This is a genomic window from Erwinia sp. PME.40.26/001, assembly GCF_055556675.1.
The window spans coordinates 1-115,343 of sequence record NZ_JBVHNP010000010.1 but is presented as its reverse complement, the minus strand read 5'-3'; the positions used below and the strand labels follow the sequence as shown (position 1 = coordinate 115,343).

Here is a 115,343-nt window from a genome sequence, read left to right as displayed (position 1 = left end):
GCATTGTGAACGCGCGGAGTATCAACCGGAAACCGAGGTCTACGGTGGCGAAACAGGTATGGGTATTGCCGAAACGCTGTTTCACCATTCCAGCGACATTGCCCGCGCTATTTTGCAGGATGAATCCGCACATACCGTTTCACGTAAGGATTTCGTCTTGCCACTGATGCTTGCGGCACTGCAACGGTTTGTCCCGCCCGGCAGGCACATCGCGTTTCTGGACAGCTATGCCACCTTCTGGCTGGCGGGTTCGCCAGATATCGGCATGATGAAAAATACGTTTACCGATCGCGCCTGGGATCTGATAGATGAAAACGTGCCACTGCTGTCGCCGCAGTTGCGTCAGCAGCCGCACTGCGCTGCTTTGCTGACGCGCTGGGAATCAGCGCTGGAGCAAACCCGCCGTAGCTACGAGCGTCATTGCGAACGTTACAACGAAGGGCTGGCGGAAAATCTGGCCTTCCAGTTTATGCATTTGATGAACAATCGTCTTGGCCTAAGCACGCTGGACGAGGCGTGGCTGGCAGTCTTGATGAGCAAAAGCCTCGAAGGGGGGGTTATTCATGCATCATCATAATTTTGCCGTTTCCGCCGCGATGCGCCAAAAATATCCCTTTATGTCGCTGGTCTCGCCGCTGGCGGGGGTAGTGGGCAGCGTTTATCCGCTGGAGCCACAGGAGCTTCATGTCCCGCGTTTTCCGGCGGTGCTGGCCAGCCTGGGCAATCTGTCGATGCCCTATCCGCACATTATCGACAACCTGGGGAATGACCTGCAAACCATCGCGCTGGCTGGCTGCGGTGCTGATGAACAGGTTGATATGGCGGTGGTTCGCGCCGTTGCTGAGGCGGCAGAGCGCTATGCGACCTGCGTTTATCATCCGGGAGATGTTACCGTCGCCAGCTTTCACGAACTGGGTGCTGAGGGCATTGCTGCCAATACGCTTCCATGCTGCAGCGAGCAGGAGCTGGCGGACCCTCTTTGTCCGGTGAAGCCAATAGATGACAGCTTGCCTTTGCGTTGGGTTGAAGGCTACTCGTTAACGGCAGACCGCCCGCGTAAAGTGCCGCTAATCATGTCTCATCTCTACGTCAGGCCCTGGGAAAGCGAACTGTTTTGGTTACCCATTTCCACCGGCGTCGCAGCTCATACCGATCTGACCATGGCGACCGTTACCGCGATCAACGAAATCATTGAGCGCGACGCGATTGCCCTGACCTGGCTACTGCAAATGCCGCTGCCGCGTATTCGCTTCGATCAGCCCGTCCCGGATCGCCTTGAGGATAAGTTTACCCGTCTGGCGACCAGCGGACTTGAACAGTACTTTTTCGACGCGACCACCGATGTCGGCGTGCCAACTGTCTATGGGCTACAGCTGCGGCCCGGACACCCGACCTCCGCCCAGTTTGTCAACTGTTCAACCAGTTTCGATCCCTGGGATAGCTGCGGCAAGATGATCCGTGAAAGCGCGATGGGCCGTTCGGTGCTGGAACATGAACTGTCTTTGCCGAAGGATATGCGCGATTTTATCGCACTGGAACACGGCGCTGTTTTTATGGGGCGTGCGGAACAACGTCCCGCCTTTGATTTCCTGACCAACAGCAGTGGGGAAGTGACGATTAGCCAGCTTCAGGCGGGCTTACCCCAGCAGCCAGCGGCACAGTTGAAGCAGCTGGTTGCCCGTTTTCGCCAGCTTGGCATGGATGTGGTGATCGTAGATATGACCACGGATGACCTGCGTGAGGCGGGGCTGCATGTCGTGCGTGCGGTAATCCCGGAGTTATTACCTATGACATCAAGCTATCGCGCCCGTTATCTCGGCCATCCTCGTTTGCTGCAACAGCAGCAACGGCTAAGCGAGCAAACAGGCGACAAGGTCACGATCAATCCGTGGCCGCAGCCTTTTGCATGAAGGAGAGTTGTCATGATTATTGTCAGTGAGACGGTGTTTGGTCATGAAGTCGCTGATTATCTGTGCCGCCAGGAAGGCTTTACGCCGCTGACGCTGGCCGCCGCGCTGGATCGTTCCTGGTGCAGTAGCGAAACGCCGTTTGTCGGCATTGTACTTACTGGCGGCGCGCCGGTTAAGCTTGAAGAGCTTACCGCCCGACTACTGCAGGCGGGGATCCCGCATGCCTGCGTGGTGCTGAGCGATCATCAGTTACGCTGTGGTCCGCTAGTGGTGCCAGGAAAAACAGCCTGCTACGCATGCACAACAAAGCGTCTTCTTAGCCTGGTGGAAACGCCGCGAACGGCGATGATGGACCTTAATCTACAGCGCTTTCACGAACAACAGCCGCATAACGCGTTACAGGGCTTTACGCCTGCGCTGGTGATGATGGCCGGTTTACGTTTGAAGCAGTATGCCAGCTTACCGGAAGAGCAGTTTGGCAATCTGACGGCAGTCAGCTTCAGCAGCAACCGTACCGCCAGCAGTCATGTCGTAGCGCTGCACGGCTGCGATTGTCGCGGCAGCCGTCGTGTTTCGCAGGCGCAGGGAACAGCATTGCTGGCCAGCCATCTGAAGGGAGTCTTGCAGTAAATGAAAACCACGCATATGTCCACGCTACTATCAGGTGCGCAATTCAGGCAGCATCGCGATCTCTACGCTTTATTGCCACGGCGGCCAAAGCTGATCCCTGAACTGATTTTTATCCCGGAAAATGCCACCCGCGTAGCGGTTTATGGCGCGCATCAGTCGCGTATTTTGACTTGTGCGCAGGGCATGAGCGCACTGGCGGCATTCCTTGAGCGCCTAAACGGCGACAACGAACTGGAAAGCGTGCTGGCGGGCGACGCGTTGCTGAGCAGCGATAACGCGCTGGGCATGCTGTCACTGCTGTTTCGCTATGGCTTTCTTGAAGATGGCGAAGGGCTGGATGCTGACGATCAAAGCCCGCTCGCCAGCTACTGTGGGCGGCTGGTCGATAATACTCGCCTGCATGCTAACCGCAGCGCGGCGTTGCGGTCTGCCCGCAGCCGTCGGCTGGCGCTGGTTTGCCCGGAAGACGTACAGCCTTTGCTACGTCAGGCGCTGGGATCCATTGTCGCCAGTATTGATGTTTTGACTGAGCCACAGCAGCTCGATTCCCACGTCTGGGATGATGCGCTGGTGATTTTTGACGGCAGCGCGGGCGATACGTCGCGCCAGGCGTGTGTAGATGTATTGCATCATGCAGGAGTACGCTATTTCAGCTGTTTCATTGGTGCCGACTGCACGCTGGTCGGCCCGCTAACGTTGCCCGGGATCAGTGCCAGCTATCAGTGCGCCCGTGCGCAGTGCGAGCTACCGCAGCCTGCCAGCGATCGGCAGGAAGTGGCGTTTCGCGCCGTTTACGCTGCGCATGAGCTGGGACAGCTTCTTCTTGGGCTCTCTGCAGAAAGCTATCTCAATAAGGTTTTTTCCCACAGTCATTTGGGCAACGGGGAATATACGCTCGCCAGTAAGATTGCCCGGCTACCCGGCACCCCGCTCGGAGGCCTGCCAGGATCGCATTATCTGCCGCCGGAAAGCGCGGAATTTACCGCCTGGCTGCATCATACCGGCACGCGCCTGCCGCCGCGTAATGAGCTACCGCCGCGCAGCCACCAAATGCATTTTACTATTGATAATCTCAAACGGCATGCTTCGCAGCCTGTCAGGCTGCATGGGCAGCAACATCTGGAGCTGCCTGCCGGTGCATTTCCAGAATCGCACTGGCTTCAGCAGCCAGCCGCGGTTCAGCCGCTGACGCTGGCTACGCTCGGCTGGCTGCTGCGCCATGCCACCGGCTATCAACAGCTCGACGACGGCACGCTGCGCCGTATCGCCCCCAGCGGCGGGCAATTAACTTCCTGCGACCTGTTTGTGGTGGTCCGCCAGCCGTTGCCCGGTTTACCCTGCGGCATCTGGTTTTACCGGGGAGAAGAGCAGCAGCTGGTAAGCCTTGCTGGCGTTGACCAGCCGCAGATGGAGCGGTTGCTGCGCCAACCGGAAGAGCCGGTATCGCTGATTGTCAGTGCCAATCAGCATCGCGTGCGCGGCAAATATAACGATTTCAGCTATAACATTATCAATCTTGATGCCGGAGTGGTGAATCAATATTGCGCGCTTTCCGCCCGTGCGGCGGGATGGTCGCTGCGGGAAGACCACCAAATCGATCTGCAGTGGCTGGGGACCCTGCTGTTCTTTAACGAGCAGGAAAATCCCCATATTATTTGCCAGGTCATGCATCTGCAGGGCTTGCCGGAGCCGATGACAGCCTTGCCGTTTCCCCGCTTTGAGACTGCCACCAGCATAGCGGCAGTAAGCTATCGCCCGCATGGTGGGGCTTTGCAGGCGCAGCCGCCATTTTCTTACGCATCCTTGATGCCGTTCAGCAGTGACGAAAAGCTCTCTTCGTTGCTGTTGCGACGCCGCGCGCAATACGAATATGCCGATCTGCCAGTGCAGGAAAAGTTGCTTGAAGCCTTGGTCGGCATTTGCCATACCGGGCTGGCGCAGAGCCACTCGCGCGGCATGCCTGTTTTATCTTTGGAGCCATGGCTATTGCTGCCCGAAGCCAGCGGCGAGCTTGCCGCTGGGATCTATCAGTGTAGCGGTGCCGGGCGTGAGCAATGGCACCGGCGGGACAAGGATTTTAGCCGCAAACAGTTGAGAGACTGTGTCAATCAGCTCGCCTTTCATAAAGCTGGCGCTGTACTGGTATGGGTTGCCAACCTGGAGAATACGCTGCAGGAGTATGGCGCGGCAGGCTACCGCATGCAGCTACAAAATGCGGCGGCAAGCGCGGTACAGTGCTGGCTGGCGGCGGTGAATTGCGGCCTGGTTGGCACGCTGGCGGGGGGCGTCCTGGAGGAAGGACTTATGCGTCATGCCGGGGCCGATGGTTATGGCGAAGCGCCACTATTTTGTCTGGTGCTGGCAAATCCATTGCCTGTGGAGCCTGACTAAGATGCTGCCCGTCTCCACGCCGTTGCGCTTATATGCTGATGTAAAACTGGCTTCCCCACAGGGCGATGTAGCACTGCTGCTGCGGGAGAACAGCAATGCGCCGCTAAAGCTGAGCGGCGTCTCTGCACGGTTGGCGCAGCTGCTGCTGGCGGGCACCTCTTTAGCCGCCCTGCAGGACGAACTGGCGAAACACCACCCGCAGGCCACCGCTGAACAGTGCCAGCAGGCGCTGCGCACTTTTTTGCAGCGCCTGCGGCAGGCCAATATGATCGACGAGGGTACAGAACGGCCTGCTGTAGCGAAAGTGGCCGGGCGTATTCCTTTACCCAATCCGGATGCGGCCGCGCGTCGGCTTGCCAGCCTGCTACAGCCAGTTCCGCGCTGGCTGGGATGCAGCCTGCTGTTGGCTGCTGCGGCGGTGGCTTTATGGCAGGCAGTGGCCAGCCTGCCGACGCTAAACCTTTGGCTGATGCAGGGAGAATGGCTTGGCAGCCAGCTGTTTGTCATGGTTGTTGGCATACCGCTGTGGTTATTGCTGCATGAGATGGGGCATGCCGTGGCCTGCCGCCTTTACGGCTGTCCGGTTCTTGGGGCTGGATTGCAGTTTCGCGGCTGGTGGCTGCCTTCCGCTTTTGTTAACACCAGCGCGATTGCACTCTATCCACAGCGCGGAATACAGGTTGCGGTGGCACTGGCCGGGCCGTTAGTGGATCTTTTATGCCTGGGCACATTGGCTGCCTTGAGCGAATCCGCCGTGGCTGCCACGGTACACCCTTTGCAGCTGCTGGTGCTTATCGGGTTATTGTTCAACCTTACGCCTTTCCGGCTTTCCGATATGAACCGGGCGTTTCAGGCGTTCGCACAGCGAGACGCTAGTGGAAAAAACCTCAGCTGGTCTGCCGCCGGAAGGCGCTTATTTATCAGCTACTGTCTGCTTTACGGCATGGTAATGGCCGGGCTGATGGCCTGGATTAGCATGGTTGTCTGGCAGCGCATAGCTAACTGGCTGGCCGCAGGAGCGGGGTTATGATGCTTTTATCTCAGCCAGGTCTGCGGGTCGCGCCGTTTATTATGCTGCGTATAGCGGGCTTGCCGACACACTATGTCAGCAAATTACCTGATGGCCTGCTGGCCGTTGTTCGGCAACAGCAGCAACTGGAGGCGGGCTGGCAACAACTCAGGCAAACCCTGATCGATAGCCTGCATGCGCATGTCGCACAGCCTGCTGCAGACAGTGTTCGTAACGAACTTATTCGCTATCGTCGTCATCTCTATAACGGTCGCCCTTTTCTGCTTTCTGAGGAAGTGAGTGCCTGGCTGGCGCATTACGATGACGCTACGCTGGCGCAACTTGCCGAATGGCAGGGGCTGAGCGAAGAGCGGCGGCAGCTGAAGGCGACCTTCAGCCAGTGCTGGCAGCAGGTCAGCGACCGTACCCGCGAAGTATTAACCAGAGCAGCCGACGAACCGGTGATGTGCCGTGCGCTCAGTCTCGCTTCACCCCGTCTGCTGACCGATCTGGCGCAAAACTGGCAGGCATGGCCTGCTAAAAAGCGGCGGCGGGTAGAGCGCACGCTATTTGCTTATATGACCCGCGCTGCGGGCAAAGTCAGCCCTTTCAGCACATTTGCTTCTTTTATCCTGCTTCCACTTGCTAATGGCGCCGCCAGTGCCAGTGCCAGCCTGCAGACTGCGAACTGGCAGGTTGTGACGACGACCCATCTGAATCGGTCGATCGCGCTGGCGCTGCGCGAAGCTTTGTATGCCCAACACCTGCTGGCAGAGCGTGACCTGCCGCTGAGCCTCAATCCGTCGCTACAGCGGATTTCTGCCAGCCAGTTGCGTGGGGATTTTTATCGCTACGAAAAACGGCGCGGTCTGTTATGGAACGAAGAGCAGCAGTTTGCGCTGAGCCTGGAGCCGCAGGAAGTGGATGCCATCCTGACGGCCCGGAGCACACAGCGCTGGAGTGAATGGTGGCAGCATTTTGTCGCAGCAGGCATTGCGCCGCAGCCGGCGGAACGGCTGTTGCGAAAGCTGGTGCGTAAAGACGTATTGCGCCCGCAACTACAATGGAGCGCGCATCATCCTGCGCCAATAGCCGCTGTGCTTGCGTCACTACCGGCAGCACTGACCAGCGAGTCGTTACGTCGCCTGGCCGAGCTACCGCTCCAACTGCGTGAGGCGAAAAATCCGGAGCGCGTCGCGCTTTTGGCGCAGGCGCAGCAGACCCTGAGCGAGAGCTGGCAGAGGCTTACCAGCCATCAGATGCCGGAAATCCGTAACCTTGTGTATGAAGATGCCTGGAGCGAGGGAATCGACATGACGCTGCCGGATACCTTCGTGTCTGACGTGCTGGCCCGGGTAGCCAGGGTGGTGGCGAAGCGCGCCAGCCTGTCGCTGGAATATCTCTGGTTACGGCAGGCTTTTCTGCAACGCTATGGTGAAGGTGGCGTATGCGAAGATATTGGCTTGTTTTTGCAGGAGATCTGGCAGGGCTTTATTCTGTTCAGCCAGCAGCTACTTGCACAACCCGCCGCCGCCGTTGCCCGTCTGGATTACCGGGGCATCGATCCAGCGGCATTGCGCTTGCCGGTTACGCTGTTTCTGCAGATGGAGGCCAGCGAGATCGGCCAGTTGCACCAGCGCCACGGCAAGGTAGTGATTAACAATGCTTATTCCCGTATCGGCTGGCAGCTGGCGCGCACCACGCTAACCGACGATGGCGGCGCTGATGCACGATGCAGACAGCTGAAGCTGTGGCTGCAGCAGTTCGCCGCGCCAGCCTTGCCGTTAACGTTCAGTATCAGCGGCGAATCCAGTAATTTGCAGGCTCAGGCGCGGCTGGCGCAACATCACCTGTGTCTGGACGAGCCGCAGCAGGTGGCAGGCGATCTTGTTCTTGCTCAGCTCCGTCTGTGTCACGACGCCGCAAGCGGGTTATTGCATTTTATGGACAGACAAGGGCAGGTGTTGCAACCCTGCTATCTGGGAGCCGCCACGCCGATGATTGCATGGGGTACAAAATACCTGCTTACCGTGCTGGCTGAACCCGTGCAGATAGGTCGTCCTGCCTACAGCCAGATGATGGCGGACGAGCACGATGACGATTTTCGACATGCGCCGAGACTGGAGGAAGATAACTGCGTACTGATACGCGAAACCTGGTGGCTGCGCACCGCTCGAATTTTCCAGGAATTCACCGGACAGCCCGTCGCCGATCAACCGGCACGTCTGCTGGAACTGCTGCTAAAGCAGGGCATTCCGCCAGACAGTTATGTAAACGGCCAGTACAACGACAGCCTCAGCTGGCAGGCGTTCAACAATGAAAAAATTCGCAAACCAATGTGGTGCCGGCTCGGCAATCCACATTGTCTTGACCAGCTGCTTCTGCTGGCGCGAAAAGTCGACTGGCTGGTTTTCCGCGAAGCACTACCCTCGCCGGAGAACAGCTGGATGCAGACGCAGGAAAATAATTACGTCACTGAAATTCATACTGAAATGGTGATTTCCGGCGACAATTTCAATCTATCCCTGATGTTCCCTGAACAGGAGAATCACAATGCATAAAGTCTCGAATCTACTGGTGTTTATCGGCCTTATCAGCCTGGCGATAGTGTTAGCCCTGAACCTCTACAGCAGCTATGCCACCAGTCATATCAATAGCGCGCCGCTGTTTTCTACTAACTGGTGGGCGCGCTGGTTCCCGGTTTACGCCTCGGGCATTGCGCTGATTTTTATTGGTCTGGTGCTGCGTCTGACCGGTGGAGCGCGTTAAGCAATAATGAGCTCATCATCGCCGGATGTTTCGCGGGATGCCGCCCGCCAGCAGGCTTTGCATCTGCTGAATACGCCGCCCATGCCGCCTTCACCGCCGCGCAGGCGATGGCGAAAAATGGCGATGCTGGGGCTGTGCATGCTGTTGCTGTTGCTGGCGGGTATCCTCACCAGCGTGTTTTTAAGCCGTTCGGTTACGCCAGCTCCCGTAGCGCCAGTTGCCGCCAGCGCGCCCGTGGCTGCCAGCTCTACTGCAGTCACTGCCGCAGGGTTTATTAAAGCTGACCGCATATCCACGGTATCTGCGGAGATCACCGGCACTGTAGAAGAGATGTATGTGCAGCGGGGCGATACGGTAAAAAAAGGCGAACGGCTGGCTTCGCTGGATGGGCGTTCGCTCAGAGCGCAGATCGCCGCACTGAACGCCAACCAGCAAATGGTGGCGGCTAAACTCGCTCAGGTCATGTCGCGCCTGCCGCGAGCGCGTAATCAGCTGCAACGATTGAGTAGATTGTTGCCGCAGGGCTATGTCAGCCAGGACGATGTCGATAGCGCTAAAGCAGACCTGGACGCGCTCGACGCGCAGCGTAGCCAGTATCGGGCGGAGCTGCAGCAGGCAGGCTGGCAGCTGAAAGCCAGTGAGATCGAGCTGTCGCGAACCGTTATCCGCGCACCGTTCGACGGCAGAGTCGTCTCGCTGGACGCTTCTCCTGGCGAGACGGTTTCGCCGGTTTCTGCGGGCGGTGGATTTACCCGTACCGGCATCGCCACCATTGTCGGCCTGGATAACTTCAATGCGGAAGTCTGGCTGCCGGAAAACCAGCTGGGCAAAGTGCAACTACAGCAGGGCGTGACGCTAAAACCGGACGGCCTGCCCGATCATAGCGTTCAGGGAACCGTAAGCCTTATCTCTTCGGTGGTGGATGAGCAGCGTGCGGCGGTGTTGGTGGTAGTGAAGCTTACGCAACAGCAGCCCTGGCTGAAACACAATATGTCAATTCAGGTAGATTTTGATGAATGAAACAAGCGGCCATGTGGTTCAGCTGCGCCAGGTCAGTAAGGATTATCGCAAAGGGCGCGAGCGCATTGCAGTATTAAACGAGGTAGATTTCACGCTTAGTCCTGGCGAAATGGTCAGCATTATGGGGCCTTCCGGATCGGGTAAATCGACGCTGCTAAACGTGATTTCGGGCGTGAATACCTGCGATCGGGGAGAGGTGTTTTTGCAGGGACATCCTCTCCATGAAAGGCGTGTGAGTGAGCGTACCCAGCTTCGTGCGCGTCATATTGGCTTTGTTTTCCAGTTCTATAATCTGCTACCGGTCCTCAACGCTGAAGAGAATGTCGCGCTGCCGTTACATCTTTGGCGTATCGATGCGCGGCAGCGCCAGCAGCGGGTTAACGCCGCGCTCGACCTGGTTAATATGGCACATCGTCGCCAGCACCGGCCTGATGAACTTTCTGGCGGCGAGCGTCAGCGTGTGGCGATCGCACGTGCGATTGTCACCAATCCGGATCTGTTGCTGTGTGATGAGCCTACCGGGGATATCAGCCGGGAGGCTGGGGAAGAAATCATGGAGATCATGCAGTTGCTGAGCCGGGAGCAGGGCAAAGCCATTGTCATAGTGACGCACGACGTGCAGATTGCTGCACGTGCTCAGCGTCAGCTTCAGCTCAGGGACGGGCAGCTCGTTCTTCGGGACGTTCGATGAAATCAGCATTTTACCTCTGGCTTTGGCGCTCCGCCACCGAGCAGCTACGCAGGTTTATCATGCTGCTGCTCTTTGTTGCCAGCGGCGTAGCATTATTACAGCTTACGCTCACCCTCGATCGCGCTTTCAGCCTGCAGGCAAGCGATAGCCAGTCTGGCGATAATCGATTGCTGGTACTGAATGCGCTAAGTTCACAGATGCCGTTGCCGCAGTTTTACCAGCAGAAAATTGCCGCGGTGCCGGATGTCAGCCAGGTAAGCTGGGGTGTCTGGGTTGGCGCTTATTACCGCCATCCCGGCTGGTTTGTTCCTGCCGTCGCCATCGAAGACCAGCACTATTTTTCAATGCTGTCGTCGCTGAAAATAGCGCCAGCGGTGCTGGAACGTTGGCAGCACGACCGTCAGGGCGTGCTGGTGGATAGCCGCTTTGCCGCCCAGTACCATCTGAAAGCGGGCGATCGTTTGCCTCTTTCTTCTTCTATCTGGCAGCTGGCACCGAATCCCATCCTCGATCTTTATATCACCGGTATTGTTGAAGAAACACAAACCGACAACCCGCCCGCAGTTTGGATGCATTATGACTATCTTGAAAACGCCAGGCAAAATGGCAAAGGGCTGGTGAGCTTTTTTATGGTGATGCCGAATCCGGGCGTTTCCGCTGAAAGAGCCGCGCGGGAAATCGATCGCCTGTTCAGCGCAGAGCGCATGCGTGGAATGACGCAAACCGCGCCCGTACGTATGCAGATGAAATTGTTTATGAGCAAATTGTTCAATTTCAACCGGGTGATCTTTTGGGTCAATCTCTCGCTTTGCCTGCTGCTGGCGCTGCTGCTCAGCACTAATTTTTACGTGATGACCCAAAAAGCGCAAGACGACTATCGTACGCTCAGCTATTTGGGATTTGGTAAGACGCGCCTGATTAAAGCCGTAGCGTTACAGCTTGCCGCCATCACACTGATTGGCGCAGCGATAGGCGTTCTGCTGTCGCTGTTTATCCTGTTTTTGCTGCCGGTATTTCTCCCTTCCGTGTTAAGCGGGATTACGCCCTACTGGCAGGATTATCTTGCCAGTATCCTGCTGATTCTGGCGCTCTCCCTTTGCTGCAGCCTGCCGTCGCTGCTCCAGATTGCCCGTCTGCGCGAGGACGGACAATGAACCAGCAACCTTCAAACCAGGGACACCAGCTGGGTATTCTGCTGAGGATTGGTCTGCGTGACCTGTGGCGGCGACCGCTTTATCTTGCCGCCATCCTGGCCAGCTTTATTTTTCTTTCGATGATCGTCACGTCGCTGTTTTCCCTTCGCGAGGGGTTAATTAGCGCCCTGGAATCCAGTGCCGAACCGGGACTCTATTTTGCTCAGAGCAAAGATTCTTCTGCTGAACTCTCCAGCACCATAACGCGCACTCAGGCTGCGCAGCTTTCGCGTCTGCCTGGCATGGTCGCACTGTCGCCTGAGTGGGTGGTACTGGCGCGCCTGAGTCCTGAAAAGACAGAAAAAGAATATCTGGTGCGCGGCGTTACGCCTGCTGCCTTTACGCTGCTCAATGCTAAAAGCGGAGAGCCACTGGTCAAACTTACACGTGGCAGACTGTTTCAGCCGGGGCAGAATGAGCTACTGGTCGGGACGTCACTGGCACGGCACTATCCGGCTTTTCGCCCTGGTGAGACGATTCGCCTGCATGAGCATAACTGGAAAATTGTCGGCGAGTTTTCGACCGGAGGATCGCCTCGCCAGTCTGAGTTCCTTGCCGACCTGGAACACATCCGCACCCTCTGGGGGGCCGGGCTTGATTACAACCTGGTCGCTTTTACCGGCAGCGCCAGCTATGCCGGGCATTATCAGCAGGCGATGGCCGGTTCGCTAAGCGACAGGGTAACCATCAGCGACAGCCGGACGCACTACGCGGGCGGCAGCGAAGGGTTGAGCCAGATGCTGTTGGGGTTTGGACTGCTCTTTTCACTGCTGGCGGCGGTTTCGGTGACGGTCGGCATTATCGCACTCTGCGAATCGCTAATCGTTAACCAGCAAGATCAACTGGCGATGCTGCTACTGCTGGGGTTCGGCCGGGTTATCGGCGCCTCCTACCTCTGTCAGATAGTCCTGCTTGGTCTGACCGGCTCACTGGCTGGTTCGCTACTGAGTATGCTGTTGTTCAACGGCATCACCTTTACGACTTTCGACCACGCGCGCGAACTGGTGTTTCCACTGGTGGTGAGCGGCAGGATACAGATAATCAGTGTCGCTTATGGTGTATTCGTCAGCTTTATCGCTTCGCTGTTTGTGTTACGCGCTATTGGCGCCGCGACAAAGGGAAAATAATGGAAAAAACTGAAGAGCGTTACGCCGCGCTGGGCAAAATCTATACGTTACGTACCTCTGTACAGCTTGCGACCAGCGCCGAGCAGAGCCGAAACCTGCTATTTGCCGTGCGCGCCGGCAACTATCATTTGCTGCATGACGACCAGCAGAGTCTGATTGGCTATGTCACGTGGGCGGCTATCAATCGCGACGGCTGGCGTATGCTGCAATGCCAGCAGCTGCCACGCTATCTCAGCGAATGGAGTGAAGGACGGGTTATGCTGCCGATGGATGTGGTGGTGTTACCCGAATGGCGCACTGCGCTGCAAAGGTTATTGCGCCCTGTTTGCCGTCGCATGCCGCAGCTCGCGGCCTGGCGCGCCGGGCAGCCGCCGCGTCTTTATCGCGTTTTGCGCCGGGGGAACCATGACTGATTTCACTGCGGCATGGTCAGCGGCCATCGTCACAGAACCTTTTGCCAGCTGGCGTATTACGACAGCGCGTACACTATGGCATAACCCTGCTAAGATCCCGGGATATATGGCCAGTCAGCAGCTGCCGTGGAATGCGGAAAACATGGCCCGCCTGTGGGGCTATGCGATACCGGGCGGCGACTCTTTTCCGGCGGAACAGTTTGATTTGCACAGCCCGGCTACGATGTATGCCGAAGCTTATGGCGGCGAAGGCGGGGCGGCGAACGGCGGTGGTGCCAGAGCGGGCAATCTGCGTGGTTTGCAGCTAAAAGGCATCGGCCCCAATATGTTTGTCGGCGCCGGTACCGACAAAAGGCATGGTTACGGCGCATTCTACCTGGAACACGCTATTGTGGACGCCATCTATTCGCAGCTAGTTGACCGGCTGTTACCGTCAGGCAGCGTGAGGGTATATGGCGTTATGGACAGCGGCCTGACGATTCATTACAGCGATCCGGAGAAGAACTATTACCACAGCGGTGCTGGCGGTATTCTGCTGCGTGAAGAGTGTTTGCGGCTTGGGCATTTCCTGCCCGCGCAGGAGTTTTTGCCACGGCCTCATCAGCGACGTGTGATGGCGGATCCGCAACGGATGCGTCGGGTGATGCGCCAGCTGATGGCCAGCGGGCGAGGCGACAGCGCTATTGAAAATTTATTGCTGAGCTATCTGGGAAACAGCGCAAAACAGCTGGCATGGGCCAGAGCCAGCAGGCTGACGCATGGCGCGCTGACGCCTTCGAATACCAGTGTTGACGGGCGCTGGCTGGACCTTTCGCAGACTTCGACGCTGCCGCTTGGCGTCAACCAGCGCATTACCCCCCAGCGGCTTACTTTTTTACAGGAAAGCTTCGCGCCGCCGGATTTCGTCTGGGAAGTACTGCATTTTTACAATAAATATAATTTACGTCGCGTTACCCTGGGCGGCGCGATGCGCCATTACGATTTAAGCTGGCAGCAGGCTTATAAGGAGGCGTTGCTGACGCAAAGTGGATTGCAGTATAGCCGTACTGCATCCGCTGCTGCAGCCATGATCTGGTGTACGGCACTCAGCAAGCGGATTAACAGCAATCCTCTGCCGTTTACCGATGCCGTGGATGAGCATCAGCAGGATGATGGGTTTACTGAACTTATGCTGGATGCTTATGCCGGACTCGCTAAGGCTCAACCGGACCCACAGCAGCAGGCGCTTGGCATATTGATCGAAGCGGACTGGCATCAGGCGCAGGCGAGAGGAAGCCAGCTCACGTTGATGCAATACCAGCGCTGCTGCCTGTTGCGCGCATGGCGACGCAGCGCATTTAGCCCGCTGTTCTGGCGCAGCCGTGTCTATGTTGCGGTTAACGATATCTGCCAACCAGAAATGGGCGATGTGGACGGGATGATGAATGCGTTAACGGCCTTTATGGATTTCGCTTTTACTCACGACCCGGCAGAAAATAAGGTGGCTCTGCTCAAACTGAATGATATAGAGATTAGCTGGCTAACCGCCAGCGATAGCTATCAATTGCTGTATCAGCAACGCGTTACTGAGTTCGCACATGCCGGCCAGCTCGCTCAGGCGCTCGCAGCGTTGCCGTTAAACTGGATGCGCTGGCGGTTTGATTTCCGGCACCCAGTGTTGGCGTTGTTAAAGGCGCTGTCAGTGTAATGTTTGAATTTGGTGCTGATATGTCTTTTTATTCAATACATCCACTTTTCCACCACAGCATCGCCCAGATGCTCACGCAACAGGTCCTCATTGTCCTCCTCGCCGTGAACCGCCAGCAGGCACATAAACATCAGCACGTCGAGGTACTGGCCCACGTCGCTGAAGATTTGCGTCAGCATCGGCGAGCTGTCGTGATCGAAATACCACACCTCGCCGGTCTCGACATGAAAGCACCACATATTGCCATTGCCCAAATAGTCACCGAAGACGACCAGTTGCTTGACCAGTACCCAAAGTGCATCGGAATTGGGGGCATCTTCCAGAATGTCACTAATGCCGGGATAGGCGCTGTGCAGCGGTTCAATGCTGGCGTATTTGGCGGGGGCCACGCTGCACAACGTTTCCGCCAGGTCCAGCACGCCAATCTGCTCATGATACGTGCGCAGTAACGGAGGGAGGAGGCAGCCCAGGCGTTGTTCGAGGGCGACCACCTCTTCGGGTTTGACAGGCGTCAGCGGCGACGGGTTTTCCCACTGATCGAGCCAGGCCAGTGCGCAGGCACGCCACCAGTCCAGCCGGGCATTATCATCGGCAAATTCTGGCCAGGCCAGAGGGGGAAGGTCGCTGGCCGGGGCTGGCGAGTGAGTGTCTGAATTCATAGCGGATGATGCCTCAGGATGATTAATAAGTGCTGCTGTCGATGGTGAAACGATAGTTGATATCGACCTCAGACGTAATATCGGCGCGTTCGGTTTTCTTTAAAACGAACTCAAAAGCGGGTTCGTAGTCCTCGCCTCTGGGCACTTCACCGCCGAGGATTTCAACATCATACAGGCCATTCTCAAGCGCGATCTGTGGCCGTCCCGGCTGGTGATAGCGTTCCTGCAGTGAGTGGATATCGGCATCGGTGAAGTTTTGCAGAATCCGCCATGTGAAGAGCAGGAGCTGCTGGTTTTCAATCCGCAGGAAGTAGCCGCCGCGCCGATGCTGTAAACGGCTCTCCGGCTTGAGCAGCTCCGGCATCTCATTCGAAAGGTTGAAAATAATCGTGTACGGGTAATTTTCAATGCCCGCTAAGGGGATGACGATGCCGTTCAGCACCGCCCTGTCACCGCTGTCATTGCTGGCAAATTCCGAGGCCAGATCGTCACTGAGCAGGTTGTCGTCCTTGAATTTTTTCAGCAGACGAAGGTCGCCAATCAAAAAGTAATCAATCAGGTCGTTAAGGACTTCAACGAATTCATAGCGCATCAATCAGTTGCTCCGTTATTTTTACCCTTGTTAAACCTCAACGCCCCACATTGAAACGCCCTGGATCATCTGCAGTATGGCGCAGGTATGAATACTCAGGGAAATGGCATTTGAGTATTTACTGGCATAATTTTCACTGATCGGCTGGAAATAAAGTCGGCCTAACGTTTTCAGTATCGCCCTGTTCTTTTTCATTGCCTGATAGAGTTCCGCAGACTCCTTCAGTGAAAAGTGCCCGGTAACGCCCTCGTCGATCAGTTCATCCAGCACCTTTGCGCTTGCCTGAAACTGAGGTTGCAGCCTTTCCAGCTTAGCGCGGAAAGGGGCGATTTCGCGCTGCATGGTTAATAACAGCTCTGCATTTTGTTCCGGGTCGATGCGTGATTTCAATTCGGATACCAGATGGCAAAAATAGATATCGTTCTTCAGATCGCTTTCAAGAAGACGGTTGGGATCGGCCAAATATTTTTGTTGCGAAACTGCTCTGAAATCGGCATCACCTGAGTGGCTGTCCAGGGCGTTCAGGTGGTCTTCAATGTGAATAAACGCTGCCAGTCTCCAGGTCAAATTTTCTGCAGTTTGCCAGCCTAACTGCCCGCGAAATGCCCAAAAAACCATTTCGGAACTTTCATGCAGCAGATGGCGTAAATAACGCGGCGTGTGGTTCTTGAGATCAAAGCGATCGAACTGATGTACAACGTTGGTCAGCGTTTCCTCTGCCAGCCTGCTGAGCTGCGAAATGTCTTCTTTGTGCCGATCGCGGATCTGTTTTAACGCCTTACGATAGGGGGCGTGCTGTTCAGAGAGATAGGAACGGTAATCATTATGCGCGGCTATCCGGGAATGCTGATTCTGCTGCTTTGCATAACGCAGACTGACTATCGAGACAATCAGTGCCGCAAACGCCACACAGTCTGATACGGTGATGTTCATACTGTCCTCCCTGTGAATGCCCATTATCTTAACGTGATGAGGACGGGTGTAAACCCCCTCCGGGGTGGGGATCCTCCCGGCACTGTGCATCCCCGTACATTAAGGTATGCTGGTAAACCCACATCGCCAGGAAACCCCCAACATGTTCTCACTGAAAGCCCTGAGCCTGATTTTGCTCTGCATTATGCTGCTGTCACTGGGAGCCAGCCTGACAGCGGCCACGCGCCATCAGGAGACCGGCGGGCAGGGAGGCTGGGCGACGGCGCGGCGCGACGCCTCCGGGCAGGCCCCTGACCCTAAGCGCTTTGCCCGTCTGGCTATTGTGCAGATTTATGCCGCCCCGACCTATGGCTGGAAGGGGGCAGTGGCCGTACATCCGTGGATAATCTATAAACGTGCCGGCGAAACCCGCTATACCCGTTATGAAGTGATTAGCTGGGGAAGCGACGATAAAGTAAGGCGGAACAGTAACTTACCTGATGCTTACTGGTATGGCGCACGTCCCCGCCTGCTGGTAGAGCACCGGGGGGCAGAGGCGGAAGCGATGATCCCTCAGATTGTGGCGGCGATTGTTTCTTATCCCTGGCCACGGACCTATCATGCCTGGCCGGGCCCCAACAGCAACACTTTCCTGGCGCATATCGGCCGGGAAGTCCCGGCGTTAAAGCTGAATTTGCCCGCTAACGCGATCGGGAAAGACTATCGCTCTCTGCTTAACCCCATTGGGCTGCCGCCTTCCGGGCGCGGCGTTCAGGTGTCAGTGCTGGGGATAGCGGCGGTCACGCTCGGCGCTCAGGAGGGCATTGAAATTAACGTGCTGGGGCTGAATCTGGGGGTCGGTTTCGCGCCGCTCCAGATGCGCTTACCCTTTATCGGCGGTTTGGGTGAGGACAATCTGCAAAAAGAAAATCCCGGGATCTGACCTGACGGCTTCTTAACCTTCCCGCTGCAGGGGAGCTTTCTCGGGCTGGTACGCAAAAAATTTGTGCCAGCCCGCAATCCGCAACGTCCGCCGTCAGCCTGTCTCACATTCCTGAAACGTTATGCTGGCACGTTTTTTCTCTTTATCACAAGATGGCGCAAGGAATGGAGGTTGTCAGTTGACAACTTAACTGGAGCATCAGATACTGGGAGGAAACATGGCGCGCCGGGCTCATACCATTAAGGAAATTGAAGCGGTACTTAAACATGCCGAACAGCAGGGCTGGCGTGTTGTCTGCGGCGGCAGCCATGCCTGGGGGAAGTTATATTGTCCCTGGAACAGTACGCCGTGCCGCTGCGGGGAGTTTTGTATTTGCTGCGTGTGGTGTACGCCCAAAAATGCAGTGAATCACGCAAAACAGCTCAGACGGGTGGTCGATCACTGCACACTGCGCCAGCAATTTGAAAGCAATGGAAGGACTCAGCTGCCATGGAATACACGTTTACACTGAAATATCAGCTAGCTGACCAGGCACCGTCCGCTGACGTACTGGTTGAACGTCTGGCGACGGCGGGCTGTGAGGATGCCCTGATTGGCCTCGGTATTCCGGGACGAATGGCGCTGGAGTTTATTCGTGAAGCGCCATCGGCAGGTCAGGCAATGGAGAGCGCCTTACAGCAGATTAATACGGTGATGCCGGCGGCCCGCCTGTTTGAAGTCTCACCGGATTATGTGGGCCTGACGGACGTGGCCGATCTGATTGGGGTGACCCGGCAAAATATGCGCAAGCTGATGCTGACACACTACCTGACTTTTCCACCACCGGTGCATGAAGGGGCGGCGACCATCTGGCATCTTGCCGAGGTGCTGACATGGCTGAGCCAGCGCGGCGGCTATCGCGTTCCCGGGCATATTCAGGAAACCGCTGCCGCCGCGTTAAAACTCAATCTGAGCAAAGCGATTACGCGGCATCACTCTCCGCCAGATACTCCCTGACCATCTCATCAAATGAGTCATTTGCCCTGAAGCCCAGGCGATGGGCATAGCTGGCGTGGAAATCGCCCGGCCAGGAGTTGACGATGTTGATAATGGCCTGGTCAGGCTGATAGCTGATGCGGGAAAGCGCGTCTTCACCGCTGATACGCCGGAGCGAAGCCAGCATTTCCTCTACGGTCACTGACAGTCCGTTCAGATTGATCACCCGCCCCTGGTCCAGGTCTGCGCTTTTCAGTTCATGGCCGAGGATCAGCGCTTGTACCGCTCTGGCCGGAGACATCAGCCACAGGCGGGTGGCCAGGCTGACAGGGCAGTTGGCTTTCTCGCCGTTGAGCGGTTCGCGAATAATACCGCTGGCAAAGCTGGAGGCGGCAGCGTTCGGTTTACCCGGGCGCACAACGATGGTGGGCATACGCAGGCTGCGTCCGTCCAGGAATCCCCTGCGGCTGTAATCAGACAGGAGCAGGTCGTTGATGGCTTTTTGCGTGCCGTAAGAGCTCTGCGGCCTCCACACCTGGTCGTCCGGCACTTTGTCGGGGAGCGCCCCGCCAAACACCGCAACTGAGCTGGTGGTGACCAGTCGCACGCACTGCGGTAAAGCGCGCAGCCTTTCCATAATCTGACGTGCGGCATCCACGTTAATCTTCATTCCCAGGTCGAAGTCCTGTTCAGCCTGTCCGGACACGATAGCGGCCAGATGGAAAACGCTGTCCGTCTGCGCATCAATAAGGGTTTCCAGCTCGCTGCCGCTGCTGATGTCCCCACAGCGTACGATGAGGCGGGGGTCTTCAATGCCGCGGACGGGGACAATATCAATGGCAGTGATCTGCTTAATGATCTGCGGCTGTCCGTGGGCATCGTTCAGCGAGCCTTTTGCCAGCAGGGACTGAAGCAGTTTTTTCCCCAGGAATCCGGCTGCGCCGGTGACAACGATATTCATAGTGTTCCTCATTGATGTTAGCGGTTGACGATACGACCGGGAATGAAAAAGATGGCCGCCGCGCCCACGAATAGCGTGCAGGAGATGATCATCATGCCGGTCAGCGTAGAGTGTGTAAGATCGGTCAGAATGCCCATCAGGTAAGGAGCGACAAACCCGGCCAGGTTACCAAAAGAGTTAATCAGCGCGATACCGACGGCTGCCATGGTGCCGCCGAGGAAAGCTGTCGGCAGGCTCCAGAACAGGGGCAGGGTGCTCAGCCCTCCCGCCGCGCCCAGCGTCAGGCCAAACATGGCGATAACCAGGTTGTCGCTGTAAAGGGCAGATATCACCATCCCGACACCGCTTAGGACGGCAATGCCCGCCAGGTGCCAGCGGCGCTCACGGTGGCGGTCGGCGCTGCGCGATGCGACGATCATCGTGACAATGGCTGCGGCATACGGGATCGTCGTCAGCAGTCCGACGGTGAAGACATCCTCCACCCCGGCATTACGCACCAGCGTCGGCAGCCAGAAGCTGACGGTATAAAACCCGGCGATCAGGCAAAAATAGATAAAGGTTAACAGCCACAGCTTGCCGTTTCGCAGTACGCTGCCAATCGTCGCCTGCTCAGCCGTCGCGTCCTGTACGGCGTCTTCCTGCAGGCGCGTGCTCAGCATGACTTTCTCTTCTGCGCTCAGCCAGCGGGCGTTTTCAATGCGGTCGGGCAGCAGGAAGAACACCAAAATACCAATCAGCAGGGAGGGGGTTCCCTGAATGATAAACAGCCACTTCCAGCCCGCCATGCCGTGAGCGTTATGGAAATATTCCATAATCCAGCCGGAGAGAGGGCCTCCCAGCAGCCCGGACAGAGGGACGGCTGCGGCAAACAGAGCAAACATTTTTCCGCGTCGGTAGGAGGGGAACCACAGGGAGAGGTAGAGGATCACCCCGGGGTAAAATCCGGACTCCGTCAGGCCGAGCAGGAAACGCACGGCATAAAACTGAAAGGGCGTGGAGACCAGCGCGGTTAGCGGAGCGATAACCGCCCAGGACGCCAGCAGCGCCGCCAGCAGGCGACGAGCGCCAAAGCGGTGCAGTGCGATATTGCTGGGCACCTGGAAAAAGAAGAAACCAATAAAGAAAATTCCGGCCCCGAGTCCGTAGACCGTTTCGGAAAAGGCCAGGTCGCTGGACATTTGCAGTTTGGCAATACCGACGTTGATCCGGTCGAGGTAGGCAAAAATATAGCTCACGGTCAGGATCGGCAGGATGCGCCAGACGGCACGTTTCCAGGCATTCTCTTCCCTGTCGCTGACCACAGCAGGAGAGGAGATAACGGCGTTAGGTGAGTTCATACGGCTTCCTTTTCGGGTAAAGAGCAGGGAGATGTCCTTTCTTCAGGCAACAGTCATCCTGTCCCGGGTTCAGGCTAACCTGAGCCCGGGATAAGTGAAATAACGAGAAGGTTTGTTATTTTTTGTTAGATTAAGCGCTGTGAGAGGAAGTTTCTGCGTTATAAATCACATTAATAACCATTAATTATCATTTTATAACAATACGCGTGCTTTCTTAACGATCAGTGGATCAGGAACAGGGTGGCCAGACCGAGGAAGATAAAAAAGCCGCCGGTATCGGTCAATGCCGTGATCAGCACGCTGGAGCCGACTGCCGGGTCGCGTTTGAGTTTGGTCATCATCAGCGGTATAAGCACCCCCATCAGCGCAGCCAGCAGCAGATTGAGCACCATCGCCAGCATCATGACGCCGCCAAGTGCCGGATTGCCGTACATCGCCCAGGTCACGCCGCCCATGATCCCGCCCCAGAACACGCCATTAATTAATGCAACGCCCAGTTCGCGACCAATCAGGAAGGAAAAGTTGCCCGGTTCAACCTGGTGCAGGGCCAGCGCACGCACAATCATTGTGATGGTCTGATTACCGGTATTTCCCCCGATCCCGGCGACGATAGGCATCAGCGCTGCCAGCGCGACCAGCTGAGATATCGTTTCCTCAAACATGCCAATCACCCGGGAGGCAATAAACGCGGTACACAGGTTGATGGCCAGCCAGGCCCAGCGGGTGCGCACTGATTTTCTCACCGGAGCGAAGACATCCTCTTCCGGGTTAACGCCACCCATTTTACGAATGTTGCTGTCATTCTCTTCATTCACCAGGTCGATCACATCTTCGATGGTGACGCGGCCCATCAGCTTACCTTTGGCATCGATAACGGCAGCAGAGATCAGGTTGTAACGTTCGAAGGCCCCGGCAGCATCTTCGGCTTTATCATCAATCAGGAAGGTGGTGGGTTTGGTATTCATGACCTCTGAAACCTGCTTTTCCGGGGTGTTCAGCAGGATTTCTGTCAGTGGGAGTTCGCCAAGTAGCTTGTTATTCTTGCCGGTAACAAACAGTTTGTCCGTACCATCCGGGATAGATTTTTTACTGCGCAGGAAGCGCTGTACGGTTGCCAGGGTGACATCTGCACGCACCGTCACCATTTTGAAGTCCATGATGCGGCCAACCCGGTCCCGGTCGAAATGCATCACATCCAGCACGCGGGAACGCAGTTCCGGATCGAGAGAGGTCAGCAGGCGGCCGGTTAAATCACGGGAAAGATATTTGGCCAGGTAAGCCTGATCATCAATATCCAGAGGAGCGATAGCGCGTAGCAGATCGCGGTCACTCATCTCTTCTATCAGACTTTCCCAGACGCTTTCAGAGGCCTCAACCAGCACACGGCCCCGGCGGTCATTACCAATCAGACGCCACAGTGCCAGGCGCTCATCTTCCGGGAGGGCTTCCAGCAGGTCAGCGATATCGGCCGCATGCAGCAGGGGCAGGGTACGCTGGATCTCTGCAACCTGCTCACGATGCGCTTCTGCTTCAGCGGCAGATTCTCGCAGAGGGCGCTCGTGTAAGGTATCGACAAGGTCTTTATCATTCAGCAGCAGATTAAGAATACGGCTACGAATTTCAGCCAACTGCTGAACATGGGAGTGCGCTACAGACATACAACATCCTTTTGTCTGGCTAAAAGAGGAAGACGAAACGAGGCTATAGTTTAGCTGATTTCAGGCAAAAGCGAGGCGGCAAAAGCTCCGAAAAGCGTCTGTTAACATGCCCGGCGGGCAGGCGCTATTTATCGTTAACGACGGTGACGGGAACCGCAGGTGGATTTTTTTTCTGCTGATGATGCTCGATGGCACCGGGAACGACATAAATCAGGCGTCCTAATAAGATGATAAAGCTGACCAGTAAAATAACGCGGGTCATGCGACCTGTTTTCTGACGTTTTCTAAATGACATAGCGCTGTTCACGCAGTTTTTCCTGAAGTATACCCAGAGGGCGATGGCTAATTTACGCACAAATCAGGTGTGAAGGTCAATGAGAAAAAGGACTACGGCCGGGGGCAACAGGGCAGGCGAAACACGCTGTTGATTGTTAAATGAAGCATTAACTCAATCGCGTGTCTATTAACGTAATTACAGTGAAATTGATTTAAATCAATTTATTGTGAGATTTAACCTCTACTATAGCGCCATCTTTTTAAAAGCCTTTTAATTGATAAGCAACGCAGTCGCTGATCATCTAAGAATAAACCTGCAAATTAATATTAAACAAAACAATAATTCAATGAAAAAATCGGCGTTGCTGACACTCTTTAACCACCGCTGGTGGGGGCTGCCATTCCTGCTGGGGATGTTGCTGATGCCGCTGGCTTCCTCGCTATCAGTACGACTATGGTTGCCAGACGGCTATGTGTATCTGATCTACCTGCCGCTGGCGATGATGATCGCCATGCTGATGGTGTTTGACTGGGCGGCTTTCCCCGGCATTTTTGCCGCGCTGTGCTGGCACAATTTTTCCAGCTACAGCGTGCCGCAGGCTATCATTATCATCGCCATCTTTATGGCGACGCTGATGATATGCTGGGCAGGCTATCGCAGCCAGACAAGAAGCCGCTGGAGCATCAGTTTTGGCGACCTGAAGCAGGTGGGGAAGCGGCTGTTCTGGCTGGCATTTGCCGTGCCTACACTGTTTACGCTGCTCTTCCAGGCCATGGTGCCGCTGGCTATTTTGCCTGAAATAAATTCCATCTTTGTCCGTCAGTCTTTTTCGCTGCAGACCTTACTCAACTATCAGTCAACACTGCTCTCTTCCCTCGCCATGGTGCAGTTGTTCTACTTCTCAATACGCACTCTGCGTCATCCTCGTTTCTATTTAATATTAAAAGCGCGGTGTAAACAGGAGTTTTCCCCTACGGCAACGGTGCGGGAATGGCTGTGCTGGCTGGCGCTGTTATTGATGTCCATCACCATGCTGACGCAGTTCAGGCATACACCAGATAACCTGCTGACCACTGAGTACGGCATTCCTTTTTTATTGCCGCTGATGCTCTGGAGCGCGTTACGCTTTGGTTATCTGTTTACCTCACTTTCCTGGGGGGTGCTGCTGGTCGTGCTTTACCAGCTGCATGACCGCTTTATGCACCCTGCGGTTGAACCCCACGATCTGGCCGTGGTCTCGGCGAACCTGCTGGTATTTACGCTGACGATTTTGCTGATGTCTGCCATCAGCTCCCGGCAGCGCCGTCTGCTGGCGAAAGCCCGCGAGCTGGCGCTGACCGACCCGGTGATCGGCCTGCCCAATCTCCGCGCGCTAAGCAAGGATCTCGCGATCGGTTCCGGCTCGGCACTGTGCTTTCTGCGCATCCCTGACCTCGACCGACTGAGCCGGACCTACGGCCTGCAGTTGCGTATTCAATATAAGCGCAGCCTGGCCGTGCATCTCCAGCCCTGCATGCTGGCGGGCGAGGATATCTACCAGCTGCCGGGCTTCGACCTGGTCCTGCGGCTGGAAATGAGCGGACACCAGCAGCGGATAGAACGGCTGGAGGCCCGCCTGAAAGATTATCAGTTAAGCTGGGACGGCCTGCCCATCCATCCTGATGTCGGGATCAGCTACTGTACGGTGACGCCCCCCGTGCAGTACCTGTATGAACTGCTGGGCGAGATGAGCGCCAAGGCGGAAATATCCCTGCAGAGCGGACACGCGGAAAATATGCAGCAGAAAAGCAACGTTCCGGCACAGCAGCAGATCACCGGGAAACTGGCGATGCTGCATGACATCCAGTGGGCGCTGCGCCAGGGAGGAGTTCGTCTGATGGCGCAAAAGATCCGTGGCGTGCGCGGTGACGACTACTATGAAATTCTGCTGCGAATGGTGAACGCGCAGGGTGACCCGTTAAAACCACAAAGTTTCTTACCCGTGGTGCATGAGTTTGGCCTGACGTGGGAAGTTGACAGCCTGATGCTGGATCAGTCGCTGGCCTTTATTCAGCGCCACAGCGAACAGCTTCCGGGTATCCGGCTGGCTGTGAACCTGTTTGCGGCGACGCTCTGCCGGCCGCAGTTTGTGGAGGAAATCGCTTCACGCCTGAAGAACAACGACATCGAACCGTGGCAGCTGATTATTGAAGTGGAAGAGTCACCGATGCTGACTGACCACAGCTGGGGTAACCGTTCGATAGCGCAGCTGCGTAATCTGGGCTGCCGGGTGGCGATCGACGATTTTGGTACCGGCTATGCCAGCTATTCCCGCCTGAAGCTGGTGCAGGTGGATATGCTGAAAATCGACGGCAGCTTTGTGCGCAATATGCTGAGTAACAGTCTGGATTATCAGATTATCGAGTCGATTTGTGTCGTTGCCCGCCTGAAGCGTATGCAGATTGTGGCGGAATGCGTTGATTCTGAAGAGAACGCCGAGGCGCTGCGTAAAATGGGGGTGGATTATCTGCAGGGAGCAGTGACGGGTGCGCCCGTTCCCCTGACGGAGCTGGCCGCTGTACAGGCAGGGGCCAGCAAAGCGGTCAGGCTTTGATGTTGGCCTTGCGGGCAAGCAGCGTGGCGAAACGTAACGCAATCCGCTGACCGTTTTCATCGACCCGGTGCAACTGACCGACGTTTTCGTTGTACTTGACGATATGCCATTTACGATAATAGTCGCTCAGTTCACCCGACCGGAAGGCAAACGGGAACCCCTGATTGCAGGGGTAGTCCGGTGTATCCATGGCGGCGACGATCAGATTGTATCCGTCCCTGACGGTGCTGGCCTGCATATCGGCAATCAGCTGTGGGATCGTTTCCGGCTGCAGGAACATCATCACCACGGTCGACAGAACCAGTTCATAGGCACCGTTAAAGCGCAGGGTGTTCAGATCCTGTTCTGCGGTATGAATGCCGCTCAGGTTTTCTGCTGCAATAATCTGGTTAAGCCGTGACAGGCTGTTCGGGTTCTTATCCCAGGCGGTGACGTCAAAGCCTTTGCTATTAAGAAACAGGGAATTGCGGCCGCTGCCGCAGCCGACATCCAGCGCTCGTCCTCCGTCCAGGTAGGTCATCGCTTCCACAACCTCGGAATGGGGGGCGGTGAGTTGATATTTCTCAGTGAAATAGGTGTCTGTGTGTTGTGTCATCGTTGTCAGTTCTGTAGGGGGCCGATCCGGTGCGGCGATCGGCCCTGTTAGCGGTTATTCCGCGCGGATCACGGTTCTTCCTGAATGGTTAGCTGCCAGCCGGTAACATCCTTCCAGTATGTCTGCTCACGTTCCAAATCCAGCTGAACCAGGTTGTTCTGACTGAAGTAGTCCCGCGGGAAGGTCAGCGTCCAGTTGCCCTCATCGGTTTGCAGCTGAAGCGCGGTCGGTTTGGTCGTGGCCTGGCGCTGATTATTCAGTAACGCGCCCAGACGCAGTAAAAAGACCAGCGGCAGGAACTGCTTACGTTTAAACAGGGTCAGGCGTGGCATATCTTCCACTTTCACGGCTTTGCGGTGGTAGCGTACCAGCGTGGCGAGCAGCGTTTGTTGATCCTGATTAAATCCGGGCAGGTTGGTGTTCTGCAGGATATAGGCTGAGTGCCGCTGCATCCCGCTGTGATTAATGGTCAGCCCCACCTCATGCAGCATGGCCGCCCATTTCAACAGCGCGGCGAGCTGCGGATTGGCCTGGCGGGTATTCTGGTCGCGCCACTGTTCGTAAAGCTCAACAGTGGTTTCCAGTACCCGGCGAGCCTGATCGCTGTCGATGGCGTAATGGTTCGCCAGGCTTTGTGCGGTCCGGCTGCGGATGTCCTGATGACGGAAGCGGCCTTCCATCTCGTACAGCACGCCTTCACGCAGCGCACCGTCGGACAGGCGCAGTTCACGAATGGCCAGGGCATCAAACACGCCGCACAGGATGGCCAGGCCGGGAACGAACACGCCTTTACGCTCATCAGACAGGCCGGGCAGGCTCAGAGCATCGAAAGATTTGTGGCGGATCACCTCGTTATAAAGCCTGTCCAGGCGCTCCGGGGTAATCAGTTTATCCTTCTCGCCCATCGCCTGCAGCACTTCACAGGCGGCCTTAATGGTGCCGGAGGCACCGAGAGCAAACTGCCAGCCCATCAGGCGGTACTGCCAGGCCAGCGTTTCCAGTTTTTGCACGGCGGCCAGGCGGGCCCGGTTGAAGTTCTCTTTGCTGATGACGCCGCCGGGGAAATAGAGGTTAGCAAAGCTCACGCAGCCCATGCGGCGGCTTTCTACCAGCCTGGGTTCAAAATCCTCACCGATGACCAGTTCCGTCGACCCCCCACCGATATCAATGACCAGCTTACGGCCTTTTTCCGGCTGGGTGTGTTCCACGCCCATAAAGATCAGGCGGGCTTCTTCATGGCCGGAAATGACTTCAATCGGATAGGGAATCACATCGGCGGCGCGCTGCAGAAAATCTTCTGCATTGATCGCCTGGCGCAGAGTGTGTGTGCCGACAATGGTGACATTGGCCGGGCTGAAACCCTGTAGACGCTCGGCGAACAGCGCCAGACAACTCAGCCCCCGTTCGATAGCGTCTTCACTCAGTACATTGTTGTTGTCCAGCCCGTCGGCCAGGTGCACACGCTGTTTCAGGCGGCCGAGCACCTGCATCGCCCCGTCAACTACGCGGGCAATCACCATGTGAAAACTGTTCGAACCCAGGTCAATGGCAGCGAATTCCTGCGGTTTGGGCGTACTTTTATGGGAAATTGGCATAGTGATTAGTCAGGTTGCTCGAGAGATTTAATGTAATCGTAAATTGCCAGCTGGGCCCGAACCTTGCGACGGTTACCGCGAGGAACATACCGATTGCTTAACTCTTTATCGACGAAACGTGCCTTCAGCGTATCACTTAACAGGATGGCAATAATATCCAGCACACGCTGTTTCAGAATAGGGTCAAGGATGGAAACCGCGACTTCGATACGATAATCAATGTTGCGCGTCATCCAGTCCGCAGAAGAGAGGAAGACCTTTTTGTCGCCGCCATTATCAAAAATGTAGACCCGATCATGCTCCAGGTAGCGATCGATGATACTGATCACGCGTATATTTTCGCTAATCCCTTCCAGATCCGGGATCAGCGAGCACATGCCGCGCACCAGCAGGTTAACCTTCACGCCCACGCTGGAGGCAGTATAAAGACGATCCACCAGGCCTTTATCCACCAGGTTATTAATCTTCAGGGTGATACCGGCCGGGATCCCCTTCTGGGCATTAGCAATTTCAGCATCAATCAGCTGATACAGCATTTTGCGTGAGTTCTGCGGGGACACCATCAGATGCTCAAAGCTCACCGGACGATACGGGTTTTCGATAAAGTTAAACACCCGGCGCACTTCATTAGTAATACGCGCATCCGCCGTCAGCAGGGAGTAGTCGGTGTAAATACGGGCGGTTTTTTCATTAAAATTACCGGTACCAATATGCGCATAGCGGGCAATTTCACCGTTTTCACGACGAGAGATCAGGAACAGCTTGGCGTGGATCTTCAGCCCGGGGGCGGAGAAGATAACGTGTACCCCGGCCTCAGTCAGCCGCTTAGCCCAGTGGATATTCGCCTCTTCGTCAAAGCGGGCCTGCAGCTCTACCACCACCGTTACTTTTTTGCCGTTGTAGGCCGCATGGATCATCGCATCAATAATGCGTGAATTCTTGGCCACGCGATAAATATTGATTTTTATCGCCAGCACCGCCGGATCAAAGGAAGCCTGACGCAGCAGCTCCAGCACGTGCTCGAAGGTGTGATAGGGATAGTACAGCAGGACGTCACGATTACGGATCGCGTCAAAACCATTGCGGAACCGATCAAACCAGATGTGGCGCAGCTGTGGCAGCGGTTTATTGACCAGGTTGGCCTTACCGACGTTCGGGAAGCCAATAAAGTCTTTAAAGTTATGGTAGCGGCCGCCGGGCACAATCGAGTCATAGTTCGAGATATTCAGCTTGTTACGCAGCAGCTCCACCATCGCATCGGGCATATCGCGCTGATAAACAAAGCGCACCGGTTCGGCGTTCAGGCGCTGCTTCAGACTGGAGGACATCAGCTCCAGCAGGCTGGATTCCATCTCTGTGACCAGGTCATACTCCGCATCCCGCGTCATTTTCATTGAATAGGCATTCAGCGCATCGTAATCGAAGAACCCCCGGAAGATGTCTCCCAGGCAGTAACGCAGGATGTTATCCAGCAGGATCATCGGTTTTCTGCGGCGCGGCGTCTCCGGCGGCAGGTTAACGAAACGCGGGACTTTATCGGACGGGATTTCCAGCAGCGCGTAACGAATGTCGTTACCGCGAATAATCTCCACGGCCAGATAGGTATAATCGTCTTTCAGGAACTCGATCAGATCGGTGTCATGATTGATCAGAATTGGCGTGATGTGCTGGCGCAGATGATGTTTGAAATAGTGGCGCAGCCAGCTCTGCTGATTGGGTGACAGCTGGCGTTCGTTAATCAGGAAGATCTGATTACGCGCCATCTCCAGCAGCAGGTCGTTGTAAAGGCTGTCGAACTCCTGATCGGCTTTTAGTACCCTGGCCTGAATTTTTTTCAGCAGGTGACGCGGCGGATTGGGGGAGCCCTGTTCTTCACCGATCAGAATACGACGCTTGAGGTCGGCAAAGCGAACTTTGTAGAACTCCTCCAGGTTATTGGAGTAGATACCTAGAAAGCGCATACGCTCGATTAGCGGGTTAGTTTTATCTGCCGCTTCCTGCAAGACGCGTTCATTAAAGGATAACCAACTTAACTCTTTCTCTATATACAGCTTTTCCTGACCCATTTTTACTCCGTTGTCTGATTCAGGATGAAGGTATCCATTGTTCTGAAACATTATGGCGAGAGTATGGCAGCATTGTCCAACGCTCGTGATTGTTGATTGTCTTATTAATCACATACGGGCAACATAGCGGCTTCGACGCACAATGGAAACCCACTCTGATATGACTGACCGCCCAATCCCTGTCCACGATAACGCCGGGCGCCGCCGCATGGTCGATCGGCTGACGCGACGCGTGGTAACGGCGTGTGGCGTGGCGATCCTGCTGGTCATGATGCTGCTGTTTTTCTGGCTGATTTGGGTAGTCGTCCCACTCTTCGTCAGCCCGGGCCTGCAGGCAGGGAACGAGATAAAACTCTGGCAGAGCAGCCCGGCGGTGGCGATGGGCATGGACAAGCCGCAGCAGTGGGGCTGGCGTATTGATCAACAGGGGCGCGGACGCTTTATCCCCCTGAATGCTCAACCCCCTTCCGCTGAGTTTGCGCTGTTGCGTGAGGCCGGTGAGGTGCGTGCCAGCGCCAGCGCCGATAACAGCAGCGTGATGCTGCTGTCCGGCGGCGGGGCGATGGTGCTGGTACAGCCGGATTTTCCGGCTGGCGAGGAGCCACGCTGGAAATTTCCCCTCGGCGATGTGCCGCTAGCTACCGGCGAGGACGGCGTGCGCCATTTCAGCCTGGCGCAGAGTGGTGAAAATCGCTGGCAGGTGGCGCTGGCCTCGGCCGATACGATTACTCTATGGCAGCTACAGGCACAGCAGCCAGCACAAAACTACCGGCTGAACGTGCCGGATGTTGACCATCTTCTGCTTTCTCCCGACGGACATCTTTTATTTGCGCTTTCCGGGGCACAGCTGCGCGTCTGGACGTTAGGCAGCGGCGAGCCCCGGCTGCGTGACTCCCTGATGCTGGCCGAGGCACCCAAAAGCATGGCGTTGCTGAGCGGGGGAAACTCGCTGCTGATCGCCGACAGTCACGGGATCGCCCAGTGGTTTGATATTGCCAGCGTCAGCGGCCCGCATCTGCGTCATATTCGCCAGTTTGCCGGGGCGACCTGGCAGCCGCTGTTGTTCACCGAACCTCACCGCCGTGTCTTTGCCACCCTGGATCCGCAGGGTGAACTCAATCTTTACGCCAGCAAGCAGGATGGGGCGATTCTCAGCCAGCGGATTGCGCCGGGAGCTGAACGGGCCCAGTTCTCTCCTGAGGGGGATGGCTTACTGGTTGAGCGCGCCGGACGCTGGCAGCACTATCATCTGACGAACCCCTGGCCGGATCTCAGCTGGCGTAATCTGTGGCAGAAAGTCTGGTATGAAAACTACCCGGAGCCGGACTATGTCTGGCAGTCGACCTCGGCTAATGATTACTACCAGGGGAAGTTCAGCCTGGTACCGATGGTGGTGGGGACACTGAAAGCAGCCGGTCTGGCCATGCTGTTTGCCACCCCGCTGGCACTGGCAGCGGCGATGTATACGGCCTGGTTTATGGCACCGGCACTGCGACGCTGGGTGAAACCGGCGATTGAAATGATGGGGGCACTGCCGAGTGTCGTGATTGGCCTGATTGCCGGTCTGTGGCTGGCACCTAAAATTGCCGACCGCCTGCTGGGGGTTCTCCTGTTACCCCTCCTGCTGGCCGCCGTGCTGTTACTGTGCGGCTGGCTGATGCAGAAACTGCCGTCCCGCTGGCGACAGCGCTGGCTTGCCGAAGGACGGGAGGTGATGCTGCTGCTGCCCGTGCTGCTGCTGACGGCGCTTTTCTCTCTGTGGGCGATCCCGCTGGCAGAGCAGGCGCTGTGGGACGGGGGGCTGGCTGAGCGCTTCAGCGCCGACTATCAGCAACGCAACCTGCTGGTGGCGGGCGTGGCGATGGGCTTTGCGCTGGTCCCCCTGATTTTCACCCTGGCAGAAGATGCCATCTTCAGCGTACCGGCGTCACTGGGGCAGGGGTCGCTGGCGCTGGGGGCAACGCCGTGGCAGACCCTGACGCGGGTGGTACTGCCGGGGGCCTCCTCGGGGATATTTGCCGCGCTGATGATCGGCTTTGGCCGGGCGATAGGGGAAACGATGATCGTACTGATGGCGACCGGGAACACACCGGTCACCGATGGCGGCCTGTTTGAAGGCCTGCGTTCGCTGGCCGCCAACGTGGCGGTAGAAATGCCGGAGGCTGCCGCAGGCAGTGCGCACTATCGCGTGCTGTTCTTATCCGCGCTGGTGCTGCTGGTGTTTACCCTGGTGGTGAATACCCTGGCCGAAATGGTGCGGCAGCGGCTGCGGCAGCGTTACAGCCAGCAGGAGATGCCAGGATGAAGGCACAGCGTAATAATCACCGCTGGCGCTGGCTGACCGGCGGAGCCGTTGCGGTCAGCCTGCTGGCTTTTTTCCTGCTGATCGCGCTGCTGGCCTGGCAGGGGCTGCGCTATTTCTGGCCGCAGCCGCTGGAACTGTTCACCCTGAATACGCCCGACGGTCAGGTACAGATGCTGGGTGAAGTGACCCAGCAGCAGACCGTGTCACGGCAGCAGCTGATGGCCAGCGGCCAGCACCACGGGCAAAACCTGCCGGCCAGCGTCACGCGTTATCTGATCAAAACCGGCAACCGTGATTTTAGCGGCTCGGACTTCCGCTCGTTTCTCTCCAGCGATGTTGTTTCGCGGGAAATACCGCCTCAGGTGATTGTTTTGCAACGGCGCACCGGCGGCAATGCCTACGGCTGGTTTGACGGGCTGCGTGAAGATCGCCATCCGCTCACGGCACAGGACCTCGGCCAGACATTGCAGCAGCGGCTGATCCAGACGCGTCAGCGTATCGACGAGGCGGAAAAGCTGCGGCGGAAAAATATGGCCCGGCTGAATGCCCAGCTGGAGGCGCTGGAACAGCAGCGGCAGCATCAGCGTAATGAACAGACCTATACTCCGGAAGCCCAGTCGGTTTATCTGGCCGATCGTGCCGAGCTGCAGCGCCAGTTTGCCCGTCAGGCCACCAGGCTGGCCACGCTGCACCGGGAAAGTGACAGTACCGTACTGCTACTGCGGGATGCCAGCGGCGTTCAGCATCAGATATCGCTGGCGCAGATTGTGGCTGCCTGGCAGCCCAATGCGATGACTACCGGAATGAAATGGCGTCATTTTGGCAGCCAGCTGTGGCACTTTGTCAGTGATTCATCCGCTGGCAGTCAGGGAGAGGGCGGAATATTCCCGGCCATCTTTGGCACGGTGCTGATGGTGTTGTTGATGTCGATCGTGGTGATGCCGCTGGGGGTGATTGCCGCTATCTGGCTGCATGAATACGCCGGGCGCAACTTGCTGACCCGGCTGGTGCGGATTGCCGTGGTCAATCTGGCGGGGGTCCCATCGATCGTTTATGGCGTCTTTGGCCTGGGGTTCTTTGTCTGGTTTATGGGGGGCAGCCTTGACCGTCTGCTGTTCGCCAGTACGCTGCCGAATCCGACCTTTGGCACGCCGGGGCTGCTGTGGGCATCGCTCACGCTGGCTCTGCTGACGCTACCGGTGGTGATTGTGGCCACTGAAGAGGGGCTGTCACGCATCCCTGTGACCTTACGCCAGGGGTCGCTGGCGCTGGGGGCCACGCAGGCAGAAACGCTGTGGCATGTGATCCTGCCGCAGGCGATGCCGGCGATGTTAACCGGGCTGATCCTCGCCGTTGCCCGCGCCGCCGGAGAAACGGCACCGCTGATGCTGGTGGGGGTGGTGAAAATGGTGCCGGAACTGCCGATTGATTCGCTGTTCCCCTATTTGCACCTCGATCGCAAATTTATGCACCTTGGTTTTCAGATTTACGATCTGGCCTTCCAGAGCCCTAATGCTGAAGCCGATCGCCCGCTGGTCTTTGCCACCGCGCTGCTGTTGGTGCTGCTGATCCTGGGGTTGAATCTGATGGCCATGATCCTTCGCCATCGTCTGCGCGAACGCTATCGTGCCCTGACGCATTAACACGGAATTCCGTTATGACTGTGAACTTTGATGATAACGATACCGCGCTGGAACTGGATAATCTCTGCCTGTGGTACGGCGATAAACTGGCACTCAATGCCATCAGCCTGCGGGTGCCGAAAAATCGTATTACGGCGCTCATCGGGCCGTCCGGCTGCGGTAAGTCGACGCTGTTACGCTGCTTTAACCGCATGAATGATTTGATTGATGGCTGCCGCATCACCGGCGATATTCGCCTGCAGCAGCAGTCGATCCTCGGCCCCGATCGGGATCTCTCTGCGCTGCGTCGCCGCGTGGGCATGGTGTTTCAGCGGCCGAATCCGTTTCCTAAAACGATCTACGATAACGTCGTCTACGGCCTGAGGTTGATGGGCGTGCGCGACAGGCGCGTGCTGGATGAAGCGGTGGAGCGCGCGCTGCGCGCTGCGGCGCTGTGGCCGGAGGTGAAAGATAATCTCTGGCAGAACGCCCTGACGCTGTCGAGCGGACAGCAGCAGCGTCTGGTGATCGCCAGGGCCATTGCCATTGAACCCGAAATCCTGCTGCTGGACGAGCCAACGTCGGCGCTGGATCCCATCTCAACGCTGGTGATCGAAGAGCTGATGACCTCGCTCAAGCAGCATTTCACCCTGATTCTGGTCACTCACAATATGCAGCAGGCGGCCCGTGTGTCGGATTATACCGCCTTTATGCATCAGGGTAGCGTGGTGGAGTTTGGCCTCACCGATGCCCTGTTTACCTCACCGCGCCAGCGCCGAACTGAAGATTATATTACCGGTCGCTACGGCTGACACCATCAGATAAGCGGCGGGCTAGCGGGCACTGCCCGCCAGCAGAGCGCGTTTGAACGAGAGTATATGGTGCTCTGTCGCCTGCCCGGCCGCGCTGAGATCCCCGGCCGCCAGCGCATCAATAATCGCGTTGTGCTCGGCAATTACCTCTTCCATATGCCCGGCATCCGAAAGCGTTGTCGCCCAGAAACGCTGGGCCTGAGCGTGGATGATACTGAGAATATCCATCAGACGACGGTTGGCGGCAATGGCCGCCAGCAGATGGTGAAACTGGTTATCGCAGGCCATCATCGTCAGCGGATCGCGCTGCTGGCTGGCCTCAGCAAGGCGCGCGTTGATCTCCCGCAGCTGGCCGACCTGGGCGGCAGAAATACGCGCTGCGGCCAGGCGGACACAGAGCTGCTCATTCACCAGACGCACCTCAATCAGCTCCAGCGCATCGTCGACGGACAGCGGCGCGACCATCACCCCCTTGCGCGGCAGGACCTGCAACAGTCCCTCTGCCGCAAGACGGTGCACCGCCTGATTCACCGGGGTGCGTCCGACCTCAAGATCCGCCATCACCTGCGCCATGTTCAGATAATCCCCCGGTTTATATTCCAGGGTGATCAGTGCCTGACGAAAACGGAGATAAGCCAGTTCATTCAGTGAGATAGCCCGATCTCCTGCCGGGATCTGTACCGTATCGCTCATCAGCATTCCTTTCTTCATTTTGACCTTGCCCACATTTTACACACATTTCGGCATGACAATTGCACTTTTTAAATTATAGTGAAATTTCACAGGTATTTTAGTTAATCAAAAGGAGCAGTTATGTTGCAATTTTCACTGGGTCCGGTGGCAGAAGGGCAGACTGATATCACTATTAATCAACTGGTTATTGCAGGTTGGGCCGGAAGGGATAGCCAGGCTGTGCTGGCACACATCCGTGAGCTGGAGGCGCTGGGGGTGCCCGTACCGGGTGCAGTGCCGCTGTTTTATCGTGCCAGTGCGACGCTGCTCACCCAGCAGAACCATATTGAGGTGCTGGGCGAACAGAGCTCGGGAGAGGCCGAACCCTTCCTCTTTCGCTGGCAGGGAGAGAGCTGGCTGACGCTCTCCTCCGATCATACCGACCGCCAGCTTGAAACGCACAGCGTGGCGCTGGCCAAACAGGTCTGTGCCAAGCCGCTGGCCCGCGATGCCTGGCGACTGAGTGAGGTGGCTGACGACTGGGACAATCTGCTGCTGCAGTCGTGGGTCAAAGAGGGGGCCGACTGGACGCTTTATCAACAGGGTTACCTGGCGGAACTGCGCACGCCGGACGACCTGCTCACCCGCTACGCCGGGGGCCGGGAACTGCCAGAGGGCCTGGGCATGAGCTGCGGCACGCTGAGTGCGCTCGGCGGAATACGCCCCGCACGTCAGTTTCGCATGGCGCTGGTCGATGAAAAGCGCGGGCGCAGTATTGAACATCAGTATCAGATCCAGACGCTGCCGCTGGTGGCCTGAGGAGGCGGGATGACGATGACCTTACAACAGGCGGCAGACGCGCTGGCAGCGGGGCAGGTCAGCGCCCGTTCGCTGACGGAGCAGGCGCTGACCGCCGCCGAAGACCCGCAGGGAGAAGGGGCTCGCGTGTTTCTCCGGCTGTGGCCGGAGCAGGCGCGGCAGGCCGCCACTCAGGCCGATGATCGCCGCCGACAGGGGCAGTCACGCGGGCCGCTGGATGGCCTCCCGATCAGCGTCAAGGCGCTGTTCGATGTGGCAGGAGAGAGCACCAGCGGCGGTTCGCGGCGTCTGGCACAGGCGTCACCCGCGCAACAGGATGCCGCCGCCGTTGCGCGACTGCGTCAGGCCGGAGCGGTGCCCATCGGCAGTACCAATATGACCGAGTTTGCCTATTCCGGCCTCGGCATCAATCCCCACTACGGCACCCCGGCAAACCGCTGGCAGCGTGAGCGCAGGCTGATCCCTGGCGGGTCATCCTCCGGTGCGGCGGTCGCCGTCAGTGACGGCATGTGCCTCGGCTCCCTCGGCAGTGATACCGGCGGTTCGGTGCGCATCCCTGCCGCGCTTTGCGGACTGACCGGCTTTAAACCGACGGCCCGCCGTATCAGCATGCAGGGCCTGCAGCCGCTGTCGCCCTCGCTGGATTCTGTCGGGGTTATCGCCCATGACGTGGCCAGCTGTGCCTTGCTGGACGGCGTGGTGGCGGACCGGCCCCTGGTGCTGGCCATGCCCGACCTTCAGCGGCTGCGGCTGGCTGTGCCGCAAACCCTGGTGCTCGAAGGCTTAACGACGGCGGTGGCGCAGGCCTTCTACGCTGCGGTTGAGCGGCTGAAATCCCTCGGCCTGCGTATTGACACGCTGCCGCTGACGCCATTTGCAGAGCTGGGGCAGATTAATGCCGCCGGAGGGCTGACCGCCTGTGAAGCCTGGCAGTGGCATCAGTCATCGATCGCCACAGAGGCACACCGTTACGACCCGCGCGTTCTGTCACGTATTCGCCGTGGTGCGGCCATTTCAGCAAAGGATGCCGCCCTGCTGCACCGGCAGCGTGCCGGGTGGCAGCAGCGCGTTAGTGAAGAAATGGCCGGCTATGATGCGCTGCTGATGCCGACCGTACCGATGACCGCCCCGACAGTGGCGGAGCTGGAGCAGGATGAGGCGCACTATTTTGCGGTTAACGCGGCGCTGCTGAGAAACCCGTCGCTGGTTAATTTTCTGGACGGCTGTGCCGTCTCATTACCCTGCCATCCGGCAGGAACCGCGCCGGTTGGCCTGATGCTGGCAGCGTTGCCGGATCGGGACACCGCGCTGATGTGCTGTGCGCTGGCGGTGGAACAGGCGCTGCGCCCCCTTACTCAATCAACAGGAGTCTGAAGATGACATCACACCCTCAGGGAATGCTGTTTGTAGCGACCAATGTCGCCAGTGAAGATGACGCTGATTTTAACTGCTGGTACGACAATGAACACGTCGCCGAGCGCGTGGCGATTAGCGGTTTTATTAGCGGAACGCGCTATCGGGCCCGGCAGGCCGGGCGGCGCTATCTTGGACTGTATAAAACCCACAGTCTCGACGATTTTACCCGCGACGACTATTACGCCGCCTTCACCCGGCAGACCGCGTGGTCAGTAACGAATCTGCAAAGGATGATCGATCCGCTCCGTCGGGTCTGCCGTATTGACGCACGGACGGGGGCGGGCAGTGGGGCGCACCTGGCGGTGCTGACGTGCGCGCAGCCGGTGACCGCCGACGACGTGATGCAGGTCGGGGAGGCGCTCTCTGCGCTGCCGGGCTTTGTCACCTGTGCGCGGTTAAGCCCGGATGAGGTCCTGAGCACGCCGTTGCCTAAAGAGGCACGCCTGCCCGGACGCCTGCAGCAGATGGTGCTGATTGAAGCCAGCAGCGAGGCGGCGGTAGATGCGCTGGCGCGGCGGGCGTCGACGGCGCTGCAGGGCACTGCAGAGTTTTATACGCTGAGCTGGCAATTAACCTCTCAGGAGATGACATCATGAGCCTGTCTGAACTGCCGCAGAGCCAGACCGTTATTCCTGAACGGGACGTGACCTCCTCCGCGAAAACCGGCCGGCTGGCGGCCGCCAGCTCAATTGGCACCGCCCTGGAATGGTACGATTTTACCATTTACAACATCATGGCGGCGCTGGTCTTTAACCATATCTTTTTCCCCTCTTTTAATCCGCTGGTGGGGACAATCCTTGCTTTTTCGACCTATGCAGTCGGTTATATTTCGCGCCCGCTGGGCGGAATGCTGTTCGGGCATCTGGGTGACGTGCTGGGCCGCCGCTTTGTGCTGGTCACTACCCTGATGATTATGGGCGGAACCTCTGCCCTGATGGGGCTGCTGCCGGGATATGCGCAGTGGGGGATCCTGAGTCCGATCTTGCTGGTGACGCTGCGTTTCTTGCAGGGGATCGCGCTGGGGGGAGAGTGGGCAGGGGCCGTACTGTTGTCGATGGAGCACGGCCGCCAGGATCGGCGCGGTCTCAATGGATCCTTCGCGCAGATGGGGCCCTCCTGCGGCACGCTGTGCGGTACGGCGATCATTGCGCTGATCAGCCTGTCGGTCAGCCCGGAGCAGTTTCAGCAGTGGGGTTGGCGCATCCCGTTCCTGCTCAGTCTGATCCTGATGCTGTTCGGCCTGTGGCTGCGCCGTGGCGTGGATGAAACGCCCGTGTTCCGGGCGCTGGCCGAGAAAAAACAGACCAGCCACAGGCCGCTGAAAGAGGTGATGCTGACGCAGCGTAAAGCGCTGCTGATCGCCGGTGGTTCACGAATTGGTTCCGACGTGCTGTACGCGCTGGTCGTGGTCTTTACGCTGACCTACGTCACCACGGTGCTGCAGCTGCCGCGCCCGCTGGCACTGGGTGCGACGATGCTGGGCGCGGCGGCCAATGCGCTGGCAGTTCCGCTGTGCGGACTGCTGTCCGATCGTTTTGGCCGACGGCCGGTCTATCTGGCAGGTACGCTGCTGGGGATGATTTGGGCCTTTGTGTTCTTTGCCCTGCTGGACAGCGCGCAGCCGTGGGCGATCTGCCTGGCGGTGGTGGTGGGCTTACTGATCCATGCCCTGATGTACGGCCCGCAGGCGGCATTTGTCACCGAACAGTTTCCCGGCCGGGTACGCTATGCCGGTTCATCCATGGCTTATACGCTGGCGGGGATCCTGGGGGGTGGCTTTGCGCCGCTGATCATCACGACGGTGTTCAGCAAGACAGGGGGAACGCTGTGGGTGTCACTGTATATTGTGCTGGCGCTGTTGATCACGGCCATTGCGGTCTTCTGTTCTCGCGAGACGGCAAAAAAACCGCTGGCGTGAAACGGGGAAAAGAAGGGCGGAGGGGATCCGCCCGTCAGGCGTCAGTCCAGGGCATGTCCGGCAGGCGGCAGCGGCTGGCCATCAAGCCAGGCCGCGTCGTCGCGCATCGCCAGGCGGCCAGCCATAAACCAGCCGACTACCAGCGGATAAATCGCATGTTCCTGATGCTGTACGCGCGCGGTGACATCGTCTTCACTGTCATCGCTGAATACCGGCACTTTCGCCTGCAGGATCACCGGGCCACCGTCCAGCTCTTCGGTAACAAAATGCACCGAGGTGCCATGCTCGTCGTCACCGTTTTCGATAGCCTGGCGATGCGTATGCAGCCCCGGGTATTTCGGTAACAGCGAAGGGTGGATATTCAGCATTCGACCGGCGTAGTGCAGCACAAACGCCGGGCTGAGAATGCGCATATACCCGGCCAGCACCACCAGGTCGGGAGCGTAAGCGTCGATCTCCAGCATCAGCTGGCGGTCAAATGCCTCGCGGTCGGCAAACTGGGTGGCAGACAGGGCATGGGCGGGAATACCGGCATCGCGTGCGCGCACCAGCCCAAAGGCTTCTGCCTTATTGCTGAAGACGGCAGCGATGCTGCCGTTAATCCGCCCCTGCTGGCAGGCATCCAGGATTGCCTGTAAATTGCTTCCATTGCCGGAAACCAGCACGACTATGCGCTTCATGCGTTAATAACCACACGCTCGTCAGAGTCAGAGGCTTTGATCACGCCGATTTTCCACGCTTTCTCGCCGGCATCCGTCATCAGCTGCACGGCTCTGTCGGCATCTGCCGGACTGAGCGCGATCACCATGCCGACGCCGCAGTTAAAGGTGCGGTACATTTCAAAACGGCTGACGTTACCCGCCTGCTGCATCCAGCCGAATACGGCTGGCCATTCCCAGCTTGATTCGGACAGTACGGCCTGGGTGTTTTCCGGCAGAACGCGCGGAATATTTTCCCAGAAGCCACCGCCGGTCAGGTGGGCAATCGCATGCACATCGACCTGTTCGATCAGGCTGAGAATGTTTTTCACATAGATGCGGGTCGGGGCAAGAAGGTGGTCAGCAAGCGACTTCCCTTCCAGCTGGGTGGTGTCCGGGTCAGTGTGACTGACTTCCAGAATTTTGCGCACCAGCGAGTAGCCGTTAGAGTGCGGGCCGCTTGAGCCCAGGGCGATCAGAACGTCACCATCGGCCACTTTGCTGCCGTCGATAATGTCGGCTTTCTCAACCACGCCGACGCAGAAGCCCGCCACGTCGTAATCTTCACCGTGGTACATGCCTGGCATCTCAGCGGTTTCACCGCCGACCAGCGCACAGCCCGACTGCGAACAACCTTCAGCGATGCCGGTGATCACACTGGCTGCGGTATCAACATCCAGCTTGCCAGTGGCATAATAATCAAGGAAAAACAGCGGTTCTGCACCCTGTACCACCAGATCGTTGACGCACATGGCGACCAGATCGATACCGATAGTATCATGGCGTTTCAGGTCCATCGCCAGACGCAGCTTGGTGCCGACGCCGTCAGTGCCGGAAACCAGAATCGGCTCACGGTATTTTTGCGGCAGTGCGCAAAGGGCACCGAAACCGCCCAGTCCACCCATGACTTCAGGGCGGCGGGTTTTTTTCACTACGCCTTTGATACGGTCGACTAAAGCATTACCAGCATCAATATCTACGCCGGCGTCTTTATAGCTGAGAGAGGTTTTGTCGGTCACTGCGGAATCCCCACGCGTTTTGCGGTTGGTGTTGTGGCTGTTTTAAGCGCGGCAATTCTAACAGCGCAGGCAAACGTTTGCGAGTGCCATCTTAAGCGCTATTGCGGATAGTCAGATTTTAGCTAATTCTTAGGGGGCTTGCAGGAGAGATGAAAAGTATTGCACGAAGTCATATGGCGCAGCGGTTAAATGGCGCTATAATCTCGCGATTTTTTTTGCAGCTTAACACTCCGGGAGTACAACAATGAAGATCGTGGAAGTCAAACACCCGCTGGTCAAACATAAACTGGGTCTGATGCGGGAACATGACGTAAGCACCAAACGTTTCCGTGAACTTGCGTCAGAAGTGGGAAGTCTGCTGACTTATGAAGCCACTGCCGATTTAGAAACCGAAACCGTCACCATCGAAGGCTGGAACGGCCCGGTTGAGATTGAGCAGATTAAAGGTAAAAAAATTACCGTTGTGCCGATCCTGCGTGCGGGCCTGGGCATGATGGAAGGCGTACTGGAACATGTGCCCAGCGCGCGTATCAGCGTGGTCGGCGTATATCGCGACGAAGAGACGCTGGAGCCGGTTCCCTATTTCCAGAAGCTGGTTTCCAACATTGAAGAGCGTATGGCGCTGGTCGTCGACCCGATGCTGGCCACCGGCGGCTCAATGATCGCCACCATCGACCTGCTGAAGAAAGCCGGCTGCAGCAGCATTAAGGTGCTGGTGCTGGTGGCCGCACCGGAAGGGCTGGCTGCGCTGGAAAAAGCGCACCCGGATATTGAAGTTTACACCGCCTCCGTCGATCAGGGCCTGAACGAGAAGGGGTATATCATCCCTGGCCTCGGCGATGCCGGCGATAAGATCTTCGGGACGAAATAAACGATGTGCCAGGCGATTGTCCCTGCCTGTACCGTCGGCGACAATAACGCCTGGTCTGCCCGATCCCTGCAGCGGCAGAAATTTTGCGGTAATACATTATTTTTATTAACAAACCGACCATAGAGTCGGTTTTTTTATGGCTCAGAAAACTCAAGGGGTAATGAAATCATGACGCGTCGCGCAATTGGCGTACACGAGCGGCCACCGCTGCTGCAAACTATTCCACTCAGCTTCCAGCATCTGTTCGCTATGTTTGGCGCGACGGTACTGGTACCCATCCTCTTCCATATCAATCCGGCCACCGTGCTGCTGTTCAACGGAATCGGTACGCTGCTGTACCTGTTTATCTGCAAAGGTAAAATTCCGGCCTATCTTGGCTCCAGCTTTGCCTTTATTTCCCCGGTATTGCTGCTGCTGCCGCTGGGCTATGAAGTGGCGCTGGGCGGTTTTATCATGTGCGGTGTGCTTTTCTGCCTGGTAGCGCTGATCGTCAAGAAAGCGGGTACCGGCTGGCTGGATGTGATGTTCCCACCCGCCGCGATGGGCGCGATTGTAGCCGTGATCGGCCTGGAACTGGCTGGCGTCGCAGCCAATATGTCGGGTCTTCTCCCTGCCGATGGCAGCGCAGCTGACAGTAAAACCATTATTATTTCGATGGTCACGCTGGGGGTGACGGTGTTTGGTTCGGTGCTGTTCCGGGGTTTTCTGGCCATCATCCCGATTCTGGTGGGGGTGCTGGTGGGCTATGCGCTCTCCTTCGGCATGGGCATCGTCGACTGGACGCCAGTGCGTGAGGCGCACTGGTTCGCCCTGCCGACCTTCTACACCCCGCGTTTTGAATGGTATGCCATCTTTACCGTCCTGCCTGCGGCGCTGGTAGTGATTGCCGAGCATATTGGCCATCTGGTGGTGACGGCCAATATCGTGAAGAAAGATTTGCTGAAAGATCCGGGCCTGCACCGCTCCATGTTTGCCAACGGCATTTCGACCATCTTCTCCGGCTTCTTCGGTTCAACGCCGAATACCACCTATGGCGAAAACATCGGCGTGATGGCGATCACCCGGGTGTACAGTACCTGGGTGATCGGCGGCGCGGCCATTCTGGCGATCCTGCTCTCCTGCGTCGGCAAGCTGGCTGCGGCTATTCAGGCCGTGCCGGTGCCGGTGATGGGCGGGGTGTCGCTGCTGCTGTACGGAGTGATAGCCGCATCGGGGATCCGCGTGCTGATCGAATCAAAAGTCGATTACAACAAAGCGCAGAATCTGATCCTGACCTCGGTGATCCTGATCATCGGCGTCAGCGGGGCGAAAGTGCATATTGGTGCCGCAGAACTGAAAGGCATGGCCCTGGCCACCGTCGTCGGGGTCGGGCTCAGTCTGATCTTTAAAGCGATTTCCCTGCTGCGCAGCGAAGAAGAAGTGATCGAGCTGCCGGACGACGGTAACGGCGAGAAGTAAGTCTGATCGGGGCAGTCATCACGGTTGCCTCGCTAACCTGCCGGTCAGACAGCCTTAGCGTTTCATGATCCCGGGCGAGTTGTGTTAGAATTTTACCGTTTTCTGCCTGCTCAAACCCTGAGGTGAATCTGAACACGCCGGCACAGCTCTCACTGCCACTTTACCTGCCCGACGACGAAACCTTTGCCAGCTTCTGGCCGGGGGAAAATCCGTCGCTGCTGGCTGCCCTTCAGGGCGCACTGCATCAGCAACACGGTAGCTACTTTTACTTCTGGTCCCGCGAAGGGGGAGGACGCAGCCATCTGCTGCATGCCGCCTGTGCTGAACTGTCAGCCAGGGGGGAAGCCGTGGGCTATGTTCCGCTGGATAAACGCACCTGGTTTGTCCCCGAAGTGCTCGACGGCATGGAGCAGCTTGCGCTGATCTGCATCGATAATATCGAGTGTATTGCCGGGGATGAACCGTGGGAAATGGCGATTTTCGATCTTTATAACCGTATCCTGGAGACCGGGAAAACGCGGCTGTTGATCACCGGAGATCGTCCCCCTCGTCAGCTTAATCTGAAGCTGGCCGATCTGGCATCGCGTCTGGACTGGGGGCAGATCTATAAGCTGCAGCCGCTGTCAGATGAGGACAAACTGCAGGCGTTACAGCTGCGGGCGAAGCTGCGCGGGTTTGAGCTTCCTGAAGATGTGGGCCGCTTCCTGCTGAAACGGCTCGATCGCGAAATGCGTACGCTGTTTGTGACGCTGGATCAGCTCGACCAGGCCTCAATCAGCGCCCAACGTAAGCTGACCATTCCTTTCGTCAAAGAGACGCTAACCCTCTAGCGCCGTTTTTCGTTCTGGCGATCACAGGATCGCCAGCACCTGCTCCGGGGGCCGGCCAATGCGTGCCTTATCCCCAGCGACAACGATCGGACGTTCAATCAGCGTCGGCTCCGCCGCCAGTGCGGTCAGCAGCTGCGCCTCCGTCAGAGCCGGGTCGTCCAGACCTGCCGCTTTATATTGCACTTCTTTCGTCCGCATCAACTGGCGTGCGCTGGTGAATCCCAGCTGCTGCACCAGTCTGCTGAGTGTTGCCACTTCCGGCGGCGTCTGCAGATAGAGGATCACCTGCGGCTCCACGCCGTGTTCTTTCAGCAGGGCAAGGGTTTCGCGGCTCTTCGAGCAGCGCGGGTTGTGGTAAATCTGCACCTCAGACATGGTTTTCCCTTTCTGTCGTTACGATTTCTGGTACTGGCGGAAACGTTCCTGCAGCCGGCGAAGCTGGTCAATACGGGCGTCATAGCGCGCCTGCTTCAGGCTGCCCAGCGGTACCGCCGCGCTGGCGCTGCTCAGGCTGCGGATAGCCTGATCAAGCTGACCGCTTAATGCCAGATCCTCCGCCCGTGCCGCCTGCTCTTCATCGGTGAGGCCCTGGTCGGCAGAAGCCTGTGCCAGCAGGCCCCAGCCGTTCGGGTCGTCTTTATTTGCCCAGGTGTAGCGGTAAAGGACTTTGCTGGCACTGGCGGGCTGTTTAGCCTCGACGTAGGCATTCGCCAGGTTAAGCTGCAACACCGGATTAGTGTTTACGCCTTTAGCGGCAAGCAGACGATTGATCGCCTGCTGCGGCTGCTTCAGGCCGATATCAATATCCGTCATGATATCCAGATACCAGATGTTGTCCGGCTGTTTCGCCAGCAGCGGCGCAATGATGGTTCTGGCCTCCTGGTATTTACTTTCCCCCAGCAGCAGCACCGCTTTACCATACAACGCCGCCGCCTGCTCACGGCTGTTGCCGTTGGTCAGGCTGGTCAGCAGGTCGCTGGTGAGCTGGTTTTGCCCGGTAGAGAACATGCCCAGCGCCCGGACTTTCGCCATGTAGTAATCCTGCGATGACTGCACCACAACCTGTTTCATCTGATTGGCGCGGTTACGGGCATCTGACAGCCGGCTGTCGGGGAGCGGGTGCGTCAGCAGCATTTCGGGGGGCTTAGAGGCAAAGCGGGAGGCATCGGCCAGTTTTTGCAGAAAGTCCGGCATCGCCTCCGGGTCAAATCCGGCACGCTGTAATACCTGGATGCCGATGCGGTCGGCTTCCTGTTCGTTCTGCTGGGTAAAGCTGATAATGCCCTGCTGGGCCCCCGCCAGGGTGCCGCTGAGGGCCGCCATACCGGCCTGCGGACTGGCCATCGCCAGCAGAATTGACCCGAGCGCACCGACCCAGGTTAGCGGGGCATTACGCTGCTGCTCTTCCATGGCGCGGGCCAGATGGCGCTGGGTAACGTGAGAAATTTCGTGTGCCATAACCGAGGCCAGCTGGCTTTCGTTATCGCTGTAGCGGAACAGCGCGGAGTGAAGCACCACGTTACCGCCAAAGAAGGCAAAGGCGTTAATCTCATCGTTGCGGATCAGATAAAAATGAAAGGGCGTTTTAACCGACCAGGCATGGTTCACCAGGCGCTGGCCTAATTGATTAATGTACTGGTTCAGCAGGGGGTCGTTAATGATGGGTGCGCTGGCACGCAGCTGACGAACATAAAAATCGCCCATCGCCAGTTCCTGATTAATCGACAGCGTGCCGCCTGCAGTCGTACCAATATCCGGCAGATTATCGCTGATATCAGCATGGGCCGGAAGCTGATTGCCCGCCAGCAGTGTAACCATCAGCGTCGCCAGCAGGCTTTTCTTTAATCGGATGAACATACGCAAACCCTAACAAGGAAGTCCAGTTTCTGACCGGCAACGTGCCGAAATGTTCTCTTGGCGCGTAAAAGCAACGCCCGCATTCCCCATCTTAACCACAGCCCGGGGCGAATGAAATGGCTTAATGTCACCCCGCGCCCCCCGTACTGCGTACGGTAAGCCATCTTGCCGTAAAAAACTGAACGTGATGAGGTTTGCCTCCTGCTGCGCGCTTTAAGAGGAGGTGCGTGTTGCGCGGGTGGTCAACCTGTACGTGGCCTCCGGGGTGCCGGCAGAGAAACTGAAGTTTGTGGTCTCGGTCACCGGTGACGGCACGCCCGCCATGCTGAACAACGCACAGTACCACCGGCTGTTCGGCAGGGATAATCCCAACCTGCCGCTGATTGCCGCGCTGCGGGAAAAAGGGGTCGACGTGTCCGTCTGCGATCGGTCTGTCGCCTTCCACCACTATAAGAGCGACTGGATTGATAAATCGGTTACCCACGCGCTGCCCAGCCCGACAACGGTTTCCACGCTTGAAAATCAGGGCTACGCCTTCCTGTCGATGTAATTCTTCTCAGCGAGCCGCCGGCCCGCCTCCCTGCGCAAACTTTCCTGTCTTAAGTGAAATAATTATTGGCTCTGAAGGCCTCAGAATATTCCCAAATCGGCTGAGAGGTGTACAATTGGCCCGTGCTTTACCAGGGCATAAATCGTACTTAACCTCTATTCGCTCTTTGGGCATAACGCGCATAAAAAATATAAGGCGCTGATAATGATGTTACTCACCGGGGTGAGTCCATGCTGAGGCTTTCGCGCCCCAAAACGGATTTGCGCACGCTCATTACCCTGCTGGCGGTCGCCAGTATTGTGATCACCCTCGCTAACTCACTGTACGCCAGCTGGCGGGTACAGCGCGATGTGCTTATCGAAAATACGCTGGAGTCAAACCGGGTTTACGCCACTAAACTGGCGTCTACCACTGAAGTGTTTTTCCAGCTGGCGCAGTCGCAGCTCTCCTACAGCGCCAAAGTGCTGGGAAATGGTCTGGATAATGACGCGACCCTGCAGGATGAAGTCGATCGCCTGCGTGAGCAAACGAACAGTTTTAACTCCGTGGTGGTTGTCGATGCCAGCGGCTGGGTGCGGGCAATTTCACCGGAATCTCTGATGCTGAAAGGCATGCATCTCAGCTCCACGGCCACGAAGCAGGCCCTGCGTGAGCGTAAGCCGCTGATCAGCCAGCCCAGCATGTCCGCAGCGAACAATCTGCTGGTGTTTGTCTCCTGGCCCATCTGGTCGAAAACTGGCACCTATCTGGGCTATGTCGGCGGCTCTATCTACCTGAAAAAAAGAAGCATTCTTAACGTTCTGCTCGGCGAGCAGTTCTACCGCGACGGATCGTCTCTGTACGTCATTGATGGTAAAAATCAGGTGCTGTATCACCAGGACCGTCAGCAGGTAGGGAAAACCATCGATCCTTTGATCAGCGCGGCAGTGCGCGCCCGCGCCAGCAACGGTAATCAGCAGGTAACGACGGAAAGCGGTGAGCGGATGCTGGCGGGGTTTGCTAACGTGCCGACGGCAGGCTGGACAATCGTCACGCTTAAACCAGCGGAGGTGACGCTGGCACCGCTCAACAGCCTGCTGCTGAAAGTGCTCAAGCATTCGGTGCCTTTCGCCCTGCTGACGCTGATTATTGCGCTGATCCTCGCGCAGCGCATCGCGCTGCCGCTGTGGCAGCTGGCCCGGAAGGCCAGCCAGATGGATACGCAAAATGTGTCGAAAGAAATTAACGGCATCCGCTCCTGGTACTATGAAGCCTCGCAGATTAAGCGCGCCATGCTGGCCGGCATTGCCCTGATGCAGGACAAAATCGGCCGGCTGAAGAGTGAAGTACAGACTGACCCGCTGACCGGGTTGCTCAACCGGCGGGGCCTGAATGCGGTACTGGACTATTTTCTGGCGACTGGTCAGCCCTTTGCGGTGCTGGCGCTGGATATCGACTATTTTAAACGCGTCAATGATACCTTCGGACACGATGCCGGGGATGCGGTGATCCAGACCGTAGCACGTCAGCTTGAGCAGGGGGCCCGGCAGACCGATGTGATCTGCCGCAACGGTGGAGAGGAGTTCCTGATGATCCTGCCCGGGGCCGATCGTGAAGTGGCGACAGTGATTGCTGAACGGGTGCGCAAGCGCATCGAACAGCTAACGCTGGATCGGGTGGGCCATATTACCGTTTCGGTGGGGGTGGCGTTCTGGCAGCCGGATCGTGACGGCAGTATGGATCCCACCTTCAAACAGGCCGATGATGCGCTTTATCAGGCAAAAAATGCAGGGCGCAATCAGGTGATCGTTGCCCCCGATATCGGCGAAACCGCTGCCGTGGCGCAGGTCTTGCCGCACTGATGTTTCTACGCCCGTGACGGCATGACGCAAGAACGGGCCGTATCAGATACACTCTTCCCATCTTTTTCAAGCAAGGACTCCCATGCTCGAACTTTTAATGCAGTGGTATCGCCGTCGTTTCAGCGATCCCCAGGCGATTGCGCTGCTGGCCATTCTGCTGGCGGCTTTTTGCATACTGTTTTTCTTTAACGGCCTGCTGGCACCGCTGCTGGTGGCGCTGGTGCTGGCGTATCTTCTGGAATGGCCAACGGTGCGGCTGGAGCGGCTGGGCTGTTCACGCACCTGGGCCGTCACGCTGGTGCTGATCGTCTTTGCCACGTTGCTGCTGATCCTGATGCTGGTGGTGGTTCCCGTGGCGTGGCAGCAGGGGATCAATCTGGCCCATGAGTTGCCCACCATGCTGACCCGGCTGTATCAGTACGCGATGCGGCTGCCTGACCGTTTCCCCACCCTGATGGGGGCCGGCATCATTGATATTGTGGTGGAAAACCTGCGCAGCCGCCTGAGCGGGTTGGGCGATCAGCTGGTGAAATACTCTCTCGCCTCGCTGGTGGGGCTGATGACGCTGGCGATCTATCTGGTGCTGGTGCCGCTGATGGTGTTCTTCCTGCTTAAGGACAAAGAGCAGATGCTGAATGCCATCCGCCGCGTGCTGCCGCGTAATCGCGGCCTGGCGGGCCAGGTCTGGGTAGAGATGAATCAGCAGGTGTCTAACTATATTCGCGGTAAGGTGCTGGAAATGGTCGTGGTGGGCGTGGTCAGCTGGGTGGGCTTCCTCGCCATTGGCATGAACTACGCGCTGCTGCTGGCGGTGCTGGTTGGGGTGTCGGTGCTTATTCCCTATATCGGGGCGATGGTGGTAACCATCCCGGTGATTGGCGTCGGGCTGGGACAGTGGGGATTATCCGGTGACTTCTGGACCATGATGGTGATCTATCTGGTCATCCAGGCGCTGGACGGCAACATCCTCGTGCCGGTGCTGTTCTCGGAGGCGGTGAATCTGCACCCGCTGGTAATTATCTTATCGGTGGTGGTTTTTGGCGGCTTATGGGGGTTCTGGGGCGTCTTCTTTGCCATTCCGCTGGCCACCCTGGTGAAAGCGGTGGTACATGCCTGGCCGGATGAGCTGGCCAAATAGTCACCGCTGACCTTGTTACGGGTCGACCGGAAAGGTCGACCCGGACATAATTAAGCAGATTTCAGGTAATCCATCACGATATCGTGGTGATTGCTGGTTTTGAAGTCGTCAAAGACCTTCTCCACTTTGCCATCCACGCCAATCAGGAAGCTGATGCGGTGAATGCCGTCATAGGTTTTGCCCATAAAGGTTTTTTCACCCCAGATACCAAACTGCTCACAGACCTGGTGGTCTTCATCTGAAAGCAGGGTGAAGTTCAGCAGCTCTTTTTCGACGAAGCGGGACAGTTTTTCTGGTTTATCGGTGCTGATTCCCAAGACGTCAACCCCGGCTTTTTTCAGCTCATCCATGCTGTCACGCAGACCACAAGCCTGGACCGTACAGCCTGGCGTCATCGCTTTCGGGTAAAAATAGACCAGAACGCGCTGTCCCTGGAAGTCGGTCAAATTTACTTGTTCACCGTCCTGATCGGGCAAGCTAAATTTCGGTGCGGTATCACCGGCTTTCAGTGGATTCATCACTACTCTCCGTTTTTATCATCATGCTAGGGGAAAATTTGCGCACTTTCTCACGCGGGTGGGCATCGTTACGCGCCGTGATGAGAAACTGCCTTAATAGTGCCTTGAGCATGCAGCTCTGTACAGAGTCGGTTGAACGCCATTTCAATAAAAGACGCATCCTGGCTGGCCGGACTGTGTGCGGTCAGTTGAATATAGAGCCTCGGCGGCTGATTTTCCTCTGCAGGTTGCGTACGGGAGACCAGTTCGGCGATATTCATCTGCTGCGAATCGAACAGATCGGTAAAACGTTCAATGATGTGTGGGGAGTCGTTAACTTCAACCTGTACCCATACGGTGACCGGCATCGGCGGCGTGGTCCGGGCGCTGGTACGCTTCATCACGATCAGCAGTTCCATCTCCGCCCCTTTTAACGGCAGGGTGGATTCAATCAGCGTAATGGCATTCCAGCTGCCGGACAGCAGCATAATAAAGGTAAACTCATCGCCCAGCATGGCCAGTCGGCTATCTTCAATATTACAGCCACAGCTGCTGACATGTCGGGTGATAGCATTGACAATCCCGGGGCGGTCGACCCCCAGGGCGGTAATGACCAGATGGTGTGGCGATGACTGCGGCAAAATCAAGCTTCCTGTCTAAAATCTAATAACTATAAGGTAAACATAAAAAAAACTGCTGACAAGCGCTTGAGCCGCCCTATGCGCTTGCTTTTACTGCTCGGACAAACGTACCATGAAGCACTTGTTTGTCGAGGGGATGGCTAATGTTCACGGGAAGTATTGTTGCACTCGTAACGCCGATGGATGACAAAGGTAATGTCTGCCGTGCGAGTCTGAAAAAACTGATTGATTACCATGTTGCCAGCGGAACCGCGGCAATTGTTTCTGTAGGAACGACCGGCGAATCTGCCACCCTCAGCCATGACGAACATGGTGACGTGGTGATGCTGACGCTGGAACTGGCAGATGGTCGTATTCCGATTATTGCCGGTACCGGTGCAAATGCCACCGCTGAAGGCGTCTCTCTGACTAAACGCTTCGAAAAATCGGGCGTCGTAGGCTGCCTGACCGTCACACCTTATTACAACCGCCCCACCCAGGAAGGGTTGTACCAGCATTTCAAAACCATCGCCGAAAGTACCGATCTTCCGCAGATGCTGTATAACGTACCGTCACGTACTGGTACAGATTTGCTGCCCGAGACCGTCGGCCGCCTGGCTAAAATAAAAAATATTATCGGAATCAAAGAGGCGACCGGGAACTTATCGCGGGTTAGTCAGATCCAAGAGCAGGTAAATGAAGATTTTGTGCTGGTGAGCGGCGATGACGCCACGTCACTGGACTTTATGCATCTGGGCGGGCACGGCGTAATTTCCGTGACGGCAAACATCGCCGCACGTGAAATGGTTGACCTCTGTGCGCTGGCACGGCAGGGAAACTTTGCTGAAGCGCGCCTTCTGAACCAGCGCCTGATGCACCTGCATCAGAAACTGTTTGTTGAACCGAATCCTATTCCGGTGAAATGGGCTGCAAAACAATTAGGATTAATAGCAACCGATACGCTGCGTCTGCCAATGACGCCGCTGACCGATGCAGGTCGTCCGGTTGTTGAGCTGGCACTGAAAAACGCTGGCCTGCTTTAAATTTAGGGAGAATTAATGGCTTACTCAGTACAAAAGTCCACGGTAGCAAAAGTGGTGGGACTGTCGTTAGTGATGCTGCTGGCAGCATGTTCTAACGATCAACGTTACAAGCGTCAGGTGAGCGGTGACGAATCCTACCTGAAGGCTGCCGATCTCAGCGATCTGCGTGCCCCTGCGGGCATGATCCTGCCGCTGCAGAATGGCGACTTTGATATACCTTCCGTCAGCAGCAAAGGGCAGGTGGGTAAGCAGTTGGATATTCGTCCTCCGGCTCAGACGCTGGCCCTGATGAACGGTACCCGTAGCCAGTTCGCGGGCAATACCGGCACACTGCTGGTCGATTCACGCGGCGGCTCTCTCTGGCCACAGGTAGTTGATGTGGTACAGGCGGCCAAATACCCGATCGCCGACCGTCAGGACGCCCGTCAGTCCCTGACGACCGACTGGGTTCAGTGGAACCGTGCAGATGAAGACAACCAGTATCGTGGCCGTTATCAGTTAAGCGTGCAGCAGCAGGGCGGTCAGCAGGCGCTGACGGTGAAACTGCTGGAACTGCAACAGCAGGAGAAAGCGGTAACCTCTCCGGTTCAGATCCAGCGCTATACCGCGCAGATGGTCAATGCCATCAGCGAAGGGCTGGATAAGATGGAAACCGGGCGTGAAAATGCCGCGGCCAGCCGCAGCCCAAGCCAGATTGACGTTCAGAGCGGTGCCGATGATACCGGCCTGCCTAACCTGATCCTGCGTGCGCCGTTCAATGTGGTGTGGCAACGTCTGCCCGCGACGATGAAACGTGTTGGCATGGAAGTGACTGACAGCAACCGTTCACAGGGCAGCCTGAACGTCACCTACAAAGCGCCAGGCAGCAGTACCTTTGACGAACTGGGTGCGAAAGACCCGGAACTGAACAACGGTGACTACAAAGTGCAGGTCGGTGACCTGGATAACCGTAGCAGCCTGCAGTTCCTCGATCCGAAAGGTCATCCGCTTACCCAGGCGCAAAATGATGCGCTGGTGGCGGTGTTCCAGGCCGCATTCAGCAAGTAAGCCAGAAGGCCGGAGAGACTCCGGCCTTTTTTTATTGGGTCGACGTAAACGATTGCTTCGGTTTTTTATCCCTGGAACATATAATTCCGCCAGGCAAAATTTTAACGGGCTGGCACTGCCAGCCTGATAGTGACACTTATATCGTTTGGAGTTAAACAAGATGCAGAAAAAAGCTGAGTTGTATCGCGGCAAAGCGAAAACCGTTTACAGCACCGAAAACCCGGATCTGTTGGTACTCGAATTCCGCAACGATACGTCAGCGCTGGACGGTGAGCGTATCGAACAGTTTGACCGTAAGGGAATGATTAACAACAAGTTCAATTATTTCATTATGACAAAACTGCAGGAAGCCGGGATCCCAACGCAGATGGAAGCCCTGCTCTCTGACAACGAAGCGCTGGTGAAAAAGCTTGATATGGTGCCGGTCGAGTGTGTTATCCGTAACCGTGCGGCCGGATCGCTGGTCAAGCGTCTGGGTGTGGAAGAGGGGATGATCCTCAATCCGCCGCTGTTTGATCTGTTCCTCAAAGACGATGCCAAACACGACCCGATGGTCAATGAGTCGTACTGTGAAACCTTCGGCTGGGTAAACAGAGAGAATCTGGCGCGGATGCGTGAGCTGACTTACCAGGCCAACGACGTGCTGAGCAAGCTGTTTTCTGATGCTGGTTTGATCCTCGTCGACTTTAAGCTGGAGTTCGGTCTGTTTAACGGTGAAGTGGTGCTGGGCGATGAGTTCTCGCCGGACGGTGCCCGCCTGTGGGACAAAGAAACGCTGAACAAGATGGATAAGGACCGCTACCGTCAGAGCCTTGGCGGCCTGATTGAAGCTTATGAAGAAGTGGCCAGACGTCTGGGCGTCACTCTCGACTGATCCCCGCCAGGGTTAACGCCCTCACGATCTATTGACTGCCGAAAGGCCGGGCTTGCCCGGCCTTTTTCACCTCATCCTCTCAATTCCCGTGTTTTCTGGTTTTCCCTGCGGCATCCGACTAAAATCGACACACGGGTTGTCGTTATTAATTTGGAGCAAACACTTATGCGCTGGCAAGGGCGTCGCGAAAGCGACAATGTGGAAGATCGCCGTAATGAATCCGGGACGGTTGGCGGTGGGCGCATACGTATTCCTCGTGGTAAAGGGGGCATCGCTCTGCTGATTGTCGTGGCCATCGCCAGCTACTATGGCTATGACCTGACGCCGCTGCTGACCGGGGATGGCAGCTCCGCCGCACCGACGGCTCAGCAGCAGCAGCGGCAGACCACGCCGAAAGAGGATGAGGCCGCGCAGTTCACCCGTACGGTGTTCGCGCTGACGGAAGATACCTGGCAAAAGCTGTTCCGGCAGATGGATAAAACGTGGCAGCCCCCGACGCTGGTGATGTACCGCAATCAGACGGCCACCGCCTGCGGCAGCGGCCAGTCGGCGATGGGGCCGTTTTACTGCCCGGCAGACAGTAAAGTCTATATTGACCTGTCGTTTTATGACGAAATGACCCACAAACTGGGGGCCGGCGGTGAGTTCGCTCAGGGCTACGTGATTGCCCATGAGGTCGGACACCACGTACAGCACCTGCTGGGCATTGATAAAAAAGTGCGCGAGATGCAGCAGGGCGCGTCACGTACGCAGGTAAACCAGCTGTCGGTGAAAATGGAGCTTCAGGCGGACTGCTTTGCCGGCGTCTGGGGCCACTATATGCAGCAGGAAAACGTGCTGGAAACCGGGGATCTTGAGTCCGCGCTGAATGCGGCTCAGGCGATCGGTGATGACCGGCTGCAACAGCGCAGCCAGGGGAGGGTCGTGCCGGACAGCTTTACACACGGCACCTCACAGCAGCGTTATACCTGGTTCAAGAAAGGTTTCGACAGCGGTAATCCCGGCCAGTGTAATACCTTTGCAGGCTGATGCGGCGTGAATGAGCTCGTCACGGCGGCTGCCGTTCATCAGCGGCAGGGCTGCCGCCGTTTACTGACCCTCAGCGGGGAACCGGCATGGTGTGCGCAGCAGGCCGCCGGGCTGATGGCGCAGCTCCCCGGGGACTGGCTGTGGGTGGGCAGTGACGCGGCTGCCCCCTTGCACTGCCAGCCACAGGCCCTGCGCACGCTGCTGGGTCGGGAGTACCACCATGCGGTTTTTGACGCCCGCGAGGGTTTTCATGCCGAAGCCTTTGCCGCACTGGCAGGCACGCTGCGTGCCGGAAGCTGGCTGCTGCTGCTGTTGCCGGAGTGGGATAGCTGGGCGGGGCGGCCCGACGCCGATTCACTGCGCTGGGTTGATGGTGAGCAACCCTGTGCCACTCCGCGCTTTGTTCAGCGCTTTCAGCGGCTGCTGCTGACCGATCCTGGCGTGGTTAACTGGCGTCAGTCCCATTCTCTGAAGATCTCCCCCGTCCCGCTGCCCCCGGACTGGCAGACCGATTGCCAGCAACAGCAGCGGATGCTCGATCGGCTGATCAATGCTGTTCCGGGTATTTACGCGCTGACCGCCGCCCGTGGCCGGGGAAAATCCGCGCTGGCCGGTATGCTGGCCGCCCGCTGGCCCGGACGCTGTCTGGTCACCGCGCCCGCCCGTGCCGCCACGGACGTACTCGCCGGCTTTGCCGGAGATCGCTATCACTTTGTTGCACCGGATCGCCTGCTGGCCAGTGCTCAGGAGCTTGTCCCCGGCGTTGACTGGCTGCTGGTTGATGAGGCGGCGGCCATTCCAGCCCCGCTGTTACAGCGGCTGGTGGTCCTTTTCCCCCGCGTCCTGCTGGCCACCACCGTTCAGGGTTATGAGGGGACCGGACGCGGCTTTATGCTGAAATTCTGTGCCGGTCTGCCGGACGTGACGCATTACCGGCTGGACGCTCCCCTGCGCTGGGCGGCGAACGATCCGCTGGAGCGGATCGTGGCGGAGGCCCTGCTGTTTGACGATGCCGTTGCCCCTCCGCAGGCGGGGCCACTGGCCTGTCAGCCGCTGGAACAGGCAGACTGGGTACGCCAGCCCGCACGGATGGCAGCGGTCTACCAGCTGCTGACCAGCGCACACTATCGTACCTCACCGCTCGATCTGCGGCGGATGATGGATGCGTCAGGGATGCACTTTATTGCCGCCGTACAGGAGCACAGCGTACAGGGGGCGCTATGGCTGGTGGACGAGGGGGGGCTTTCCGCCGGGCTGTCTGCCGCCATCTGGGCCGGTACCCGCCGCCCGCGCGGTAGCCTGGTTGCCCAGTCACTGGCGGCCCATGCCGGTGAGATCGACGCCCCCCAGCTGCGTTCACGGCGCATCAGTCGGATTGCGGTCGCGGCACCGCTGCGCGGGCAGGGCTGCGGTCAGCGGCTGGTCGCCTGCTGTCAGGAGCTTACCCCGGAACTGGATTTTTTATCCGTCAGCTTTGGTTTTACCGACCCGCTGTGGCGTTTCTGGCAGCGCTGTGGTTTTCAGCTGGTGCGCTTCGGCACCCAGCGGGAGGCCAGCAGCGGCTGTTATACGGCGATGGCCATCCTGCCTCTCAGCCCGGCCGGAGAACGTCTGGCTGACTCTGCCGCCCGACGTCTGGCACGAAATGCGGGCTGGCTGCACCGCCAGTCGGGCTCACAGGCGCTGCCCCTGCCCGCCGATGATGATCTGACGCTGACCGACGATGACTGGCTGGAGCTGTCCGGTTTTGCCTGGGCACAGCGGTCGTTTGAGGCCAGCTATGCCGCACTGGGAAGACTGACTGGTACGGTTTTTTCAGCCCTGCCGCTGCTGCGTGCGGCCATCGCTGAGGGGCTTTCCCCGGCGGAGATCTGCACCCGGTTCCGGCTGTCCGGGCGTAAGGCGCTGCTGGTTGCCTGGCGACAGGAGGCCCGGCAGGGACTGATGGCGCAGGACCCGCTGCGGGCACAGCAGCACCAGCAGTGGGTCATCTCATTGCAATAAATCCACCGTCTTCATCAAAAATACCCCCTGTTCTTCAGCCAGCAGGGGCGTATGATCCCGGCAATAGCTTAAGGAGTTCACCATGAAATTTCCCCATGTTGTTGTTCAGACCCCCTCGTTACCCGCGACGCAGCTGTTTTTGCTGTATCACGCTGCCGGCGATAATCCAGTGGCAATGGGTGAGATTGGTCACTGGTTTGCCGGGGCCTTCCCGCGGGCGCTGGTGGTCAGCATCAGCGGACCGCAGGCGGATGCTGACGGGGGGTTTCACTGGTATATGCCGTCCGTGCCGGACGGTCATCAGCAGCAGGTTGATGGCGCAATGGATGGTTTTATCGCCAGCGTTCGCCACTGGCAGCAGCAGAGTGGGGTCAACGCGCGGGCAACTGCCCTGATAGGCTTTGCTCAGGGTGCGACGATGGCGCTGGAGGCGATTAAGGTGCAGCCGGGACTGGCAGGGCGGGTAGTGGCCTTTAGTGGCCGGTATGCCACGCTGCCCGACCAGGCCGGGACGCGCACCACTATCCACCTGATCCACGGCGATAATGATACCGTGCTGCCACTGACGCACGCGGTTGCGGCGGAAGAGCGGCTGTCAGCGCTGGGCGGTGATGTGACGCTGGATATCATCGACGATCTGCCGCATGCCATCGACGAGCGCGCGATGCGCTTAGCCCTCGATCGCCTGCAGTTTACCGTACCGCGTCGTTATTTTGACGAAGCACTCAGCGGTGCGAAACCGGGCGATGATGATGTGATTGCACTGATGTAATTGGCGTGTCGGGGCCGACCGTGTTTTCCTGTCGGCCCCTGATTCGCAGGAGATTATTTCTTCTTTGGCCAGTCGTCTTCATCGTCCCACTTATCGTTAAAATCACGATGCGGAGGGAGTTCTGGCTTGTTGTCGAGAAATTTTTTATGGTCGATGCGCTTCAGATCTTTATAGACGTTCATCAGAATGCCAATCATCAGCAGGATCACCAGGATCCACCAGTAGTGCTTTATAAATTCCATCATTTCACCTTTATGCGATCAGCTGTTCCATGATCCGCTGGTACATGCGGCTGAGAAGCTGCAGGTCGGCGGCTTTCACGCACTCATTGATTTTATGAATGGTGGCGTTGACCGGGCCTAATTCCACCACCTGCGCCCCCATGCGGGCAATGAAGCGCCCGTCAGAGGTGCCGCCGGTAGTCAGCAGCTGCGGCCTGATCTCATTATAGTGCTCAACCGCGTTAACCACCGCATCAACCAGCTTACCGCGTGAGGTCAGGAACGGCTGACCGGAGAGTTTCCACTCTATGGTGTAGCGCAGCTGATGGCGATCGAGCAGTTCCTGAACCTGCTGCCGGATCATCTCATCGGTCAGTTCGGTGCTGAAACGGAAGTTAAACTGCACAAAACAGTCGCCGGGGATCACGTTGTTGCTGCCGGTCCCGGCCTGTACGTTGGCAATCTGCATACTGGTCGGCGGGAAGAATTCATTACCGCGATCCCACTCTCTGGCCACCAGCTCATTCAGCGCAGGCATGGCGCGGTGAACCGGATTATCGGCGAGGTGCGGGTAGGCCACATGGCCCTGGACGCCATGAATAGTCAGGTTAGCGGTAATCGACCCGCGACGGCCATTTTTCACCACGTCGCCGACCACTTCAGTGCTGGACGGCTCGCCCACCAGGCAGTAATCCATGCGTTCGTTGCGGGCCATTAGCGCTTCCACGACTTTTACGGTCCCGTTGGCGGCGCTGGCCTCTTCATCGGAAGTGATCAGAAAGGCCAGACGCCCTTTGTGCTGCGGATGGGCGGCAACAAAACGTTCCGCGGCCACAACCATCGCGGCCAGCGACCCTTTCATATCGGCGGCACCGCGGCCAAACAGCATCCCGTCGCGGATAGCCGGTTCAAACGGGGGATTGATCCAGCGGTTGGCATCCCCGGTTGGCACCACGTCGGTATGACCGGCAAAGGCCAGCGTTTCCCCTTCGCCGCGCCATGCCCAGAAGTTCAGGGTGTCGCCAATGTTCATCGGTTCAACGGTAAAACCCAGCGCCTGTAAACGGGCAATCAGAATGGCCTGGCAACCGGCATCATCAGGGCTGAGGGAGGGGCGACGAATAAGCTGCTGCGTCAGCTCTATGACCGGACAGTGCATAATGATGACTTCTCCTGAATAAACGACGAATAGGTACCTTCACTGAAGCCCAGCAGCATAGAGCCGTCTGCGGCGCAGAGCAACGGGCGTTTGATGATGGCTGGCTGCGACAGCATCAGCGTCAGTGCCGCTGCCGGATTATCCACTGCCTTACGTTCCGACTCTTCCAGCTTGCGCCAGGTAGTGCCGCGCGTGTTGAGCAGGGCTTCCCAGCCAAGAACATCGATAAAGCGCTGCAGCAAATCTGCTTCTAATCCGTCTGCACGGTAATCATGAAACTGATAGTTCACGTCACTCGCTTCCAGGTATTTCCGGGCTTTTTTAACGGTGTCGCAGTTCTTGATGCCATACATCGTAAAGGTATTTTTCGGGCTCTGTTCTGTCATCGGTATCCGTTTCCTGTGCCGGCTGATAATTACGGGTTACAGTTTACAGTGGATAGCGCCGGCAGACAGCCCTTGAGATGATGAAACTCAGATGCCAGGAAGAACGTTTGATGCGTTGCCGGTAAAAGTCAGACTTGTGTACCCTTCTGTTTTTTGTGGGATTCATCTATATTCGGATGAGCTCAATGCAGGACAATAGCGACGAGCACGATGAGAAGGGTAGAGAGCCCGTGATTAAGAGGAGGGGAGCGATGAATTACATGAAAGAGTCGGCCGCGCATACGGTAGAAGAAACCCAGTCCACGATCGTACTGAAGCGTAAAAAAGAAACCCGCTGTGAGGATTTTGCTCATATCGTTGACGCAGTGATGCGCGATCACCCCGACGCGAAAACGCACATCGACAGTGAAAGCGGCGGTTACGATAAAATCATCATTCTGAAATAGTGAATCATCCGGCCCCGCCCGGGGTCGATGTTCCTCTTGAGACGGTGGAAGAGTGGTTGTCTGGCGTATTCAGGTGCGCCTGCCGGATATACGAAGCCTCTTAATTATGCTACCGCTAATAATCCCCTGAGAAATCATCACCTACAGACTGTGCGGCATAGCACAGTTTCATCGAATTTTCGTTTAACTCATTTTACCGATGGCAGTAATTGGGATCCCGATCTTTCTTTTGCTTAGGAATACTCTTAAAATGAAAAGACAAAAAAAGAGAGGTTATTATGATTGATTTAGAATTGGGGAACTGGAAAGACTTTATTGAAGCGATGTTACGCAAGTAATGCGTTTCAGACAAGAAAAGCAAGGCGACCGTATCAAACTGCTTTACCTTCAGTCACTTCCGTTATAAAAGGCAGCCCGTAACAGGCTGCCTTTTTGCTTTTTACTGGGGTTTATCTTTCAGCGGGAAGCGGCGGCGAACCAGCACAAAGAACAGCGGCACAAAGAAGATCGCCAGTACCGTGGCGGAGATCATCCCGCCCATCACTCCGGTCCCGACCGCGTGCTGGCTGCCGGACCCGGCACCGCTGCTGATCACCATCGGCAGGACGCCGAAAATAAAGGCCAGCGAAGTCATCAGAATCGGTCTCAGGCGCTGGCGCGATGCTTCCAGGGTCGATTCCACCAGGTCGCCGCCGCGGGTGTTCATCTCACTGGCAAATTCAACGATCAGGATGGCATTTTTCGCCGACAGTCCGATCACGGTCAGCAGACCGACCTGGAAATAGACATCGTTTTCCAGCCCACGCAGCCAGGTGGCCACCAGCGCCCCAATCACCCCCAGCGGTACCACCAGCATGACCGAGAAAGGAATCGACCAACTTTCGTACAGGGCGGCCAGGCACAGGAACACCACCAGTAACGACAGGGCATACAGCGCCGGGGCCTGTGCGCCCGTCATACGCTCCTGCAGCGATGCCCCTGTCCACTGCAGGCCAATCCCCACCGGCAGCTGGCTGACCAACTTCTCCATCACGTCCATGGCCGCACCGTTACTGACGCCCGGTGCCGATTCCCCCACAATTTCAACGGCGGAATAGCCGTTGTAGCGTTCAAGCCGGGGTGAACCACTCTCCCAGTGAGAGCGGGCAAAGGCGGTGAAGGGCACCATTTCGCCGCTGGCATTGCGGACGTACCACTTGCTGATATCGTCTGGCAGCATGCGGAAGGTAGCGTCAGCCTGGACATAAACTTTTTTCACCCGTCCTCTGTCAAGGAAGTCATTGACGTAGGTTGATCCCCAGCCGGTTTGCAGCGTCGCGTTAATATCATCCAGCGACACGCCCAGGGCCTGGGCTTTCCGCTGGTCAATATCAATGCGCAACTGCGGGCTGTCATCCAGACCGTTATGACGGACCCGGGTCAGGGACGGGTTGCTTTGCGCCAGCTCAAGCAGGCTGTTGCGTGCCGCCATCAGCGCGGTATGGCCCAGCCCGGCATGATCCTGCAGCTCCATATCAAAGCCGGCCGAGTTGCCCAGCCCGGTGATGGCGGGTGGGCTGCTGGCAATCACTTTCGCCTCATTGATTTTTGCAAAGGCTTTGGTGGCGCGCTCAATAATGGCGAAGGCGGTATTGTCACTGCCGGTGCGATCCTGCCAGTCTTTCAGGCGGACGAACATACGTGCCACGTTCTGCCCGTTGCCGCCGGGGCCGGCACCCACGGTGGCGAATACCGACAGCACGTTGTCTTTTTCGTGCGTCAGATAGTACTTCTCGACTTTTTCCACCACTTTCATGGTCTGTTGCAGGGTGGCGCCTGGCGGCAGTTGAACCTGCGTGGTGAAAATACCCCGGTCTTCCAGCGGCAGGAAAGAAGTGGGCAGGCGAATAAACAGCAGGGCCATCACGGCGATCAGCGCCACATACAGCACCAGCCAGCGTCCCCCTTTGGCCAGAATTTTGCCCACGCCGCGCTCGTAGCGTTCAGCGCTGAGGTTAAACAGGCGGTTAAACCAGCCAAAGAATCCCCGGCGGCCGTGATGGTGGCCTTTGGCCAGTGGTTTCAGCAGCGTGGCACACAGGGCAGGGGTAAGGATCATCGCTACCAGTACGGAGAGCACCATGGCGGAGACAATCGTGACTGAAAACTGGCGATAGATAGCCCCGGTGGTGCCGCCGAAGAAGGCCATCGGGATAAAGACCGCCGACAGCACCAGCGCGATACCGACCAGCGCCCCCTGTATCTGCCCCATGGATTTGCGCGTCGCCTCGCGCGGCGACAGGCCTTCTTCACTCATAATACGTTCGACGTTTTCCACCACCACGATGGCATCATCCACCAGCAGGCCGATGGCCAGCACCATCGCGAACATGGTGAGCGTGTTGATGCTGTAACCGAAGAGATAGAGAATGCCAAAAGTGCCCAGCAGCACCACCGGCACGGCAATGGTCGGGATCAGCGTGGCACGGAAGTTTTGCAGGAACAGGTACATCACCAGGAAGACCAGCAGCACGGCTTCAAACAGGGTTTTCACCACGTCTTCAATGGAGGCTTTGACAAACGGCGTGGTCTCGTAGGCGATCTCCGCCTTCAGCCCGTGGGGAAAATAGTGTGACAGTTCGTCAAGACGGGCGCGGACCAGGGTATCCGTTTGCAGCTCATTGGCCCCGGAGGCCAGCTTGACCCCCAGCCCTGACGCGGCCATGCCGTTATAGCGGCTGAGGTAATCATACTTCTCCGCGCCCAGCTCCACCTTTGCCACATCACCCAGCGTTACCACGGAGCCATCGGCATTGACCCTGAGGGTGATATCGCGGAACTGCTCCGGGGTTTGCAGCAGGGACTGGGCGTTGATGGTGGCATTCAGCGCCTGGCTGTCGACAGAGGGCAGCCCGCCCAACTGGCCTACCGCCACCTGGCTGTTCTGCGATTTAATGGCGGTGACCACATCGCTGGTGGTCAGGGCATAGTTAATCAGCTTATTGGGATCGAGCCAGATACGCATGGCATACTGCGAACCGTAAGCATCCACCTGGCCTACGCCGTCGATGCGGCTGAGGGGATCCTGAATATTACTGGCAACATAGTCCGAGATATCCTGTTTATCCATGCTGCCGTCGGTCGACACGAAGGCGACCATCAGGATATTAGTATCACCGGTTTTATTGACCGTCACGCCCTGCGACTGAACATCCTGCGGCAGTTTTCGCAGCGCAGATTGCAACTGGTTCTGCACCTGCTGGCGGGCCTCATCAGGGTTTGTCCCGGCTTCAAAAGTCAGCGTAATCGTTGCCTGGCCGGTATTGCTGCTCTGCGACGACATATACATCAGGTTATCGATGCCGGTCATATTCTGCTCGATCACCTGGGTAACGGTGTTTTCCAGCGTTTCAGCAGACGCACCCGGATAGTTGGCGGTGATGCGGACGTTAGGCGGGGCCAGGTCGGGATATTGTTCAATGGGCAGAGAGACGATGGCCAGACCCCCGGTCAGACACATCAGAATTGCCAGCACCCAGGCAAAAATAGGGCGATCGATAAAGAAGTTGGCCATCTCAAGCTCCGCAGCATGTATATCCGTCATCATGTTACCGCGGCAGGCGCGTCGCACGCCCGTTCGCGCCGGTCAGATAACGATCTGCGCGCGGGGCGTTACGGGCTGGCGTCAGCCTGCAGGATGGATGATGGTGGGTATAACCTCAAAAAATAACAAAATAGTGCCTGTGTTCCCTGCGGCGTTCGGGGCAAATATCCCGTCGGTCTCTCTGGCCGGTACGGGACAAATTTATGAATTTATTCAACGTGCTCCGGCAGGGGACCACTGTACCCGCCGCCGGCGAAACAATCGTGGAGAAATTGAGGAGAATATGTAAATTATGCCACAGGTAAACGCACCTGTGGTTACAGACTGGCGTGATGCGACTCCAGCCACATCACGGTGGCTGCCACCCGCGAACGGACGTTCAGCTTGCGTAATACGTTGCGGATATGGACTTTGACCGTCTGCTCCGAAATGGTCAGGTTTTCGGCAATCTGCTTGTTAGACAGGCCGCAGGCTACCTCTTTCATCACCTCCTGCTCACGTTCGGTCAGAATAATAAACGGATCAGCTTTCCAGCTGTCGTTATCACGCAGCGCGTTAAGCGGCGCGCTGAACGCGACGCCCCCCTCTGCCACCTGGATAATTTGTGACAGCAGCTGTTCCGGGGCGCTGTCCTTCAGCAGATAACCGCTGGCCCCGGCTTCCAGCAGGGCGGAAATATCGCTGCGCTGGTCAGAAATCGTCAGCACCAGGATCCGGGCGGGTATGCCGTTGGCGCGCAGGGCGTTAAACGTCTCCAGACCGGACAGACCCTTCATTTTCAAATCTAGCAGGATCAGATCTGGCGGGTTCAGCAGCGCCTGCGCTATCGCATCGTGACCATTGCCGGCCTCTGCAATCACCCTGAACCGGGGCTCCAGCGCCAGCAGTTGGCGAATGCCGTTACGCATCAGAGGGTGATCGTCGACAATCATCACGCTGACGGTGTTGTCTTCCATGGTGCTACTCCTTGTCAGAACCCATTTCGGTTAGCGGTTTAAAGTGTAAAGACACGCGCGTGCCTCCGTGCGCATGGCGCACGATGGTCAGCTGGCCGTTCAGCCTTGCAGCGCGCTCATGCATGATGTTCAGGCCGTAGTGACCCTCGGGTTCTTCCAGCGAGGCAATGCCCACGCCGTTATCATCAATGACTATCGTCAGCCCGCTTGTCGCATCGTAATCGCCGCTGACGGCGATCTCCGTTGAGTTCGCATGCTGTACGGCATTAAGCAGGGCCTCGCGGACAATCTGCAATACGTGAATATGCTGCTGGGCCGGAAGCCGCACTTCAAGCTGTCCCTTCAGCACAATCGGTGCGGCGGTCTGCTGGCGCAGGGGAGCGATGACCTGCTCCAGGGCGCGCGTCAGGCTGGCCGGTTCAATGGTCAGCCGGAAGGTGGTGAGCAGTTCGCGCAGCTGCCGGTTTGCCGTGCTCAGTGCCTCTTCAAACTCGGTCACGATCTCCCTCGCAGCGGTGGCCTCCGCGTCCAGAGTACGTTTCAGTCTGACCAGCTGAATGCGTAAAAAGGTCAGGGATTGCGCCAGCGAATCATGCAGTTCACGGGCGATGGTCGTACGCTCCTCCAGCAGCAGCAGACTCTGCACCTGCTGCTGTGCCTGCCACAGCTCCAGCGCATGGACGAGTAAAGCGGCCACGCTTTTCATCAGCGGCGACTCGCTCTCCTCCGCCTGCCAGTGCAGCACACCGCAGGGGGGCTGCTCCGGGTGTGGGTGAAGGGGCAGCGTCTGCCACGCCCTGTCCGGCACACTACGCCCTGCGCTCAGTCGCCCAAACTCGGGCGTGGAAAGCTCAATGTAACTGAGCTTTTCATGGTCAGACACCAGCCGCAGCGTTTGCTGAAACGCCTCCTGCCCCTTGATGCTGTGACTGAGCTGCTGCGAACAGGCGTAAAGCAGCCTGAGGCGGCGGTTGGCCTGGGTTAAATCGGCGGTCTTTTCCTCCACATTCAGGGACATCGCCCGCCACGACTTTTCCAGTTCGCCGGACATTCGGGTAAACGCCCGTGCCAGCACCCCCAGTTCATTTGGCAGGTCGGTGCTGAGTGGGGGGAGATGAAAGCGCCGCTGTTCAATCGCTTCGCTGGCGCTGACCAGCTGTTGCAGCGGGCCGACCACCCGCTGGCGAATATGACGCAGAATAAACCAGACCCTCAGGCTAATGGCCAGTAAACCCAGCAGGCAGGCGAGGGCGGCCAGACGCATTTTCAGCTCGGCCCAGTGCTGCAGAGCCAGCACAAACTGGTCGATTTTATCAACCTCGGTAATCACCTGCTGGTGGTTTCCCGCTGTCGCGGAGGCGGTCTGCCGCGCGGTGACCAGCAGTTCACGATAGCGCTGGCGCACGGTATCCGGCACATAAAAACGGTCCAGCGCTTCCAGCGCAGGGGAGTGCAGTGTGCGCTGATAGTCGGCGATATGCTGTGCAGAAAGGGGGGAGCGCGTGCTGATGTCCCAGCTCAGGCGATAGACCTGCATCCGCAGGGAGCCTGCCAGATTGACTGCTTCTGCATCGCGCAAGCTGCCGGAAAGCGTCAGCAGCGCCAGCCCGCTGGAAATGACGGACAGAAGAACAATAGTAAACAGCGCGCGGGCCAGGCTGTGCGTCAGGGAGCGGGTGATGGTCACATTAATCATCCTTAATATCAGGAGGGTTATTATAACGCCGCGCTAAGGTTTACTGAAGCAGTAGTACCGGACTGTCACTGACGGTTACATCTGCTGAAATTCGACATATCTCTTTACGCTTCTTGGCAGTGTTACGCGCAATACCAGGAATGTTTTAACGGCTTTACGCCCTGCTCACTCTGCTTTTCATTGAAAAGGTAATAATCAATCCCGTCACTACATTAATCGAAACGATTCCCCGAGGAGCTTCATGATGAACAAGATGTTACCCGCAGTGATCGCGGCCACACTGCTTGCTGCAACGTCATTCTCTACGCTGGCCGCCACGCAGGTGGGACAAAGCCAGGCGGCAGATTTGCAAAGTATTGGCACGGTGTCGGTGAATGGCGTCAGAGGCACGCTGGATGATGCCACCCGTCATCTGGCGAAAAAAGCCGATGCCATGGGCGCCAGCAGCTTCCGGGTGATCGGTGCCAACACCCCGGGCGATTCCAGCCTCTGGTCAGGAAACGCTGAGATTTACCGTTAAGCCCTGTTTTACCCTCATCTCCTGTAGTCCCTGTCTGTCCCTGTGTAGTCTTTAGTGCTTGCACTGACCGACCGCAAATTGCGGTCGGTTTTTTTATGCGCCACCCGACAAAAATTACAAAAGCTCACGATTTCCAGCGTGGAATTTTTGCGTCGATTAATCAGAACGGTTAGGATGCATCGCCGCGATTTTCCTGCTTGCGCATGAATAAAATTACAGCAAACAGGGAGATCTTCCACGCCTGCGTCGCGTACGCAATCGTTTGGTTGGCCTATTAGAAACAGGATACCCGGGACAGGTAACCGCATCACTTTGTGGACAGGAAATAGGAATGACAATGAAAGCTGAAAAGAAAACGGGCGCAGAAAAGCGCGCTGCAAGAAGGCGTTGGTTAAACTCTCATGATTCTGGCTACCATAAAGCTATGGACAATCGTCACGTACAGATGATTGCCATCGGTGGCGCGATTGGTACAGGGCTGTTTCTCGGTGCGGGCTCCCGCCTGCAGGCCGCCGGTCCGGCACTGGCCATTGTCTATCTGGTCTGTGGTATTTTCTCTTTCTTCATTCTTCGTGCGCTGGGTGAACTGGTTCTGCACCGTCCCTCAAGCGGCAGTTTCGTTTCTTATTCCCGCGAATTCCTCGGTGAGAAAGCCTCCTACGTGGCGGGCTGGATGTACTTTGTTAACTGGGCGATGACCGGGATTGTCGATATCACCGCCGTTGCGCTGTATATGCACTACTGGGGCGCGTTCGGTGATGTGCCGCAGTGGGTGTTTGCCCTCGGGGCGCTGGCCATTGTTGGCACCATGAACATGATCGGCGTGAAGTGGTTTGCCGAAATGGAGTTCTGGTTTGCCCTGATTAAAGTGCTGGCGATTGTCATCTTCCTGGTGGTGGGCGTGGTGTTCCTCGGCAGCGGCAAGCCGCTGGATGGCAATGCGACGGGCTTCCACCTGATCAGCGATAACGGCGGCTTCTTCCCGAACGGGCTGATGCCGGCGCTGGTGCTGGTGCAGGGGGTGGTGTTTGCCTTCGCCTCCATTGAACTGGTGGGCACGGCGGCTGGCGAGTGTAAAGACCCGAAAACCATGCTGCCAAAAGCAATTAACAGCGTGATCTGGCGTATCGGCCTGTTCTACGTCGGGTCGGTGGTGCTGCTGGTCCTTCTGCTGCCGTGGAATGCCTATCAGGCAGGGCAGAGTCCGTTTGTGACCTTCTTCTCCAAACTTGGCGTACCTTACGTCGGCAGCATTATGAATATCGTGGTACTGAGCGCGGCGCTGTCCAGTCTGAACTCAGGCCTCTACTCGACGGGACGTATTCTGCGCTCCATGTCGATGGGCGGCTCCGCACCGAAATTCATGTCGAAAATGAGCGGCCAGCAGGTTCCTTACATGGGTATCCTGGTGACCATCGGTGTCTACATTATTGGTGTCTACCTGAACTATGTGGTGCCCTCCCGCGTCTTCGAAATTGTGCTGAATGTCGCGGCGCTGGGGATCCTTTCTTCCTGGGCGTTTATCGTGGTGTGCCAGATGCGCCTGCGCAAAGCCATTAAAGAAGGCAAAGCGGAAGATGTCAGCTTCAAGCTGCCGTGGGCTCCGTTTACTTCATGGTTAACGCTGCTGTTCCTGTTCAGCGTGCTGGTGCTGATGGCATTTGACTATCCGAACGGGACCTACACCGTGGCGGCTATCCCGCTGATTGCCATCGTGCTGGTGCTGGGCTGGTTTGGCGCGCGCAAGCGGGTTCATGCGCTGGCGCAGGAAGAACACAACCACTGATAAACCGGGGGACGATGTCATCGTCCTGTTCCCCGAGTTGCTTAAGCAGGGCGGCCCTCACCGGGCCGCCTTTTCTTATTATTCTCATCGCTCTGGACGTCAAAACCCTCTATGATCCTCCTCTCCCGGAAACCCAAACGGAGACGGTATGTCAGCCAAGATTGACGTTATCAAAAATAAGATCCTGTCAGAAAACTGGTTCACCCTGCGTAATTTCACTTACGACCTGACGAAAAAAGACGGCTCCACCCTCCGCCATAAACGCGAAGTTTACGATCGCGGCAACGGTGCCACCATCCTGCTGTACAATCGCGAAAAAAACAGCGTGGTGCTGACGCGCCAGTTCCGTATTGCCACTTGGGTAAACGGTAATCCTTCGGGCATGCTGATTGAAACCTGCGCCGGACTGCTGGACGACGACTCCCCGGAAGTGTGCATTCGCCGCGAGGCCACAGAGGAAACCGGCTACGTGGTCGGGGAGGTGGAGAAGCTGTTTGCCCTGTATATGTCCCCGGGCGGCGTTACCGAGATGGTGCACTTTTTTGCGGCCGAGTACAGTGAGTCGCGGCGTGACAACGCGGGCGGCGGCATTGATGACGAGGATATTGACGTGCTGGAAATGACCTTCCCGGAGGCCTGGGCGATGGTGAAGGATGGCCGGATCCAGGACGGTAAAACCGTGACGCTGTTGCAGCACGCGCTGCTGGAGGGCTGGCTGCACCATTAACCATCACCGACTGACACAGATCGCCGTGTGCGGAGCGATGGCCTGGATTGGGCGGATGCTGCTGTAGCCGGGCTAACGCATCGGCATACGGCGGCATGGAATGAGCCGCCCCTGACGGCGCGAGCAGTCACTAATATTGGCCCCGTTCCACGCCAGCGCCTGTTGTCATTCTTTATCTTTCAGGCTGTCGGTAATTAAAAAGTCGACGTCGCGGTAATGACAAATATGGGCAAACGACGGTTGCAGAAATTTACCGGTATCCAGCAATAAGTATTTCCTTTCAGACGCCAGCAGCACCTGCTGTTTTAAATGCCCTTTTATTCATTCCCTTCCCGCAGATAACCGTCGGTACCCAAGCTGCCGCAGGAAAAGAAGGCTTTATTAATTAAAAACTCCGTGAGGGGACGCACAGCCACCACGCCGGTAAAATCTTCATTGCGGGCAGAATATTCACCGCTGAGACAGCGGGTGCGTAAATTGCTTTTTACCGCCCGTGTTTCTACCGTTCTCAGTGAATGAGTGAGTACGTTTAATTCAATATCCGGCAGCTGGCGGGCCAGGCACCACTCCGCCCGTCCAGCCACCAGTGCGCGGCCCTGCTGGCTGAGTATGTCGATGATTTGTCGCTGACGTTCAATCGGCATCATAAATATCTCCGGTGTAGATAAAAGGTACGGCATCGTTCCGCGCAAAACGCGCACCAGACAGGCGTCCGGCCCCCGGGGGTTAACGTTGCGCCATAAAGTGATCGCTCTCTAAATAAATGCAGGGGTTTTACTGTTTTTTCTTATATAAGAGTGACGTGTGTCACATTAATTGGGGTGAATATGCTGGCTTTTACTAAAATTGATTTCCTGACATTTTATCGGTAACTGAAAATATCATCACTGTTGCTAACCGTTTATGTGGTGTTGACCCATTCCCCCCCCACCGGCACAGGCGACTGTCCGATAAATCTGATTGAGGCCATGACGTTAACTGAGCATGATAGAGGGGCCCTACGGGTTGCCCGTCACGGGCTTTCTTTTCTGCATTACCTTACAGGGACTTCATCGAGCAATGTCTTACTGGACGAAATGGTTATGGTTGCTTTCGCTCTCTTACGTCGCTTCTGGACAGGCACAGCCGTTGCAGAAGACCTTCTCTGACTGGCAGATCACCTGTAACAATCTCAACAGCTGCGAAGTGCGCAGCATTCCCGGCAATAACGGCCTGGCGATGACGCTGGAGCGTGAGGCTGGCAGCGATGCCCCGACACAGCTGCGTCTTGATTACGGTAATCGTTACAGCGGACCGCTGCCCGGCGGTGCGCTGCGTGACAATCTGCTGCTGGACGGGCGGCGGCTGCGGCTCGATCTCAAACACTGGGAGGTGGAGCCGCATCACCTGCTGACCACGCACGCCATTTCGATAGATGAATTCCTGGCGCAGGTGATGGACGCCGGTACGCTGCAACTGCTGTACCGGGCGGATGCGGTGATCGGCATGCGCGGGCTCAAGGAAGCACTGATGCTGATGGATGAAATTCAGGGGAGGGTGAACGGCAGTAGCGCCCTGATCCAGCGCGGCAATGACGCGGCCAGCCGCGTCCCGCCCGCCCCGCAGCTACCGCAGATCAGTGCGCCGCCGCGAATGCCGCAGGCCCTGACCCAGGAGGAGTCGAGCGGGCTGATTGATTTTGGCACCTGGCGGGTGAACAGCGATAGCTGTTCGCTGGATCCACTGCGCCGTGAAGTCAGTGTTTCACCGCTCAGTGATGACAAAGCGCTGCTGCTGGTCAGCTGTGAAATGGGGGCCTACAACGTCATCGATCTGGCGTTTGAGGTGACGCGGACAGCCCCCTATGTGTCGAAAAGTATTACCCTGACCCTGCCGTTTTCTTTGCCGGATCGCAGCGATAATAATCTGGAGCTGGTGAATGCCGACTTTGACGCGGCGCGCGGTGAGCTGCTGACCTTTAGTAAGGATCGCGGGCTGGGCGACTGCGGGGTGGCCACGCGCTGGCAGTATAATGGCCGCCAGTTCGTGCTGGCAGAGTACGCACAGGAGAAAACCTGTGACGCCTGGCACAGCAGCGATCAGTGGCCGGTACTGTGGGAAAGCCAGTCCGTTGCACCGCAGCAGGACCCGGGCATGGTGGCAATGCAGGCGCAGTGAGCCGGTGCTCGCTGCGCTCAGGCATCGCAATAGGCCATCAGGTAATAAAACAGTAAATGGATGGCGGCAATTCCAGCCAGGGTCAGCGCCACGAACCCCACGTCATAGTCGGTAAGAAAATCGCCCAGCCGTGAGGTTAACCGCGTCACCTTCTTCATGCTCATTAAAAGGTGTAGGTGACGGCCGCTGTCGCTGTGGCTTCGTTACGGCGGAAAACAATCGGGCTGTCACCCGCATGATCACTGAGCCAGGTGTAGCCTGCCACCAGCGTGGTGCCCCACTGCGGCGTAAACTGATGTCCCCAGGTGACGCTGTTTTCCACACCATAAAGGCCGCCGGGGGCCGAATAGCGGCGATACCCGCTGCGGGTGCTCTGCTGCCCGCTGACTCCGTAAAAGGTATTCATATAGCGGCTGTCACCGAATAACGCGGCAGACTGGAAGGCCAGCGTATCGCTGTCGTTTTGCAGGGGGATCAGCGTCACCGACGTCTGATATTGCACCCCCTGACTGTCGCTTAACGGCAGCGTTGCTTTGCCCTCGACGGACAGCCAGGGTTCAATGGTCCAGCCGACCGCGACCGCCGTGTTCAGGGCGACGTCAATATTTCCCATCCCTTTCAGTTTGTCGGACCCGTCACGCCATGACGCGTTTTTCTCTGACCGCCCCAGGCTGTAGCCCAGCGTGTGTTCAAGATAGAGTCCCGAATCAGCCTGCAGGTCATAGCCCAGCCCCTTTTGCGAATCAAAAAACACCGCGCCATCACGCGCCTGAATGACCGGGGCAAACTGCCACTGGCGCTGGTCGGACCCGCTGTAACGCGGGGCACTGGTCGCGCCAACCCCCACGGTCAGGCTGGTCGGATCGGCGGCGCAGGCACCGGCGATCAGCGTGATGTTCATAACGGCAATACAGCTAATGCACAGGGTAAGTTTTCTGGTTATCATCGTCGCTCCTCAGCACCGAATCATTACGGCTCCCAAGCGGCCGCGCATCTGATACCGAATGATGAACAGGCAGTGTCAATTTCCTGCCAGGGTTTTATGAAGAAACAATCAAGGTGAGTAAATGCAGATGAAACGCGTACTGATTATTGAGGACGACGCGGATGCGGCTAATGTCCTGGAAGCTTATTTACGGCGGGAAAGCTTTAATGTGGCGATCGCCAGCGACGGTCTTGCCGGGCTGGAGATGGCGCAGAGCTGGAAGCCAGATCTGATCCTGCTGGATATTATGCTGCCGGTGATGAACGGCAGTGATGTGCTGGCCGCCGTGCGGCGCAAGGGCGATATTCCGGTGATTATGGTTTCCGCCATGGGCGACACGCCGGACAAAATCGGCGCGCTGCGCTACGGGGCCGATGATTACGTTGTTAAACCGTACAACCCCGGTGAAGTGGTGGCACGCGTGCATGCCGTGCTGCGCCGGGCTTCCGTGCGTACCGGTCAGAAAGAACTCCTACGCTGGCAGGGGCTGGAAGTGGATACGGAGTCGCTGACGGCGGTCGTCAGGCACGACGGCGAAAGCGTCACCTGGCTGGAGCTTACGCCGACGGAACTCTCCCTGCTCACCACGCTGATGCAGTCCCAGACCTATCCTTTTTCCCGCCAGCAGCTGCTGGAGCGCTGCCTGCCCGAGAGCGAAGCGCTGGAGCGCGTGGTGGATACTCACGTATACAACCTGCGTAAGAAACTGGAAAACGCGGGCATTGCGGACGTGCTGCATAACGTGCGCGGCGTCGGCTACCGGTTCAGACAGCCATGAGTCAGCCAAAAGAACAGAGTCTGTGGCGCTGGATCTGCATGCGGATCCTTGCGCTGGTGATGGGGTCGGTGGTGATGATCGGCTTCTGCATGTGGCTGCGCTTTGTGATCCAGAAATACTGGGTGCTCAACCGTATGCCGCCCGCAGAGAGTCAGGAGCTGGCTATCCTGTTAAAAAATCCCGAACGCGACGTCTTACGCTTTCACCAGCTGGCGGATGCCGGGTTTGGCATCAGCTATTCAGTGCCTGACATCACCTCTTCTGACTGGATAACGTTGTGGGTGTTAATCCTGATGGCCATGCCGGTGATTATTGTTCTCGGACTACGTGCCGCCAGGCCGCTTTCGGAGCAGTTCAGCCGGCTGGCCACGGCGGCACGATCCGTGGCGCACGGCGAATTTGGTACCCGGGCCGATACGGTGGAAAACGCGCCTGCGGAGCTGGCGCAGTTCACGGAAGACTTTAATCTGATGTCCCGGCAGCTGGAACGTTACGATCGGGAACTGCGGGCTTCCCATGTTGCGATGGCTCACGAGCTGCGATCGCCGCTAACCGCCGCTATCGGACGGCTGCAGGGCATGCTGGACGGCGTGTTTGCGCCCGATCTGACCCAGTTAAATATGGTGATGAAGCAGCTGCAACACCTGAACCGTCTCACGGATGAGCTGCATCTACTGTCCCTTGCCGATGCGGGACAGCTCACGTTTACCCTCAATACCTTTGATCTGGTGGAACTGCTGAACGAGCGGTTAGCCTGGATCAGGCCTCAGGCCGTAGCGGCCGCAATGAGCATTAACGTCAGTGCACCGGCCCCCGCCGTTTTTCGCGGCGATCCGTTCAGAATGGGGCAGGTGTTTACTATCCTGCTGGAAAATGCGGTGCGCTATGCTGCCGAAGGCAAGGTGCTGGATATTGAGATAAAGCCCCATCTTAAAGGCTACCTGATTGCTTTTACCGATCATGGGCCGGGTGTGGATGCCGCGTTTCTGCCGCTGATGTTTGAACGGTTCACCCGCGCCGAATCATCCCGCGCGCGCCACTCTGGCGGCAGCGGGCTTGGCCTGTCGATAGCCCGCGCTATCTGTGAAGCCTGCGGGGGGAAGCTGGTGGCCTCACAGCCCGAACACCGGGGGCTGACGATAAGCCTCTATCTGCCGTTTGCCATTCCTGAGGCGGGAATGAAAAATCAGTTGAATTGACATTTCCTTGACAGGACGTGCAGCAAATCTGGACAGTCGCACGATTGAATAGGGCTATCACCGCACAGGAATAGCCCTATGACCGATACCTTTACTGACTACGCCCGCCACATACTGCACCACCTCAACCTGCCTGGCCGGCTCTCTGTCCACTGTCTGTGGCTGTTCTCGTTTCCGCTGATTTTTCTTCTCGCTGCCTGCGGTGACAAGGGACAGCCGGCATCGCCGCACGTCCGTCCTGTTCGCTATGTGATTGCCCCGGCCTCGCTTTCCGGCAGCCTGCTGTCGCAGACCGGAGAGATCCGCGCAACGGATGAAACAACGCTGGCTTTTCGTCTGGATGGCCGCCTGATTTCGCGTGCCGTGGATGTCGGTGACCGGGTGAAAGCAGGGCAGTTACTGGCGGTGCAGGATAACAGCACGGGGCTGAACCAGCTTGGCAGCGCGCGGGCTGATCTGGCCAGTGCGCAGGCGGCTGAACGGGTAGCGGCGCTGAATCTGCAACGGATGACCACGCTGACAAAAACCGGTGCCATTGCCCGCATGCAGCTCGATACGGCCCGGTCAGACTGGCAGGCGGCCTTATCCAAAAGGCAGAGCAGCGAGGCTGCACTGAAAAATGCGCAGGACAGCCTGAGCTGGACCCGACTGACCGCACCGTCAGACGGCATTATTACTGCGGTCAGCGCCCAGCCCGGTCAGGTGGTCAGTGCCGGACAGGCAGTGTTCACCCTGGCGGCAGGCGGCGGCCGCGACGCCGTGTTTGACCTCAGCGATCCGCAGGCGCTGACGCAAAGTAACCCCGCCGTGGTTCGCGTGTCGCTGCTGGCCGACCCCACCATTCAGGTTCAGGCGCACCTGCGAGACGTCAGCCCGCAGGCCGATCCCCAGACGCGCACCTGGCGGGTGCGCGTAACGCTGGATCATCCTCCGGAAAGCATGGCGCTGGGGGCCAGCGTCCAGGTGAACTGGCGGCGTGAGGGCACGCGCAGTATCAGCCTGCCGGCGTCGGCGTTGACCCGGCTGGGGGATCAGGCCGCCGTATTTGTGGTCGATCGCGCCCAACAACGGGTGCGGCTGCGCCCGGTCACGCTGGGGGCCTTCACGGTGACGGACATTTCCGTCACCGCAGGGGTTCGCCCCGGGGAAGCGGTGGTGACGGCCGGTGTCAGCAAATTGCGCGACGGTGAAAAAGTCACGCTGCTGGAGGACGGAGAATGAACCCGAAAAAAACCGCGTCACGTTTTAACCTTTCCACCTGGGCGCTACAGCACCAGCAGCTGATTGTCTTCTTTATGCTGCTGGTGATGGCGGCGGGAACCTTCAGCTATATGAACCTGCCGCGCAACGAGGATCCGGCCTTTACCATCAAGACCGCCGTGGTGACGGCCGCCTGGCCCGGAGCCGATGTAAAGGATACCGTCAATCTGGTCACCGATACGCTGGAAAAAAAGCTGCAGGAGATCCCTTACCTCGACTATGTCGAGAGTGAAACCCGCGCCGGGCAGTCGGTCATTTTTATCAATCTGCGCGACGATACGCCGCCTGCCGCCGTTGCGGGTATCTGGTATCAGGTGCGCAAGAAGGTCGAAGATATTGCGCCTTCCCTGCCGCAGGGCGTACAGACGCCGCAGGTGAACGACGAGTTTGATGATACGTTCGGCACCATTTACGGTTTTACCGCCGAGGGCTTCACCCCACGTGAGCTGCGTGACCGGGTAGAGGATATTCGGCGCAGCCTGATGTCACTGCCGGATATGGGGAAAATTATCCTGACCGGCGTGCAGGAAGAGCAGATCGTCATTGCCTTTTCGCCGCGTAAAATGGCCGGGCTGGGGCTGGATCTCCAGCAGGTTACCGCCGCCATTGCCGCACAGAATGCCGTGGCACCGGCCGGGGAAATTCGCAGCGACCGGGAAAACATCGCCCTGCGTGTCACCGGGGCGCTGGGGTCAGCAGAGAGCCTGCGGGCCGTCGTCCTGCATATCGGCCAGCGGTATATTCCCCTGAGTGATATTGCCACGGTAACTCGCCAGGCCGCGGAGCCGCCGGCGTCCGCATTTCGCGTTAACGGCCAGCCCGCCATTGGGCTGGCGATCTCTATGGCTGCCACCGGGAATATGATCCATTTTGGCGAGGCGCTCAGCCAGCGTATGGCGGCCATTCAGGCCGGACTGCCGCACGGGATTGAGATGACCCGGGTCGCCGACCAGAGCAAGGTCGTTCAGCAAGCGGTCAGTGGCTTCACCCGGGTGCTGGCAGAAGCGGTGATTATCGTAATGGCGGTCTCGTTTATCTCGCTGGGAATGCGCGCCGGGCTGGTGGTGGCCACGGCAATCCCGCTGGTGCTGGCCATTACCTTTACCGGCATGATGCTGGCCGGGATCGGTTTGCAGCGGATTTCACTGGGCGCGCTGATTATCGCGCTCGGGCTGCTGGTGGACGATGCGATGATCACCGTGGAAACCATGGTGTCGAGGCTCGAGGCGGGAGACAGCCGCTGGAAGGCCGCCAGCCATGCGTTTGAAACCACGGCCTTCCCGATGCTGACAGGTACGCTGGTGATGATCGCCGGGTTTATTCCGGTCGGATTTGCTGCCTCCAGCGCCGGGGAGTACTGTTTTTCCCTGTTCGCCGTGGTGATGATTGCGCTGCTCTCTTCGTGGGTGGTGGCCATCCTGTTTTCCCCACTGACCGGTACCTGGCTGCTGCCCGCGACCCTCAGCGCCCACCAGCACGGGCCGGGGCGCCTGGCGCGTGGCTATCACCGGCTGCTGGCACTGGCGCTGCGCCACCGGCTGAAAACGGTATCCATGGCACTGATCCTGCTGGTGCTGGCAGGGTGGGGGACTACGTTTATGCAGGGGGAATTTTTCCCGGCGTCCGACCGGCCCGAACTGCTGGTCAGCCTGACGCTGCCCGGTAATGCTTCGCAGGCTGAAACCGAACGGCGGACGGAACGGCTGGAGCAGGCACTGCGCGGGAACCCGCATATTGACCATTTTTCCAGCTATATTGGCACCGGCGCGATCCGCTTCTATCTGCCGATGGATGTGCTGCTGGACAACGAAAATACGGCCCAGCTGGTGGTGGTAGCGAAGAGCCTTGAGGACCGGGAAGCGCTGCGCAAGCAGCTGGAACATATCCTCTCCGCCGGATTTGGCGATATCGCCACGCGCGTGTCGCCGCTGGAGCTTGGCCCACCGGTCGGCTGGCCGCTTAAATACCGCGTGAGCGGGCCGGACTATCATCGGGTGCAGGCGATCGCCCGCCAGCTCGCCGGTATCCTGGGCGACAGTCCGGCCACCCGCGAAGTAAACCTCACCGCCGGGGAGCCGGAGCGCGTGGTTACGCTGCAGATTAACCAGACCGCCGCCCGCGCAGCCGGTCTCTCTTCGGAAAGCGTGGCCAGCGCGCTGAATACCCTCTGGTCGGGCAGCGTGGTGACAACAGTTCGTGACGGCAACCGGCTGGTGGACGTGGTGCTGCGGGCAAATGATGCAGAACGCCAGGATCTGTCAACGCTCTCCACACTGCAACTCACCGCCAGCAGTGGCGTAAAGGTGCCGTTAAGCCAGGTGGCGACCCTTAACTGGGGGATTCAGGATCCCGTTATCTGGCGTCACCAGCGCCTGCCATTTATCACCGTGCAGACCGACCTGGCACCGGGGCGGCGTGCGGAAGCCGTCTCACAGCAGCTGGCAGCATCTGTCGCACGGGTGCGGGACGCCCTGCCGCCGGAGTACCGGATTGAAGAGGGGGGCGCGGTGGCCGAGTCAGATAAGGGCAACAGTTCGGTGTTTGCCGTGCTGCCGGTGACGCTGTTCTTTATGCTGATCCTGCTGATGGTTCAGTTACAGCGCTTCTCACGGATGCTGCTGGCGCTGCTGATGGCCCCCTTCGGCCTGATTGGTATCGTGCTGGCGATGCTCCCCACCGGCACGCCGATGGGCTTTGTTGCGCTGCTGGGAATGATTGCACTCGCCGGTATGATCATCCGTAATGCGGTGATTTTAATCAGCGAGGTGGACAGCAATTTGCAGCGGGGGATGGCCAAAGAGGATGCCATTACTGCCGCCGCACACCATCGCGCCCGTCCGATTATGCTGACCGCCTGCGCGGCTATCCTCGGCATGATCCCGATAGCGGAGCAGGTATTCTGGGGGCCTATGGCTTATGCCATTATTGGCGGATTGCTGGTGGCGACGCTGGTGACGCTGACGGTGCTGCCCGCCTGCCTCAGTCTGGCGATCCGCGACGAGGCTGCGGCGAAGCCATAAAAAAACCGCCTTTCGGCGGTTCAGTGTACGGAGGAAAACGGGCCGTCAGTGCGGCTTCAGCAGCGCCTCGGCGTGGCTGACAATGTTTTCCACGGTGAAGCCAAACTCCGGGAACAGCTTCTCGGCCGGGGCCGATTCCCCAAAGCCGGTCATGCCGACGATGGCACCGTTCAGGCCAACATACTTATACCAGTAGTCGGCTATGCCCGCTTCCACGGCCACGCGCGCCTGAACGCCGGACGGCAGCACGGATTCGCGGTAGGCGGCATCCTGGGCATCAAACAGATCGGTTGATGGCAGGGAGACGACCCGAACCTTGTGGCCGCTGGCGGTCAGCTTGTCGGCCGCACCCAGGGTGATTTCCACTTCGGAGCCGGTGGCAATCAGGATCACCTCCGGGGTACCGTCGCTGTCTTTCAGTACGTAGCCGCCGCGTGAAATATTCGCCAGCTGCTCTTTCGTTCGCTCCGGCTGCGCCAGGTTCTGACGCGAGAGGATCAGCGCGGTCGGGCCATGATGTCGCTCAACGGCATGTTTCCACGCTACGGCCGTTTCAACCTGATCGCACGGACGCCAGACGCTCATATTGGGCGTGACGCGCAGGCTGGCAATCTGTTCAACCGGCTGGTGCGTCGGGCCATCTTCCCCGAGACCGATGGAGTCGTGGGTATAGACCATAATCTGACGGGCTTTCATCAGCGCCGCCATACGTACGGCGTTACGGGCATATTCCACAAACATCAGGAAGGTCGCCGTATAAGGAATAAAGCCACCGTGATGGGCCAGGCCATTGGCAATCGCCGTCATCCCAAATTCGCGCACGCCGTAGTGGATATAGTTACCCGCCTCGTCCTCTTTGATCGACTTCGAGCCAGACCAGATGGTCAGGTTACTCGGGGCCAGGTCAGCAGAGCCGCCCAGGAACTCTTTCAGCAGCGGACCGTAAGCTTCCAGGGCGTTCTGCGAGGCCTTACGGCTGGCGATTTTCTGCGGGTTAGCCTGCAGCTTCTCAATGTATTTCTGCGTTTCTGCCTGCCAGTTCTCAGGCATACCACCGGTCATACGGCGGGTATACTCGGCGGCCAGCTCCGGGTGTGCGGCCTGATAGGCGGCAAATTTCTCGTCCCAGGCTTTTTCCGCTCTGACACCGGCTTCTTTCGCATCCCACTGGGCGTAAATCTCTTTCGGGATCTCAAACGGTGGATAATTCCAGCCCAGCGCTTTACGCGTCAGCGCCACTTCTTCATCACCCAGCGCTGCGCCGTGGGCTTCTTCTTTCCCGGCTTTGTTCGGTGAGCCGAAGCCAATCACGGTTTTACAGATCAGCAGGGACGGCTTATCCGTCACGCTCTGCGCCTCTTTGATAGCGCTGGCAATCGCATCCGGGTTGTGGCCGTCTATGTCGCGGATCACATGCCAGTGGTAGGATTCAAAACGTTGAGCCGTGTCATCGGTAAACCAGCCTTCCACTTCGCCATCAATCGAGATGCCGTTGTGATCGTAGAAGCCAATCAGTTTGCCCAGACCCAGCGTTCCCGCCAGTGAGCAGACTTCGTGGGAGATACCTTCCATCAGGCAACCATCGCCCATAAATACATAGGTGTGGTGGTCGACAATTTCATGGCCGGGGCGGTTAAACTGCGCGCCCAGCGTGCGTTCTGCAATGGCCAGACCGACGGCGTTCGCCAGGCCCTGGCCCAGCGGCCCGGTGGTGGTCTCAACGCCCGGCGTGTAGCCCAGCTCCGGGTGACCCGGGGTTTTTGAATGCAGCTGGCGGAAGTTCTTCAGCTCGGACATCGGCAGATCGTAACCGGAGAGGTGCAGCAGGCTGTAGAGCAGCATCGAAGCGTGGCCGTTAGACAGGATAAAACGGTCACGGTCGGCCCAGGCCGGGTTGTTCGGATTGTGATGCAGGAACTCACGCCACAGGACTTCAGCGATATCGGCCATGCCCATCGGAGCACCGGGGTGGCCAGATTTGGCTTTTTGCACCGCGTCCATACTTAGCGCACGGATGGCATTTGCCAGTTCTTTACGTGAAGACATTATTTCCTCCAGAATACGTGAGGGCGGATCGACGATCCGCCCGGGGAACAGGGTTGGAAAGCGGGGGAATTACAGGCGCGCGGCCAGCACATCTTCCAGGTTCTGCTGGTCAACGGCGAACTGACGGATACCTTCGGCCAGTTTTTCTACCGCCATCGGATCCTGATTGTGCTCCCAGCGGAATTCCGCTTCAGACAGCGGAGCCGGCTGGTGGAAGGCCTGAGTGGATGGCGTCAGTTTACGCTCAACCGGGGCGTTGCTGGCCTGCAGCTCTTCCAGCAGGTTAGGGGCAATCGTCAGACGGTCGCAGCCTGCCAGCGCCAGGATCTGCTCCGTTTTACGGAAGCTGGCACCCATGATGACGGTGTTGTAGCGGTGCTGTTTGTAGTATTCGTAAATGCTACGGACCGATTTCACGCCAGGATCTTCATCAACCACGTACGGGTCGAGCGGCTTACGGCTGTTGTACCAGTCGTAAATACGGCCCACGAACGGGGAGATCAGGAACACACCGGCTTCGGCGCAGGCACGAGCCTGAGCGAAGGAGAACAGCAGGGTCAGGTTACACTGGATACCGTTTTTCTCCAGTTCCTCAGCCGCTTTGATCCCCTCCCAGGTGGAGGCCAGCTTGATCAGAATGCGCGAACGGTCAATGCCGTGCTCTTCATACATTCTCACCAGCTTTTCTGCTTTAGTGACGCACATGCCGCGATCGAAGGAGAGGCGCGCATCCACTTCGGTAGACACACGGCCCGGTACGCTTTTCAGGATTTCCAGCCCGAGGTTAATCGCCACTTTATCACTGGCATTGATAATCTGGGTTTCTTTACTGCCGCCCTGTTTTTTGGCGTAGTCGATAGCGTCGGTAATCAGATGTTTGTAAGAGTCGAGGCCAGAGGCTTTCAGGATCAGAGACGGGTTGGTTGTGGCATCTTCCGGGTGGTAATTACGGATGGATTCAATATCGCCACTATCAGCCACCACGGTGGTGAATTGTTTCAGTGCGTCTAACTGGTTCATCTAAAGCTCCTTGATAACAATCGGTGATGCAAATTTGACCGTGACGCGTGTGCTGCGGCTGTTTTAACAGGCAATACGCAACAACTCTACCGGACACGGCTGAGTATTCTTAGGCGAAACATTGCATCAGACCCGCGAAGATGGGAATGCGTTTTCTCTGATTGTTGCGATGGGTTCGCCCAATGGGCCAGTCAACTGGCAAAAATATTACGACAGTAAAGTGTAGCAGCTCGTGGCAAACAGGGGGTGCGGCGGGGCTAATACCGCACATCAGGATTACTTTTCGCCGACTTTGTGCTCGTAATAACTGATTTTCTCCACTTTTTCCAACGACCCTCCGCCTTCAAATTCAGAGTTTAGCCAGCTGTTGACAATGCTGCGCGCCAGCTCTGGCCCAACAACACGCGCGCCCAGCGTCATCACCTGTGCATTGTTACTTTTTCGGGCGCGCTCGGCAGAGTAGGTGTCGTGGCACTGTGCCGCGCGGATACCCGGCACTTTATTCGCCACAATCGCCATGCCGATCCCGGTGCCGCAGATCAGGATCCCGCGCTGATGCTTGCCTTCCCGAATCGCGTTCGCCACGTTCCAGGCAATATCGGGGTAGGCACAGCCCACGTCACGTGCTGATTCAGCGCTGTAATCCGTCGTGGTAAATCCGGCTTGTTGCAGATGGCGGATAAGGGTGTTTTTAAGGTCAATAGCGGCATCATCAGCGCCGATCGCGATCGAAAGCATAGCAGATCTCCAAAAGACAGGTTGGGGGATGGGGCAGGATCGCCTGCGATCCTGGCCTGACCATCGCTAGATTAAGGGAAGAGTTACAAATGCACAACCAATGATCATATGATTTTAATGATTAGCATCATTGCGGCTGATTATTTGTGTTTATTTTGCGCTACATGAGGTTGATGAAGGTTCAAAAAGCGTCATAAAGTCATTTTATGCGATGGATCACAATTTTAACCCAGGGGTGTTGGCTTAATGGTTTCTGCTGCGTACTGTTCAATTGTTCTTTTAATGTATAAATGATCAATCAGGGAGAAACGCGCTATGTGCCAAAAGTGTGAAGTTAACAATCGTCGTATAGAGGGCATACCCTCACGCATGAAAGCGGTGGTGGCCTATTCGCCTGGCGATTACCGGCTTGAGGAAGTGGAGGTCCCCGTGATTGGGCCCGGAGAGATTCTGGTCAAGGTGGAAGCATGCGGTATCTGTGCCGGGGATGTGAAAGCCTGGGAAGGGGCGCCCAGTTTTTGGGGCGACGATAAACAACCGGCCTACATCAAAGCTCCGATGATCCCGGGACATGAATTTATCGGGCATGTGGTCGCCCTGGCGGATGATGTGGAGAAGTTTGCGTTAGGTGACAGAGTGATTTCTGAGCAGATTGTACCGTGCTGGGGATGCCGTTTCTGCCAGCGCGGCCAGTACTGGATGTGTGAAAAACATGACCTGTACGGCTTCCAGAATAATGTTAACGGTGGGATGGCGCAGTACATGAAGTTCACCAGAGAAGCGATCAACTACCACGTTCCTGCGGAACTGCCGATTGAAGACGCCATTTTAATTGAACCTTATGCTTGCTCTTTTCACGCAGTGCAGCGAGCCAGCATCAAGCTTGGGGATGTTGTCGTACTGGCAGGCGCAGGGACGCTGGGGCTGGGCATGATCGGGGCGATCAAAAAGTCAGGGGCTGCAAAACTGGTGGTGCTGGATCTCTCCGATGACCGACTGGCACTGGCGCAGCGCTTCGGAGCCGATATCGTCATTAACCCGGCGCGGCAAGATGCAGAGAAGATCGTCAAAGAGATGACCGAAGGCTATGGGTGTGACATCTATATCGAAGCGACCGGCGCAGGGAAATCGGTTGAACAGGGCCTGGCGATGATCCGCAAGCTGGGGACCTTTGTCGAGTTCTCCGTCTTTAAAGATCCCGTCAGCATTGACTGGAGCATTATTAGCGACCGTAAGGAGCTGGATGTGCTCGGTTCCCATTTAGGCCCTTACTGCTACCCATTGGTGATTGAAGGCATTCGTGATGGTTCGCTGCCCACCCAGGGTGTCGTCACGCATACCTTACCGCTGGAACGGTTCGCGGAAGGGTTCGACCTGATGAAGCGCGGTGTCGACTCCATCAAAGTGGTACTCAACCCTAATCTCTGAATGTCTTCTTGCGGGTGCGGCTTTCCCGGCGAGTCCGGGCGCACTTCCTGACAGTGATCCCTGGAGGGTCGTATGTTGCAACGAATGATAGACCGCATTGGCCTGTCGCCCAAACTGCTGCTGGGCTATGCCGGCGTGTTGATATTTATGATGGGTGAGGGGCTGGAGCAGGGGTGGCTTTCACCCTACCTGATCGAAAATGGCATGAGCGTACAGCAGTCAGCGCTGCTGTTTAGCGTTTACGGCTTTGCGGCGGCGATTGCCGCCTGGTTTTCAGGCGTGCTGGCTGAAATTTTCACGGCAAAGCGTGTGATGCTGGCCGGGCTGGTCATGTTTATGATCGGTTCTGTGCTGTTCCTCACCTTCGGCCTGCCCAGTCATCACCTGGCGACCATGATCCCTACTTATGCCCTGCGTGGACTGGGCTATCCGCTGTTTGCTTATGGTTTTCTGGTATGGGTTGCCTATGAAGCACCCAAAGAACGTCTGGGTTCTGCGGTTGGTATCTTCTGGTTCGTCTACAGCGGCGGTCTGAGCGTACTCGGGGTGCTTTACTCCAGTATTGCCCTGCCGTATCTCGGTGAGATCCACACGCTATGGAGCGCACTTATTTTTGTGATGCTGGGTGCGATGATTGCGCTGTTTCTCAACCGTGGTGGGGTTTCGCTGGAGGATAAGCGTGAAAAACCCTCGCTGGCTTACGTGCTGAAAGGCATCACCATCGCGTTTGAGAATCCCAAAATCGGTCTGGGTGGGATTGTACGTACCATTAATACCTCCGCAGCCTATGGGTTTGTGGTGTTTATGCCTACCTACATGATGGATTTTGGCTTTACCCGCACCGACTGGTTACACATGTACGCTGCGCTATGGGGCGTGAACATCATTTTCAATCTGCTGTTCGGTATCGTCAGCGACGGTCTGGGCTGGCGTAACGTAGTGATGTGGTTTGGCTGTATTGGCTGCGCGATCACTACCGTACTCTTCTTCTATATGCCGCAGTGGGTCGGTCCCAACTACTGGGCGACAGTGGCGATGGCCGGACTGTTTGGTGCCTGCCTGGCGGCATTTGTGCCGCTGTCAGCGCTGATGCCCACCCTGGCCCCTGAAAACAAAGGTGCAGCCATGTCGATCCTCAATCTGGGGGCCGGACTGAGCACGTTTGTGGGCCCTGCCGTCGTCGGGTTATTTATTGGCTCACTGGGCGCGACGGGCGTGATCTGGATCTATACCGGTCTCTACCTGCTGGCGGCAATCCTGATGAAGTTTGTCACGCTGCCTAAAGCCGACGCGCACTCACCGGCCTCCGGTCAGTTAATTAAACAGAAAGGAGCATCATGATGGATCTGTCATTAAAGGGGAAAGTCGCTCTGATTACCGGTGGTGCAGCGGGGATTGGCCAGGCAATTGCGCAGGCATTCTTACACCACGGCGGATACGTTGCGCTGCTGGATCGCGATGCCCGTGTGCAACAGATCGCTGCTGAAATGGATAGCCAGCGGGCTTTTGGCGTGGCTGTCGACGTCACGGACCGTCAGGCGGTCAATCAGGCTGTGGATGCGGTTGTCAGCCACTTTGGTTCGCTGGATATTGTGGTGAATTGCGCCGGTGTCGCTTTGCTCGGCCCGGCAGAGTCGCTGGAGGAAGCGGCGTGGGACCGTACGCTGGAGATCAACCTTAAAGGAACATTTCTGGTATGCCAGGCGGCAGGTCAGCACTTCCTGCGCCAGCGAAGCGGCAACATTATTAATATGGCGTCGCAGGCCAGCGTAGTGGCGCTGCCACAGCATGTCGCCTACTGCGCCAGTAAAGCGGCGGTGGTGGGGCTAACCCAGGTGCTGGCCCTGGAGTGGGGGCCGCACAACATTAATGTTAATGCCATCTCGCCGACGGTCGTACTGACTGAGTTGGGAGCCAAAGCCTGGGCAGGAGAGGCCGGGGAACAGCACAAACAGCAGATCCCCCTGCGTCGCTTTGCTGAGCCCGAACACATTGCGGCAACCGCGCTGTTTCTCGCCAGCCCGGGGGCTGCAATGATGAACGGTGCCAATGTTGTGGTGGATGGTGGTTTCACTGTCTGTTGAGGGCCGGAGGGTTCTCGCTAACAAGGAGTTAAAATGAATCGAATTATTAATAATCCCGATTATGTCGTGGAAGATGCTATCCAGGGGTACTTAAAGGCACATCCGACGGTTTTCCAGACAACGACGAATCCAAGAGTATTAAAACGCCCTCAATGCCCGCAGGCTGGCAAAGTTGGCGTGGTCACCGGCGGAGGCTCGGGCCACGAGCCTGCCTTCCTGGGCTATATGGGTGAGAACATGCTGGATGCTGTTGCCATTGGTGAAGTGTTCTCTTCCCCGACCGCGGGTGCATTTCTTGATGCTTTTAAAGCTGCCGATGGCGGCGCGGGCGTGGCCTGTCTCTATGGCAACTACGCCGGAGACAATATGAACGTCAGGATGGCCATCAAGAAAGCCACCGCTGCCGGTATTGCGGTAAAAACCGTGGTAGCAAACGATGATGTCGCCTCTGCGCCTGCCAGTGAGAAAGAGCGCAGGCGCGGCGTGGCGGGTGAAATCCTGATGTGGAAAGTGGGCGCTGCCGCCGCATCGCAGGGTTACGACCTGGAAGGGGTGATAGCCGTCGCGCAAAAAGCGATCGATAACTGCCGATCTATCGGCGTAGGCTTGAGTTCCTGCACGATACCCGCCGTGGGTAAGCCTAATTTCCACATTGCGCCCGGCACGATGGAAATTGGTATTGGTCACCATGGCGAACCGGGTATTGAGGTTGTGCCGACACAAAGTGCTAAAGAGATGGCTGCGACGATGCTCAATTTTGTGCTGGAAGCCCAGGACGCCGTGGCCGATACCGAGGTGGTCGTGCTGGTGTCAGGTCTGGGGGCGACGCCGGTCATGGAGCTGTATATCTATTATGCTGAGGTCGAAAAACTTCTGGCTGAAAAAGGAATCCGCGTTCATCGGGCGCTGGTAGGAAACTACTTTACCTCGCTGGAGATGATGGGCGTGACATTGACAGTGATGACGCTGGATGATGAGTTAAAAATGCTGGTTGACCTGCCAACGCAGGCGCCAGGCTTAACGCTGGTGGGATAACACAATGACGAACATTTCAACACAATGTGGCGGTGTGCTGGTCAATGACCTGGTGACCATTATCCGACAGAATCGGGACTACCTGAGTGAAATTGATGGTGCTATCGGGGATGGCGATCACGGTATCAACATGGCAAAAGGCTTTTCCTTATGCAGTGAGAAATTGGACGATCGGTTGACGCTGGCGCAGGCATTCGACACCCTTTCAGACGCGCTGATGGAGGGGATTGGCGGCTCAATGGGGCCCCTGTACGGCAGTCTGTTCATGGGGATGGCGGACAGCATTCGTGATAAAAAGACACTTAGCGCAGAGGATTTTGCCGCGATGCTTCGTGCCGGGTTACACGAATTGCAGGACATCAGCGAGGCGGGCGTGGGCGATAAATGCCTGATGGACACCCTGATCCCGTCGGTAGAAGCGGCTGAACACACGGCGGCAGACGGCTACCCTCTTATGCTGTCTGCTATTCGTCAGGCGGCGGTTCAGGGACGGGACTCGACCCGGGATATGGTGGCGAAAATTGGACGGGCCAGCCGGTTGGGAGAACGGTCGCGCGGCGTGCTTGATGCCGGAGCCGTTTCCTGCTGTTTGTTGCTGACGCAGATGGCCATTTCTGCAGAACGGGCGTTAAAAACGCACACTGCCTAAATAATTGCCCAGAAAAACCTGAGATTGAGCGGCAGTAAATGATGTAAATTGTTGCCTGAGGCGCGATGGTATCCATCGCGCCCGTCACTGAAACCGATGAGAAGAGACGACTGCCCGGATGGAAAAAAACACGCTATCTCAGGACACTGAGCTGCTGACGGAAATTGCCGTCGCATACTATCAGGACGAAATCACCCAGGAAGAGATTGCGCGTAAATTTGGTATCTCCCGTATCAAAGTGGGGCGCTTGTTAAAGCGGGCCAAAGAAGAGGGCATCGTTGAAATTAACGTCCGTTATCACCCGGTGTTCAGCACCCGACTGGAGCAGCAGCTGCTGGAGCGCTTTCCCCTGCAGCGTGCGCTGATTGCCCTTGACCATCATGACGATGATGAACAGCGGCGGCAGGTGGCTGCGCTGGTCGCGATGTATTTGTCACAGACGCTGAAGGATAATGCGGTAGTGGCCGTGGGGCAGGGGCGTAACGTTGCCGCTGTCGCTGACCATCCCGGCAGTGTACCCACGCGTAATTGCCACTTTATCAGCGGGATTGGCGGAACCCATCGTCCCGGGGATGCCATCAATGCCGACCATATCAGCCGTCGCCTGGCGAAGAAGTTCGGCGGCATCAGCGAAACGCTTTATGCCCCGGCTTACGTTGAGAACCGGGCGCTGAAAGAAGCCTTTATGCAAAACGGTACCATCAAAGAGACGCTCGACCGCGCACGCAAGGCTGACGTGGCACTGGTGGGCATCGGCGATATGAATGAAAACAGCTACATGGTTAAGCTCGGCTGGTTCACCCCCCACGAAATTATCGATGCCAGCCTGAATCAGGGGGTGATTGGTGATGTGGCGGGTTATGACTTCTTTAATGCCCAGGGACAGCATGTGGATACGGTGATGAACGACCGGGTAATTGGTCTGAGCATCGACGAGCTACGCAAAATACCTTGCGTGATAGCCATTGCCTCAGAGAACACCAAAGCGATGGCGCTGCTGGGCGCGTTGCGCACCGGGGCCATTGATATGATTGCCACCACGGCGCAGAACATCCGCACGCTATTGAGTATGACCAAATAAAGGTGCGCCGGAATGACCCTGAACGAAGGCCAGCCACTGCATTCCAGCGTTCGGATATTCCTTAGGGGGCGACCCTTTTTTCCCGTCGCCCCGTCCTGGTGATGTCCGCCAGCCGTAATGAAGGCCCTTTTCCCGTCGCCCCGTATCGTTGAACTCATCCCGTTTTCTTCCCCAAACTATGCACTCCCTCAAGTTTTTCACCCGTCCTGCCCTCCTATACTGAGCAGTTGTACCCCTACATAAAAAAGGATCCTGCTAATGGACGAACAGTTAAAACAGAGTGCGCTCGATTTTCATCAATTCCCGGTTCCCGGAAAAATTCAGGTTTCCCCTACTAAGCCCCTTGCCACCCAGCGCGACCTGGCACTGGCCTATTCTCCCGGCGTAGCCGCCCCGTGCCTGGAGATTGCTGCTGATCCCTCTGCTGCCGATAAATATACTGCCCGCGCCAACCTGGTGGCCGTCATTTCCAACGGGACGGCGGTGCTGGGGCTGGGGAACATCGGCGCGCTGGCCAGTAAGCCGGTGATGGAAGGGAAAGGGGTGCTGTTTAAAAAATTTGCCGGTATCGACGTGTTCGATATCGAAGTGGATGAACTGGATCCTGACAAACTGATCGAGGTGGTCGCTGCGCTGGAGCCGACCTTCGGCGGCATCAACCTGGAGGATATCAAAGCCCCCGAGTGTTTTTATATTGAGAAGAAGCTGCGCGAGCGCATGAATATCCCGGTGTTCCACGACGACCAGCACGGTACGGCCATCATCTGTACCGCCGCCGTGATGAACGGCCTGCGGGTGGTGAAAAAAAGTATTTCCGACGTGCGGCTGGTGGTCTCAGGGGCCGGGGCATCGGCAATCGCCTGCCTCAATCTGCTGGTGGCGCTGGGTATGCAGAAGCACAATATCGTGGTCTGTGACTCAAAAGGGGTGATTTACCAGGGGCGTGAAACCCCGATGGCAGAGACCAAAGCGGCCTATGCAGTGGCTGACAGCGGCAGGCGCACACTGCTGGAGGTGATTGACGGAGCGGATATTTTCCTGGGCTGCTCCGGGCCGAAGGTGATGACGCAGGAGATGGTGAAAAGCATGGCGCGCGACCCGCTGATCCTCGCGCTGGCCAACCCGGAGCCGGAAATCCTGCCGCCGCTGGCGAAAGAAGTCCGCCCGGACGCCATCATCTGCACCGGCCGTTCTGACTTCCCTAACCAGGTGAACAATGTGCTGTGCTTCCCGTTTATCTTCCGGGGGGCGCTGGACGTCGGTGCTACCGCCATCAATGAAGAGATGAAGCTGGCGGCGGTGCATGCCATCGCCGAGCTGGCGCTGGCAGAGCAGAGCGATGTGGTGGCCTCGGCCTATGACGATCAGGAGCTGTCGTTTGGCCCGGACTACCTGATCCCTAAACCGTTTGATCCGCGTCTGATCGTGCAGATTGCGCCCGCGGTGGCGAAGGCGGCGATGGACTCCGGTGTGGCGCGACGGCCGATCGCCGACTTTGATGCCTACCGTGAAAAGCTGATGGAGTTTGTCTACAAAACCAATCTGTTCATGAAGCCGGTGTTCTCGCAGGCGCGGAAAGATCCGAAGCGCGTGGTGCTGGCCGAAGGGGAAGAGGCGCGCGTTCTGCACGCCACCCAGGAACTGGTGACGCTGGGGCTGGCAAAACCGATCCTGATCGGCCGTCCGAGCGTTATTGAGATGCGCCTGCAGAAGCTGGGGCTGAAAATTGAGGCCGGTAAAGATTTCGACGTGGTGAATAACGAGTCCGATCCCCGTTTTAAAGAATACTGGAACGAGTATTACCAGATCATGAAACGACGCGGCGTATCCCCCCAGCAGGCGCAGCGTGATGTGATCGGCAATCCGACCCTGATCGGGGCGATTATGGTTCACCGGGGGGAAGCGGATGCGCTGATCTGCGGTACCGTTGGGGATTACCGCCAGCATTACGACATTGTTGAAAAGCTGTTTGGCTTCCGCCCGGATGTCAAAGTGGCTGGCGCGATGAATGCGCTGGAGCTGCCGAGCGGCAATACCTTTATTGCCGATACGTACGTTAACGAAGATCCGACGCCGGAACAGCTGGCCGAACTCACGCTGATGGCCGCCGAAACGGTGCGCCGCTTTGGCATCGAACCAAAGGTCGCACTACTTTCCCACTCCAGCTTTGGGGCGTCTGATGCCCCGGCCGCGCGAAAAATGCGCGACACGCTGGCGCTGGTCAAAGCACGCGCGCCTGACCTGGAAATCGACGGAGAGATGCACGGTGATGCTGCGCTGGTTGAGAGCATTCGCCAGGATTTAATGCCGGACAGCCCGCTAAAAGGGTCGGCGAATATCCTGATTATGCCGAACGTGGAAGCCGCGCGCATCAGCTACAACCTGCTGCGCGTCTCCTGCTCTGACGGGGTGACGGTCGGGCCGGTACTGATGGGGATGGCGAAGCCGGTGCACGTGCTGACCCCCATCTCATCGGTCAGACGCATCGTCAATATGGTCGCGCTGGCGGTTGTGGAGGCCCAGACCGCGCCGCTGTAAGCCAAAACGCCGGGCAATCTGCCCGGCGTTCTTGTTTATATCCACGCTTTAACTGGCAGGAAGTCGCGATAAAGTGCGGCTTCCGGGCTGCCTTCTTCCGGGTGATAGTCATATTCCCAGCGCACCAGCGGCGGCATCGACATCAGAATCGACTCGGTACGTCCACCGGTTTGCAGGCCGAACAGCGTGCCGCGATCCCATACCAGATTAAACTCGACGTAGCGGCCCCGGCGGTAAAGCTGGAAGTCGCGCTCACGTTCGCCCCAGGTGAGGGTTTTACGGCGCTCAACAATGGGCAGATAAGCGTCGGTAAAGCCGTTTCCTACCGCCTGCATAAAGCGGAAGCTCTGGTCAAAGTCAGGCGTATTCAGGTCGTCAAAGAACAGCCCGCCAATGCCACGCTGCTCGTTGCGATGTTTCAGGTGGAAATAGTCATCGCACCATTTTTTATAGCGCGGATAGACATCCTGGCCAAACGGCTGACAGAGATCGGCGGCGGTCTGATGCCAGTGGATGGCATCTTCTTCAAAGCCGTAGTAGGGCGTCATATCAAAGCCACCGCCGAACCACCACACCGGATCAGCACCCGGTTTTTCAGCAATAAAGAAACGCACGTTGGCGTGGCTGGTAGGAATGTACGGGTTCTCCGGGTGGATCACCAGCGACACGCCCAGCGCCTCAAAGCTGCGACCGGCCAGCTCGGGACGGTGCGCGGTGGCAGAGGCGGGCATGGCGTCGCCGTGGACGTGGGAGAAATTGACGCCCGCCTGCTCGAACACCCGGCCCTGGCGCAGCACGCGGCTGCGTCCGCCGCCGCCGCCCGGCCGCTCCCAGCTGTCTTCGGCAAACTGGGCTTCGCCGTCGGCCTGCGCCAGCTTGCGACAGATGTCATCCTGAAGGTTGAGCAAAAACTGTTTTACCTGGGCGATATCCGGTGCGTTCATAAAAAAATCCTGTGACTAAAAGACGCGGGGATTATATACCCAAAAGAATTCGAGTGGCAGCCAGCGTATCCGCGGCCTGGCGTCTCCCGGTTTTATCCTTTTCATTCAGCCCATACGCCGGGTGGCATCGTACTCGTCAAAAAAGCTGACGATACCGTCGGCAATCGCCCCGGCAATCTTCTGACGGAAAGCCGTGGTGCCGAGCAGTTTCTCTTCGGCGGGGTTGGTAATGAAGGAGGTTTCCACCAGCACCGATGGGATCGAGGGGGATTTCAGCACCGCGAATGCGGCCTGTTCAGTATGCTGGCTGTGCAGATGATGAACCGGGCGAATCTGTCCCAGCACGTGTTTGCCGAGGATCAGACTATTTTTAATGGTATCGGTCTGCACCAGGTCAAACAGCACCTGTTGCAGATAGTGATCTTTAGCCGCCGCCCGGACGCCGCCCACCTCATCGGCCGCATTTTCCCGCTGCGAAAGATAGCGGGCCATGGTACTGCTGGCACCACGATTGGACAGGGCAAAGACGGAGGCACCGTTGGCGGTCGGGCTGGTAAAGCCGTCGGCATGAACCGACATAAACAGATCGGCCCCGTGCTGATGGGCAATTTCCACGCGTTCACCCAGCGGAATAAAGTGGTCGCTTTCCCGCGTCAGGCGAACCTCGATACGGGGGTGCTCGCTGAGCAGGTGACGGATGTGCTGAGCAATCTCCAGAACCACATGCTTCTCTTCTGACCCCTCATGACCCACCGCGCCGGAATCAATGCCGCCGTGTCCCGGATCAATCATCACAATACGTTTACCGCTGGCGGGACGCGGTGGCGGGGGGCTGGATTGCTTATGCGGGCGCGGGCGTATGCGCAGGGTCGCGTCCTCCTCTGCCGCGCGGGCCGGGCCATTGGCCAGCAGCGCAAGCGCCAGACCGGAAAGCAGTAGCTGGCGGCGGGTGGTCAGCGGCGTCAGGTGGGTTAATTTCTTCATGGCAGATCCTGGGGGCAAAAAGTGCTTATTGTTATATCGTAACAATGGGTCGGCGGCGAGGAGGGAACTATTGCAGGCTTTTTCCATGTATTTCAGGACAATAATCCCTCTTCCTGCGTTTTTTTTCTGCCTGGCGGGCGAACGGACTTGCACCCGCAGAAGAATGCGTGATAATCAGCAAATTATGCTTAACCACAGGGCAAACTCCATGGAAATCCGCGCATTCCGGCAAGATGATTTTGAAGAAGTAATGACGCTTTGGGAGCGTTGCGATTTGTTACGGCCATGGAACGATCCCGAGATGGATATCGAGCGCAAGCTGAACCACGATCCGGACCTTTTCATGGTCGCGGTGGTGGGCGGGGAAATCGTCGGGACGCTGATGGGCGGATACGACGGGCATCGCGGGTCGGCCTACTACCTGGGCGTGCATCCTGATTATCAGGGGCGTGGCTTTGCTAATGCACTGATTAATCGCCTGGAGAAAAAACTGATTGCCCGGGGCTGTCCGAAGATCAACGTGATGGTGCGGGAAGAGAACGATGCCGTCATCGGGTTCTACGAAAAGCTGGAGTATGAAACGCAGGACAGCCAGCTGTTAGGCAAGCGCCTGATTGAAGACCGCGAGTACTGAGTGACGACGTTGTCCTATTCCCCTGATGATTATGATGCGAAAGGCCAGCTGCGTCTGCCGCTGAGTTTTTGGGCCATCCTGCTGCTGCAGGCCCGTACCTGGGTACTGTTTGTGATGGCCGGTGCATCGCGACAGCAGGGGGCAGACCTGCTGGCGCTGTTTTATCCTGATAACCACACGTTCTGGCTGGGGCTGGCTTTTGGTGTCCCGGCGGCTGTCGGGCTGCTGCTGACCGGCTACCGGCAGCGCCTGCCGCGCCTGTGGCAGGCATGGCGCTGGGTGATGGTGCTGACGCTGGTGGTTACCCTGCTGGCGCAGCTGGTGATGCAGTGGCAGGAGGAGGACCCGACGACAGAGTTGCTGCTGCTGGTGACCCTTGCTGATGGCCTGGCGCTGGTAGCACTGCTTTTTTACCGCCGTCTGACTGACTGCTTCGATCCGGCTAAAAATCATTAAATAAAACTTTTTTGCCTGCCGGCACTCCAAGCAGGTAAGCAAGGACCCTGTTCATACACTGGAGTTGTCATGAAAACTATTCGCCCGGCGCTGTTGATCGCCACCTTAATGCTGGCTGGCTGTGCCGGTTCATCTTCTGACGCGCCGCGCAGCGACTCATCTTCCACCTGGTGGAACCCGGTCTCCTGGTCGTGGTCCAGCCTGTCACCGACGCACTGGTTTGGCTCTTCGCTGTCCCTCTCTGAGCGCGGCCTGGGTGAGGTCAACGGCAGTACCCTGATGCAGCACGACGTACTGAACGATGCCCTGGGTAATAATTATCATCTGCGGCAGGGGATGCGCACCACTGACGGAACGATTGAGCGGTTCTGGCAGGGGGTGGACAGTGAGAAGCAGCAAAAAGTGGAGCTGGTAGGGGACACCACCGTTAACCGCATTGACGTCACGGACAGCGATGTCACCACCGAAAACGGCGTCAAGCTCGGCACGAAATTCAGTGAGCTCTACAGTAAAGCCTTTGGTGCCTGTGAGAAAGGCCACGGCGCAGACCGTGCTAACGTGGAGTGTAAAGCGCCGGGCAGCCAGCACATCAGCTTTGTGTTCAGCGGCGACTGGCACGGGCCGCAGGGACTGATGCCCTCTGATGACACGCTGAAAACCTGGACGTTAAGCAAGATGATTTGGCGGCGTTAGTGCGCCGCATTTAAAGTCCGCATAAAACATGCGTTTAAACACTCTCCTGGCAGTGGGTTGAGGTATCCTGTTCTGAAAAATCGATCGGAACTGACCTGAACACCAGGAGAATGCAGCATGTCCCCTTTCCAGAGCGGTATTTTATTAGAACACCGCCGTTTTGCTATCTACCTTGAAGCCATGGCCGGGAGCGATCTTGCCGCCCTACGCGATGGCAGCCACCGTTTTCTTCAGCAGCTGGAACAGCTGCAACAGCGCTATCCTGATGCCGGACTGGGGGCCGTTTTAGCCTTTGGTCAGGCCCTGTGGAATGACCTCTGCCCGGGCCACCGCTGTGCTGAACTGAAAGACTTTCAGCCGCTGGGTAAAGGGATGGCACCGGCCACCCAGCGTGACCTGCTTATCCATATTCAGTCGCTGCGCCATGATGTCAACTTCAGCCTGGCGCAGGCGGCCCTGGCCGCGTTTGGCGATGCCATCCGCATTGTGGAAGAAACCCACGGCTTTCGCTGGACGGAAGAGCGCGACCTCAGCGGTTTTGTCGACGGTACTGAAAACCCGCAGGGCGCGCAGCGCCAGACAGTCGCGATTATCGCCAGCGGCGATAATGCCGGCGGAAGCTACGTCTTCAGCCAGCGCTGGCAGCATAATCTGGTCATGTTTAACCGCCTTCCGGTGGTGAAACAGGAGCAGATAATTGGCCGCACCAAAGAGAGCAATGAAGAACTGGAAGGCGATGCGCGTCCGGCGACGTCCCATGTGGCACGTGTCGATCTGAAAGAGGACGGCAGAGGGCTGAAAATTCTGCGTCAGAGCCTGCCGTACGGCACGGCCAGCGGCACCCATGGCCTGTTTTTCCTCGCCTACTGCGCCACGCTGCATAATATTGAACAGCAGCTGTTGAGCATGTTTGGCGAAACCGACGGTAAGTTTGATGCCATGCTGCGGTTTACTAAACCGGTCAGCGGCAGTTATTTTTATGCACCATCACTGGCGCAGCTTGCCGCACTGTAATTCATTACCGGGTCGGCCAAAACGAAAGGCCGACCGCCACGGAGAACTCCTGCAAGGGGCAGGCCTTTTTTCTGTCCGCCCCGTGTGAAGGGGAAACGCCAGCCGTGATGCAGACCTTTTTCTGACGATGACGTTTTATTCCCGCCCGCTGCATATTCAATTCCACACCCTTATAGCGTTTTCTGCTTGCAAAGCACCAAACGGTATATAAAACCGTTACAGCTTTTACCCTGGTTATAAATAAACTGAACAGACTTCAGGCCGGTGAGCCGGTAATTCTCTCAGGGTGCATAATGACGTTACCAACGGTAAAAAAATTCGTATCAGCCTCCGCGCTGGCGTTACTGCTGAGTTCCGGCGCGCAGGCCACCGAGCTGTTAAACAGCTCGTATGACGTCTCACGCGAGCTGTTTACCGCCCTGAATGCACCGTTTGAACAGCAGTGGGCGCAGCAGCATCCCGGCGACACGCTGACCATCAAACAGTCTCATGCCGGGTCGTCGAAACAGGCGCTGGCTATTCTGCAGGGGCTGAAAGCCGACGTCGTGACCTATAACCAGGTGACCGATGTCCAGGTGCTGCATGATAAAGGAAGGCTGATCCCGGCTGACTGGCAGCAGCGTCTGCCGAATGCCAGTTCACCGTTCTACTCCACCATGGCGTTCCTGGTGCGTAAGGGTAATCCGAAGAACATCCATGACTGGAGCGATCTGGTGCGTGACGATGTCAAACTGATCTTCCCGAATCCCAAAACCTCAGGCAATGCCCGCTATACCTATCTGGCCGCCTGGGGAGCCTTCGACCGCGCCGACGGTAAAGATAAGGCGAAAACGGAACAGCAGATGACGCAGTTTCTGAAAAATGTTGAAGTCTTTGATACCGGTGGACGCGGGGCGACCACGACGTTTGTTGAGCGTGGCCTGGGCGATGTGCTGATCAGCTTTGAGTCTGAGGTGAACACCATCCGTCAGCAGTACGCCAAAGACGGCTATGAAGTGATCGTGCCAAAAACCAATATTCTGGCCGAGTTTCCGGTGGCCTGGGTCGATAAAAATGTCGCCAGTAACCACACAGAAGAAGCCGCCAAAGCCTATCTGAATTATCTCTATACCCCGGCTGCGCAGCAAATCATCACCCAGTTTTACTATCGGGTGAATAACCCGAAGATGATGGCGCAGCAGAAAGATCGTTTCCCCCAGACGGAGCTGTTCCGCGTTGACGATGAGTTTGGCAGCTGGGACCAGGTGATGAAAACCCATTTTGTCAGCGGTGGCGAACTGGATAAGTTGTTAGCGGCGGGGCGGTAGTGATGTTTTCAGCAAGCAGTAAACGTGTCCTGCCCGGGTTTGGTATCAGCCTGGGCAGCAGCCTTTTCTTCACCTGTCTGATCCTGCTGCTGCCGATCAGCGCGCTGCTGATGCAGCTGTCGCAGATGACCCTGGCGCAGTACTGGGAGGTGGTCACCAACCCGCAGGTTATGGCCGCCTATGAGGTAACGCTGCTGGCGGCAGGTGTGGCTTCGATCTTTAATGCCGTGTTCGGGATGCTGATGGCGTGGATCCTGACGCGTTACCGTTTCCCGGGGCGTACGCTGCTGGACGGCCTGATGGACCTGCCGTTTGCACTGCCGACGGCGGTAGCTGGCCTGACGCTGGCGGGTCTGTTCTCGGTGAACGGCTGGTACGGCGAATGGCTGGCCCAGTTTGGCATCAAAGTCTCCTATACCTGGCTCGGTATTGCGGTGGCGATGGCCTTTACCAGCATCCCGTTTGTGGTACGCACCGTTCAGCCGGTACTGGAAGAGCTGGGGCCGGAATATGAAGAGGCGGCAGAAACCCTGGGCGCATCGCCGTGGCAGAGCTTCCGCCGCGTGATCCTGCCGGAAGTCGGCCCGGCGCTGCTGGCCGGAACGGCGCTGTCGTTTACCCGCAGTCTGGGCGAGTTTGGCGCAGTGATTTTCATTGCAGGCAACATTGCCTGGAAGACAGAAGTGACCTCGCTGATGATCTTCGTGCGCCTGCAGGAGTTTGACTATCCGGCGGCCAGCGCCATTGCCTCGGTGATCCTGGCTGCGTCTCTACTGCTTCTGTTTGCGATAAACACCTTACAAAGCCGCTTTGGCCGTCGTATTGGAGGTCACTAATGGCTGATGTTACCGATTTGCGGGGCAGCGGGCGCGCCCGAGTTCAGTGGGGAAAATGGCTGCTAATTGGCCTCGGTATGCTGATCTCCCTGCTGCTGCTGGTGATCCCCCTGGTGGCCATTTTTACCGCCGCCCTTTCTGAGGGGCTGATGGCCACCTTCGCCAACCTGGGCGATTCAGATATGCTGCACTCCATCTGGCTGACCGTGCTGATTGCGCTGATTACGGTGCCGGTTAACCTGGTGTTTGGTACGCTGCTGGCCTGGCTGGTCACGCGCTTTACCTTCCCCGGACGCCAGCTGCTGCTGACGTTGTTTGATATTCCTTTCGCCGTGTCGCCGGTGGTCGCCGGGCTGATGTACCTGCTGTTCTGGGGCGTCAACGGTTCTGCAGGTGGCTGGCTGGATGCCCACAATATCCAGCTGATGTTCTCATGGCCTGGGATGGCGATGGTGACTATTTTTGTCACCTGCCCGTTCGTGGTGCGTGAGCTGGTGCCGGTGATGTTAAGCCAGGGCAGCCACGAGGATGAAGCCGCCGTTCTGCTGGGCGCATCGGGCTGGAAAATGTTCTGGCGCGTGACCTTACCGAATATTCGCTGGGCGCTGCTCTATGGCATCGTGCTGACTAATGCCCGCGCCATCGGGGAGTTTGGTGCCGTATCGGTGGTTTCAGGGTCGATTCGCGGTGAAACTTATACGCTGCCGTTGCAGGTTGAATTGCTGCATCAGGATTACAACACCGTCGGGGCCTTTACCGCCGCCGCGCTGCTGACCCTGATGGCGATAGTCACGTTGTTTTTAAAGAGTGCAGTGCAGTGGCGGTTAGAAAGCCAGAGCAAGCGTCTGCAACAGGAGGGGAACCATGAGCATTGAAATCAGTAACATTAATAAATCCTTCGGCAGGACCAAAGTCCTGAACGATATTTCACTGGATATCCCTTCCGGGCAAATGGTCGCGCTGCTGGGGCCATCCGGCTCCGGGAAAACCACACTGCTGCGTATTATCGCCGGACTGGAAAACCAGAACAGCGGACGGCTGAGTTTCCACGGTAAAGACGTGAGCCGGGTTCACGCCCGTGACCGTCAGGTGGGCTTTGTCTTTCAGCACTATGCGCTGTTCCGCCATATGACCGTTTTCGACAATATTGCCTTTGGGCTGACGGTGCTACCGCGCCGCGAACGCCCGTCTTCCGCCGAGATTAAACAGAAAGTGACGCGCCTGCTGGAAATGGTGCAGCTGGGCCATCTGGCGGGCCGTTTTCCGGCACAACTTTCCGGTGGACAGAAGCAGCGTGTTGCCCTGGCGCGTGCGCTGGCGGTAGAACCGCAGATCCTGCTGCTGGATGAACCTTTTGGTGCGCTGGATGCTCAGGTGCGAAAAGAGCTGCGCCGCTGGCTGCGTCAGCTGCACGAAGAGCTGAAATTTACCAGCGTGTTTGTCACCCACGATCAGGAAGAGGCGATGGAAGTGGCTGATCGCGTCGTGGTGATGAGCCAGGGGAATATTGAACAGGTCGGCACCCCGGATGATGTCTGGCGCGATCCGGCCACCCGTTTTGTACTGGAGTTTCTGGGCGAGGTGAACCGCTTTGATGGGGAAGTGCATGGCTCCCAGTTCCACGTTGGTGCCCATCACTGGCCGCTGGGCTATGCCCCGGCGCATCAGGGCGCGGTAGAATTGTTCCTGCGTCCGTGGGAAATCGACGTTAGCCGTCAGAGCAGCCTAGAAACGCCGCTGCCTGCCCAGGTGCTGGAAGTCAGCCCGCGCGGCCACTACTGGCAGCTGGTGGTGGTGCCCGCCGACTGGAGCGGAGAGCCGGTGACGGTCGTGATGGACGGAGACCAGCTGGCACCCGTTCGGGGCGAACGTCTGTTCCTGGGGCTGCAACATGCCCGCCTCTATAACGGGACGACGCCGTTACGGCCTGTTGCCTTTGCACAAAGCGCCTGATATTTTTCTCTGACAGTATTTTGCCAGCAAGGGGTCGGGTTTTCCGGCCCTTTGCCATTTCATGCCGGGAACCGTACCTTGACCACACTCGAAAATACCATCGGCAATACGCCGCTGATCAGGCTCCAGCGTCTGACGCCCGCCAATGGCAGCGAGATCTGGCTGAAGCTGGAAGGCAATAACCCGGCCGGCTCGGTGAAAGATCGCGCGGCGCTGTCGATGATCCAGCAGGCAGAGCTGCGCGGGGAAATTCACCCCGGCGACGTGTTGATCGAAGCGACCAGTGGCAACACCGGCATCGCGCTGGCGATGATCGCCGCCATGAAGGGCTACGTCTTAAAACTGCTGATGCCGGACAACATGAGCATTGAGCGCCAGGCAGCCATGCGCGCCTATGGGGCCGAGCTGATCCTGGTGAGCCGCGAGCAGGGAATGGAAGGGGCGCGGGATCTGGCACAGGAGATGGCGGCACGCGGTGAGGGAAAAGTGCTGGACCAGTTTAATAATCCGGATAATCCGCTGGGGCATTATCTGACCACCGGACCGGAGATCTGGCAGCAGACGGCAGGGCGTCTGACCCATTTCGTTTCCAGCATGGGCACCACGGGGACCATTACCGGCGTCGGACACTACCTGAAAGAGCAGAATCAGACGATAAAGATTGTCGGCCTGCAGCCGTCAGAGGGCAGCAGTATTCCCGGCATTCGCCGCTGGCCGGCCGCTTATCTGCCGGGTATTTTTCGCCCGGAGCTGGTGGACCAGGTGATGGATATGGCCCAGCAGGACGCGGAGCAGACCATGCGGCTGCTCGCCCGGCGTGAAGGGATCTTCTGTGGCGTCAGCTCCGGCGGAGCCGTAGCGGGTGCGCTGCGCATTGCAGAAGCGCATCCCGGCAGCATCATTGTGGCTATCGTCTGCGATCGTGGCGATCGTTATCTCTCCACTGGCGTCTACTGATCCCTTCTTTACTCTTTCAGCGGCGGAATTCTCTGCCGCTGCTTGTCTCAAATCCGTCCTGACACTTTCCCGTGCCGTTGAGTAGACTGTAAGGATTAGGTAAAAGCGGCTGCGGACTCGTCAGGAACAGGCGAAAATAGCGGCGATACCATTGAGAGATCCCCTATGAAAATTTTACTGGTCGATGATGACCTCGAACTGGGCACCATGCTCAGTCAGTACCTGATTGCTGAAGGATTTGATGCTTCACTGGTGTTAACGGGAAAGGCGGGGGTGGAAGGGGCGCTCTCCGGCGGCTACAGCGCCATGATCCTCGATATTATGCTGCCTGATATGAGCGGCATTGATGTGCTGCGTCAGGTACGCCAGCATGGCCGCCTGCCGGTGATTATGCTGACGGCTAAGGGCGATAATATTGACCGGGTCATCGGGCTGGAGATGGGCGCTGATGACTATATGCCCAAACCCTGCTACCCGCGTGAGCTGGTGGCACGCCTGCGTGCAGTGCTGCGACGCGTGGAAGAGCAGCCGACGGTTACGGAGAATAAGGCGTTGATTAGCTGGGGGGCGCTGACGCTGAATCCGGCAACGCGCATCAGTGAATGGCAGAAAAAACCCTTTGATCTCACCGCCTCTGAATTCAATCTGCTGGATCTGCTGCTGCGTTCCCCAGACCGCGTGGTGTCGAAAGACGAGCTGTCGGAAAAAGGCCTCGGGCGGCCGCGTGAAGCCTACGATCGCAGTGTCGACGTGCACATCAGTAACATTCGCCAGAAGCTGGCCGCGCTGACCCAGGATACCATCACTATCGAGACGGTGCGCAGCATCGGTTACCGTATCCGATGAAAACCGGTTTCCGTGGCTTTCTGTTCTGGAAGATCCTGCTGGGCTTCTGGCTGACCTACATTGTAATTACCCAGCTGCTGTGGCTGGGGTTCAGCCTGTACGGGAAACATCATGAGCCCCCTGAAAACAGAGCAACAAAGCGTATTGTTAACCTGCAGATGACCTCGGCAGTGTCGGTGCTGCAGCGCGGTGGGCTGGAAGCGCTGAATGATATGATGGTGGACTGGCCGCCCAACGACCGGCGTTTTTTCTCGGTAAAGCTGATGGCCAGACCGCCCCTGCAGACGGAGTCCCGCGATGATTTAAACCGTGATCTGGCACCAGGAGCTTTCCCCCGGGAAGTCATTGAATGGGTGACCGGGGCCGATGGTCGCCAGTATCAGCTGCGCTACGACGTGGCGGGCCTGCGCGCCGACAGTACCCTGGGCGGCCATCCGCGCAGTATTCTTAATATGCCGGAGCCCCTGTTTATTGTCGGGGCAGCCTGCGGGCTGTTGTTCAGCCTTTTCCTGGCCTGGAACCTGACGCGTCCGATGCGCCAGCTGCGCGCCGGATTTGCCCGGGTCTCCGCAGGCGATCTGTCCGTTCGCCTGCTGCCGCAGATGCGCCGCAGGCACGATGAGTTTTCCGTGGTGGCGCAGGAGTTCGATGCGATGGTTGAACGGCTGTCGGTGCTGGTTAAGGCGCGCGAAGAGTTGCTGCACGATGTTTCCCATGAGCTGCGGTCCCCGCTTGCCCGCCTGCAGCTGGCGACGGGACTGGCCCGTCAGACGCCGGGATCCGTTGACGCCTCGCTTGATCGTATTGATGAAGAGGCGCGTCGCCTGGATAAGATGATCGGCGAATTACTCACGCTGTCGCGGGCAGAACATCAGATCCTGCCCGATGAACAATATTTCGATCTGCTGGGGCTGCTGAAGGCCGTTGTCAATGACGCGCGCTATGAAGCACAGGTCCCCGGCGTGGAGATCGTGTTTAACGCCGATGAACAGCAGGATTACACGGTCAAGGGGGAGGCAAACCTGATCCGTTCTGCCGTAGAAAACGTGATACGCAATGCGCTACGCTTTTCCGGTAACGGGCAGCAGGTGGTTATCGGCCTGCATCAGGAGCAGGACTGGCTGGTGATCGGCGTGCGTGATTTCGGCCCGGGGGTTGAGGCTGACAAGCTTTCCAGTATATTTGACCCCTTTGTCCGCGTTAACTCGCCCCTGTCCGGCAAAGGCTATGGGCTGGGCTTGTCCATCGTGCGTAAAGTGGTGATCGCCCATCAGGGTGAGGTCAGTGCCGCCAACGCCCGCGATGGCGGACTGGAACTGACTCTGCGTTTGCCGCACTGGGTTGTCTGAGCCCGCTTCAGCGCAGAGGGGATAATTGACTGAGGGGAAGAGGATGAACACAGCGGCCAGTGCCAGACAGCAGGAAATTCAGCGGATCGTCGATGCGCTGTCAACGGCGATTGCGCTGCACCGGCTCACGCCCGGTACCCGGCTGGTTGAAGCACAGATTGTCGAGGTGCTGTCGGCCAACCGGAACCACGTGCAGGCAGCCCTTCAGCGGCTGGCATTGCAGCACATTGTTACTATCTCGCCAAATCGTGGGGCGAGGGTGGCCCAGCCGGAAGCGCGTGAGGCACATGAAGTGTTTATCGCCCGTCGGGCGTTAGAGCGTGCGATGCTTGCCGGCATCAGCGTTGAAAAGATGGCGAAGCATGAACAGGAGCTTGACGCCCACTTTCAGGCGGAGCGGGAGGCGATCGCGGGAAACGATCGCCGCGATATCATCCGGGTTCTCAGCCATTTCCACCTGCTGCTGGCCCGGATCAGCGACAACCGGGTGCTGAGTGAAATGCTCGACAACCTGCTGGTGCGCAGCTCGCTGATTGTTGCCCTGTACCAGCGTAATGAAACCCCGGCCTGCCAGTGTGATGAACATCTTGCTGTGGTATCCGCGCTGAGGGCAGGGGCGGTCGCCCGCGCGCAGGCAATTATGGATGAGCATTTGCATCATCTGGAGCGGCAGCTGGCGCTGGAGGAGGGGCCGCAGGCCTCATTCAGCCTGCGCGATGCACTGACCCAGTAACCGGTAATCAGCCATAAAAAAAGCCCCCTGACCGAAATCAGAGGGCTTTTTAACGATGACGGCTGTTACTTCTTGATGCGGATAACCGGAGTTTCACCCACAACAACATTACCCGTCAGCTTAACCAGCTCTTTGATCTCATCCATATTGGAGATCACAACTGGGGTCAGCGTTGATTTTGCTTTCTCTTCCAGCAGCGCCAGATCGAACTCGATCACCACGTCGCCTTTTTTGACTTTCTGACCTTCTTCAGCGATGCGTTTAAAGCCTTCGCCTTTCAGTTCAACCGTATCAATCCCGAAGTGGACGAACAGCTCAATGCCGTTGTCAGACTCGATGGAAAAAGCATGATTGGTTTCGAAAATTTTACCAATGGTACCATCGACCGGCGCAACCATTTTATTGCCGGTAGGTTTGATAGCGATACCATCGCCAACAATTTTCTCTGCAAACACTACATCCGGCACGTCTTCGATATTGACGATTTCACCCGACAGGGGGGCTACGATCTCGATAGTGCCTGATGCGGAATCAGACTTATCGCCAAAAAGTTTTGAAAACAAACCCATGTTCTTCTCCTAAGCAGTAATTTTGGGCCAGCGTGTCTCTAACTCAGCAGAGTGTTTTTTCTTCAATGAACTTATTGACCAGGTTCATCAACTCGTCCGCTGTAGGTTGAGCAAGAGCCTGCTCTGCCAATGCCTTCGCATCTTCAAAATTCGTATTACGAATAATTTTCTTGATGCGTGGAATAGAAATGGCACTCATGCTGAATTCGTCCAGCCCCATTCCCAATAACAGTAGTGTAGCACGTTCGTCGCCTGCCAGCTCACCACACATGCCTGTCCATTTACCTTCGGCATGAGAAGCATCAATAACTTGCTTGATCAGCATCAGTACAGAAGGAGACATTGGGTTGTAGAGATGGGAAATCAGGTCATTACCACGGTCAACTGCCAGAGTATACTGCGTCAGGTCGTTTGTCCCAATACTGAAGAAATCAACTTCTTTCGCCAGGTGGTGAGCAATCACGGCTGAAGCCGGTGTTTCCACCATAATGCCCACTTCGATGCTTTCGTCGAAGGCTTTGCCTTCTTCGCGCAGCTGCGCTTTCAGCGTTTCCAGCTCGGCTTTCAGGAAGCGCACTTCCTCAACGGCGATAATCATTGGGAACATGATACGCAGTTTGCCGAAGGCAGAAGCTCGCAGGATAGCGCGCAGCTGGGCGTGGAGAATTTCAGGACGGTCCATGGCGATACGGATCGCGCGCCAGCCGAGGAACGGGTTATCTTCTTTCGGCAGGTTCATATACGGCAGGTCTTTATCACCGCCGATATCCATGGTACGGACAATCACCGCCTGCGCACCGACGGCTTCAGCCACGGCTTTATACGCCTGGAACTGCTCATCTTCCGTCGGCAGGGATTCACGGTCCATAAACAGGAATTCGGTACGGTACAGGCCAACACCTTCAGCGCCGTTACGTTCTGCACCGGCGACATCGCGCACGGTACCGATGTTCGCGCATACTTCTACCTGATGGCCGTCGAGCGTAATCGCCGGTAGATCTTTCAGTTTCGCCAGCTCGTTTTTCTCGCTGAGATACTGATGGGCTACGGCTTTCAGCTCTTCGATTTTTTCAGCGGTCGGGTTAACGTACACCTGATTATTAACGCCATCGAGGATCAGGAAATCGTCATTTTTTACCTGACTGGTCACATCACCGGTGCCGACGATAGCAGGCAGTTCCAGAGAACGCGCCATGATCGAGGTGTGCGACGTGCGGCCACCGATATCGGTGATAAAGCCCAGCACTTTGTTCAGGTTCAGCTGTGCCGTTTCTGACGGGGTCAGATCTTTTGCAATCAGCAATACTTCTTCATTGATGGCGCTGAGATCAACGATATGCAGGCCAAGAATGTTTTGCAGCAGGCGTTTACCGATATCACGCACGTCGGCAGCACGCTCTTTCAGATACTCGTCATCGAGCTCTTCCAGTGCCTTAGCCTGACCTTCAATGACAGAAAAGGCAGCAGCATCCGCAGTGGCATGCTCGTCTTTGATCAGGGCGATGATTTCCTGCTCCAGTTCTTCATCTTCCAGCAGCATAATATGCCCTTCGAAGATCGCTTCTTTCTCTTCACCGAAGGTTTCCCCGGCTTTGATTTTGATCGCTTCCAGCTGCACAGCAGCCTTTTTACGACCATCAAGAAAACGTTGAACTTCCTGATCGACCTGGTCGGCAGAAATCTTTTTCCGGTTGATGATAATCTCATCTTCTTTCAGCAGAAGCGCCTTGCCGAAAGCGATACCCGGTGATGCTAAAATGCCTGAAATCATAACCCTACCTTTTCATTCTTTGAAAATCATCTGAGGCGAAGAACCGCGGATGACTGCATCGGTTAATCCACTCAGCGAGCCGGACAGCACATACCGTCTGTTTCGTCAGCTTTTTGGCTAGTTTACGAAAACAACATCGCGAACGTACTGTTCGCGATCAATATTGCTTACTCATGTCCGGAAAAACGTCGCTGGACTAGCTGGAAAGCGAATGGATTACTCCAGTTCCGCCATCAGTTTAACCAGATGCTCTACGGCTTTCTGCTCATCTTCGCCTTCAGCTGACAGGGTAACGACAGTACCCTGAGTCAGACCCAGGGTCTGCAGTTTGAACAGGCTTTTCGCGCTGGCAGATTTACCGTTAGAGGTCACGGTGATTTCTGAGGCAAAAGCTTTCGCTTCTTTAACGAACTGAGCGGCTGGACGAGTGTGCAGGCCATTTGGTGCGGTAATGGTGACTTCTTGCTGGAACATTATGTTTCCCCAACTTAATTTGGTTTGGTGTTGTTGATCTAAAGTCTAGCCTGGTGGCTGAACTTTAGCCTGTAGTGAGTCGCGCTGGCATGGTACAAAGACTGGCCAAAAAATGCGCTGGTAAGGTGGAATGAACAGGGAGGATGAATGCGGAATTCCCTCTTGCTTTTCCACTACCCATTATGCCGCTATTTCGCGTTGTGCGCCAAACCAGTAAATCGATTCAGCTTGATCCAGTTCACGCGGCGATTAATTTTACGGATCGAAATAATTGGCAGCTTAAATACCAGACACCAGAGGGTAAAATCAATCGGTAGGGTGGTAAAAGTTTGAAGCAGCCCACAAAAAAGCACCCGAACGGGTGCTTTTTCAGACAATATCGGCGTTCTGGCACTACTGTTGCAGTTCTTTTTCAGTGAACAGATCGGCAAACAGAGCGGTAGAGAGATAGCGCTCACCGGAAGAGGGGAGGATCACGACGATATTTTTATTGGCGAAGGCCTCATCTTCCTGCAGTTTCAGCGCGGCGGCGACCGCAGCACCGGAAGAGATACCGGCCAGAATTCCTTCTTCTTCCATCAGGCGACGGGCGGTTGAAATCGCTTCTTCATTGGAGATAGCCACCACCCGATCCACCAGGTTGAGATCGAGGTTACCGGGAATAAAGCCCGCGCCAATGCCCTGGATTTTATGCGGGCCGGGCTTAATTTCTTCCCCGGCAATCGCCTGGGCAATCACCGGGGAGTCGGTCGGTTCGACCGCAACGGTGATCAGCGTTTTTTTGCCCTGGGTATTTTTGATGTAGCGGCTGACGCCGGTCAGCGTTCCGCCCGTACCGACACCGGCGATAAACACATCGACTTCACCATCGGTATCTTCCCAAATCTCCGGGCCGGTGGTCTTTTCATGAATTTCGGGGTTAGCCGGGTTGCTGAACTGCTGCAGGAGGACAAAGCGGTCTGGCGCGCTGGCCACAATCTCTTCTGCCTTGCTGATGGCACCCTTCATTCCTTTGGCCCCTTCCGTCAGCACCAGGTTAGCGCCCAGCGCTTTCAGCAGCTTACGGCGCTCAACGCTCATGGTTTCAGGCATGGTCAGCGTCAGCTTATAACCGCGTGCGGCGGCAACATAGGCCAGCGCAATACCGGTGTTACCGCTGGTCGGTTCGACCAGTTCAATACCCGGCTTCAGAATTCCGCGTTTCTCTGCGTCCCAAATCATATTGGCACCGATACGGCATTTGACACTGAAGCTAGGGTTACGCGACTCTACTTTTGCCAGAATGCGTCCATTACCGATGCGGTTCAGTCGAACCAGCGGCGTATGACCGATTGTTAAAGAGTTGTCTTCATAGATCTTACTCATAGCCCGTCCTTAACTGTATGAAATATTGGGAACGCTTAGAGCATACCTTGTTCATTTAGCCAGTGAAGTGAAGAAATCGTATATAGATATGTTCTGCCGAAATAAGGCCTGCCGAAATGGCATAAGCGCGAAATGACGGGCGAAATCATGGAAAATCCACGCTGCCCGTCGCGGGATTGGACAGGGGCGGGCCGGAAAGCGCGGCCCGCTGATCGGGTCCTATCGGTTCAGTGCCAGCTGCGGGCGGTATTTTTCTACCCACATGGCCGTCGCGCCGCAGACGGCAACGGGCATAATCACCAGATTCAGCAGCGGGATCAGAGTGAACAGGCTGACGAGGGCACCGAACTGCATATTCTCCGTTTTATTCTGTCGTAGTGCAGTACGCATGTCCCGGAAGCTCACTTTGTGATTATCAAAGGGGAAGTCGCAGTACTGAATCGACAGCATCCATGCGCTGAACAGGAACCACAGCACCGGGGCCACCGTCTGGCCAAATCCCGGAACAAAATAGAGCAGCAGCAGAACCAGCGCACGCGGCAGATACCAGGCCAGCTTTTGCCATTCACGTTTCATGATGCGCGGCAGGTCTTTTATCAGACCACTCCAGCCGTTATCGGGCAGGGGTTTTCCGGTCAGACGCCCCTCCAGCTGTTCGGAGAGCAGGCCGCAAAAAGGAGCGGCTATCCAGTTAGCGATAGTCGAAAAGAAATAGCTGAAGACTAAAATGATCGACAGTACTGTGAGCGGCCAGATCAGATAGCCAAGCCACTGCAGCCAGCCGGGAACCATCGCCATCAGTTGGGGTATCCAGTGCCCCAGACGATCAAACAGCCAGATAAAAGCGCCACCCATCAGAATGATGTTGACCAGCAGCGGCAGCAGCACAAAACGTCGGATGCCAGGAAGCATGATCAGCTTCCATCCCTGGGCAAAAAAGTGGACGCCATTGTGCGACGGGTCAGAATTTTGAAGTGACATGTACTGCTTTTCTCCATTAAACGGGCGGCCAGGGGGTATCATAACTCAGCTTTTTCCCCTTGCCAGAGGGGCTTTGAGCGAAAAAACAGCAAAAAACCGTCCTCATAGCGGGATATTTGTCAGAAAATACTGCACAGACTTGCACTTGTGTACCTGGGCAAATACAGTTAGAGGATAAAGTTTGCCGCGGTGGCAAGGTATTGGAACAACAGAGAATACAATGATGCAGGATTTGCGTCTGATATTAATCGTTGTTGGCGCGATCGCCATAATAGCGCTTCTCCTTCACGGCTTGTGGACCAGCCGTAAAGAGCGCTCATCTGTTTTTCGCGATCGCCCGCACAAGCGTTTAAAGCAGGACAGAGAAGAAGCGTTCGAAGACGAGGAAGAGGGCGTGGGCGAAGTGCGTGTCCAGCGCAGCCAGCCTGAGCCGTCGGAGCCTTCCCTGGGTGGATTTAATGCCGGGGATGAACCACCGCGTCAGTCAAAACCTCGTCAAGCACCTGAACCGGTACGGCATCAGCCCGTGGTGGATGAGCAACCTGAATCTGACCCGCTGTTTGGCGGTGAGTTTCAGCATGCCCCGGAACCGGAGTACGAGACACCTGAACCCGAGCGTCATGCTGAACCCGTGCGCCAGGCACCGCCGGTTAGCAGACCGCCGGAGCCGCCTCAACCTGTGGCCGGGGCCGTCCAGCCTCCGTCTGACGAGGAAATCGCAGAGGCGAAGCGCGAAGAGGCCCGTCGTAAAGAGACCGTACTCGTTCTGCACGTTTCTGCCCATGCAGGCGGCAGCATCAGCGGTGAAGCGCTGCTACAAGGTGTACTGCAGGCAGGCTTCCAGTTTGGCGAAATGAATATATTCCACCGCCATCTGAACCCGGCGGGCAGTGGCCCGGTGCTGTTCAGCCTGGCGAATATGGTTAAACCGGGGTCGTTTAATCCGGACAACATGTCTGATTTCACCACCCCGGGCGTGTCGATCTTTATGATGGTGCCGTCCTACGGCGATGCACATCAGAACTTTAAGCTGATGCTGCAGTCTGCCCAGCGCATTGCCGACGATGTTGGCGGCGTAGTGCTGGATGATGAACGCCGGATGATGACACCACAAAAGCTGGAAACGTATAAAGCGCGTATCCGCGATGTGATTGACGCCAACGCGCAGTAATTTTCACCCGAATCATAATCTTCCCAAACCCCCGGCCTTCGGGGGTTTTTTATCTCTGATGGTGCCGCTATGGAATCCTTACAAGACAAAATCACCCATCTGCGAACCCTGCTTCGCCACCATGAATATCAGTATCACGTGCTGGATGCGCCGGAAGTGCCGGATGCGGAGTACGATCGCCTGATGGGGGAACTGCGTGAGCTGGAAGCCGCCCACCCTGAACTGGTGACCGCCGACTCTCCCACCCAGCGTGTCGGTGCTGCGCCACTTACTGCTTTTGACCAGGTGCGCCACGAAGTGCCGATGCTATCGCTGGAGAATGCCTTCGACGAAGAGAGCTATCTGGCGTTTAACAAGCGCGTACAGGATCGCCTGAAAAGCAGCGATGAGATGACCTTCTGCTGCGAGCTGAAGCTCGACGGGCTGGCGGTCAGCCTGCTGTATGAAAACGGGGAACTGGTGCGGGCAGCGACGCGGGGTGACGGCACCACCGGGGAAAATATCACTGCCAACGTGCGCACGATTGGCGCTATTCCGCTGCGCCTGCGCGGGGAAAATATCCCGGCACGAATGGAAGTGCGTGGCGAAGTATTTATGCCGCTGGCCGGCTTTGAAAAGATGAACGACGAAGCACGGCGCACCGGCAGCAAGGTATTTGCTAATCCGCGCAATGCGGCGGCTGGCTCACTGCGTCAGCTTGACCCGCGCATCACTGCCAGACGCCCGCTGACGTTCTTCTGCTATGGACTTGGCCTGCTGGAGGGGGGCGAGATGCCGCGCAGCCACATGGGTCGCCTGCAGCAGTTTAAAGCCTGGGGCCTGCCGGTCAGCGATCGCGTGCGTTTGTGTCACAGTGCCGAAGAGGTGCTGGCTTTTTACCGGGAAGTTGAAGCGGTTCGTCCGACCCTCGGGTTTGATATTGACGGCGTGGTGATCAAAGTGGACTCCCTGGATCTGCAGGAGCAGCTGGGCTTTGTAGCCCGCGCACCTCGCTGGGCGATCGCGTTTAAGTTTCCAGCCCAGGAGCAGATGACCGTGGTGCGGGACGTCGAGTTCCAGGTCGGGCGTACCGGGGCGATCACGCCGGTAGCACGTCTGGAGCCGGTGCTGGTCGCCGGGGTGATAGTGAGCAACGCCACGCTGCACAATGCGGATGAAATTGAGCGACTGGGGCTGAAAATCGGTGATCGTGTGACGATCCGCCGTGCGGGCGATGTGATCCCGAAAGTCGTCAGCGTGGTGGAACACGCTGAAGATGCGCGGGACGTCGTGTTCCCGACCCACTGTCCGGTCTGTGGCTCGGACGTTGAGCGGGTAGAAGGCGAAGTCGTCGCCCGCTGTACCGGCGGTCTGATCTGCGGTGCCCAGCGTAAGGGCGCGCTAAAACACTTTGTTTCCCGCCGTGCGCTGGACATAGACGGCATGGGCGAAAAGATTATCGACCAGCTGGTCGATAAAGAGTATGTCCTGAACCCGGCCGACCTGTTCGACCTGACGGCAGGCAAACTCACCGGGCTGGATCGTATGGGGCCAAAGTCTGCTCAGAACGTCGTGGATGCCCTGGCAAAAGCGAAGCACACCACGTTTGCGCGCTTCCTGTATGCCCTGGGCATCAGTGAAGTCGGGGAGGCCACAGCCGCTAACCTGGCTGCCCACTTCGGTACTCTTGAGGCGCTGATGGCCGCCGATCTCGATGCGCTCATCGCGGTGCCGGACGTCGGCAAAGTGGTTGCCAGCCACGTGCGTAACTTCCTGGATGAAGAGAGCAACCGTGAGGTGATCCGCCTGCTGGTGGAAAAAGCCGGGATCACCTGGCCTGAGGTGGTGGTGGTCAAAGCGGAAGAGATCGACAGCCCGTTTGCCGGTAAAACCGTTGTGCTGACCGGTTCTCTGACCGTGCTGTCACGCGATGAAGCCAAAGATCGGCTGGTGGCGCTGGGGGCAAAAGTCAGCGGCAGCGTGTCGAAGAAAACCGATCTGGTGATTGCCGGAGAAGCCGCAGGCTCCAAGCTGGCTAAGGCGCAGGAGCTGGGTATTGCGGTGATCGACGAAGCGGAAATGATACGTTTACTGGGTGAGTGAGATGGAAAAACAGCACCTGATCGAGATCGCCAACACCGAAATGCCCTTTGGTAAGTATAAGGGACGGGTGTTGATTGACCTGCCCGAAGAATATTTACTGTGGTTTGCCCGCAAAGATGAGTTTCCTCAGGGACACCTGGGGGAGCTGATGCAGATCGCGCTGGCGATCAAAATAGAGGGGCTGGAAGGACTCGTGAAACCATTGAAACGGGGCCATCAGGCCCCGTAACACAGTCTTACTTCTGCGATTCCATTACCGCAGGTTTTTGCTCGTCTGCTTTCTTCTGCGCAGCCAGTTTCTCACCGGCTCTTTTATAGCGCTGCGCCAGCATGGAACAGACCATCAGCTGGATCTGATGGAAGATCATCAGCGGCAGCACAATGATCCCCACGGCGGCTGACGGGAACAGGATATTGGCCATCGGCACGCCGTTTGCCAGACTCTTTTTCGACCCGCAGAAGAGAATGGTAATCTCATCCTCACGGTTAAAGCGAAACAGTCTCGCTGCAGCCAGGTTAATTGCCAGCACCACAAACAGCAGGCCCAGGCTCCCCACCCCAATCCACACCAGCGTCATCACCCCTACGCGGTGCCAGATACCGTTCACCACCGCCTCGCTGAAGGCCGAGTAAACCACCAGCAGAATAGACGTCTGGTCGGTTTTACCAATCAGGCCACGGTTTTTTTCCACCCAGCCGGCGATCCAGCGGCGCGAAAGATTACCGAGTAAAAACGGTACCAGCAGCTGCAGCATAATTTTACCCATCTGCTCCAGGTTGCCACCGACGGCATCCGTGTGAACATTCATCAGCAGGCCAACCAGCAGCGGCGAGATAAAGACGCCAAGCAGGCTGGAGGCCGAGGCGCTGCACACGGCTGCCGCGACGTTACCGCCCGCGAGCGAGGTCAGCGCAATCGACGACTGCACGGTGGCGGGCAAAATGGTCAGGTACATAAAGCCGGTATAGATCTCAACGCTGAGATCTAACGGATGCCACCAGACCAGCAGCATCCCGAGGGCCGGGAACAGGACGAAAGTACTGAACATCACCCACAGGTGCAGACGCCAGTGGCCGCCGCCGGCAATGATCTTTTCCCGCGACAGCTTGGCTCCGTGCATAAAGAACAGCAGGGCGATGGCGATGGTGGTCATCCATTCAAAGAAATCAACAAAGAAGCCGCGGGCGGGCAGGAAGGATGCCAGCAGCACGGTGATAATCAGCTTCAACATCAGTGGATCAATACGAAATATGCCCATTGTTAATGCCCGGTTAAAAAATGATGCGGCTATTGTGCTCTGCCGGGGTTTAGAAATAAAATTAATTTATTAAATTCATATATGAGTAGAATCGATGAATTACACGTTGCGTCAGCTGCGGGTGTTTGTGGCGGTGGCCCAGCAGGGAAGTTTCAGCCAGGCCGGGCAGCTGATCGGGCTCAGCCAGTCGGCGGTCAGCCACAGCATAAAAGAGTTGGAAACGGAGATGGGCATCCGGCTGCTGGATCGTACCACGCGCGAGGTGCTGCTAACCGAGGCGGGAGAACAGCTTGGCAGCCGCCTTGAGCGCCTGCTGGAAGAGCTGAACACCACGCTACTGGATGTGCGCAGTTATGGCCATCATCGCAGCGGTACGGTGCGCGTGGCTGCCAGTCAGACCCCCTCTGCCCACCTGATGCCGCAGTGTCTGGCGGCAGGGCAGCTGCACTACCCGGAGATCAAAGTGTTGCTGCGCGACCGTCCGCAGCAGTGGGTGCTGCAAAGCATCCGCAATGCGGAGGTCGATTTCGGCATTGTCGTCGGGCCCCTGCAGGCGGACGATCTGGAGTGTGAGGCTATCCTGGATGAACCGTTTTTGCTGTTGTGCCGCCAGGATGATCCGCTGGCGCTGGCAACCACGGTTTACTGGCATATGCTTAACCACCGCACGCTGGTACTGCAGGACTATGCCTCGGGCAGCCGGGTACTGATTGATGAGGCGCTGCGCGGCCAGCAGGTACAGGCAGAGATAGCCCAGGAGATTGGCCATCCGGCAACCTTGTTTCCCATGGTGGAGGCGGGGATCGGTATCAGTATTTTACCGGCGCTGGCGCTGCCGTTACCCCAGGGCAGGCCGTTGCTGGTGCGTCGCATTGTACCGGAGATCAACCGCAGCATTATGCTGGTCAGGCGTAAAAACCGCTCGCTGACGCCTGCGGCAGAGGCGATATGGCAGGAAGTGCGCCAGCAGGCGGAGCTGCTGACGCAGCAACGTGCCAGCGCATCGCCTTATTAGATGTAGACGTTCAGCTTATTATTTTCGGTCGGACGGTTAACCCCGTCGGCCATTTTACTGCTACCGCTGTCCGCATCTTTACTGGCTTCCTGCGTTTCGGCGGCTTTTTCAGCCTGCTGCTGCTGGATTTGCGCTAACTGCGCTTCCAGCATCATGATCTGATTTTCGATCATCTGCTGCTGTTTTGCTTTCTGGTCTTCATCCATGGTCGTATCACCGGCCATGCTTTTCAGCTGTTCCTGCAGTCTGGCAATCTGTTTGCTGATGCTGGCGGTTTGCGAAACCGAATCCCCGCCCCCTGAACCGCCCGATACGCTGGCGCTGGTATTGATGGTTGTCATCTCTGTCTCCTTTGTATTTAACCAATACGGGTTATCGGAAAGGATCGCTCCAGACTTGAGCACATAATGCGTAAAAAGTGTGTTCGCAAAGCGAAAAGCACACCAGGGGGCAGGGGCTGCCCCCTGGTGTGGTCAGCCTGGATGTTCTGGGTTCGACCGCCGTGCGATGGGCAGAACGAAAAAGCGCCCGTCAGGCGCTTCTTTCTGAATGGGTGGGCCGTGCAGGATGACTCTGCGTTGCCTCGCCCTTCGGGCCGTTGCCTTCAGCAACGCTGTCTCGCTGCGCTTGACCCGAACCTGCGGCAGGTTCGAACCCCGGCCGGGTGACAGATAGCAAAAAGGCGCCTTTAGGGCGCCTTTCTACATTGGTGGGTCGTGCAGGATGACTCGGCGTTG

General features: G+C 57.3%; 104 protein-coding genes, 1 other RNA gene and 2 pseudogenes (1 of these 107 running past the window's edge). 68 read left to right on the top strand and 39 right to left on the bottom strand.

All coding sequences use genetic code 11. From position 1 onward, the window contains the following. The 13 genes in view from ACZ3HG_RS20390 to ACZ3HG_RS20330 are tightly spaced (at most 12 nt apart) and all read left to right on the top strand, a layout consistent with a single transcriptional unit that may run on beyond the window. Positions 1–577: the 3' portion of a thiopeptide-type bacteriocin biosynthesis protein gene (locus tag ACZ3HG_RS20390; RefSeq protein WP_465334150.1), read on the top strand. It extends 329 nt beyond the left edge of the window; 577 of the gene's 906 nt are visible here — the last part of the coding sequence; its start codon lies off the left edge, out of view; the stop codon is at positions 575–577. Beyond that, a complete protein-coding gene (locus ACZ3HG_RS20385; protein WP_465334148.1) occupies positions 564–1,910 on the top strand; it encodes a YcaO-like family protein in 1,347 nt (448 codons plus the stop codon). The genes ACZ3HG_RS20390 and ACZ3HG_RS20385 overlap by 14 nt, the downstream gene beginning before the upstream one ends. Before the next feature lie 12 nt (positions 1,911–1,922). Continuing rightward, positions 1,923–2,540 carry a hypothetical protein gene (locus ACZ3HG_RS20380; protein WP_465334146.1) on the top strand — a complete coding sequence of 206 codons (618 nt, stop codon included), beginning with the start codon at positions 1,923–1,925 and terminating at the stop codon, positions 2,538–2,540. Then, positions 2,541–4,931, top strand: coding sequence for a nitroreductase family protein (locus ACZ3HG_RS20375; protein WP_465334144.1), 2,391 nt, complete (start codon positions 2,541–2,543; stop codon positions 4,929–4,931). It begins immediately after the preceding gene. Beyond that, a complete protein-coding gene (locus tag ACZ3HG_RS20370; RefSeq protein ID WP_465334142.1) occupies positions 4,870–5,961 on the top strand; it encodes a PqqD family peptide modification chaperone in 1,092 nt (363 codons plus the stop codon). The genes ACZ3HG_RS20375 and ACZ3HG_RS20370 overlap by 62 nt, the downstream gene beginning before the upstream one ends. Continuing rightward, complete coding sequence (locus tag ACZ3HG_RS20365; RefSeq protein ID WP_465334140.1) at positions 5,958–8,501, top strand: lantibiotic dehydratase; 2,544 nt, start codon at positions 5,958–5,960, stop codon at positions 8,499–8,501. The genes ACZ3HG_RS20370 and ACZ3HG_RS20365 overlap by 4 nt, the downstream gene beginning before the upstream one ends. Then, positions 8,494–8,709, top strand: a complete 216-nt coding sequence (locus ACZ3HG_RS20360; RefSeq protein WP_465334138.1) for a hypothetical protein — start codon at positions 8,494–8,496, stop codon at positions 8,707–8,709. Before ACZ3HG_RS20365 ends, ACZ3HG_RS20360 begins: the two co-directional genes overlap by 8 nt. A 6-nt stretch (positions 8,710–8,715) precedes the next feature. Further along, positions 8,716–9,729, top strand: a complete 1,014-nt coding sequence (locus ACZ3HG_RS20355) for an efflux RND transporter periplasmic adaptor subunit (RefSeq protein WP_465334136.1) — start codon at positions 8,716–8,718, stop codon at positions 9,727–9,729. Beyond that, positions 9,722–10,420 (top strand): ABC transporter ATP-binding protein, encoded by a 699-nt coding sequence (locus tag ACZ3HG_RS20350; protein WP_465334134.1) that lies wholly within the window; start codon positions 9,722–9,724, stop codon positions 10,418–10,420. The genes ACZ3HG_RS20355 and ACZ3HG_RS20350 overlap by 8 nt, the downstream gene beginning before the upstream one ends. Further along, positions 10,417–11,574 (top strand): ABC transporter permease, encoded by a 1,158-nt coding sequence (locus ACZ3HG_RS20345; RefSeq protein ID WP_465334132.1) that lies wholly within the window; start codon positions 10,417–10,419, stop codon positions 11,572–11,574. Before ACZ3HG_RS20350 ends, ACZ3HG_RS20345 begins: the two co-directional genes overlap by 4 nt. After that, a complete protein-coding gene (locus tag ACZ3HG_RS20340; protein ID WP_465334130.1) occupies positions 11,571–12,740 on the top strand; it encodes an ABC transporter permease in 1,170 nt (389 codons plus the stop codon). The genes ACZ3HG_RS20345 and ACZ3HG_RS20340 overlap by 4 nt, the downstream gene beginning before the upstream one ends. Beyond that, positions 12,740–13,153, top strand: coding sequence for a hypothetical protein (locus ACZ3HG_RS20335; RefSeq protein WP_465334128.1), 414 nt, complete (start codon positions 12,740–12,742; stop codon positions 13,151–13,153). The genes ACZ3HG_RS20340 and ACZ3HG_RS20335 overlap by 1 nt, the downstream gene beginning before the upstream one ends. Continuing rightward, positions 13,146–14,840 (top strand): hypothetical protein, encoded by a 1,695-nt coding sequence (locus ACZ3HG_RS20330; RefSeq protein WP_465334126.1) that lies wholly within the window; start codon positions 13,146–13,148, stop codon positions 14,838–14,840. The genes ACZ3HG_RS20335 and ACZ3HG_RS20330 overlap by 8 nt, the downstream gene beginning before the upstream one ends. 32 nt (positions 14,841–14,872) lie before the next feature. Here the strand turns inward: ACZ3HG_RS20330 and ACZ3HG_RS20325 are convergent, their stop codons facing one another. The 3 genes from ACZ3HG_RS20325 to ACZ3HG_RS20315 are packed head-to-tail and all read right to left on the bottom strand — an operon-like array spanning position 14,873 to position 17,024. Then, positions 14,873–15,499 (bottom strand): SMI1/KNR4 family protein, encoded by a 627-nt coding sequence (locus tag ACZ3HG_RS20325; RefSeq protein ID WP_465334124.1) that lies wholly within the window; start codon positions 15,497–15,499, stop codon positions 14,873–14,875. 22 nt (positions 15,500–15,521) lie between these two features. Continuing rightward, positions 15,522–16,094, bottom strand: a complete 573-nt coding sequence (locus ACZ3HG_RS20320) for a hypothetical protein (RefSeq protein ID WP_465334122.1) — start codon at positions 16,092–16,094, stop codon at positions 15,522–15,524. A gap of 27 nt (positions 16,095–16,121) precedes the next feature. Further along, a complete protein-coding gene (locus ACZ3HG_RS20315) occupies positions 16,122–17,024 on the bottom strand; it encodes a hypothetical protein (protein WP_465334120.1) in 903 nt (300 codons plus the stop codon). Positions 17,025–17,166: 142 nt separating this feature from the next. Between ACZ3HG_RS20315 and ACZ3HG_RS20310 the strand changes: the two genes are divergently transcribed. Both ACZ3HG_RS20310 and ACZ3HG_RS20305 read left to right on the top strand, forming a co-directional pair. Next, on the top strand, positions 17,167–17,946 hold the full coding sequence (locus tag ACZ3HG_RS20310) for a DUF3750 domain-containing protein (protein ID WP_191934716.1): 780 nt from the start codon (positions 17,167–17,169) through the stop codon (positions 17,944–17,946). Between the two features lie 489 nt (positions 17,947–18,435). Then, on the top strand, positions 18,436–18,942 hold the full coding sequence (locus tag ACZ3HG_RS20305) for a helix-turn-helix transcriptional regulator (protein ID WP_118663465.1): 507 nt from the start codon (positions 18,436–18,438) through the stop codon (positions 18,940–18,942). On the opposite strand, the gene denD is transcribed toward ACZ3HG_RS20305, so the two are convergent. The 4 genes from denD to ACZ3HG_RS20285 form a co-directional block, all read right to left on the bottom strand. Then, positions 18,908–19,882 carry a D-erythronate dehydrogenase gene (gene denD / locus ACZ3HG_RS20300; protein WP_465334117.1) on the bottom strand — a complete coding sequence of 325 codons (975 nt, stop codon included), beginning with the start codon at positions 19,880–19,882 and terminating at the stop codon, positions 18,908–18,910. The two genes, ACZ3HG_RS20305 and denD, sit on opposite strands and share 35 nt — an antisense overlap. Positions 19,883–19,899: 17 nt before the next feature. Beyond that, entirely contained in the window at positions 19,900–21,219 is a 1,320-nt protein-coding gene (locus tag ACZ3HG_RS20295; RefSeq protein WP_191936847.1) for an MFS transporter, read from the bottom strand. 221 nt (positions 21,220–21,440) lie between these two features. After that, a complete protein-coding gene (gene mgtE / locus ACZ3HG_RS20290) occupies positions 21,441–22,877 on the bottom strand; it encodes a magnesium transporter (protein ID WP_191934719.1) in 1,437 nt (478 codons plus the stop codon). 124 nt (positions 22,878–23,001) lie between these two features. After that, the gene (locus ACZ3HG_RS20285; RefSeq protein WP_062744722.1) at positions 23,002–23,184 is read right to left on the bottom strand and encodes a YfgG family protein; all 183 of its coding nucleotides are present in this window, start codon (positions 23,182–23,184) and stop codon (positions 23,002–23,004) included. A gap of 316 nt (positions 23,185–23,500) precedes the next feature. Between ACZ3HG_RS20285 and ACZ3HG_RS20280 the strand changes: the two genes are divergently transcribed. Beyond that, positions 23,501–25,747 carry a sensor domain-containing phosphodiesterase gene (locus ACZ3HG_RS20280; RefSeq protein ID WP_465334113.1) on the top strand — a complete coding sequence of 749 codons (2,247 nt, stop codon included), beginning with the start codon at positions 23,501–23,503 and terminating at the stop codon, positions 25,745–25,747. Here ACZ3HG_RS20280 and tehB read toward each other — a convergent pair. From tehB to ppk1, 3 genes are all read right to left on the bottom strand, one after another. After that, a complete protein-coding gene (gene tehB, locus ACZ3HG_RS20275; RefSeq protein ID WP_465334111.1) occupies positions 25,737–26,342 on the bottom strand; it encodes a tellurite resistance methyltransferase TehB in 606 nt (201 codons plus the stop codon). The genes ACZ3HG_RS20280 and tehB overlap by 11 nt on opposite strands. A 68-nt stretch (positions 26,343–26,410) precedes the next feature. Further along, positions 26,411–27,937, bottom strand: a complete 1,527-nt coding sequence (gene ppx, locus ACZ3HG_RS20270) for an exopolyphosphatase (RefSeq protein ID WP_191936844.1) — start codon at positions 27,935–27,937, stop codon at positions 26,411–26,413. A gap of 5 nt (positions 27,938–27,942) precedes the next feature. Beyond that, positions 27,943–30,003, bottom strand: a complete 2,061-nt coding sequence (gene ppk1 / locus ACZ3HG_RS20265; RefSeq protein ID WP_191934723.1) for a polyphosphate kinase 1 — start codon at positions 30,001–30,003, stop codon at positions 27,943–27,945. A gap of 142 nt (positions 30,004–30,145) precedes the next feature. Here ppk1 and ACZ3HG_RS20260 point away from each other — a divergent pair, with 142 nt between their 5' ends. Genes ACZ3HG_RS20260 through pstB form a run of 3 tightly spaced genes read left to right on the top strand, consistent with a single transcriptional unit; the run spans position 30,146 to position 34,742 of the window. Next, entirely contained in the window at positions 30,146–32,308 is a 2,163-nt protein-coding gene (locus ACZ3HG_RS20260) for an ABC transporter permease subunit (protein WP_191936843.1), read from the top strand. After that, positions 32,305–33,951 carry a phosphate ABC transporter permease PstA gene (gene pstA, locus ACZ3HG_RS20255; protein WP_191934725.1) on the top strand — a complete coding sequence of 549 codons (1,647 nt, stop codon included), beginning with the start codon at positions 32,305–32,307 and terminating at the stop codon, positions 33,949–33,951. Before ACZ3HG_RS20260 ends, pstA begins: the two co-directional genes overlap by 4 nt. 14 nt (positions 33,952–33,965) lie before the next feature. Further along, positions 33,966–34,742, top strand: a complete 777-nt coding sequence (gene pstB, locus ACZ3HG_RS20250) for a phosphate ABC transporter ATP-binding protein PstB (protein WP_191934726.1) — start codon at positions 33,966–33,968, stop codon at positions 34,740–34,742. A 21-nt stretch (positions 34,743–34,763) separates the two neighbouring features. Here the strand turns inward: pstB and ACZ3HG_RS20245 are convergent, their stop codons facing one another. After that, positions 34,764–35,441, bottom strand: a complete 678-nt coding sequence (locus ACZ3HG_RS20245; RefSeq protein WP_465334165.1) for a GntR family transcriptional regulator — start codon at positions 35,439–35,441, stop codon at positions 34,764–34,766. A 114-nt stretch (positions 35,442–35,555) separates the two neighbouring features. On the opposite strand from ACZ3HG_RS20245, the gene ACZ3HG_RS20240 reads away from it, so the two are divergent. From ACZ3HG_RS20240 to ACZ3HG_RS20225, 4 genes are read left to right on the top strand one after another with little or no spacing between them, the layout of a single operon-like run. Further along, complete coding sequence (locus tag ACZ3HG_RS20240) at positions 35,556–36,233, top strand: DUF2848 domain-containing protein (RefSeq protein WP_465334107.1); 678 nt, start codon at positions 35,556–35,558, stop codon at positions 36,231–36,233. A 9-nt stretch (positions 36,234–36,242) separates the two neighbouring features. Next, positions 36,243–37,607 (top strand): amidase, encoded by a 1,365-nt coding sequence (locus tag ACZ3HG_RS20235; RefSeq protein ID WP_191936842.1) that lies wholly within the window; start codon positions 36,243–36,245, stop codon positions 37,605–37,607. A gap of 2 nt (positions 37,608–37,609) precedes the next feature. After that, the gene (locus ACZ3HG_RS20230) at positions 37,610–38,245 is read left to right on the top strand and encodes a DUF4286 family protein (protein ID WP_191936841.1); all 636 of its coding nucleotides are present in this window, start codon (positions 37,610–37,612) and stop codon (positions 38,243–38,245) included. Next, positions 38,242–39,567, top strand: a complete 1,326-nt coding sequence (locus ACZ3HG_RS20225) for an MFS transporter (RefSeq protein WP_191936840.1) — start codon at positions 38,242–38,244, stop codon at positions 39,565–39,567. The genes ACZ3HG_RS20230 and ACZ3HG_RS20225 overlap by 4 nt, the downstream gene beginning before the upstream one ends. 41 nt (positions 39,568–39,608) lie before the next feature. On the opposite strand, the gene purN is transcribed toward ACZ3HG_RS20225, so the two are convergent. Together purN and purM are read right to left on the bottom strand one after the other, a co-directional pair. Further along, entirely contained in the window at positions 39,609–40,247 is a 639-nt protein-coding gene (purN, locus tag ACZ3HG_RS20220) for a phosphoribosylglycinamide formyltransferase (protein ID WP_191934732.1), read from the bottom strand. Beyond that, on the bottom strand, positions 40,244–41,284 hold the full coding sequence (gene purM / locus ACZ3HG_RS20215; protein ID WP_191934733.1) for a phosphoribosylformylglycinamidine cyclo-ligase: 1,041 nt from the start codon (positions 41,282–41,284) through the stop codon (positions 40,244–40,246). The genes purN and purM overlap by 4 nt, the downstream gene beginning before the upstream one ends. A gap of 244 nt (positions 41,285–41,528) precedes the next feature. On the opposite strand from purM, the gene upp reads away from it, so the two are divergent. The 3 genes from upp to hda all read left to right on the top strand — a co-directional run bounded on the left by upp (position 41,529) and on the right by hda (position 44,443). After that, a complete protein-coding gene (gene upp / locus ACZ3HG_RS20210) occupies positions 41,529–42,155 on the top strand; it encodes a uracil phosphoribosyltransferase (RefSeq protein WP_062744755.1) in 627 nt (208 codons plus the stop codon). Positions 42,156–42,323: 168 nt separating this feature from the next. Then, positions 42,324–43,613 (top strand): uracil permease, encoded by a 1,290-nt coding sequence (gene uraA / locus ACZ3HG_RS20205; protein ID WP_465334103.1) that lies wholly within the window; start codon positions 42,324–42,326, stop codon positions 43,611–43,613. A 122-nt stretch (positions 43,614–43,735) separates the two neighbouring features. Further along, positions 43,736–44,443 carry a DnaA inactivator Hda gene (gene hda / locus ACZ3HG_RS20200; RefSeq protein ID WP_191934735.1) on the top strand — a complete coding sequence of 236 codons (708 nt, stop codon included), beginning with the start codon at positions 43,736–43,738 and terminating at the stop codon, positions 44,441–44,443. A 21-nt stretch (positions 44,444–44,464) separates the two neighbouring features. Here hda and arsC read toward each other — a convergent pair whose 3' ends face one another. Together arsC and bepA are read right to left on the bottom strand one after the other, a co-directional pair. Beyond that, complete coding sequence (arsC, locus tag ACZ3HG_RS20195; protein ID WP_191936838.1) at positions 44,465–44,818, bottom strand: arsenate reductase (glutaredoxin); 354 nt, start codon at positions 44,816–44,818, stop codon at positions 44,465–44,467. Between the two features lie 18 nt (positions 44,819–44,836). Continuing rightward, on the bottom strand, positions 44,837–46,300 hold the full coding sequence (bepA, locus tag ACZ3HG_RS20190) for a beta-barrel assembly-enhancing protease (RefSeq protein WP_465334100.1): 1,464 nt from the start codon (positions 46,298–46,300) through the stop codon (positions 44,837–44,839). 226 nt (positions 46,301–46,526) lie between these two features. On the opposite strand from bepA, the pseudogene ACZ3HG_RS20185 reads away from it, so the two are divergent. The 3 genes and pseudogenes from ACZ3HG_RS20185 to ACZ3HG_RS20175 all read left to right on the top strand — a co-directional run. Then, a pseudogene (locus ACZ3HG_RS20185) lies at positions 46,527–46,850 on the top strand (DsrE family protein); the annotation flags it as partial. Between the two features lie 230 nt (positions 46,851–47,080). Continuing rightward, positions 47,081–48,691, top strand: coding sequence for a sensor domain-containing diguanylate cyclase (locus ACZ3HG_RS20180; protein ID WP_191936837.1), 1,611 nt, complete (start codon positions 47,081–47,083; stop codon positions 48,689–48,691). An 82-nt stretch (positions 48,692–48,773) separates the two neighbouring features. Further along, positions 48,774–49,829: an AI-2E family transporter gene (locus tag ACZ3HG_RS20175; RefSeq protein ID WP_191934739.1), complete on the top strand. Its 1,056-nt coding sequence runs from the start codon at positions 48,774–48,776 to the stop codon at positions 49,827–49,829. Between the two features lie 50 nt (positions 49,830–49,879). On the opposite strand, the gene bcp is transcribed toward ACZ3HG_RS20175, so the two are convergent. After that, positions 49,880–50,347: a thioredoxin-dependent thiol peroxidase gene (bcp, locus tag ACZ3HG_RS20170; protein WP_191934740.1), complete on the bottom strand. Its 468-nt coding sequence runs from the start codon at positions 50,345–50,347 to the stop codon at positions 49,880–49,882. Between the two features lie 68 nt (positions 50,348–50,415). Then, complete coding sequence (locus ACZ3HG_RS20165) at positions 50,416–50,967, bottom strand: glycine cleavage system transcriptional repressor (protein ID WP_191934741.1); 552 nt, start codon at positions 50,965–50,967, stop codon at positions 50,416–50,418. A 143-nt stretch (positions 50,968–51,110) separates the two neighbouring features. Here ACZ3HG_RS20165 and dapA point away from each other — a divergent pair, with 143 nt between their 5' ends. The 6 genes from dapA to ypfH all read left to right on the top strand — a co-directional run bounded on the left by dapA (position 51,111) and on the right by ypfH (position 57,715). After that, positions 51,111–51,989 (top strand): 4-hydroxy-tetrahydrodipicolinate synthase, encoded by an 879-nt coding sequence (gene dapA, locus ACZ3HG_RS20160; RefSeq protein ID WP_191934742.1) that lies wholly within the window; start codon positions 51,111–51,113, stop codon positions 51,987–51,989. Positions 51,990–52,004: 15 nt separating this feature from the next. After that, positions 52,005–53,036, top strand: a complete 1,032-nt coding sequence (gene bamC, locus ACZ3HG_RS20155) for an outer membrane protein assembly factor BamC (protein WP_191934743.1) — start codon at positions 52,005–52,007, stop codon at positions 53,034–53,036. A 160-nt stretch (positions 53,037–53,196) separates the two neighbouring features. Beyond that, a complete protein-coding gene (gene purC / locus ACZ3HG_RS20150; protein WP_465334095.1) occupies positions 53,197–53,910 on the top strand; it encodes a phosphoribosylaminoimidazolesuccinocarboxamide synthase in 714 nt (237 codons plus the stop codon). A 165-nt stretch (positions 53,911–54,075) separates the two neighbouring features. Then, positions 54,076–54,939, top strand: a complete 864-nt coding sequence (gene ypfJ / locus ACZ3HG_RS20145; protein WP_191934745.1) for a KPN_02809 family neutral zinc metallopeptidase — start codon at positions 54,076–54,078, stop codon at positions 54,937–54,939. A 6-nt stretch (positions 54,940–54,945) separates the two neighbouring features. Next, positions 54,946–56,943 (top strand): tRNA(Met) cytidine acetyltransferase TmcA, encoded by a 1,998-nt coding sequence (locus ACZ3HG_RS20140; RefSeq protein WP_465334093.1) that lies wholly within the window; start codon positions 54,946–54,948, stop codon positions 56,941–56,943. 82 nt (positions 56,944–57,025) lie between these two features. Beyond that, a complete protein-coding gene (gene ypfH / locus ACZ3HG_RS20135; RefSeq protein ID WP_465334091.1) occupies positions 57,026–57,715 on the top strand; it encodes an esterase in 690 nt (229 codons plus the stop codon). A 53-nt stretch (positions 57,716–57,768) separates the two neighbouring features. Here the strand turns inward: ypfH and ACZ3HG_RS20130 are convergent, their stop codons facing one another. The 3 genes from ACZ3HG_RS20130 to ACZ3HG_RS20120 are packed head-to-tail and all read right to left on the bottom strand — an operon-like array spanning position 57,769 to position 59,481. Next, complete coding sequence (locus ACZ3HG_RS20130) at positions 57,769–57,957, bottom strand: YpfN family protein (RefSeq protein WP_062744795.1); 189 nt, start codon at positions 57,955–57,957, stop codon at positions 57,769–57,771. 10 nt (positions 57,958–57,967) lie between these two features. Beyond that, entirely contained in the window at positions 57,968–59,095 is a 1,128-nt protein-coding gene (gene dapE / locus ACZ3HG_RS20125) for a succinyl-diaminopimelate desuccinylase (RefSeq protein ID WP_191934747.1), read from the bottom strand. Then, entirely contained in the window at positions 59,077–59,481 is a 405-nt protein-coding gene (locus ACZ3HG_RS20120; RefSeq protein ID WP_465334088.1) for an ArsC family reductase, read from the bottom strand. Before ACZ3HG_RS20120 ends, dapE begins: the two co-directional genes overlap by 19 nt. A 251-nt stretch (positions 59,482–59,732) precedes the next feature. On the opposite strand from ACZ3HG_RS20120, the gene ACZ3HG_RS20115 reads away from it, so the two are divergent. Both ACZ3HG_RS20115 and ypfM read left to right on the top strand, forming a co-directional pair. Next, positions 59,733–59,927, top strand: coding sequence for a hypothetical protein (locus ACZ3HG_RS20115; protein ID WP_062744802.1), 195 nt, complete (start codon positions 59,733–59,735; stop codon positions 59,925–59,927). 278 nt (positions 59,928–60,205) lie between these two features. After that, positions 60,206–60,265, top strand: a complete 60-nt coding sequence (gene ypfM / locus ACZ3HG_RS20110) for a protein YpfM (RefSeq protein ID WP_101505280.1) — start codon at positions 60,206–60,208, stop codon at positions 60,263–60,265. 101 nt (positions 60,266–60,366) lie between these two features. On the opposite strand, the gene acrD is transcribed toward ypfM, so the two are convergent. From acrD to narQ, 3 genes are all read right to left on the bottom strand, one after another. Then, complete coding sequence (gene acrD, locus ACZ3HG_RS20105) at positions 60,367–63,480, bottom strand: multidrug efflux RND transporter permease AcrD (protein WP_465334163.1); 3,114 nt, start codon at positions 63,478–63,480, stop codon at positions 60,367–60,369. A gap of 347 nt (positions 63,481–63,827) precedes the next feature. Then, positions 63,828–64,466: a response regulator gene (locus ACZ3HG_RS20100; RefSeq protein WP_191936834.1), complete on the bottom strand. Its 639-nt coding sequence runs from the start codon at positions 64,464–64,466 to the stop codon at positions 63,828–63,830. 4 nt (positions 64,467–64,470) lie between these two features. Further along, a complete protein-coding gene (narQ, locus tag ACZ3HG_RS20095; RefSeq protein ID WP_465334085.1) occupies positions 64,471–66,153 on the bottom strand; it encodes a nitrate/nitrite two-component system sensor histidine kinase NarQ in 1,683 nt (560 codons plus the stop codon). 253 nt (positions 66,154–66,406) lie between these two features. Between narQ and ACZ3HG_RS20090 the strand changes: the two genes are divergently transcribed. The 3 genes from ACZ3HG_RS20090 to nudK all read left to right on the top strand — a co-directional run bounded on the left by ACZ3HG_RS20090 (position 66,407) and on the right by nudK (position 69,195). Then, on the top strand, positions 66,407–66,682 hold the full coding sequence (locus ACZ3HG_RS20090) for a YdgH/BhsA/McbA family protein (RefSeq protein WP_191934829.1): 276 nt from the start codon (positions 66,407–66,409) through the stop codon (positions 66,680–66,682). 337 nt (positions 66,683–67,019) lie between these two features. Then, entirely contained in the window at positions 67,020–68,468 is a 1,449-nt protein-coding gene (gene ansP, locus ACZ3HG_RS20085; protein ID WP_191934830.1) for an L-asparagine permease, read from the top strand. A gap of 148 nt (positions 68,469–68,616) precedes the next feature. Next, entirely contained in the window at positions 68,617–69,195 is a 579-nt protein-coding gene (gene nudK / locus ACZ3HG_RS20080) for a GDP-mannose pyrophosphatase NudK (RefSeq protein ID WP_191934751.1), read from the top strand. Positions 69,196–69,363: 168 nt separating this feature from the next. Here the strand turns inward: nudK and ACZ3HG_RS20075 are convergent. Further along, positions 69,364–69,761: pseudogene (locus ACZ3HG_RS20075) on the bottom strand (DeoR/GlpR family DNA-binding transcription regulator); the annotation flags it as partial. Between the two features lie 493 nt (positions 69,762–70,254). Between ACZ3HG_RS20075 and ACZ3HG_RS20070 the strand changes: the two are divergent. Beyond that, positions 70,255–71,352, top strand: coding sequence for a DUF1176 domain-containing protein (locus ACZ3HG_RS20070; protein ID WP_191934752.1), 1,098 nt, complete (start codon positions 70,255–70,257; stop codon positions 71,350–71,352). A gap of 17 nt (positions 71,353–71,369) precedes the next feature. On the opposite strand, the gene ACZ3HG_RS20065 is transcribed toward ACZ3HG_RS20070, so the two are convergent. Then, positions 71,370–71,501, bottom strand: coding sequence for a hypothetical protein (locus ACZ3HG_RS20065; protein ID WP_274604299.1), 132 nt, complete (start codon positions 71,499–71,501; stop codon positions 71,370–71,372). A 14-nt stretch (positions 71,502–71,515) separates the two neighbouring features. Further along, the gene (locus tag ACZ3HG_RS20060; protein WP_465334082.1) at positions 71,516–72,298 is read right to left on the bottom strand and encodes a MipA/OmpV family protein; all 783 of its coding nucleotides are present in this window, start codon (positions 72,296–72,298) and stop codon (positions 71,516–71,518) included. Between the two features lie 121 nt (positions 72,299–72,419). On the opposite strand from ACZ3HG_RS20060, the gene ACZ3HG_RS20055 reads away from it, so the two are divergent. From ACZ3HG_RS20055 to ACZ3HG_RS20040, 4 genes are all read left to right on the top strand, one after another. Next, positions 72,420–73,115, top strand: a complete 696-nt coding sequence (locus ACZ3HG_RS20055) for a response regulator (RefSeq protein ID WP_191934754.1) — start codon at positions 72,420–72,422, stop codon at positions 73,113–73,115. After that, a complete protein-coding gene (locus ACZ3HG_RS20050; RefSeq protein WP_465334079.1) occupies positions 73,112–74,314 on the top strand; it encodes a sensor histidine kinase in 1,203 nt (400 codons plus the stop codon). Before ACZ3HG_RS20055 ends, ACZ3HG_RS20050 begins: the two co-directional genes overlap by 4 nt. Positions 74,315–74,392: 78 nt before the next feature. Next, positions 74,393–75,535, top strand: a complete 1,143-nt coding sequence (locus ACZ3HG_RS20045) for an efflux RND transporter periplasmic adaptor subunit (RefSeq protein WP_191934756.1) — start codon at positions 74,393–74,395, stop codon at positions 75,533–75,535. Beyond that, the gene (locus tag ACZ3HG_RS20040; protein WP_465334077.1) at positions 75,532–78,594 is read left to right on the top strand and encodes an efflux RND transporter permease subunit; all 3,063 of its coding nucleotides are present in this window, start codon (positions 75,532–75,534) and stop codon (positions 78,592–78,594) included. The genes ACZ3HG_RS20045 and ACZ3HG_RS20040 overlap by 4 nt, the downstream gene beginning before the upstream one ends. Before the next feature lie 45 nt (positions 78,595–78,639). On the opposite strand, the gene tkt is transcribed toward ACZ3HG_RS20040, so the two are convergent. The 3 genes from tkt to rpiB form a co-directional block, all read right to left on the bottom strand. Then, on the bottom strand, positions 78,640–80,640 hold the full coding sequence (gene tkt, locus ACZ3HG_RS20035) for a transketolase (RefSeq protein WP_465334075.1): 2,001 nt from the start codon (positions 80,638–80,640) through the stop codon (positions 78,640–78,642). Between the two features lie 69 nt (positions 80,641–80,709). Beyond that, the gene (gene tal / locus ACZ3HG_RS20030) at positions 80,710–81,660 is read right to left on the bottom strand and encodes a transaldolase (RefSeq protein ID WP_062744852.1); all 951 of its coding nucleotides are present in this window, start codon (positions 81,658–81,660) and stop codon (positions 80,710–80,712) included. Positions 81,661–81,936: 276 nt separating this feature from the next. Further along, a complete protein-coding gene (rpiB, locus tag ACZ3HG_RS20025) occupies positions 81,937–82,398 on the bottom strand; it encodes a ribose 5-phosphate isomerase B (protein WP_465334073.1) in 462 nt (153 codons plus the stop codon). A 315-nt stretch (positions 82,399–82,713) separates the two neighbouring features. On the opposite strand from rpiB, the gene ACZ3HG_RS20020 reads away from it, so the two are divergent. The 7 genes from ACZ3HG_RS20020 to maeB all read left to right on the top strand — a co-directional run bounded on the left by ACZ3HG_RS20020 (position 82,714) and on the right by maeB (position 91,213). After that, a complete protein-coding gene (locus tag ACZ3HG_RS20020) occupies positions 82,714–83,826 on the top strand; it encodes an MDR/zinc-dependent alcohol dehydrogenase-like family protein (RefSeq protein WP_062744857.1) in 1,113 nt (370 codons plus the stop codon). Between the two features lie 72 nt (positions 83,827–83,898). Next, complete coding sequence (locus tag ACZ3HG_RS20015; RefSeq protein WP_465334070.1) at positions 83,899–85,167, top strand: MFS transporter; 1,269 nt, start codon at positions 83,899–83,901, stop codon at positions 85,165–85,167. After that, entirely contained in the window at positions 85,164–85,910 is a 747-nt protein-coding gene (locus ACZ3HG_RS20010; protein WP_465334068.1) for an SDR family oxidoreductase, read from the top strand. The genes ACZ3HG_RS20015 and ACZ3HG_RS20010 overlap by 4 nt, the downstream gene beginning before the upstream one ends. A 33-nt stretch (positions 85,911–85,943) precedes the next feature. After that, the gene (locus ACZ3HG_RS20005; RefSeq protein ID WP_465334066.1) at positions 85,944–86,945 is read left to right on the top strand and encodes a dihydroxyacetone kinase subunit DhaK; all 1,002 of its coding nucleotides are present in this window, start codon (positions 85,944–85,946) and stop codon (positions 86,943–86,945) included. A gap of 4 nt (positions 86,946–86,949) precedes the next feature. After that, the gene (dhaL, locus tag ACZ3HG_RS20000; protein WP_465334064.1) at positions 86,950–87,594 is read left to right on the top strand and encodes a dihydroxyacetone kinase subunit DhaL; all 645 of its coding nucleotides are present in this window, start codon (positions 86,950–86,952) and stop codon (positions 87,592–87,594) included. A 118-nt stretch (positions 87,595–87,712) separates the two neighbouring features. After that, positions 87,713–88,675, top strand: a complete 963-nt coding sequence (locus ACZ3HG_RS19995) for a sugar-binding transcriptional regulator (RefSeq protein ID WP_465334062.1) — start codon at positions 87,713–87,715, stop codon at positions 88,673–88,675. 258 nt (positions 88,676–88,933) lie between these two features. Next, complete coding sequence (gene maeB, locus ACZ3HG_RS19990; RefSeq protein ID WP_191934762.1) at positions 88,934–91,213, top strand: NADP-dependent oxaloacetate-decarboxylating malate dehydrogenase; 2,280 nt, start codon at positions 88,934–88,936, stop codon at positions 91,211–91,213. Between the two features lie 35 nt (positions 91,214–91,248). On the opposite strand, the gene hemF is transcribed toward maeB, so the two are convergent. Both hemF and amiA read right to left on the bottom strand, forming a co-directional pair. Further along, positions 91,249–92,157 carry an oxygen-dependent coproporphyrinogen oxidase gene (hemF, locus tag ACZ3HG_RS19985; protein WP_191934763.1) on the bottom strand — a complete coding sequence of 303 codons (909 nt, stop codon included), beginning with the start codon at positions 92,155–92,157 and terminating at the stop codon, positions 91,249–91,251. 105 nt (positions 92,158–92,262) lie between these two features. After that, positions 92,263–93,141: an N-acetylmuramoyl-L-alanine amidase AmiA gene (gene amiA / locus ACZ3HG_RS19980; RefSeq protein ID WP_465334060.1), complete on the bottom strand. Its 879-nt coding sequence runs from the start codon at positions 93,139–93,141 to the stop codon at positions 92,263–92,265. A gap of 208 nt (positions 93,142–93,349) precedes the next feature. Here amiA and ACZ3HG_RS19975 point away from each other — a divergent pair, with 208 nt between their 5' ends. The 12 genes from ACZ3HG_RS19975 to ACZ3HG_RS19920 all read left to right on the top strand — a co-directional run bounded on the left by ACZ3HG_RS19975 (position 93,350) and on the right by ACZ3HG_RS19920 (position 103,919). Then, a complete protein-coding gene (locus ACZ3HG_RS19975) occupies positions 93,350–93,775 on the top strand; it encodes a GNAT family acetyltransferase (protein ID WP_062744949.1) in 426 nt (141 codons plus the stop codon). Beyond that, positions 93,776–94,231, top strand: a complete 456-nt coding sequence (locus ACZ3HG_RS19970) for a DUF2919 domain-containing protein (RefSeq protein ID WP_342214481.1) — start codon at positions 93,776–93,778, stop codon at positions 94,229–94,231. Positions 94,232–94,300: 69 nt separating this feature from the next. Continuing rightward, complete coding sequence (locus ACZ3HG_RS19965; protein ID WP_465334057.1) at positions 94,301–94,924, top strand: RpoE-regulated lipoprotein; 624 nt, start codon at positions 94,301–94,303, stop codon at positions 94,922–94,924. Between the two features lie 117 nt (positions 94,925–95,041). Beyond that, positions 95,042–95,938, top strand: coding sequence for a Dyp-type peroxidase (locus ACZ3HG_RS19960; RefSeq protein ID WP_191936822.1), 897 nt, complete (start codon positions 95,042–95,044; stop codon positions 95,936–95,938). A 293-nt stretch (positions 95,939–96,231) separates the two neighbouring features. After that, complete coding sequence (locus tag ACZ3HG_RS19955) at positions 96,232–97,245, top strand: sulfate ABC transporter substrate-binding protein (RefSeq protein ID WP_191934767.1); 1,014 nt, start codon at positions 96,232–96,234, stop codon at positions 97,243–97,245. A gap of 2 nt (positions 97,246–97,247) precedes the next feature. After that, on the top strand, positions 97,248–98,081 hold the full coding sequence (gene cysT / locus ACZ3HG_RS19950; RefSeq protein WP_465334054.1) for a sulfate/thiosulfate ABC transporter permease CysT: 834 nt from the start codon (positions 97,248–97,250) through the stop codon (positions 98,079–98,081). After that, the gene (cysW, locus tag ACZ3HG_RS19945; protein ID WP_062744886.1) at positions 98,081–98,956 is read left to right on the top strand and encodes a sulfate/thiosulfate ABC transporter permease CysW; all 876 of its coding nucleotides are present in this window, start codon (positions 98,081–98,083) and stop codon (positions 98,954–98,956) included. The genes cysT and cysW overlap by 1 nt, the downstream gene beginning before the upstream one ends. Next, positions 98,946–100,034, top strand: a complete 1,089-nt coding sequence (gene cysA / locus ACZ3HG_RS19940; RefSeq protein WP_191934769.1) for a sulfate/thiosulfate ABC transporter ATP-binding protein CysA — start codon at positions 98,946–98,948, stop codon at positions 100,032–100,034. The genes cysW and cysA overlap by 11 nt, the downstream gene beginning before the upstream one ends. 78 nt (positions 100,035–100,112) lie before the next feature. Next, entirely contained in the window at positions 100,113–100,991 is an 879-nt protein-coding gene (cysM, locus tag ACZ3HG_RS19935; protein WP_191934770.1) for a cysteine synthase CysM, read from the top strand. 165 nt (positions 100,992–101,156) lie between these two features. Continuing rightward, positions 101,157–101,837: a response regulator transcription factor gene (locus ACZ3HG_RS19930; RefSeq protein WP_191934771.1), complete on the top strand. Its 681-nt coding sequence runs from the start codon at positions 101,157–101,159 to the stop codon at positions 101,835–101,837. Further along, positions 101,834–103,186: an ATP-binding protein gene (locus tag ACZ3HG_RS19925; protein WP_465334050.1), complete on the top strand. Its 1,353-nt coding sequence runs from the start codon at positions 101,834–101,836 to the stop codon at positions 103,184–103,186. The genes ACZ3HG_RS19930 and ACZ3HG_RS19925 overlap by 4 nt, the downstream gene beginning before the upstream one ends. Before the next feature lie 43 nt (positions 103,187–103,229). Further along, positions 103,230–103,919 carry a GntR family transcriptional regulator gene (locus ACZ3HG_RS19920; RefSeq protein ID WP_191934773.1) on the top strand — a complete coding sequence of 230 codons (690 nt, stop codon included), beginning with the start codon at positions 103,230–103,232 and terminating at the stop codon, positions 103,917–103,919. Between the two features lie 65 nt (positions 103,920–103,984). On the opposite strand, the gene crr is transcribed toward ACZ3HG_RS19920, so the two are convergent. From crr to cysZ, 5 genes are all read right to left on the bottom strand, one after another. Further along, entirely contained in the window at positions 103,985–104,488 is a 504-nt protein-coding gene (gene crr, locus ACZ3HG_RS19915) for a PTS glucose transporter subunit IIA (protein WP_062744899.1), read from the bottom strand. A 43-nt stretch (positions 104,489–104,531) separates the two neighbouring features. Continuing rightward, positions 104,532–106,259: a phosphoenolpyruvate-protein phosphotransferase PtsI gene (gene ptsI, locus ACZ3HG_RS19910; protein WP_465334048.1), complete on the bottom strand. Its 1,728-nt coding sequence runs from the start codon at positions 106,257–106,259 to the stop codon at positions 104,532–104,534. A 216-nt stretch (positions 106,260–106,475) separates the two neighbouring features. Continuing rightward, a complete protein-coding gene (gene ptsH / locus ACZ3HG_RS19905) occupies positions 106,476–106,733 on the bottom strand; it encodes a phosphocarrier protein Hpr (protein ID WP_034916267.1) in 258 nt (85 codons plus the stop codon). A gap of 393 nt (positions 106,734–107,126) precedes the next feature. After that, entirely contained in the window at positions 107,127–108,098 is a 972-nt protein-coding gene (gene cysK, locus ACZ3HG_RS19900) for a cysteine synthase A (protein ID WP_191934774.1), read from the bottom strand. Between the two features lie 219 nt (positions 108,099–108,317). Further along, complete coding sequence (gene cysZ, locus ACZ3HG_RS19895) at positions 108,318–109,079, bottom strand: sulfate transporter CysZ (RefSeq protein WP_191934775.1); 762 nt, start codon at positions 109,077–109,079, stop codon at positions 108,318–108,320. Positions 109,080–109,299: 220 nt separating this feature from the next. Here cysZ and zipA point away from each other — a divergent pair, with 220 nt between their 5' ends. From zipA to ACZ3HG_RS19880, 3 genes are all read left to right on the top strand, one after another. Further along, complete coding sequence (gene zipA, locus ACZ3HG_RS19890; RefSeq protein WP_465334044.1) at positions 109,300–110,250, top strand: cell division protein ZipA; 951 nt, start codon at positions 109,300–109,302, stop codon at positions 110,248–110,250. Between the two features lie 69 nt (positions 110,251–110,319). Then, entirely contained in the window at positions 110,320–112,332 is a 2,013-nt protein-coding gene (gene ligA, locus ACZ3HG_RS19885) for an NAD-dependent DNA ligase LigA (RefSeq protein WP_465334042.1), read from the top strand. A 1-nt stretch (position 112,333) separates the two neighbouring features. Further along, on the top strand, positions 112,334–112,561 hold the full coding sequence (locus ACZ3HG_RS19880) for a DUF3820 family protein (protein WP_191934778.1): 228 nt from the start codon (positions 112,334–112,336) through the stop codon (positions 112,559–112,561). Positions 112,562–112,568: 7 nt separating this feature from the next. Here the strand turns inward: ACZ3HG_RS19880 and ACZ3HG_RS19875 are convergent, their stop codons facing one another. Next, on the bottom strand, positions 112,569–113,591 hold the full coding sequence (locus tag ACZ3HG_RS19875; RefSeq protein WP_465334040.1) for a bile acid:sodium symporter family protein: 1,023 nt from the start codon (positions 113,589–113,591) through the stop codon (positions 112,569–112,571). A 94-nt stretch (positions 113,592–113,685) separates the two neighbouring features. Here ACZ3HG_RS19875 and ACZ3HG_RS19870 point away from each other — a divergent pair, with 94 nt between their 5' ends. Further along, a complete protein-coding gene (locus tag ACZ3HG_RS19870) occupies positions 113,686–114,606 on the top strand; it encodes a LysR family transcriptional regulator (RefSeq protein ID WP_465334038.1) in 921 nt (306 codons plus the stop codon). Here ACZ3HG_RS19870 and ACZ3HG_RS19865 read toward each other — a convergent pair. Beyond that, entirely contained in the window at positions 114,603–114,947 is a 345-nt protein-coding gene (locus ACZ3HG_RS19865) for a FlxA-like family protein (protein ID WP_191936816.1), read from the bottom strand. The two genes, ACZ3HG_RS19870 and ACZ3HG_RS19865, sit on opposite strands and share 4 nt — an antisense overlap. A gap of 210 nt (positions 114,948–115,157) precedes the next feature. Continuing rightward, a non-coding RNA gene (locus ACZ3HG_RS19860) (RtT sRNA) lies at positions 115,158–115,282 on the bottom strand. Between the last annotated feature and the right edge of the window lie 61 nt (positions 115,283–115,343).

Bases quoted from the DNA above. Each gene is read 5' to 3' on its own strand.
- pstB (WP_191934726.1), top strand. From the start codon at position 33,966: ATGACTGTGAACTTTGATGATAACGATACCGCGCTGGAACTGGATAAT.
- ACZ3HG_RS19965 (WP_465334057.1), top strand. From the start codon at position 94,301: ATGAAAACTATTCGCCCGGCGCTGTTGATCGCCACCTTAATGCTGGCT.
- ACZ3HG_RS20235 (WP_191936842.1), top strand. From the start codon at position 36,243: ATGACGATGACCTTACAACAGGCGGCAGACGCGCTGGCAGCGGGGCAG.
- ACZ3HG_RS20295 (WP_191936847.1), bottom strand. From the start codon at position 21,219: ATGAACTCACCTAACGCCGTTATCTCCTCTCCTGCTGTGGTCAGCGAC.
- pstA (WP_191934725.1), top strand. From the start codon at position 32,305: ATGAAGGCACAGCGTAATAATCACCGCTGGCGCTGGCTGACCGGCGGA.
- ptsI (WP_465334048.1), bottom strand. From the start codon at position 106,259: ATGATTTCAGGCATTTTAGCATCACCGGGTATCGCTTTCGGCAAGGCG.
- ACZ3HG_RS20005 (WP_465334066.1), top strand. From the start codon at position 85,944: ATGAATCGAATTATTAATAATCCCGATTATGTCGTGGAAGATGCTATC.
- upp (WP_062744755.1), top strand. From the start codon at position 41,529: ATGAAGATCGTGGAAGTCAAACACCCGCTGGTCAAACATAAACTGGGT.
- ACZ3HG_RS20330 (WP_465334126.1), top strand. From the start codon at position 13,146: ATGACTGATTTCACTGCGGCATGGTCAGCGGCCATCGTCACAGAACCT.
- bcp (WP_191934740.1), bottom strand. From the start codon at position 50,347: ATGAATCCACTGAAAGCCGGTGATACCGCACCGAAATTTAGCTTGCCC.
- tal (WP_062744852.1), bottom strand. From the start codon at position 81,660: ATGAACCAGTTAGACGCACTGAAACAATTCACCACCGTGGTGGCTGAT.
- ACZ3HG_RS20225 (WP_191936840.1), top strand. From the start codon at position 38,242: ATGAGCCTGTCTGAACTGCCGCAGAGCCAGACCGTTATTCCTGAACGG.
- ACZ3HG_RS20350 (WP_465334134.1), top strand. From the start codon at position 9,722: ATGAATGAAACAAGCGGCCATGTGGTTCAGCTGCGCCAGGTCAGTAAG.
- purC (WP_465334095.1), top strand. From the start codon at position 53,197: ATGCAGAAAAAAGCTGAGTTGTATCGCGGCAAAGCGAAAACCGTTTAC.
- ACZ3HG_RS20045 (WP_191934756.1), top strand. From the start codon at position 74,393: ATGACCGATACCTTTACTGACTACGCCCGCCACATACTGCACCACCTC.
- ACZ3HG_RS20380 (WP_465334146.1), top strand. From the start codon at position 1,923: ATGATTATTGTCAGTGAGACGGTGTTTGGTCATGAAGTCGCTGATTAT.
- ppx (WP_191936844.1), bottom strand. From the start codon at position 27,937: ATGCCAATTTCCCATAAAAGTACGCCCAAACCGCAGGAATTCGCTGCC.
- ACZ3HG_RS20305 (WP_118663465.1), top strand. From the start codon at position 18,436: ATGGAATACACGTTTACACTGAAATATCAGCTAGCTGACCAGGCACCG.
- ACZ3HG_RS19960 (WP_191936822.1), top strand. From the start codon at position 95,042: ATGTCCCCTTTCCAGAGCGGTATTTTATTAGAACACCGCCGTTTTGCT.
- cysA (WP_191934769.1), top strand. From the start codon at position 98,946: ATGAGCATTGAAATCAGTAACATTAATAAATCCTTCGGCAGGACCAAA.
- ACZ3HG_RS19880 (WP_191934778.1), top strand. From the start codon at position 112,334: ATGGAAAAACAGCACCTGATCGAGATCGCCAACACCGAAATGCCCTTT.
- zipA (WP_465334044.1), top strand. From the start codon at position 109,300: ATGATGCAGGATTTGCGTCTGATATTAATCGTTGTTGGCGCGATCGCC.
- ACZ3HG_RS19955 (WP_191934767.1), top strand. From the start codon at position 96,232: ATGACGTTACCAACGGTAAAAAAATTCGTATCAGCCTCCGCGCTGGCG.
- dapE (WP_191934747.1), bottom strand. From the start codon at position 59,095: ATGCACTGTCCGGTCATAGAGCTGACGCAGCAGCTTATTCGTCGCCCC.
- ACZ3HG_RS20385 (WP_465334148.1), top strand. From the start codon at position 564: ATGCATCATCATAATTTTGCCGTTTCCGCCGCGATGCGCCAAAAATAT.
- ACZ3HG_RS20175 (WP_191934739.1), top strand. From the start codon at position 48,774: ATGCTCGAACTTTTAATGCAGTGGTATCGCCGTCGTTTCAGCGATCCC.
- denD (WP_465334117.1), bottom strand. From the start codon at position 19,882: ATGAATATCGTTGTCACCGGCGCAGCCGGATTCCTGGGGAAAAAACTG.
- ACZ3HG_RS19975 (WP_062744949.1), top strand. From the start codon at position 93,350: ATGGAAATCCGCGCATTCCGGCAAGATGATTTTGAAGAAGTAATGACG.
- dhaL (WP_465334064.1), top strand. From the start codon at position 86,950: ATGACGAACATTTCAACACAATGTGGCGGTGTGCTGGTCAATGACCTG.
- ACZ3HG_RS20070 (WP_191934752.1), top strand. From the start codon at position 70,255: ATGTCTTACTGGACGAAATGGTTATGGTTGCTTTCGCTCTCTTACGTC.
- ypfH (WP_465334091.1), top strand. From the start codon at position 57,026: ATGAAATTTCCCCATGTTGTTGTTCAGACCCCCTCGTTACCCGCGACG.
- ACZ3HG_RS20120 (WP_465334088.1), bottom strand. From the start codon at position 59,481: ATGACAGAACAGAGCCCGAAAAATACCTTTACGATGTATGGCATCAAG.
- ACZ3HG_RS20370 (WP_465334142.1), top strand. From the start codon at position 4,870: ATGGCGAAGCGCCACTATTTTGTCTGGTGCTGGCAAATCCATTGCCTG.
- ACZ3HG_RS20245 (WP_465334165.1), bottom strand. From the start codon at position 35,441: ATGCTGATGAGCGATACGGTACAGATCCCGGCAGGAGATCGGGCTATC.
- ACZ3HG_RS20365 (WP_465334140.1), top strand. From the start codon at position 5,958: ATGATGCTTTTATCTCAGCCAGGTCTGCGGGTCGCGCCGTTTATTATG.
- ACZ3HG_RS20335 (WP_465334128.1), top strand. From the start codon at position 12,740: ATGGAAAAAACTGAAGAGCGTTACGCCGCGCTGGGCAAAATCTATACG.
- ACZ3HG_RS20050 (WP_465334079.1), top strand. From the start codon at position 73,112: ATGAGTCAGCCAAAAGAACAGAGTCTGTGGCGCTGGATCTGCATGCGG.
- ACZ3HG_RS20115 (WP_062744802.1), top strand. From the start codon at position 59,733: ATGAATTACATGAAAGAGTCGGCCGCGCATACGGTAGAAGAAACCCAG.
- ACZ3HG_RS20180 (WP_191936837.1), top strand. From the start codon at position 47,081: ATGCTGAGGCTTTCGCGCCCCAAAACGGATTTGCGCACGCTCATTACC.
- ACZ3HG_RS20340 (WP_465334130.1), top strand. From the start codon at position 11,571: ATGAACCAGCAACCTTCAAACCAGGGACACCAGCTGGGTATTCTGCTG.
- ppk1 (WP_191934723.1), bottom strand. From the start codon at position 30,003: ATGGGTCAGGAAAAGCTGTATATAGAGAAAGAGTTAAGTTGGTTATCC.
- purN (WP_191934732.1), bottom strand. From the start codon at position 40,247: ATGAAGCGCATAGTCGTGCTGGTTTCCGGCAATGGAAGCAATTTACAG.
- ACZ3HG_RS20310 (WP_191934716.1), top strand. From the start codon at position 17,167: ATGTTCTCACTGAAAGCCCTGAGCCTGATTTTGCTCTGCATTATGCTG.
- ACZ3HG_RS20240 (WP_465334107.1), top strand. From the start codon at position 35,556: ATGTTGCAATTTTCACTGGGTCCGGTGGCAGAAGGGCAGACTGATATC.
- ACZ3HG_RS19865 (WP_191936816.1), bottom strand. From the start codon at position 114,947: ATGACAACCATCAATACCAGCGCCAGCGTATCGGGCGGTTCAGGGGGC.
- ACZ3HG_RS19925 (WP_465334050.1), top strand. From the start codon at position 101,834: ATGAAAACCGGTTTCCGTGGCTTTCTGTTCTGGAAGATCCTGCTGGGC.
- ACZ3HG_RS20130 (WP_062744795.1), bottom strand. From the start codon at position 57,957: ATGGAATTTATAAAGCACTACTGGTGGATCCTGGTGATCCTGCTGATG.
- ACZ3HG_RS20100 (WP_191936834.1), bottom strand. From the start codon at position 64,466: ATGGAAGACAACACCGTCAGCGTGATGATTGTCGACGATCACCCTCTG.
- ypfJ (WP_191934745.1), top strand. From the start codon at position 54,076: ATGCGCTGGCAAGGGCGTCGCGAAAGCGACAATGTGGAAGATCGCCGT.
- ACZ3HG_RS20345 (WP_465334132.1), top strand. From the start codon at position 10,417: ATGAAATCAGCATTTTACCTCTGGCTTTGGCGCTCCGCCACCGAGCAG.
- ACZ3HG_RS20355 (WP_465334136.1), top strand. From the start codon at position 8,716: ATGAGCTCATCATCGCCGGATGTTTCGCGGGATGCCGCCCGCCAGCAG.
- ACZ3HG_RS20315 (WP_465334120.1), bottom strand. From the start codon at position 17,024: ATGAACATCACCGTATCAGACTGTGTGGCGTTTGCGGCACTGATTGTC.
- ACZ3HG_RS20260 (WP_191936843.1), top strand. From the start codon at position 30,146: ATGGAAACCCACTCTGATATGACTGACCGCCCAATCCCTGTCCACGAT.
- ACZ3HG_RS20325 (WP_465334124.1), bottom strand. From the start codon at position 15,499: ATGAATTCAGACACTCACTCGCCAGCCCCGGCCAGCGACCTTCCCCCT.
- ACZ3HG_RS20015 (WP_465334070.1), top strand. From the start codon at position 83,899: ATGTTGCAACGAATGATAGACCGCATTGGCCTGTCGCCCAAACTGCTG.
- ACZ3HG_RS20055 (WP_191934754.1), top strand. From the start codon at position 72,420: ATGCAGATGAAACGCGTACTGATTATTGAGGACGACGCGGATGCGGCT.
- hemF (WP_191934763.1), bottom strand. From the start codon at position 92,157: ATGAACGCACCGGATATCGCCCAGGTAAAACAGTTTTTGCTCAACCTT.
- ACZ3HG_RS20360 (WP_465334138.1), top strand. From the start codon at position 8,494: ATGCATAAAGTCTCGAATCTACTGGTGTTTATCGGCCTTATCAGCCTG.
- dapA (WP_191934742.1), top strand. From the start codon at position 51,111: ATGTTCACGGGAAGTATTGTTGCACTCGTAACGCCGATGGATGACAAA.
- nudK (WP_191934751.1), top strand. From the start codon at position 68,617: ATGTCAGCCAAGATTGACGTTATCAAAAATAAGATCCTGTCAGAAAAC.
- tkt (WP_465334075.1), bottom strand. From the start codon at position 80,640: ATGTCTTCACGTAAAGAACTGGCAAATGCCATCCGTGCGCTAAGTATG.
- ACZ3HG_RS20375 (WP_465334144.1), top strand. From the start codon at position 2,541: ATGAAAACCACGCATATGTCCACGCTACTATCAGGTGCGCAATTCAGG.
- crr (WP_062744899.1), bottom strand. From the start codon at position 104,488: ATGGGTTTGTTTTCAAAACTTTTTGGCGATAAGTCTGATTCCGCATCA.
- ligA (WP_465334042.1), top strand. From the start codon at position 110,320: ATGGAATCCTTACAAGACAAAATCACCCATCTGCGAACCCTGCTTCGC.
- rpiB (WP_465334073.1), bottom strand. From the start codon at position 82,398: ATGCTTTCGATCGCGATCGGCGCTGATGATGCCGCTATTGACCTTAAA.
- tehB (WP_465334111.1), bottom strand. From the start codon at position 26,342: ATGACACAACACACAGACACCTATTTCACTGAGAAATATCAACTCACC.
- ACZ3HG_RS19870 (WP_465334038.1), top strand. From the start codon at position 113,686: ATGAATTACACGTTGCGTCAGCTGCGGGTGTTTGTGGCGGTGGCCCAG.
- ptsH (WP_034916267.1), bottom strand. From the start codon at position 106,733: ATGTTCCAGCAAGAAGTCACCATTACCGCACCAAATGGCCTGCACACT.
- ACZ3HG_RS19875 (WP_465334040.1), bottom strand. From the start codon at position 113,591: ATGGGCATATTTCGTATTGATCCACTGATGTTGAAGCTGATTATCACC.
- ACZ3HG_RS20230 (WP_191936841.1), top strand. From the start codon at position 37,610: ATGACATCACACCCTCAGGGAATGCTGTTTGTAGCGACCAATGTCGCC.
- cysW (WP_062744886.1), top strand. From the start codon at position 98,081: ATGGCTGATGTTACCGATTTGCGGGGCAGCGGGCGCGCCCGAGTTCAG.
- ACZ3HG_RS20280 (WP_465334113.1), top strand. From the start codon at position 23,501: ATGAAAAAATCGGCGTTGCTGACACTCTTTAACCACCGCTGGTGGGGG.
- maeB (WP_191934762.1), top strand. From the start codon at position 88,934: ATGGACGAACAGTTAAAACAGAGTGCGCTCGATTTTCATCAATTCCCG.
- ACZ3HG_RS20020 (WP_062744857.1), top strand. From the start codon at position 82,714: ATGTGCCAAAAGTGTGAAGTTAACAATCGTCGTATAGAGGGCATACCC.
- arsC (WP_191936838.1), bottom strand. From the start codon at position 44,818: ATGTCTGAGGTGCAGATTTACCACAACCCGCGCTGCTCGAAGAGCCGC.
- ACZ3HG_RS20010 (WP_465334068.1), top strand. From the start codon at position 85,164: ATGATGGATCTGTCATTAAAGGGGAAAGTCGCTCTGATTACCGGTGGT.
- cysK (WP_191934774.1), bottom strand. From the start codon at position 108,098: ATGAGTAAGATCTATGAAGACAACTCTTTAACAATCGGTCATACGCCG.
- ACZ3HG_RS19920 (WP_191934773.1), top strand. From the start codon at position 103,230: ATGAACACAGCGGCCAGTGCCAGACAGCAGGAAATTCAGCGGATCGTC.
- ACZ3HG_RS20040 (WP_465334077.1), top strand. From the start codon at position 75,532: ATGAACCCGAAAAAAACCGCGTCACGTTTTAACCTTTCCACCTGGGCG.
- bepA (WP_465334100.1), bottom strand. From the start codon at position 46,300: ATGTTCATCCGATTAAAGAAAAGCCTGCTGGCGACGCTGATGGTTACA.
- ACZ3HG_RS20090 (WP_191934829.1), top strand. From the start codon at position 66,407: ATGAACAAGATGTTACCCGCAGTGATCGCGGCCACACTGCTTGCTGCA.
- ACZ3HG_RS20060 (WP_465334082.1), bottom strand. From the start codon at position 72,298: ATGATAACCAGAAAACTTACCCTGTGCATTAGCTGTATTGCCGTTATG.
- amiA (WP_465334060.1), bottom strand. From the start codon at position 93,141: ATGAAGAAATTAACCCACCTGACGCCGCTGACCACCCGCCGCCAGCTA.
- ACZ3HG_RS19930 (WP_191934771.1), top strand. From the start codon at position 101,157: ATGAAAATTTTACTGGTCGATGATGACCTCGAACTGGGCACCATGCTC.
- cysZ (WP_191934775.1), bottom strand. From the start codon at position 109,079: ATGTCACTTCAAAATTCTGACCCGTCGCACAATGGCGTCCACTTTTTT.
- cysT (WP_465334054.1), top strand. From the start codon at position 97,248: ATGTTTTCAGCAAGCAGTAAACGTGTCCTGCCCGGGTTTGGTATCAGC.
- mgtE (WP_191934719.1), bottom strand. From the start codon at position 22,877: ATGTCTGTAGCGCACTCCCATGTTCAGCAGTTGGCTGAAATTCGTAGC.
- acrD (WP_465334163.1), bottom strand. From the start codon at position 63,480: ATGGCCAACTTCTTTATCGATCGCCCTATTTTTGCCTGGGTGCTGGCA.
- bamC (WP_191934743.1), top strand. From the start codon at position 52,005: ATGGCTTACTCAGTACAAAAGTCCACGGTAGCAAAAGTGGTGGGACTG.
- ansP (WP_191934830.1), top strand. From the start codon at position 67,020: ATGAAAGCTGAAAAGAAAACGGGCGCAGAAAAGCGCGCTGCAAGAAGG.
- ACZ3HG_RS19995 (WP_465334062.1), top strand. From the start codon at position 87,713: ATGGAAAAAAACACGCTATCTCAGGACACTGAGCTGCTGACGGAAATT.
- uraA (WP_465334103.1), top strand. From the start codon at position 42,324: ATGACGCGTCGCGCAATTGGCGTACACGAGCGGCCACCGCTGCTGCAA.